110 protein-coding genes and 3 tRNA genes (2 of these 113 cut by a window edge) are annotated in these 115,343 nt (G+C 59.6%); 78 read left to right on the forward strand and 35 right to left on the reverse strand.

Annotated elements, in window-relative coordinates; genetic code table 11:
* Positions 1-802, reverse strand: partial view of a LacI family transcriptional regulator gene (locus FF124_RS10535; RefSeq protein ID WP_138748442.1) — the 5' portion only. It extends 254 nt beyond the left edge of the window; only the first 802 of its 1,056 coding nucleotides appear in the window; it begins with the start codon at positions 800-802; its stop codon lies off the left edge, out of view.
* 593 nt (positions 803-1,395) lie between these two features.
* Here FF124_RS10535 and FF124_RS10540 point away from each other — a divergent pair.
* From FF124_RS10540 to FF124_RS10565, 6 genes are all read left to right on the forward strand, one after another.
* Entirely contained in the window at positions 1,396-2,628 is a 1,233-nt protein-coding gene (locus tag FF124_RS10540) for an ABC transporter substrate-binding protein (RefSeq protein ID WP_138748443.1), read from the forward strand.
* Between the two features lie 92 nt (positions 2,629-2,720).
* A complete protein-coding gene (locus tag FF124_RS10545; protein ID WP_138748444.1) occupies positions 2,721-3,617 on the forward strand; it encodes a carbohydrate ABC transporter permease in 897 nt (298 codons plus the stop codon).
* Positions 3,618-3,627: 10 nt separating this feature from the next.
* On the forward strand, positions 3,628-4,524 hold the full coding sequence (locus tag FF124_RS10550) for a carbohydrate ABC transporter permease (RefSeq protein ID WP_138748445.1): 897 nt from the start codon (positions 3,628-3,630) through the stop codon (positions 4,522-4,524).
* A 3-nt stretch (positions 4,525-4,527) separates the two neighbouring features.
* The gene (locus tag FF124_RS10555) at positions 4,528-5,619 is read left to right on the forward strand and encodes an ABC transporter ATP-binding protein (RefSeq protein ID WP_138748560.1); all 1,092 of its coding nucleotides are present in this window, start codon (positions 4,528-4,530) and stop codon (positions 5,617-5,619) included.
* A 236-nt stretch (positions 5,620-5,855) separates the two neighbouring features.
* On the forward strand, positions 5,856-6,617 hold the full coding sequence (locus FF124_RS10560) for a sugar phosphate isomerase/epimerase family protein (RefSeq protein WP_138748446.1): 762 nt from the start codon (positions 5,856-5,858) through the stop codon (positions 6,615-6,617).
* A gap of 11 nt (positions 6,618-6,628) precedes the next feature.
* Complete coding sequence (locus tag FF124_RS10565) at positions 6,629-7,771, forward strand: Gfo/Idh/MocA family protein (protein ID WP_138748447.1); 1,143 nt, start codon at positions 6,629-6,631, stop codon at positions 7,769-7,771.
* Between the two features lie 20 nt (positions 7,772-7,791).
* On the opposite strand, the gene FF124_RS10570 is transcribed toward FF124_RS10565, so the two are convergent.
* Both FF124_RS10570 and FF124_RS10575 read right to left on the reverse strand, forming a co-directional pair.
* On the reverse strand, positions 7,792-8,808 hold the full coding sequence (locus FF124_RS10570; protein ID WP_138748448.1) for an AraC family transcriptional regulator: 1,017 nt from the start codon (positions 8,806-8,808) through the stop codon (positions 7,792-7,794).
* An 81-nt stretch (positions 8,809-8,889) separates the two neighbouring features.
* Positions 8,890-9,714: an SDR family oxidoreductase gene (locus FF124_RS10575; protein WP_246072357.1), complete on the reverse strand. Its 825-nt coding sequence runs from the start codon at positions 9,712-9,714 to the stop codon at positions 8,890-8,892.
* Between the two features lie 280 nt (positions 9,715-9,994).
* Here FF124_RS10575 and mgrA point away from each other — a divergent pair, with 280 nt between their 5' ends.
* Positions 9,995-11,044, forward strand: coding sequence for an L-glyceraldehyde 3-phosphate reductase (gene mgrA, locus FF124_RS10580; protein ID WP_138748449.1), 1,050 nt, complete (start codon positions 9,995-9,997; stop codon positions 11,042-11,044).
* A gap of 85 nt (positions 11,045-11,129) precedes the next feature.
* Here mgrA and FF124_RS10585 read toward each other — a convergent pair whose 3' ends face one another.
* Entirely contained in the window at positions 11,130-12,161 is a 1,032-nt protein-coding gene (locus FF124_RS10585; RefSeq protein WP_138748450.1) for a zinc ABC transporter substrate-binding protein, read from the reverse strand.
* Between the two features lie 96 nt (positions 12,162-12,257).
* Here FF124_RS10585 and FF124_RS10590 point away from each other — a divergent pair, with 96 nt between their 5' ends.
* From FF124_RS10590 to FF124_RS10600, 3 genes are read left to right on the forward strand one after another with little or no spacing between them, the layout of a single operon-like run.
* A complete protein-coding gene (locus tag FF124_RS10590) occupies positions 12,258-13,091 on the forward strand; it encodes an ATP-binding cassette domain-containing protein (RefSeq protein ID WP_138748451.1) in 834 nt (277 codons plus the stop codon).
* On the forward strand, positions 13,084-13,878 hold the full coding sequence (locus FF124_RS10595; RefSeq protein ID WP_138748452.1) for a metal ABC transporter permease: 795 nt from the start codon (positions 13,084-13,086) through the stop codon (positions 13,876-13,878). Before FF124_RS10590 ends, FF124_RS10595 begins: the two co-directional genes overlap by 8 nt.
* Before the next feature lie 13 nt (positions 13,879-13,891).
* Complete coding sequence (locus tag FF124_RS10600; protein ID WP_210237459.1) at positions 13,892-14,296, forward strand: Fur family transcriptional regulator; 405 nt, start codon at positions 13,892-13,894, stop codon at positions 14,294-14,296.
* An 85-nt stretch (positions 14,297-14,381) separates the two neighbouring features.
* Here FF124_RS10600 and FF124_RS10605 read toward each other — a convergent pair whose 3' ends face one another.
* From FF124_RS10605 to FF124_RS10615, 3 genes are read right to left on the reverse strand one after another with little or no spacing between them, the layout of a single operon-like run.
* Positions 14,382-15,677, reverse strand: coding sequence for a GGDEF domain-containing protein (locus FF124_RS10605; protein ID WP_138748453.1), 1,296 nt, complete (start codon positions 15,675-15,677; stop codon positions 14,382-14,384).
* Positions 15,674-16,219, reverse strand: a complete 546-nt coding sequence (locus tag FF124_RS10610) for a gamma carbonic anhydrase family protein (RefSeq protein ID WP_138748454.1) — start codon at positions 16,217-16,219, stop codon at positions 15,674-15,676. Before FF124_RS10610 ends, FF124_RS10605 begins: the two co-directional genes overlap by 4 nt.
* A gap of 31 nt (positions 16,220-16,250) precedes the next feature.
* Complete coding sequence (locus FF124_RS10615; protein ID WP_138748455.1) at positions 16,251-16,940, reverse strand: fumarylacetoacetate hydrolase family protein; 690 nt, start codon at positions 16,938-16,940, stop codon at positions 16,251-16,253.
* Between the two features lie 306 nt (positions 16,941-17,246).
* On the opposite strand from FF124_RS10615, the gene FF124_RS10620 reads away from it, so the two are divergent.
* Complete coding sequence (locus FF124_RS10620) at positions 17,247-18,320, forward strand: GGDEF domain-containing protein (RefSeq protein ID WP_138748456.1); 1,074 nt, start codon at positions 17,247-17,249, stop codon at positions 18,318-18,320.
* 97 nt (positions 18,321-18,417) lie between these two features.
* Here the strand turns inward: FF124_RS10620 and gndA are convergent, their stop codons facing one another.
* The 4 genes from gndA to rpsD form a co-directional block, all read right to left on the reverse strand.
* Positions 18,418-19,842 (reverse strand): NADP-dependent phosphogluconate dehydrogenase, encoded by a 1,425-nt coding sequence (gene gndA / locus FF124_RS10625; protein ID WP_138748457.1) that lies wholly within the window; start codon positions 19,840-19,842, stop codon positions 18,418-18,420.
* A gap of 163 nt (positions 19,843-20,005) precedes the next feature.
* On the reverse strand, positions 20,006-20,863 hold the full coding sequence (gene ttcA, locus FF124_RS10630) for a tRNA 2-thiocytidine(32) synthetase TtcA (protein ID WP_138748458.1): 858 nt from the start codon (positions 20,861-20,863) through the stop codon (positions 20,006-20,008).
* A gap of 41 nt (positions 20,864-20,904) precedes the next feature.
* Positions 20,905-21,831 carry a glutaminase gene (locus tag FF124_RS10635; protein ID WP_138748459.1) on the reverse strand — a complete coding sequence of 309 codons (927 nt, stop codon included), beginning with the start codon at positions 21,829-21,831 and terminating at the stop codon, positions 20,905-20,907.
* 108 nt (positions 21,832-21,939) lie between these two features.
* A complete protein-coding gene (gene rpsD, locus FF124_RS10640; RefSeq protein ID WP_138748460.1) occupies positions 21,940-22,557 on the reverse strand; it encodes a 30S ribosomal protein S4 in 618 nt (205 codons plus the stop codon).
* A gap of 294 nt (positions 22,558-22,851) precedes the next feature.
* On the opposite strand from rpsD, the gene FF124_RS10645 reads away from it, so the two are divergent.
* Entirely contained in the window at positions 22,852-23,679 is an 828-nt protein-coding gene (locus FF124_RS10645; protein ID WP_138748461.1) for an inositol monophosphatase family protein, read from the forward strand.
* Between the two features lie 49 nt (positions 23,680-23,728).
* Here the strand turns inward: FF124_RS10645 and FF124_RS10650 are convergent, their stop codons facing one another.
* From FF124_RS10650 to FF124_RS10680, 7 genes are all read right to left on the reverse strand, one after another.
* A complete protein-coding gene (locus tag FF124_RS10650; protein WP_246072373.1) occupies positions 23,729-24,934 on the reverse strand; it encodes a multidrug effflux MFS transporter in 1,206 nt (401 codons plus the stop codon).
* A gap of 195 nt (positions 24,935-25,129) precedes the next feature.
* On the reverse strand, positions 25,130-26,380 hold the full coding sequence (locus FF124_RS10655; RefSeq protein WP_246072359.1) for a multidrug effflux MFS transporter: 1,251 nt from the start codon (positions 26,378-26,380) through the stop codon (positions 25,130-25,132).
* Between the two features lie 134 nt (positions 26,381-26,514).
* Positions 26,515-26,850 carry a Grx4 family monothiol glutaredoxin gene (gene grxD / locus FF124_RS10660; RefSeq protein ID WP_138748462.1) on the reverse strand — a complete coding sequence of 112 codons (336 nt, stop codon included), beginning with the start codon at positions 26,848-26,850 and terminating at the stop codon, positions 26,515-26,517.
* Positions 26,851-26,995: 145 nt separating this feature from the next.
* Entirely contained in the window at positions 26,996-27,508 is a 513-nt protein-coding gene (locus FF124_RS10665) for a GNAT family N-acetyltransferase (protein WP_187326897.1), read from the reverse strand.
* A gap of 41 nt (positions 27,509-27,549) precedes the next feature.
* A complete protein-coding gene (locus FF124_RS10670; RefSeq protein WP_138748464.1) occupies positions 27,550-27,783 on the reverse strand; it encodes a BolA/IbaG family iron-sulfur metabolism protein in 234 nt (77 codons plus the stop codon).
* A gap of 2 nt (positions 27,784-27,785) precedes the next feature.
* Positions 27,786-30,047 (reverse strand): phosphoribosylformylglycinamidine synthase subunit PurL, encoded by a 2,262-nt coding sequence (gene purL, locus FF124_RS10675; RefSeq protein ID WP_138748465.1) that lies wholly within the window; start codon positions 30,045-30,047, stop codon positions 27,786-27,788.
* Positions 30,048-30,161: 114 nt separating this feature from the next.
* Positions 30,162-31,616: a TrkH family potassium uptake protein gene (locus FF124_RS10680; RefSeq protein WP_138748466.1), complete on the reverse strand. Its 1,455-nt coding sequence runs from the start codon at positions 31,614-31,616 to the stop codon at positions 30,162-30,164.
* A gap of 104 nt (positions 31,617-31,720) precedes the next feature.
* On the opposite strand from FF124_RS10680, the gene ilvA reads away from it, so the two are divergent.
* Together ilvA and FF124_RS10690 are read left to right on the forward strand one after the other, a co-directional pair.
* Positions 31,721-32,971, forward strand: coding sequence for a threonine ammonia-lyase (ilvA, locus tag FF124_RS10685; protein ID WP_138748467.1), 1,251 nt, complete (start codon positions 31,721-31,723; stop codon positions 32,969-32,971).
* A gap of 99 nt (positions 32,972-33,070) precedes the next feature.
* Positions 33,071-33,391, forward strand: coding sequence for an HlyU family transcriptional regulator (locus FF124_RS10690; RefSeq protein ID WP_138748468.1), 321 nt, complete (start codon positions 33,071-33,073; stop codon positions 33,389-33,391).
* Positions 33,392-33,914: 523 nt separating this feature from the next.
* On the opposite strand, the gene FF124_RS10695 is transcribed toward FF124_RS10690, so the two are convergent.
* Positions 33,915-34,142 (reverse strand): hypothetical protein, encoded by a 228-nt coding sequence (locus tag FF124_RS10695; protein WP_138748469.1) that lies wholly within the window; start codon positions 34,140-34,142, stop codon positions 33,915-33,917.
* 393 nt (positions 34,143-34,535) lie between these two features.
* Here FF124_RS10695 and FF124_RS10700 point away from each other — a divergent pair, with 393 nt between their 5' ends.
* The 11 genes from FF124_RS10700 (at position 34,536) to FF124_RS10750 (ending at position 43,853) form a co-directional block, all read left to right on the forward strand.
* Positions 34,536-34,835, forward strand: coding sequence for a hypothetical protein (locus FF124_RS10700; protein WP_138748470.1), 300 nt, complete (start codon positions 34,536-34,538; stop codon positions 34,833-34,835).
* Complete coding sequence (locus FF124_RS10705; RefSeq protein WP_138748471.1) at positions 34,832-35,872, forward strand: helix-turn-helix domain-containing protein; 1,041 nt, start codon at positions 34,832-34,834, stop codon at positions 35,870-35,872. Before FF124_RS10700 ends, FF124_RS10705 begins: the two co-directional genes overlap by 4 nt.
* A gap of 363 nt (positions 35,873-36,235) precedes the next feature.
* A complete protein-coding gene (locus tag FF124_RS10710; protein ID WP_138748472.1) occupies positions 36,236-37,678 on the forward strand; it encodes a P-loop ATPase, Sll1717 family in 1,443 nt (480 codons plus the stop codon).
* A 71-nt stretch (positions 37,679-37,749) separates the two neighbouring features.
* Positions 37,750-38,940, forward strand: coding sequence for a phage portal protein (locus FF124_RS10715; protein ID WP_187326898.1), 1,191 nt, complete (start codon positions 37,750-37,752; stop codon positions 38,938-38,940).
* Positions 38,941-38,943: 3 nt separating this feature from the next.
* Entirely contained in the window at positions 38,944-39,456 is a 513-nt protein-coding gene (locus tag FF124_RS10720) for an HK97 family phage prohead protease (RefSeq protein WP_138748474.1), read from the forward strand.
* Positions 39,453-40,622, forward strand: coding sequence for a phage major capsid protein (locus tag FF124_RS10725; RefSeq protein ID WP_138748475.1), 1,170 nt, complete (start codon positions 39,453-39,455; stop codon positions 40,620-40,622). The genes FF124_RS10720 and FF124_RS10725 overlap by 4 nt, the downstream gene beginning before the upstream one ends.
* Positions 40,623-40,646: 24 nt before the next feature.
* A complete protein-coding gene (locus tag FF124_RS10730; RefSeq protein ID WP_138748476.1) occupies positions 40,647-41,027 on the forward strand; it encodes a hypothetical protein in 381 nt (126 codons plus the stop codon).
* A 136-nt stretch (positions 41,028-41,163) separates the two neighbouring features.
* Positions 41,164-41,544 (forward strand): HNH endonuclease signature motif containing protein, encoded by a 381-nt coding sequence (locus FF124_RS10735; protein ID WP_138748477.1) that lies wholly within the window; start codon positions 41,164-41,166, stop codon positions 41,542-41,544.
* Positions 41,532-41,840 carry a head-tail connector protein gene (locus FF124_RS10740; RefSeq protein ID WP_138748478.1) on the forward strand — a complete coding sequence of 103 codons (309 nt, stop codon included), beginning with the start codon at positions 41,532-41,534 and terminating at the stop codon, positions 41,838-41,840. The genes FF124_RS10735 and FF124_RS10740 overlap by 13 nt, the downstream gene beginning before the upstream one ends.
* Before the next feature lie 2 nt (positions 41,841-41,842).
* Complete coding sequence (locus FF124_RS10745) at positions 41,843-42,262, forward strand: phage terminase small subunit P27 family (protein WP_138748479.1); 420 nt, start codon at positions 41,843-41,845, stop codon at positions 42,260-42,262.
* Positions 42,228-43,853 carry a terminase large subunit gene (locus FF124_RS10750; protein ID WP_138748480.1) on the forward strand — a complete coding sequence of 542 codons (1,626 nt, stop codon included), beginning with the start codon at positions 42,228-42,230 and terminating at the stop codon, positions 43,851-43,853. The genes FF124_RS10745 and FF124_RS10750 overlap by 35 nt, the downstream gene beginning before the upstream one ends.
* A 69-nt stretch (positions 43,854-43,922) precedes the next feature.
* Here FF124_RS10750 and FF124_RS10755 read toward each other — a convergent pair whose 3' ends face one another.
* The gene (locus tag FF124_RS10755) at positions 43,923-46,976 is read right to left on the reverse strand and encodes an SIR2 family protein (protein WP_138748481.1); all 3,054 of its coding nucleotides are present in this window, start codon (positions 46,974-46,976) and stop codon (positions 43,923-43,925) included.
* A 511-nt stretch (positions 46,977-47,487) separates the two neighbouring features.
* Between FF124_RS10755 and FF124_RS10765 the strand changes: the two genes are divergently transcribed.
* The 5 genes from FF124_RS10765 (at position 47,488) to FF124_RS10785 (ending at position 50,427) form a co-directional block, all read left to right on the forward strand.
* Positions 47,488-48,117, forward strand: a complete 630-nt coding sequence (locus FF124_RS10765; RefSeq protein ID WP_138748483.1) for a hypothetical protein — start codon at positions 47,488-47,490, stop codon at positions 48,115-48,117.
* 116 nt (positions 48,118-48,233) lie between these two features.
* Complete coding sequence (locus FF124_RS10770; protein ID WP_138748484.1) at positions 48,234-48,785, forward strand: hypothetical protein; 552 nt, start codon at positions 48,234-48,236, stop codon at positions 48,783-48,785.
* Positions 48,786-48,866: 81 nt separating this feature from the next.
* Positions 48,867-49,058 carry a helix-turn-helix transcriptional regulator gene (locus tag FF124_RS10775; RefSeq protein WP_138748485.1) on the forward strand — a complete coding sequence of 64 codons (192 nt, stop codon included), beginning with the start codon at positions 48,867-48,869 and terminating at the stop codon, positions 49,056-49,058.
* A complete protein-coding gene (locus FF124_RS10780) occupies positions 49,058-49,312 on the forward strand; it encodes a helix-turn-helix transcriptional regulator (RefSeq protein ID WP_138748486.1) in 255 nt (84 codons plus the stop codon). The genes FF124_RS10775 and FF124_RS10780 overlap by 1 nt, the downstream gene beginning before the upstream one ends.
* Positions 49,312-50,427, forward strand: a complete 1,116-nt coding sequence (locus tag FF124_RS10785) for a tyrosine-type recombinase/integrase (protein WP_246072361.1) — start codon at positions 49,312-49,314, stop codon at positions 50,425-50,427. The genes FF124_RS10780 and FF124_RS10785 overlap by 1 nt, the downstream gene beginning before the upstream one ends.
* A gap of 38 nt (positions 50,428-50,465) precedes the next feature.
* Here FF124_RS10785 and FF124_RS10790 read toward each other — a convergent pair.
* A tRNA-Val gene (locus tag FF124_RS10790) sits at positions 50,466-50,541 on the reverse strand.
* A 373-nt stretch (positions 50,542-50,914) separates the two neighbouring features.
* On the opposite strand from FF124_RS10790, the gene FF124_RS10795 reads away from it, so the two are divergent.
* The 19 genes from FF124_RS10795 (at position 50,915) to FF124_RS10885 (ending at position 69,627) form a co-directional block, all read left to right on the forward strand.
* Positions 50,915-50,991 (forward strand) — tRNA-Asp (locus tag FF124_RS10795).
* Between the two features lie 411 nt (positions 50,992-51,402).
* Positions 51,403-51,768: an NADH-quinone oxidoreductase subunit A gene (locus tag FF124_RS10800; protein ID WP_138748488.1), complete on the forward strand. Its 366-nt coding sequence runs from the start codon at positions 51,403-51,405 to the stop codon at positions 51,766-51,768.
* Positions 51,759-52,337, forward strand: coding sequence for a NuoB/complex I 20 kDa subunit family protein (locus tag FF124_RS10805; RefSeq protein WP_024707024.1), 579 nt, complete (start codon positions 51,759-51,761; stop codon positions 52,335-52,337). Before FF124_RS10800 ends, FF124_RS10805 begins: the two co-directional genes overlap by 10 nt.
* Before the next feature lie 15 nt (positions 52,338-52,352).
* Positions 52,353-52,949 carry an NADH-quinone oxidoreductase subunit C gene (locus FF124_RS10810; protein ID WP_138748489.1) on the forward strand — a complete coding sequence of 199 codons (597 nt, stop codon included), beginning with the start codon at positions 52,353-52,355 and terminating at the stop codon, positions 52,947-52,949.
* Between the two features lie 10 nt (positions 52,950-52,959).
* Positions 52,960-53,394 carry a GFA family protein gene (locus FF124_RS10815; protein ID WP_138748490.1) on the forward strand — a complete coding sequence of 145 codons (435 nt, stop codon included), beginning with the start codon at positions 52,960-52,962 and terminating at the stop codon, positions 53,392-53,394.
* On the forward strand, positions 53,391-54,581 hold the full coding sequence (locus FF124_RS10820; RefSeq protein WP_138748491.1) for an NADH-quinone oxidoreductase subunit D: 1,191 nt from the start codon (positions 53,391-53,393) through the stop codon (positions 54,579-54,581). The genes FF124_RS10815 and FF124_RS10820 overlap by 4 nt, the downstream gene beginning before the upstream one ends.
* A 122-nt stretch (positions 54,582-54,703) precedes the next feature.
* On the forward strand, positions 54,704-55,666 hold the full coding sequence (gene nuoE, locus FF124_RS10825) for an NADH-quinone oxidoreductase subunit NuoE (protein WP_138748492.1): 963 nt from the start codon (positions 54,704-54,706) through the stop codon (positions 55,664-55,666).
* A 9-nt stretch (positions 55,667-55,675) separates the two neighbouring features.
* Positions 55,676-56,974: an NADH-quinone oxidoreductase subunit NuoF gene (gene nuoF, locus FF124_RS10830; RefSeq protein ID WP_138748493.1), complete on the forward strand. Its 1,299-nt coding sequence runs from the start codon at positions 55,676-55,678 to the stop codon at positions 56,972-56,974.
* A gap of 4 nt (positions 56,975-56,978) precedes the next feature.
* Entirely contained in the window at positions 56,979-57,338 is a 360-nt protein-coding gene (locus FF124_RS10835) for a pentapeptide repeat-containing protein (RefSeq protein ID WP_138748494.1), read from the forward strand.
* Positions 57,339-57,423: 85 nt separating this feature from the next.
* A complete protein-coding gene (gene nuoG / locus FF124_RS10840) occupies positions 57,424-59,505 on the forward strand; it encodes an NADH-quinone oxidoreductase subunit NuoG (RefSeq protein ID WP_138748495.1) in 2,082 nt (693 codons plus the stop codon).
* A gap of 10 nt (positions 59,506-59,515) precedes the next feature.
* Positions 59,516-60,562 (forward strand): NADH-quinone oxidoreductase subunit NuoH, encoded by a 1,047-nt coding sequence (gene nuoH, locus FF124_RS10845; protein WP_138748496.1) that lies wholly within the window; start codon positions 59,516-59,518, stop codon positions 60,560-60,562.
* A gap of 40 nt (positions 60,563-60,602) precedes the next feature.
* Complete coding sequence (nuoI, locus tag FF124_RS10850; RefSeq protein ID WP_106301226.1) at positions 60,603-61,094, forward strand: NADH-quinone oxidoreductase subunit NuoI; 492 nt, start codon at positions 60,603-60,605, stop codon at positions 61,092-61,094.
* Between the two features lie 136 nt (positions 61,095-61,230).
* On the forward strand, positions 61,231-61,845 hold the full coding sequence (locus FF124_RS10855; RefSeq protein WP_138748497.1) for an NADH-quinone oxidoreductase subunit J: 615 nt from the start codon (positions 61,231-61,233) through the stop codon (positions 61,843-61,845).
* 42 nt (positions 61,846-61,887) lie between these two features.
* Positions 61,888-62,196, forward strand: a complete 309-nt coding sequence (nuoK, locus tag FF124_RS10860) for an NADH-quinone oxidoreductase subunit NuoK (protein ID WP_024707013.1) — start codon at positions 61,888-61,890, stop codon at positions 62,194-62,196.
* Positions 62,197-62,203: 7 nt separating this feature from the next.
* Entirely contained in the window at positions 62,204-64,213 is a 2,010-nt protein-coding gene (gene nuoL / locus FF124_RS10865; RefSeq protein WP_138748498.1) for an NADH-quinone oxidoreductase subunit L, read from the forward strand.
* Complete coding sequence (locus FF124_RS10870) at positions 64,213-65,724, forward strand: NADH-quinone oxidoreductase subunit M (protein WP_138748499.1); 1,512 nt, start codon at positions 64,213-64,215, stop codon at positions 65,722-65,724. The genes nuoL and FF124_RS10870 overlap by 1 nt, the downstream gene beginning before the upstream one ends.
* A gap of 17 nt (positions 65,725-65,741) precedes the next feature.
* A complete protein-coding gene (nuoN, locus tag FF124_RS10875) occupies positions 65,742-67,181 on the forward strand; it encodes an NADH-quinone oxidoreductase subunit NuoN (RefSeq protein WP_138748500.1) in 1,440 nt (479 codons plus the stop codon).
* On the forward strand, positions 67,182-67,946 hold the full coding sequence (locus tag FF124_RS10880; RefSeq protein ID WP_138748501.1) for a biotin--[acetyl-CoA-carboxylase] ligase: 765 nt from the start codon (positions 67,182-67,184) through the stop codon (positions 67,944-67,946).
* Between the two features lie 7 nt (positions 67,947-67,953).
* Positions 67,954-69,627 (forward strand): ribonuclease J, encoded by a 1,674-nt coding sequence (locus tag FF124_RS10885; RefSeq protein WP_138748502.1) that lies wholly within the window; start codon positions 67,954-67,956, stop codon positions 69,625-69,627.
* Between the two features lie 190 nt (positions 69,628-69,817).
* Here the strand turns inward: FF124_RS10885 and FF124_RS10890 are convergent, their stop codons facing one another.
* On the reverse strand, positions 69,818-70,690 hold the full coding sequence (locus tag FF124_RS10890) for a MurR/RpiR family transcriptional regulator (RefSeq protein ID WP_138748503.1): 873 nt from the start codon (positions 70,688-70,690) through the stop codon (positions 69,818-69,820).
* Between the two features lie 152 nt (positions 70,691-70,842).
* On the opposite strand from FF124_RS10890, the gene FF124_RS10895 reads away from it, so the two are divergent.
* The 7 genes from FF124_RS10895 to FF124_RS10925 all read left to right on the forward strand — a co-directional run bounded on the left by FF124_RS10895 (position 70,843) and on the right by FF124_RS10925 (position 78,853).
* Positions 70,843-71,619, forward strand: a complete 777-nt coding sequence (locus FF124_RS10895; protein ID WP_138748504.1) for an N-formylglutamate amidohydrolase — start codon at positions 70,843-70,845, stop codon at positions 71,617-71,619.
* A complete protein-coding gene (locus FF124_RS10900; protein ID WP_138748505.1) occupies positions 71,619-72,128 on the forward strand; it encodes a TRAP transporter small permease subunit in 510 nt (169 codons plus the stop codon). Before FF124_RS10895 ends, FF124_RS10900 begins: the two co-directional genes overlap by 1 nt.
* Entirely contained in the window at positions 72,125-73,453 is a 1,329-nt protein-coding gene (locus FF124_RS10905; protein ID WP_138748506.1) for a TRAP transporter large permease, read from the forward strand. Before FF124_RS10900 ends, FF124_RS10905 begins: the two co-directional genes overlap by 4 nt.
* Positions 73,454-73,571: 118 nt before the next feature.
* Positions 73,572-74,618, forward strand: coding sequence for a TRAP transporter substrate-binding protein (locus tag FF124_RS10910; RefSeq protein WP_138748507.1), 1,047 nt, complete (start codon positions 73,572-73,574; stop codon positions 74,616-74,618).
* A 256-nt stretch (positions 74,619-74,874) separates the two neighbouring features.
* Positions 74,875-76,248 (forward strand): glutamine synthetase family protein, encoded by a 1,374-nt coding sequence (locus FF124_RS10915; protein WP_138748565.1) that lies wholly within the window; start codon positions 74,875-74,877, stop codon positions 76,246-76,248.
* Positions 76,249-76,325: 77 nt separating this feature from the next.
* Positions 76,326-77,711 carry an aldehyde dehydrogenase family protein gene (locus tag FF124_RS10920; RefSeq protein WP_138748508.1) on the forward strand — a complete coding sequence of 462 codons (1,386 nt, stop codon included), beginning with the start codon at positions 76,326-76,328 and terminating at the stop codon, positions 77,709-77,711.
* Positions 77,708-78,853: an iron-containing alcohol dehydrogenase gene (locus tag FF124_RS10925; protein ID WP_138748509.1), complete on the forward strand. Its 1,146-nt coding sequence runs from the start codon at positions 77,708-77,710 to the stop codon at positions 78,851-78,853. Before FF124_RS10920 ends, FF124_RS10925 begins: the two co-directional genes overlap by 4 nt.
* A gap of 53 nt (positions 78,854-78,906) precedes the next feature.
* On the opposite strand, the gene FF124_RS10930 is transcribed toward FF124_RS10925, so the two are convergent.
* Entirely contained in the window at positions 78,907-79,269 is a 363-nt protein-coding gene (locus FF124_RS10930) for a hypothetical protein (protein WP_138748510.1), read from the reverse strand.
* A gap of 57 nt (positions 79,270-79,326) precedes the next feature.
* On the opposite strand from FF124_RS10930, the gene FF124_RS10935 reads away from it, so the two are divergent.
* Positions 79,327-79,593 (forward strand): DUF1467 family protein, encoded by a 267-nt coding sequence (locus tag FF124_RS10935; protein WP_138748511.1) that lies wholly within the window; start codon positions 79,327-79,329, stop codon positions 79,591-79,593.
* Between the two features lies 1 nt (position 79,594).
* Here FF124_RS10935 and FF124_RS10940 read toward each other — a convergent pair whose 3' ends face one another.
* Positions 79,595-80,182 carry an outer membrane beta-barrel protein gene (locus FF124_RS10940; RefSeq protein WP_138748512.1) on the reverse strand — a complete coding sequence of 196 codons (588 nt, stop codon included), beginning with the start codon at positions 80,180-80,182 and terminating at the stop codon, positions 79,595-79,597.
* A 603-nt stretch (positions 80,183-80,785) separates the two neighbouring features.
* On the opposite strand from FF124_RS10940, the gene proS reads away from it, so the two are divergent.
* The 7 genes from proS to FF124_RS20555 all read left to right on the forward strand — a co-directional run bounded on the left by proS (position 80,786) and on the right by FF124_RS20555 (position 86,452).
* The gene (proS, locus tag FF124_RS10945; RefSeq protein WP_138748513.1) at positions 80,786-82,114 is read left to right on the forward strand and encodes a proline--tRNA ligase; all 1,329 of its coding nucleotides are present in this window, start codon (positions 80,786-80,788) and stop codon (positions 82,112-82,114) included.
* Positions 82,115-82,230: 116 nt separating this feature from the next.
* Positions 82,231-83,526, forward strand: coding sequence for a lipoprotein-releasing ABC transporter permease subunit (locus tag FF124_RS10950; protein ID WP_138748514.1), 1,296 nt, complete (start codon positions 82,231-82,233; stop codon positions 83,524-83,526).
* 9 nt (positions 83,527-83,535) lie between these two features.
* The gene (locus tag FF124_RS10955; RefSeq protein WP_138748515.1) at positions 83,536-84,234 is read left to right on the forward strand and encodes an ABC transporter ATP-binding protein; all 699 of its coding nucleotides are present in this window, start codon (positions 83,536-83,538) and stop codon (positions 84,232-84,234) included.
* A 510-nt stretch (positions 84,235-84,744) separates the two neighbouring features.
* Positions 84,745-85,020 carry a hypothetical protein gene (locus FF124_RS10960; RefSeq protein ID WP_138748516.1) on the forward strand — a complete coding sequence of 92 codons (276 nt, stop codon included), beginning with the start codon at positions 84,745-84,747 and terminating at the stop codon, positions 85,018-85,020.
* A 267-nt stretch (positions 85,021-85,287) separates the two neighbouring features.
* Positions 85,288-85,372: transfer RNA gene (locus FF124_RS10965), tRNA-Leu, on the forward strand.
* A 238-nt stretch (positions 85,373-85,610) separates the two neighbouring features.
* Positions 85,611-86,219 carry a hypothetical protein gene (locus tag FF124_RS10970; protein WP_138748517.1) on the forward strand — a complete coding sequence of 203 codons (609 nt, stop codon included), beginning with the start codon at positions 85,611-85,613 and terminating at the stop codon, positions 86,217-86,219.
* Between the two features lie 83 nt (positions 86,220-86,302).
* The gene (locus FF124_RS20555) at positions 86,303-86,452 is read left to right on the forward strand and encodes a transcription termination/antitermination protein NusG (RefSeq protein ID WP_187326899.1); all 150 of its coding nucleotides are present in this window, start codon (positions 86,303-86,305) and stop codon (positions 86,450-86,452) included.
* Positions 86,453-86,871: 419 nt separating this feature from the next.
* Here FF124_RS20555 and cydC read toward each other — a convergent pair whose 3' ends face one another.
* The 8 genes from cydC to fumC form a co-directional block, all read right to left on the reverse strand.
* The gene (cydC, locus tag FF124_RS10975) at positions 86,872-88,518 is read right to left on the reverse strand and encodes a thiol reductant ABC exporter subunit CydC (RefSeq protein ID WP_138748518.1); all 1,647 of its coding nucleotides are present in this window, start codon (positions 88,516-88,518) and stop codon (positions 86,872-86,874) included.
* Entirely contained in the window at positions 88,515-90,248 is a 1,734-nt protein-coding gene (gene cydD, locus FF124_RS10980) for a thiol reductant ABC exporter subunit CydD (protein ID WP_138748519.1), read from the reverse strand. The genes cydC and cydD overlap by 4 nt, the downstream gene beginning before the upstream one ends.
* A gap of 27 nt (positions 90,249-90,275) precedes the next feature.
* Positions 90,276-91,322, reverse strand: a complete 1,047-nt coding sequence (locus FF124_RS10985; protein ID WP_138748520.1) for a cytochrome d ubiquinol oxidase subunit II — start codon at positions 91,320-91,322, stop codon at positions 90,276-90,278.
* A 32-nt stretch (positions 91,323-91,354) separates the two neighbouring features.
* The gene (locus tag FF124_RS10990; protein ID WP_138748521.1) at positions 91,355-92,788 is read right to left on the reverse strand and encodes a cytochrome ubiquinol oxidase subunit I; all 1,434 of its coding nucleotides are present in this window, start codon (positions 92,786-92,788) and stop codon (positions 91,355-91,357) included.
* Positions 92,789-92,861: 73 nt separating this feature from the next.
* A complete protein-coding gene (gene mqo, locus FF124_RS10995) occupies positions 92,862-94,358 on the reverse strand; it encodes a malate dehydrogenase (quinone) (protein WP_138748522.1) in 1,497 nt (498 codons plus the stop codon).
* Positions 94,359-94,363: 5 nt separating this feature from the next.
* Complete coding sequence (locus tag FF124_RS11000; RefSeq protein ID WP_138748523.1) at positions 94,364-94,756, reverse strand: cupin domain-containing protein; 393 nt, start codon at positions 94,754-94,756, stop codon at positions 94,364-94,366.
* On the reverse strand, positions 94,753-96,024 hold the full coding sequence (locus FF124_RS11005) for a threonine/serine exporter family protein (RefSeq protein WP_138748524.1): 1,272 nt from the start codon (positions 96,022-96,024) through the stop codon (positions 94,753-94,755). Before FF124_RS11005 ends, FF124_RS11000 begins: the two co-directional genes overlap by 4 nt.
* Positions 96,024-97,481: a class II fumarate hydratase gene (fumC, locus tag FF124_RS11010; RefSeq protein WP_138748525.1), complete on the reverse strand. Its 1,458-nt coding sequence runs from the start codon at positions 97,479-97,481 to the stop codon at positions 96,024-96,026. Before fumC ends, FF124_RS11005 begins: the two co-directional genes overlap by 1 nt.
* Positions 97,482-97,868: 387 nt before the next feature.
* On the opposite strand from fumC, the gene FF124_RS11015 reads away from it, so the two are divergent.
* A complete protein-coding gene (locus FF124_RS11015) occupies positions 97,869-98,792 on the forward strand; it encodes an AEC family transporter (RefSeq protein ID WP_138748526.1) in 924 nt (307 codons plus the stop codon).
* 45 nt (positions 98,793-98,837) lie between these two features.
* Here FF124_RS11015 and FF124_RS11020 read toward each other — a convergent pair whose 3' ends face one another.
* The gene (locus tag FF124_RS11020) at positions 98,838-99,431 is read right to left on the reverse strand and encodes a hypothetical protein (RefSeq protein WP_138748527.1); all 594 of its coding nucleotides are present in this window, start codon (positions 99,429-99,431) and stop codon (positions 98,838-98,840) included.
* A gap of 10 nt (positions 99,432-99,441) precedes the next feature.
* On the opposite strand from FF124_RS11020, the gene FF124_RS11025 reads away from it, so the two are divergent.
* The gene (locus tag FF124_RS11025; RefSeq protein WP_138748528.1) at positions 99,442-99,666 is read left to right on the forward strand and encodes a hypothetical protein; all 225 of its coding nucleotides are present in this window, start codon (positions 99,442-99,444) and stop codon (positions 99,664-99,666) included.
* Between the two features lie 9 nt (positions 99,667-99,675).
* Here the strand turns inward: FF124_RS11025 and FF124_RS11030 are convergent, their stop codons facing one another.
* Positions 99,676-100,572: a helix-turn-helix domain-containing protein gene (locus tag FF124_RS11030; protein ID WP_187326900.1), complete on the reverse strand. Its 897-nt coding sequence runs from the start codon at positions 100,570-100,572 to the stop codon at positions 99,676-99,678.
* A gap of 376 nt (positions 100,573-100,948) precedes the next feature.
* Between FF124_RS11030 and poxB the strand changes: the two genes are divergently transcribed.
* The 9 genes from poxB to FF124_RS11075 all read left to right on the forward strand — a co-directional run bounded on the left by poxB (position 100,949) and on the right by FF124_RS11075 (position 111,966).
* A complete protein-coding gene (gene poxB / locus FF124_RS11035; protein ID WP_138748530.1) occupies positions 100,949-102,688 on the forward strand; it encodes a ubiquinone-dependent pyruvate dehydrogenase in 1,740 nt (579 codons plus the stop codon).
* Between the two features lie 23 nt (positions 102,689-102,711).
* Positions 102,712-103,806, forward strand: a complete 1,095-nt coding sequence (locus FF124_RS11040) for a linear amide C-N hydrolase (RefSeq protein ID WP_138748531.1) — start codon at positions 102,712-102,714, stop codon at positions 103,804-103,806.
* 61 nt (positions 103,807-103,867) lie between these two features.
* Positions 103,868-105,562, forward strand: a complete 1,695-nt coding sequence (locus tag FF124_RS11045; RefSeq protein WP_342777059.1) for an aspartate-alanine antiporter-like transporter — start codon at positions 103,868-103,870, stop codon at positions 105,560-105,562.
* Between the two features lie 718 nt (positions 105,563-106,280).
* A complete protein-coding gene (locus FF124_RS11050; RefSeq protein ID WP_138748532.1) occupies positions 106,281-107,315 on the forward strand; it encodes a LacI family DNA-binding transcriptional regulator in 1,035 nt (344 codons plus the stop codon).
* A gap of 20 nt (positions 107,316-107,335) precedes the next feature.
* Positions 107,336-108,289 (forward strand): ABC transporter substrate-binding protein, encoded by a 954-nt coding sequence (locus FF124_RS11055; RefSeq protein WP_138748533.1) that lies wholly within the window; start codon positions 107,336-107,338, stop codon positions 108,287-108,289.
* Positions 108,286-109,095, forward strand: coding sequence for an ATP-binding cassette domain-containing protein (locus FF124_RS11060; protein ID WP_138748534.1), 810 nt, complete (start codon positions 108,286-108,288; stop codon positions 109,093-109,095). The genes FF124_RS11055 and FF124_RS11060 overlap by 4 nt, the downstream gene beginning before the upstream one ends.
* Positions 109,092-110,099 carry an ABC transporter permease gene (locus FF124_RS11065; protein ID WP_138748535.1) on the forward strand — a complete coding sequence of 336 codons (1,008 nt, stop codon included), beginning with the start codon at positions 109,092-109,094 and terminating at the stop codon, positions 110,097-110,099. The genes FF124_RS11060 and FF124_RS11065 overlap by 4 nt, the downstream gene beginning before the upstream one ends.
* Complete coding sequence (locus FF124_RS11070) at positions 110,099-111,178, forward strand: phosphotriesterase family protein (RefSeq protein WP_138748536.1); 1,080 nt, start codon at positions 110,099-110,101, stop codon at positions 111,176-111,178. Before FF124_RS11065 ends, FF124_RS11070 begins: the two co-directional genes overlap by 1 nt.
* Positions 111,179-111,195: 17 nt before the next feature.
* Entirely contained in the window at positions 111,196-111,966 is a 771-nt protein-coding gene (locus tag FF124_RS11075; protein ID WP_138748537.1) for a glutamine amidotransferase, read from the forward strand.
* Positions 111,967-112,010: 44 nt separating this feature from the next.
* Here the strand turns inward: FF124_RS11075 and FF124_RS11080 are convergent, their stop codons facing one another.
* Positions 112,011-112,910 carry a PfkB family carbohydrate kinase gene (locus tag FF124_RS11080; RefSeq protein WP_138748538.1) on the reverse strand — a complete coding sequence of 300 codons (900 nt, stop codon included), beginning with the start codon at positions 112,908-112,910 and terminating at the stop codon, positions 112,011-112,013.
* A gap of 24 nt (positions 112,911-112,934) precedes the next feature.
* Between FF124_RS11080 and FF124_RS11085 the strand changes: the two genes are divergently transcribed.
* The 3 genes in view from FF124_RS11085 to FF124_RS11095 are tightly spaced (at most 14 nt apart) and all read left to right on the forward strand, a layout consistent with a single transcriptional unit that may run on beyond the window.
* Positions 112,935-113,780 (forward strand): BtpA/SgcQ family protein, encoded by an 846-nt coding sequence (locus FF124_RS11085; RefSeq protein WP_138748539.1) that lies wholly within the window; start codon positions 112,935-112,937, stop codon positions 113,778-113,780.
* Between the two features lie 14 nt (positions 113,781-113,794).
* Positions 113,795-114,451 (forward strand): TenA family protein, encoded by a 657-nt coding sequence (locus tag FF124_RS11090; protein WP_138748540.1) that lies wholly within the window; start codon positions 113,795-113,797, stop codon positions 114,449-114,451.
* Positions 114,448-115,343 carry the 5' portion of a Zn-dependent hydrolase gene (locus FF124_RS11095; RefSeq protein ID WP_138748541.1) on the forward strand. 352 nt of this gene lie beyond the right edge of the window, so 896 of the gene's 1,248 nt are visible here — the first part of the coding sequence; it begins with the start codon at positions 114,448-114,450; its stop codon lies beyond the right edge, outside the window. Before FF124_RS11090 ends, FF124_RS11095 begins: the two co-directional genes overlap by 4 nt.

Genomic DNA, 115,343 nt, shown 5'->3' on the forward strand with positions numbered 1-115,343 from the left:
TCGGGACGGCACTGCTGCCGGAACAGGCAATGACGCCGTCCGGCGGCGTCGATGACGACAGCGCCGCCAGCACGCCGTTGCGGATTTCCGACAGCGATGAATCGGTGCTGACCGAGGTCAGCGGCGTTTCCTGCAGGCCGAAGCGGCTGAGGCCGCGCTCGAAGCCGGCGCGGAAATAGCGGTAATAGGTGAGGTGGCTCGGCGGCTGCAGGCAGACGATGCGCTTGCGCCCGCGTTCCGCAAGCCTTTCCACCGCGTCCATCGCATAGGCGTCATTGTCGAAATCATGGAAAGGGTAGTCATGGTCGCTTTCTGTTCGGCCATGGGCGGCGAACGGCATGCCACGCTCCAGCATCAGCGCGATGCGCGGGTCGTCCGGTGCAATGCGCGAGATGATCACCCCGTCGGCCGAACCCGTATCGAGAATATAGCGGATCGGGGCCATTGGATCGTGATGGATCGGCTGCGGCATCAGTACGAGATGGTAGGGCGTGTCCGACAGGACGTCCGATATGCCGAAGATCATCTGCCCGGACATGCCCATGATCTCTTCCTCCATGCTGAGGACGAGCGCGATCACATTGGTCTTGCCGGTGCGAAGCCTGACGCCTGCGCGGTTCGGCATGTAGCCGAGCTGCTTGGCGACAAGCCGAACGCGTTCCTTGGTGTGCTCGGCGATATCCGGCGCATCCTTCAGCGCGCGGGAGACGGTCGTCACCCCGAGCCCGGTCATATAGGCGATGGTCTTCAGTGTCGGGCGCGCATTACTCGTCTCGCGCGATCTTCCGGTGGTGGGTTTCATCGACGTCTTTCATCTCCCGCGTCGCGCGTGCCGCGCGACGGCACGGGCCGTGTGGCCCGTCTCCTCCCTGGTGGCACAGCATATCGGACAACAGGCCGGGTCCGGCCTTGATTGCAACGATACGCTGATTCTCATGGGCAACGCTAATCGTGCGCGCCTTCTTGTCGTTTTTGAGCGGCTCTGCACATTGGCTTTCGCGCCAAACGGAGCCTCCCCTCCGTGCCGCTGTTCATGGGCGTACAGCGTGTCGCCATCTGCCCGTCCTCAGTCTAGCGCGAGAATAGCTGCAACGATACAGAAAAAACGCTGCCGCGTGTTAAACGGTCTATTTGCCGGATTGGTACCTGGTGAAGACATTGCCGCAAATCAGGATTTCGCAATTGCGAACCAGTCCGGACAGTGTTGTCCAGTGATTATAAAAAATACAAACAAAACAATATTATAATTGAAATTTGCAATGCCGAAAGCGAACCTGTAGCTCTCCATGGTTCTAGTTCGAAAGTAGTACTCTGCTAAAAACCGGAATAAAAAGGTTGCGCGTTACTTGGCTTTCGCATACCTTTTTCCGGCAACGTTTCAGTTGGGAGGACAGTATGAAACATGCAATTCTCACCGCCGCCCTGGCGGCCGGCGTAGCCATGCCTATCGCAGCCAACGCGACCGACCTTGAGGTGACCCACTGGTGGACATCCGGCGGCGAGGCGGCAGCCGTAAAGGTGCTTGCCGACAATTTCAACGAGACCGGCAATACCTGGGTGGACAGCGCGATTGCCGGTTCCGGCTCGACCGCAAACCCGATCATCATCAGCCGCATTCTCGGCGGCAATCCGATGGGCGCGACCCAGATGAATACCGGCCGTGACGCCGAGGAGCTGATCAAGGCGGGCCTGATGCTCGACCTGACGGATCTTGCCGAGAAAGAAAACTGGGCAGAGAAGATCCGCCCCGCCAAGCTTCTCGGAGCCTGCGAATATGACGGCCGCATCTATTGCGTGCCGATCAACATCCATTCCTGGCAGTGGATGTGGCTGAACCGCCATGTGTTCGAGGACAATGGCATTCCGGTGCCGACCAACTGGCAGGAACTCGTGGACGCGGCGCCGGCGCTGCAGGAAGCCGGCGTCATTCCGCTCGCCACCGGCCAGCCCTGGCAGGTCGACGGCATCCGCAATGTGATGCAGGTCGCCATCGGCGGCGTCGACAACTATCTCGCCGTGAACGGCGATAAGGATCCAGACGCCGTGATGAGCGACGAAAACCGCGCCATCTGGGAAGCGTTCGCCCAGGCGCGCGACATGGTCGACGATGCCTATTCCGGCCGCGACTGGAATGTCGCCACCAATATGGTGATCCAGGGCGACGCGGCCGCGCAGATCATGGGCGACTGGGCGCAGGGCGAATTCGCCCAGGCGGGCCAGGAAGCCGGTGTCGACTATGATTGCCTGCCGGGTCTCGGCAACAACCCCGTGCTCGATACGGGCGGCGATGCCTTCTACTTCCCAAAGACCGACGATCCGGACATCACGGCGGCCCAGCTTGAGCTGGCCTCCATGCTGGTTTCCCCGGAAACCCAGGTCGAGTTCAACCTCGTCAAGGGCTCGCTTCCGGTGCGCGGCGATGTCGATCTCGAAGCCGCCAATGCCTGCATGAAGAAGGGTCTCGAAATCCTCGCCAATCCTGAAAACGTCCTGCCGTCGACCGAGCAACTGCTCGATTCCGACACGCAGGGCCAGATCACGGACCTGGCGCTGGAGTTCTTCTCCTCCGACATGACGGTCGACGAGGCGCTCGAACAGCAGCAGTCGATCATCGAACAGGCCATGTAAGCCTCTGCTTATAGGGATAAGGGGCGGGCCCGGTCTGGCGAGGCCTGCCCCTTTTCCTTCCGGATCCATGCCAATCTGAGAGGGGAGCTGCAATGTCTGCTGTTGCTCGCCGTCCGCTCGGCCTGTTCAAGAATCTGAACGCCAAGATCGCGGCAATCCCGATGATGCTGACCGCTGTGGTCATCTTCATCGGCTGCACCGCCTGGACGGTCATCTATTCATTCACCGATTCGCGGCTTCTGCCGAGCGAGAATTTCGTCGGCTTTGCCCAGTATGATCGCCTGTTCGGCACGACGCGCTGGAATGTGGCGATCATCAACCTCTTGATCTATGGCGGCTTGAGCCTGGTCTTCTCCTTCGTCGTCGGTTTTCTTCTGGCCACGCTGCTCGATCAGAAGATCCGCTTCGAAAACACATTCCGCACGATCTTTCTCTATCCTTTCGCGCTCTCCTTCATCGTCACCGGCCTTGTCTGGCAATGGATCCTCGATCCGGGCCTCGGCGTGCCGAAATTCCTCGATGATCTTGGCCTGCCCGGCGGCGATTTCGCCATGCTCGGTAACAAGAGCACGGTCATCTATGCGCTGGTGATTGCCGGCCTGTGGCAAGGAACGGGCCTTGTCATGGTGCTGATGCTGGCGGGCCTGCGCGGCATTGACGGCGAAATCTGGAAGGCGGCCAAGGTCGACGGCATCCCCGCCTGGCGGACCTATCTCTTCATCGTCATTCCGATGATGCGCGGCGTGTTCGTGACCACGCTGGTCATCGTCGCCTCGGGCATCGTCCGTGTCTACGACCTCGTCGTCGCCATGACGCAAGGAGGCCCCGGATTCGCCTCCGAAGTGCCCGCCAAATATGTCTACGACCTTATGTTCCAGCGCGGCAATATCGGCCAGGGGCTCGCCGCCTCGACCGTGATGCTGGTCACCGTCTTCATCATCCTCGTGCCCTGGGCGCTGATGGAATTCAGAGACAAGAAGAAGAAGTGAGGAGGGGACGATGAGTACAGTCATGTCAGCCGAACCGTCGGGTCCGCGTCCCAAGCGCCGTTTTGCGCCGTCGCGGATCATGCTCTATTCCATCCTGTTTGTCGCCGCGGTCTATTATCTCATTCCGCTTTACGTGATGGTGGTGACGTCGCTGAAGGGCATGCCGGAAATCCGCATGGGCAATATCTTCGCGCCGCCCGTCGAAATCACCTTCGAGCCCTGGGTCAAGGCGTGGAGCCAGGCCTGTACCGGTCTTTACTGCGAGGGGATCCGCGTCGGATTCTGGAATTCTGTGAAGATCACCGTGCCGGGTATTATCGTCTCGATCGCGGTTGCCTCGGTCAACGGCTATGCGCTGGCGAACTGGCGCTTCAAGGGCTCGGAATTCTTCTTCACGGTGTTGCTCTTCGGCGCCTTCATTCCCTATCAGGTCATGCTCTATCCGCTGGTGATCATCCTGCGGGAACTGCACCTGTTCTCCACGCTGCCCGGCATCGTTCTGGTGCACACCATTTTCGGCATGCCGATCCTGACGCTCCTGTTTCGGAACTACTTTGCCTCGCTGCCGGAGGAGTTGTTCAAGGCGGCACGCGTCGATGGCGCCGGTTTCTGGCAGATTTTCTTCCGCATCATGCTGCCGATGTCGCTGCCGATCTTCGTCGTCGGCATGATCATCCAGACGACCGGCATCTGGAACGACTTCCTTTTCGGCGTGATCTTCGCCGGCCAGCGCAACTATCCGATGACGGTGCAGCTCAACAACATCGTCAACGCCGTGCAGGGCGTCAAGGAATACAACGTCAACATGGCGGCAACGCTTCTGACCGGCCTCGTTCCGCTGGCCGTCTATTTCGTTTCCGGACCGCTGTTCGTACGCGGCATCGCCGCCGGCGCGGTGAAAGGGTGAATGATGACTACGAGTGTTTCAATCAAGGATCTGTCGCTCTCCTTCGGCGCCGTCGACGTGCTGAAGAATCTCGATTTGGACATTCAGGACGGCGAGTTTCTCGTGCTGCTCGGCTCGTCGGGCTGCGGCAAGTCGACGCTTCTGAACTGCATCGCCGGCCTTCTCGATGTTTCCGCCGGCCAGATCTTCATCAAGGACAGGAATGTCACCTGGCTTGAACCGAAGGATCGCGGCATCGGCATGGTGTTCCAGTCCTATGCGCTCTATCCGCAGATGACGGTCGAGAAGAACCTCTCCTTCGGCCTTCAGGTGGCGAAAATCCCGAAAGCGGAGATCGACAAGCGCGTCAAACGGGCCTCCGAAATCCTGCAGATCGAACCGCTTTTGAAACGCAAGCCTGCGGAGCTTTCCGGCGGCCAGCGCCAGCGCGTCGCCATCGGCCGCGCGCTGGTGCGCGATGTTGACGTGTTCCTGTTCGACGAGCCGCTCTCCAACCTCGACGCCAAGCTCCGCTCCGAACTGCGTGTCGAGATCAAGCGGCTGCACCAGTCGCTTGAAAACACGATGATCTATGTGACCCATGACCAGATCGAGGCGATGACGCTTGCCGACCGGATCGCGATCATGCGCGGCGGCGTCATCCAGCAGCTCGACGAGCCGACGACGATCTACAATCGCCCGGTCAACCGCTATGTCGCGGGTTTCATCGGTTCGCCCTCGATGAATTTCCTCGACGGGGAGCTGGCTATTAAGGACGGGAAGACCATTTTCCGCTCGAACGGCATCGACTTCGGCCTCGACGGCTATGAAGGCAACGGGCCGCTGCCGGCCTCCGGCAAGGTCATTCTCGGCGTCCGGCCGGAACATGTGATGGTCGACGACGAAATTCACCAGGACCAGGAGGTCCATGAGGCCGTGGTCGATCTCGAGGAGCCGATGGGCGCGGACAATCTGTTGTGGCTGAAACATGCCGGCCACCTGTTCACCGTGCGCGTCGGCGGCAACAAGCGCTACAAGCCGGGGCAGCGGATCAGGCTCGCCTTCGCCATGGAACTGGCATCGCTGTTCGATGCGGAAACGGAGCTCAGGCTCTAGAGCGCGGTGCGTCCATTCGGACGCATAAAAGACGCTCCAGCCTATTGAATCTACGCATCGTGCTTTCCGAAAACCGATTCCGATTTTCGGGCCGATGCGCTAGCGCAATTGGAAAGTCGCGGCTTTCCCTTTCGGGCAAACGCGCTAGAATTGCGGGACGGAAACACCTTTGCCGGCGCATGTCTGCGCTGGTCTCAATGCGGAGTTCGGCAGCACGCAACTGCCGGGAGGATGAAATGACAAAACTCGGATTTCAACTGTATAGCGCGCGCAATTATCAACCCTTTTCGGGCGTGTTCAGGAAGCTCGCGGCCGCAGGTTATGGCGAGGTCGAAGGCTATGGCGCGCTTTACGACGACCTCGACGAGGCAGGCCTTGACCGGCTCGCCTCCGATCTCGAGGCAATCGGCCTGTCAATGCCGACCGGCCATTTCGGATTGGCCATGCTGGAAAATAACCCAGACCGCGTTCTGGAGATCGCCTCCAGGCTGAAGATGGACAGTGTGTTCTGCCCCTTCCTTTTGCCCGACCAGCGGCCCGACACGGCCGGGGGGTGGAAGGAATTCGGCGCACGGCTGGAAGCGGCCGGAAAACCCTTCCGCGACGCCGGCCTCGTCTTCGGCTGGCACAACCACAATTTCGAGTTCGAACTTCTGCCCGACGGCACGGCGCCGATGCGTCACATCATGGCCGGCGGCCCGACGCTTGCCTGGGAGGCCGATATCGCCTGGGTGATCCGCGGCGATGCCGATCCCTATTTCTGGATCGAGCTCTTCAAGGAGCGGATCACCGCCGTCCATGTGAAGGATATCGCCGAGGAAGGCGAGAACGAGGACGAGGATGGCTGGGCCGATGTCGGTTACGGCACGGTCGACTGGAAGGGCCTGATGAAGGTGCTGAAGTCGATGCCGATCAAACATTACATCGTCGAGCATGACAATCCGAACGACATCGACCGGCTGGTCGAGCGTTCGATCGCATCTTTCCAGACCTTCTGAACGAGGCAAACATGACCAAGGAACTGGGTGTCGGCATCCTCGGATGCGGCAATATTTCCGCGACCTATTTTTCGCTCGCGCCGATGTTCAAGGGGCTGAAAGTGCTGGCCTGCGCCGACATCAACGCTGCCGCGGCCAAGGCGCGGGCGGAGGAATACGGCGTCATCGCGCAAGGCGTCGACGAACTCTTCGCCAATGACGAGATCGACGTCATCGTCAATCTCACCATTCCGGCGGCGCATTACGAAATGTCGCGGCGCGCGCTGGAAGCCGGCAAGCATGTCTATTCGGAAAAGCCGCTGGTGCTCTCCGTCGACGAGGGCAAGGAACTCGGACGCCTCGCCGCAAAAAAGGGCCTCGCCGTCGGTTGCGCGCCGGATACGTTTCTCGGCGGCGCCCACCAGCGCGCCCGCAAATATATCGATGAGGGAAAGGTTGGCCGGATCACCTCCGGCACCTGCCATGTGATGAGCGCGGGCATGGAAATGTGGCATCCGAACCCGGACTTCTTCTTCCTGCCCGGGGGCGGGCCGGTGCTCGATCTCGGGCCCTACTACATCGCCAACCTCATCAACCTGATCGGACCGGTGAAACAGGTGGCGGCGCTGACCTCGATGGCGAACGAGACCCGCACCATAACCTCCGAACCGCGCAGGGGCGAAATCATTCCGGTCAAGACGCCGACCAATATCCACGCGCTTCTGGAATTCGAGAACGGCGCGACGGTCTCGCTTGCGGCAAGCTGGGATGTCTTCGCCCACCGCCATTCCCCCATGGAGCTATACGGAACGGAAGGCTCGCTCTTCGTGCCCGATCCGAACTTCTTCGGCGGAACGGTGGAGGCGGCCGGGCGCGATGGCAAGATCGGCCAGCTGGATCTCGGCGATCATCCTTTCGCCAAGCCAAACCAGGATTTCGACAAGGGCGACAAGCGCGGACGGGCGAACTACCGCACCGCCGGGCTTGCCGACATGGCCGTGGCCCTGATCGAGGGGCGGGACGCGCGATGCTCGCTCGAACGCGCCCTGCATGGCGTTGATGTCATGGCCGCGATCCTGAAATCGGGCGAGTCCGGCGCCTTCGTGCCGCTGTCGACCACCTGCTCGCAGCCGGCCGCACTCGACGCCGAGGCGGCGGCAGCGCTTCTGCGGTAACAAGGCCCGATGCGTTGCCCTCAGGCGGAGCGGCGCTGCGGCGGCGTTCCGTCCCGGTTGGCGCGGCGCGCGCCTTCCGGCGTCAGGCCGGACCACGCACGGAATGCCCGGTTGAAGGAATTCGGTTCGCTGAAGCCGAGGAGGAAAGAGATTTCCGCCGCCGGCAGTTTCGTCGTCCTCAGATAGTGCCAGGCAAGGGCCTCGCGCGTCTCCTGCAATATCTCCTGGTAGGAGGAACCTTCCGCTTCGATCCGCCTCTGCAGCGTGCGCTTGCTCAGCGAGAGCTTGGCCGCCACTGCCTCGATCGATGCGAGCCCGCTTGGCAGGCCTTCCAGCAGGGCGGCCTTCACCCGCCTGACGGTGGTCGCTCCTTCCTCCAGAACGGCGAGACGCTCGCGCAGGCCGGGCTCGAACGCTTCCCACAGGCTTTCATTCGAGGTCAGAAAGGGGCGGACGGCATCGCTTGCGGAGAAGGTCACGGCGTTGCGCGTCGCCGGCTTCATGCGTGCGCCGAGGAAGGCCTCGAAAGGTCCCGCCGGGACAGGCGATGCGGTCGTTTCGACCGCGACCGGACTGATCTGTTCGCGCGTGCCCATGCGCGCCAGCGTCACGGCAAAAAGCAGTTCGAACTGGATCATGCTTTGCGGCGGGCGGAATGGCGCATCAAGCCATGTCATCTCGACGGTCAGACCGTTGTCCGTCTCGGTCAGGTCGAGGCGCATGGGCGCAATCAGCTTCTTGTAGGCCTTGATGCGGCCGAGCGCCACGCCGAGATTCGGGCTGCACAGGGCGGCGAACAGGGGCGGCGAAAAGGACTCGGCGCGGATGGCGCGACAAAGCCTCAAGGGAAAGAGCCGGTCGTCCTGCGCGACCGCCTCCCAGAGACGATAGTAGTCCTCAGAGGCGAGCCGGACGCCGGGGTTCCGCAGAAGATCATCGGCAAGTCCGGCGCGCCTCAGAACGTCAGCGGGAACAAGGCCGAGATCCTTGAGCAGCGGACGCCAGGTGGCGTCAAGCGCATAGCCGGTCGTCATCATTATAGGCTTCATCCCTTATGGAGCGCTTCCGCTTTTCCTGGAAACGCTCCGACCCGTCAATGCATTCTGCATGATCCGGCTTCAGTTGCCCATGCCGAATTGCGCCTTGAGGCCGCCGATGAAGGTCGCGTCATCGCTTGCGGCGCGCCTCTCGAGAATGTCCACCGCATCTTCACCCGCGGCAAAGCGCAGTTGCCGCGTCTTGTCGGTCGCAGCACGGTAGACCACTTCGGCAATGGATTCGGGCGACGAGCCGTTCTCCATCATCGGACCGATGGCCTCAAGCAGCGTGTTCACCAAGGGCTGGTATTCTTCCAGCGCCGGATCATTGCTGAAGTCGAGGGAGCGGCCGGAAAAGTCGGTCCTTATGCCGCCCGGTTCCACGATCTTCACGGCAATGCCGAGGGGCTCCAGCTCGAAATGTAGTGATTCCGACAGGCCTTCCACGGCGAATTTCGTGCCGTGATAGAGCGCACCGAGCGGAAAGGTCATCCGTCCGCCAATGGAGGAGATATTGACGATCACGCCACTTTTGCGGACGCGGAAATGCGGCAGCAGCGCCTTCGTGACAGCGATGAGACCCATGACATTGACATCGAACTGCCGGCGGGCCTTTTCGAGCGGCGTCGCTTCCAGCGGGCCGAAGGCGCCGTAGCCGGCATTGTTGACCAGAACATCGATCGCTCCAAAGGCCGAAATGCCGGCCTCGACGGCGCGCTCGATCGAGGCCTGGTCCTCGACGTCGAGACGGGTGACGATCGTGCGGTCGAGCCGCATCAGTTCTTCTTCCTGCTTGGGCGCGCGCATGGTCGCGACCACGTTCCAGCCTTTGGCCTGGAACAACCGCGCCGCAGCGCGGCCGAGGCCGCTCGACGTGCCGGTGATAAGAACGGTCCTTGTCATCATGATTGCCTTTCCTGATCTCGACGGGAGATGGCAGGATAGCGGCCGGGGATCGCGACCGCATTGGCGGATGATGCCGTTCTTCAATCCGATCGCGCCAAGCTGCCTCCCCAATCTCGGCGGGCAAGGACATGGATCATTGCGGGTGAATGGATTATAGTCCGGACTGGATTTTCTCAAAGAGCGGGCGGCCTTCTGCCGCGCGCTTTCTCCCAAGAACGCCTCCTCACGCGAAGGTTCCCTCCCGGAACCGGGGCGCAACGTCGAAATCAGGATGACCATGATGAGCTGGACACCGTCCGAAACGCGCTATGACACGATGAAATATAACCGCTGCGGCAATTCCGGCCTGAAGCTGCCTGCAATCTCGCTGGGGCTCTGGCACAATTTCGGCGACGACACGCCGCGCGAGCGCAAGGTCGCGATCTGCCAGACGGCGTTTGACGCGGGCATTACCCATTTTGACCTTGCCAATAATTACGGTCCGCCGGCGGGGACCGCCGAGACGGCCTTCGGCTCGATCCTGAAGAAGGAGTTCGCCGGCCTGCGCGATGAAATGATCATCTCGTCAAAGGCCGGTTACGGCATGTGGCCGGGACCCTACGGCGAATGGGGCAGCCGCAAATACATGATCGCCTCTTGCGACCAGAGCCTGAAGCGGCTTGGCCTCGACTATGTCGACATCTTCTATTCGCACCGCTTCGATCCCGACACGCCGCTTGAGGAAACCATGCTGGCGCTCGACCATATCGTCCGTTCGGGGAGGGCGCTTTACGTGGGTATCTCGTCCTACAATTCGCAGCGCACCCGCGAGGCCTATGCGATCCTGAAGGAGTTGAAGACCCCCTTCGTCATCCACCAGCCGAGCTATTCGATGATCAACCGCTGGGTCGAGGATGACGGGCTTCTCGATACGCTGGAGGAACTGGGCCTCGGCTCGATCGTGTTCTCGCCGCTCGCCCAGGGCATGCTGACGTCCAAATATCTGAACGGCATCCCGGAAGACAGCCGCGCCGCCCAGGGCAAGTCGCTGCAGCAGGCCTTCCTCAAGGACGAGACGATCGCTCATATCCGCTCGCTGAACGCGATTGCCGAGCGGCGCGGCCAGACGCTGGCGCAGATGGCGCTCGCCTGGGTGCTGCGCAAGGGCCGGGTGACGACGGCACTGATCGGCGCGAGCCGTCCGGAACAGGTGACCGATTGCGTGGCAGCCCTCGACAATCCCGATTTCACCGATGCCGAACTGGCCGAGATCGACACCTACGCGCTCGACGCCAATATCAACATCTGGGCGAAATCGGCCGAGCGCAAAGGCCCCGAACGGAAGAAATAAAAACGCCTGCGGGTGGCAGCTACGACACCCGCAGGCCACTTCTCCCGGCCATCATGCGCGTGCCCGGGGGAAGTCTTCATGGCGCTTATTCGGCCACAAAGCAGTCGGTCAGATTGCCGGCGAGGTTTTCCAGCAGGACGAAGTAAAGATCCGGCCCGTCTTCAAGGCCGGCCCCGAGCGGATCGAGCACGCCGGTGCGGGCATCGGTTCCCTCGATCACGGCGTCGATGATCTTTGGCGGGAATTGCGGTTCGGAGAAGACGCAGGCCGCCCCCAGTTCCGTCAGCTTGTCGTGGATTTCGCGAATGCGCTGGGCGCTCGGCGGCGCTTCCGGATTGACGGTGATCGAACCCGCCGCCTCGACGTCGAAGCGATGGCCGAAATAGTGGTAGGCATCGTGGAAGACGACATAGGGTTCTTTCGAAACGCTGTCGATCTGGGCCTGAATGCCGGCCGCCAGATCATCGAGCCTTGCCTCAAGCTTTTCCGCATTGTCGGCATAGATCGCCGCATTGGCCTGGTCGTTTTCGGCAAGCGTTTGCGCCATTGCGGCCGCGAAGGCCTTCGCGTTGAAGGGATCAAGCCACATATGCGGGTCGACTTCGCCGTCGTGGTGGTGGTCGGCTTCCGCGTGCTCGTGCTCGGCGTCAGCATGTTCATCGTGATCATGATCAGCGTGCGCATCATGGTCCTGGTCCGCGTCGTGGTCGTCATGAACATCGCCTTCATGATCGTGGTCATGCGCGTCGAAGGCGCCGCCCGCGCGCGGTTCGAGCGTCTCGACTCCGGGCGCGTCTTCAAGCTCCACGACCTTGGCATTGCCGCCGAGCGCCTCAAGCGGCTTGTCGAGGAAATGCTCGAGCGCCGGTCCGATCCAGAACACGACATCGGCCTGCTGCAGCGCCCGCGCCTCTGACGGAGCCATGCTGTAGGTGTGCGGCGAGGCCGCGCCCTTGACCAGAAGCGTCGTCTCGGTCTCGGTTCCCGCCGTGATCGCCGTTGCCAGGGAATAGAGCGGCTTGATCGACGTGACCACCTTGAGATTGTCATCTGCGACGGCGGCGCCGGCGGCCGAAACGGCGACCGTTGTCAGGAGAAGCGTACGAAGGGAATTCATCAGGACCTCACTTGCATGGCAATGTAATGTTATTACATTAATTGCGTAATGCTATAACGTATGTCATAGAGCGCCGCAAGACGGAGTTTTCAGAAATTGACCAAGACCAAGGATGAAGCCGGGCTGCTGGTTTCGCTGCAGGATGCCGGGATCAGGCGCGAGGGGCGTTTTCTCGTGCGCGGCGTGCGTTTCGAGGTGCGACGCGGCGAGATCGTCACCCTGATCGGACCGAACGGCGCCGGCAAGTCGACCAGCGCGAAAATGGCGATCGGCGTGTTCGAGCCGGACGAGGGCAGGGTGTGGCGCGCGTCCCGCCTGAAGATCGGCTATGTGCCGCAGAAGCTCAACATCGATCACTCGCTGCCGCTGACCGTCCGCCGGCTGATGACGGTCACGGGATCGCTGTCGCGCGCGGAGATATCCGCTGCGCTGGAGGCGGTCGGGCTTTCGCATATGGAAGAGGCGAACGTTCAGACCCTTTCGGGCGGCGAATTCCAGCGGGCGCTTCTGGCCCGGGCGATTGCCCGCAAGCCGGACCTGCTGGTGCTCGACGAGCCGGTGCAGGGGGTCGATTATTCCGGCGAGATCGCGCTTTACGAGCTGATCTCGAAGATCCGCGACCGCCAGGGCTGCGGCGTGCTGATGATCTCCCACGACCTGCATGTGGTGATGGCGCAGACCGATATTGTGGTTTGCCTCAATGGCCATGTCTGCTGCACGGGAACGCCGGAGGATGTCAGCGGCAGCGAGGCCTATCAGGCGCTCTTCGGCGCGCGGGCGTCAGGCGCGCTTGCGCTCTACCGCCACCATCACGACCACACCCATATGCCGGACGGGCGCGTGCGCCATGCCGATGGCACGGTCACCGATCACTGCCATCCCCATGACGGGCACCATACGCATGCTGACGGGGAGAAATCCCATGCTTGACGATTTCTTCACCCGCGCGCTGATCGCCGGCATTGGCGTCGCCTTGATGGCAGGTCCGCTCGGCTGTTTCATCATCTGGCGCAAGATGGCCTATTTCGGCGACACCATGGCCCATTCCGCGCTGCTGGGCGTGGCCTTGTCGCTGCTCTTTGCTGTCAACCTCACGCTTAGCGTTTTCGTCGTTGCCACCGCGATCTCGATACTTCTGATTTTGCTGGAGCGGCGGCGCGCGCTTTCGACCGACAGCCTGCTCGGCATTCTCGCCCATTCGACGCTTGCCATCGGGCTGGTGATCGTTTCCTTCCTCACCTGGGTCCGGGTTGATCTCATCAGCTTTCTGTTCGGCGACATCCTCTCCGTCACCCGAACCGACATCGCCATCGTCTGGCTCGGCGGCCTCGTCGTCGTCGGCGCGATCGTGGCGCTCTGGCGGCCGCTTCTGGCCGCAACCGTCTCGCCGGAGATCGCGCAGGCGGAAGGACTGAGGCCGGAAACCGCGCGTTTCGTCTTCATGCTGCTGATGGCGCTGGTAATCGCGATCGCCATGAAGATCGTCGGCATCATGCTGATCACCTCGCTGCTGATCGTGCCGGCGGCGACCGCGCGGCGCTTTGCGAAGACGCCGGAGGCCATGGCGGTGATCGCCTCGCTGATCGGCGCGGTTTCCGTGGTGATGGGCCTTTATGCCTCTCTCTACTATGATACGCCCTCGGGGCCGTCGATCGTCGTTGCCGCCATGCTGCTCTTCGTTGCCGGCATGGTTCCGCTTGCCGCCCGACGCGCATGAAGGAGGTTTTCTGATGACCATTGCCGCGCGCAAACTGACCCGCAACCAGACGCTCGTCTTCGATTGCCTTGCGGAAAGCGAAGGCCCGATGAGCGCCTACACCATCCTCGATCGCCTGCGGGACCATGGTTTCAAGGCCCCGCTTCAGGTCTACCGCGCGCTCGACAAACTGACCGAAGCCGGCATGGTGCACAGGCTCGAAAGCATGAACGCCTATGTCGCCTGCGCCCATCCAGACGAGGATTGCAGCCATCACGGCATGACCGCCTTTGCCATCTGTGAAGGGTGCGGCGCCGTCATCGAGTTTCACGCGCACGAGATCGAGCATGCGCTGGCCGCACTGGCCGAAGGCCGGAAGTTCAAGCCGGAACGGATGACGGTTGAGATGCGCGGCCTGTGCGAGGACTGCCGGCGCTAGCGCATCGGCTCGAAAATCGGAATCGATTTTCAATAGGAACGATACGTAAATTCAATAAGTTAGAGCGCGGGTCGGTTCGTCTTTCTCAGGAGGCCTTCTGCTCGGCGGCGCTGCCATTGACCACTGCCGCCGCGGCCGACTGCCGGTGATCTTCGCCCGGTCTGTCGACTGATGTCAGGTTGCGTCCGCCCTGTTTGGCTGCGTAGAGCGCACGGTCAGCCCGGATCAGCAGGCTGCGCGGCTCGTGCCTGGTGTTTGCCGGCCGTTCCGTCGCAACCCCGATCGAGACCGAGAGCCGCTTCAGCGGGCTTGTCGCATGCAGGATGTCGAGCCCGGCAATGGCCTCGTGGATCCGCCTGGCCATGGCAAGCCCGTCATCTTCCTCGCAGTTCGGCAGCACCAGCGCAAACTCCTCGCCGCCGAAACGCGCGGGCAGATCGCTTTCCGCCCGCGTGCTGGCCTTGAGCGCCCTGGCAACCTGCTTGAGGCATTCATCGCCGGCCGGATGGCCGTAGGTATCGTTGTAGCCCTTGAAGTGATCGATATCGATCATCAGCAGGGTGAGCGGCTCGTCGTTGAACCTGGCCTCCTGCCAGCTCTGCCGGAGGAACTCATCGAACAGCCGCCGGTTGGCCAGATCGGTCAGGGCATCGGTGTTGGAGATATGGTCGAGCGAGCGATATTCGCTCAACAGTGCCTCGCCGCGCAGTTTCTCACGCAGGTAAAGCAGGAATATTTTCCGCTCGATGGTCTCGATCCGCACATTGGCAAGCATTGTCATGACGGTCGTCGCCAGAAGGAAGATCAAGGGGGATGCTTTTTCATCCGGCACGAGCGTCGGCAGCGGCAGAATGAAATAGATGGCGATGGCGAAGTTGATCGCCGAGGCAAGCAATGCCTGCGGTGGGCGCAGGGGCAGGGCGATGTTGGCGATGACGGCGACGAGGATGAAGATGTAGGGTTCATACTGCACGATCGGATTGCCGACCGTGGTCAGCATCAGTCCGGCCCCGAGCGAGGCAACGGAAATGCCGAGGATCGACATCAGCCCCGGAAGGCGCGTGTCGCGCCGGAACGCGATCACGACTGACAGCGCTGCCATGAGGGAGCCGATTACGCCGGCGCGGATGATGGTGAGCGTGACGATCAGCTCCGGCCGGTAGATCAGATCGACGGCGACGAAGGCGAACAGGAAGCCGATTCCCACCAGGGCGGCGCGGACGATCTGGCGATGCCGGCTGGCGTGGATATGGGCATTGAACCGCTCTTCGAGCTCCGGCGGAAAGGCCAGCACCCAGCCAGTGCGCGCAAGCTGCCTGCCAATCAGGTCGTCAAGCGCCTGATCGCGTTTCGGCAGGGTGATGAACGGCGAAGGGTTCATCTGTCCGAACCGGTATCGATGACCTTGAGCTCGCGGCTGAAGCGTTTCCAGTTTTCCTGGTAGCTTGCCGCCGAATGGCGCAGCCCTTCGATCGCGGCCGCGTCGAGCGTGCGCACGGCCTTGGCGGGAGCGCCGACGATCAGGCTGTTGTCGGGAAAACTCTTGCCTTCCGTCACCAGCGCATTGGCGCCGACGAGTGAATTCCTGCCGATGACGGCGCCGTTGAGGATGGTCGCGCCCATTCCGACAAGGCTGTTGTCGCCGATCGTGCAGCCATGGATGATGGCGTGATGGCCGATGGTGCAGCCTTCACCGATGGTCGCGGGCGAACCCATATCGGTGTGGATCATCACGCCGTCCTGGACATTGCTGCCGGCGCCGATGGTGATCGGCTCGTTGTCGCCGCGCAGCACGGCCGAGAACCATATCCCCACATCATCGCCAATGATGACATTGCCGATCACGGCGGCATCGGGCGCGATCCAGAAGGCGCCTTGCGCGGGCAGTGTCGGTCGGCGGTCGCCGAGCGCGTAAATCGTCAATTTCCGTCCTCCTGAGAAACGTCAGAGTATATCAGATCACGTCGAATGCAAGTTTCGCGACAGTCTCGATCGCGCAGGAAATGTGGTCGCCGCGCGACACCGGGCCAACGCCGGACGGCGTTCCCGTCAGGATGACGTCGCCGGGCGCGAGCGTGACGTAGCGGGAGAGTTCGGCGATGATTTCCGGCACTTTCCAGATCATCTGGTTGAGGTCGCCGCGCTGGACTTCCGCGCCGTTGCGCGAGAGCGTGATCGCGCCTTCTTCCCGGTGGCCGATGTCTGCGGCGCGTGCGATTTCGGAAACGGGCGCAGAATGTTCGAAGGCCTTCGCCATCTCCCAGGGACGGCTTTTTGTCTTGGCCTCGTCCTGAATATCGCGCCGGGTGAAATCCACCGCGACGCCGTAGCCGTAGACGCAGCCGAGAGCATTGTCGAGGGCGATATCGGCGCCGCCGGACTGGAGCGCCACATAGCATTCGACTTCGTGGTGAACATTGGCGGACAGGCTCGGATAGGGAAAGGAAAGGCCCGGAAGAAGCAGGTTGTCGGGGTTTTTCTGGAAGAAGAACGGCGCCTCGCGGTCAGGGTTGTGTCCCATTTCCACCGCGTGGGCAGCGTAATTGCGCCCCACACAATAGACGCGTCGAACCGGAAACCGCTCCTCGATACCGATAACGGGGAGCAGTTTCGCGGGCGGCGGAGGAAATACGGCTGCTGACATTGCCGGCGTCTCTTTCTGCTGTCTGCTGCGGAAGGTGGAGTTTTGGGCCATTCGGCCGGGCCAATCAAGCCAACCCTGGGCGCAAATGACGATTGAACAGGGGACGGTTAGCCTGTGTGGACATTTTTTGCTTGTGATGAACTGGGCATTAACCTTAACAACGCCCCAACTGCGTGATGCGTTTCCCCCGAAATGTCGAAGACCGAATGCCGTGGCGCTCAGAGGCGTTTGCGGCGGGGGCTCCACCCGTCGTTCTTGCCGAAGAATGGGAAAGGGCGAAAACGTCCGAACGAGGAACAGTGACTGATGATAGAGAGTTTCGGAATTCTCGCGAGCATGCTGGAGAAGGTGGGACTGGCCGCGCTGGTCATCCTGTCCTATCGCGCCATCCTGCGTTCGCGCTGGCCGGATCTCTGGGCGGGGCCGGCGATCGGCGTTCTGTTCAGCCTCGGCGCGGCGATCACGATGATCGATCCGCTTGTGATTGGACCCGGCATCGTCGTCGACATCCGCGTGGTGATGGTGGGCCTTGCCGCGCTTTTCGGCGGCCTCTGGGCGGCGCTGATCGCCTGCGTGGTTGCCGTCGCGGTAAGGATTTTTATCGGCGGCGCGGGTGTGCTGCCGGGAACGGTCAGTATCGTCGTGGCGGCGCTCATAGCGCTCGCCTTCGTGCGCATTCGAGGCAGCCGGCGCGATCTCGGCAACCTTGCGCTCCTTGGGCTTGCCATTTCTCTCAGCCTGTCGAGTGTCCTTTTGATGCCGTTCGATTTCGTCGTCAACACGGCGGCAAAGTCGCTTCCGGCGCTCATCGTCAGGAATGTGCTCGGCACGATGATCCTCGGCTATCTTCTGGCGATGGAGGAACGGCGGGAAGCCGAGCACAAGACCTTCAAGCAACTGGCCGAGCGCGACGCGCTGACCGGCCTTTCCAACCGGCGCGCGCTGGAAGTGCTTGAGCGGCGCAATCCCAACCAGGAGACGCCCGAGCTCTTCTGCGTCATCATGTTCGACCTCGATCACTTCAAGACCGTGAATGACACGCATGGCCACAGTTGCGGCGATGTCGTGCTGGCGCGGTTTGCCGAGATCATTTCCCGGCGCATACGCGGAAGCGATCTGGTGGTGCGCTACGGCGGCGAGGAATTCTGCGTGATCCTCAATGACGCCCTCTTGAGCAATGCCGCGCGCATTGCGGAAGACATCAGGGGCCAGCTTGCCGCAGAAGACTTTGCCAATGGTGTCACCGTGACGGTCAGCGCCGGTGTTGCCCAATCTTCCGAAAATGAGCCCTCGGTCTATACCGTGATCAAGAACGCGGACAAGGCGCTGTACGAGGCCAAACGCAATGGCCGCAACCGCGTGGAAATTCACACGGAATAGGCTGCCTCGCCGTAGTCTTCGAGACGAGACAGCGCTATTGAAAAAAAGCCCCGCGTCGGCGGGGCTTTTCGGTTCATCAGACTGGCAAAGCCTGTTTTCAGGCCGCGCCGCTGCCCCAGGGGCCGTGGTGGATGTCGAGGCCGTCGAGACGGTCGAAACCATGTGCGCCGAAGAAGTCGCGCTGTGCCTGGATCAAGTTGGCGGTGCCGCGCGACTGGCGGTAGGCATCGAAATAGGTCAGCGCCGAGGCAAGGCCCGGAACCGGCAGGCCTGCCGAGGTGGCGGCGGCGACGATGCGGCGCAGCGACGGCAGGCACTCGTTGACCATGGCGGCAAAGGCCGGGGTGACGATCAGGTTGGCGACATCCGGCGTTTCGGAGAAGGCCTTGGTGATCTCGTCGAGGAACTGCGAACGGATGATGCAGCCGGCGCGCCAGATCCGGGCGATTTCCGGCATGGGCAGGTTCCAGCCATACTGCTCGGATGCCGAGGCCATGACGTCGAAGCCCTGCGCGTAAGCCGCGATCTTGGCGGCGAAAAGCGCCAGTTCCAGGTCGCGGTTGAGCCAGGGACCCGGCGGAATCTTGAATTCCAGCTCTTCCTTGTTGAACATTGGCTCGGCGGCCTTGCGTTCATCGCGCATGGAGGAGAGGCAACGGGCGGCAACGGCCGCCTCGATCACGGTCGCCGGCACGGCAAGCTGCTGCGCCTCGATCGCCGACCAGCGGCCGGTGCCCTTCTGGCCGGCGGCATCGACGATGATGTCGGGCATGGCCTTGCCGGTTTCCGGATCGGTCGCCGTCAGCACCTTGGCGGTGATCTCGATCAGGAAGGAGTTCAGGCGGCCATTGTTCCATTCGCTGAAGACATGGGCGATTTCCGAGGCGCTCATGCCGACGCCGTCGCGCAGGATGCCGTAGATTTCGGCGATCATCTGCATGTCGGCATATTCGATGCCGTTATGGATGGTCTTGACGAAGTGGCCGGCGCCGTCCGGGCCGAGCCAGGCGCAGCAGGGATCGTCGGCATATTTCGCCGAGATCGAGGTCAGCACCTTCTCAACGCGGGCATAGCTGTCTTCCGTGCCGCCGACCATGATCGAGGGACCGTGCCGCGCGCCTTCCTCGCCGCCGGAAACGCCCATGCCGATAAAGGTCAGGCCGGTGCCTTCCAGCTCCTGGAAGCGGCGGCGGGTATCGTGGAAATTGGCATTGCCGGCATCGATGATGATGTCGCCATTGCCGAGATAGGGGCGCAGCTTCTCGATCTCCTGATCAACCGGATCGCCGGCCTTGATCATGATGATGATCGGACGCGGCGGACGGATGGCCGCCACGAACTCCGAAAGCGTTTCTGTCGGAACGATGTTCTTCTGAAGGTCGCCCGCGCCGGCGTAAAACGCGCGCGTCTTGTCGACCGTGCGGTTATAGACGGCGATTCTGTTGCCTTTTTCAGCAATGTTCAGGGCGAGGTTGGAGCCCATGACACCCAGACCAATCAGGCCGATTTCTGCTTTTTCCACGACATCACCTCTCGTGTTTGATGGTGACCTTTTGTGGCATCGCAACAGACAAACGGCAAGGCCGCGAGGCACGGAACCGTCTATTTTCAGGAAGATGACCGAAAGTTTAGTGAAACTGACACACTATCGCGGGCCGGAAACGGCCTCTGCGGGCGGGCGGAGTTCAATCGGTTTGAGGCCGTAGTCCGGCAAAATCGAAGAGCTTCGGATCGAGGAGATGCGAGGGATTGGCGTTGCAGAGCGCCCGCAGCATCACCTCCTTGCGGCCGGGCATGCGCGTCTCCATGTCGGCCAGCATCTTTTTCATGGCGTTGCGTTCCAACCCGTCCTGCGAGCCGCAGAGGTCGCAGGGGATGATGGGAAAGCGCATGGCCTCGGCAAAGCGCGCCAGATCGTCCTCGGCCGCATAGGCAAGCGGGCGCAGCAGCGTCAGGTCGCCGTCATCGTTCAGGAGCTTCGCCGGCATGGTGGCAAGCCGGCCGCCGTGGAAGAGATTCATGAAGAAGGTCTCGAGAATATCCTCGCGGTGGTGGCCGAGCACCAGCGCGTCGCAGCCTTCCTCGCGGGCGATCCGGTAGAGATGGCCGCGCCGGAGCCTGGAGCACAGCGAGCAGTAGGTGGAGCCCGGCGCAAGCTTGTCGGTGACGATCGAATAGGTGTCCTTGTACTCGATCCGGTATCTGATCCCGAGGCTTTCGAGATAATCTGGAAGGACATGTTTGGGAAAGTTCGGCTGGCCCTGATCGAGATTGCAGGCGACCAGTTCGACCGGCAGCAGGCCGCGCCATTTGAGTTCCATCAGCACGGCGAGAAGTCCGTAGCTATCCTTGCCGCCGGAAAGCGCAACGAGCCAGCGCTTTTGGCCCTCAAGCATGGCGAAATCGGAGATCGCCTGGCGCACCTGACGCAACAGCCGCTTGCGCAGCCGCTGAAAGCTGACGGAGGAGGGCGCATCGGCAAACAGCGCGCGGAAGGCACTGTCTTCCGGCGTGGTCTCGTCGAGGGTTTCTGCGTCGCTCATGGTGTCGTGTCTTTCATTCAGCATTTGCATTGCCGTTCCGCTCAGGTGCCGAACACCGACCAGCCGGTGCGCGCGGCCAGCATTTCCAGCGCAATGCTGCCAAGCAGGGAATTGCCGGTCTCGTCAAGCCCAGGCGACCAGACGGCGATCGAGGCCCTGCCGGGGGCAACGGCGAGAATGCCGCCGCCGACGCCTGATTTCCCTGGCAAGCCGACGCGGAAGGCAAAATCGCCGGAGCCGTCATAATGGCCGCAGGTCAGCATGATCGCGTTGATCCGTCGCGCCCGCCTGGGCGAGACGACGGAAAAGCCCGTCAGCGGATTGGTGCCGCGATTGGCCAGGAACAGGCCCGCATGGGATAGCTGGACGCAGTTCATGGCCAGCGCGCACTGGTGGAAATAGACGCCGAGCACATGGTCGACGGGGTGTTCGAGATTGTCGAAGCCGCGCATGAAATTGGCGAGCGCGAAATTGCGGTAGCCGGTGCGCTGCTCGGAGCGGGCAACCGGCTCATCAATATAGAGGCTGTCGTCATTGGCGACATAATGCATGAAACGCAGGAATTCGCCGATCGCCTCGCGCGGGCGGTGGCCGGCCAGCACAATGTCGGTGACGACAATGGCGCCGGCATTGATGAAGGGGTTGCGAGGAATGCCGTGCTCATGCTCGAGTTGGACGATGGAGTTGAAGGCGGACCCCGAGGGCTCCCGGCCGACACGCCGCCAGATCGTCTCGCCGACCTTGCCGAGCGCCAGCGTCAGCATGAACACCTTGGAAATGCTCTGCACCGAGAAGGCGGTCTCCGCGTCACCGGCGCGATAGGTCTTGCCGTCGACGGTGGTGATCGCGATGCCGAGCTGCTTGGGATCCACCTTGGCGAGTTCGGGAATATAGTCGGCCACCTTGCCCTCGCCGAGCCTGGGGCTGAGATCCCTCACAATATCATCGGCAATGGCCTGAAGGTCCATGGTCTTTCCCCTGGAATTTGATGCCTATACTAACCGCAACCTGCACCAGACAAAAGAAAAGCCGCCCCGGAGGAGCGGCTTTTCGAAATGCAATCCGCGTGAGAGAAATCAGCGCGAATAGAACTCGACGACGAGGTTCGGTTCCATGATGACCGGGTAGGGGATATCGGCGAGAGCCGGAACCCGTACGTAGGTCGCAACCATCTTGGAATGATCGGCGTCGATATATTCCGGAACATCGCGCTCGGCGAGCTGGGTTGCCTCGAGAACGCTGGCGAGCTGCTTGGAGCGCTCGCGAACCTCGATGACGTCGCCCGGCTGGCAGCGGTAGGACCCGATATTGACCTTGGTGCCGTTGACCGTGACGTGGCCGTGGTTGACGAACTGACGGGCAGCAAAGACCGTAGGAACGAACTTGGCGCGGTAGACGATCGCGTCGAGGCGGCTTTCCAGGAGGCCGACCAGGTTTTCACCGGTGTCGCCCTTGCGGCGGTTGGCTTCCTCGAAGATGGCCAGGAACTGCTTTTCGCGCAGTTCGCCGTAGTAGCCCTTCAGCTTCTGCTTGGCGCGCAGCTGCACGCCGAAGTCGGAAAGCTTGCCCTTGCGGCGCTGGCCGTGCTGGCCGGGGCCGTATTCGCGGCGGTTGACCGGGGACTTCGGACGGCCCCAGATATTCTCGCCCATACGGCGGTCAATTTTATGCTTGGACGATTCGCGCTTGCTCATCGTATTTCCTTTAAGTCATAACAAAAGAACCGGCTTGGCCGGCTCCAAGGAAACACGCCCTCCTTTGGTTCCTCCCGAGGGAAGATCCTGACAGGTTTTCGCGGAAAAAAGCGCCCGGAAAACCACGGGACATGTCGGTGAAACATCGGCCAAAGGCCGTTGTTGGCGCGGGGATAGTCGGGTTTCTTGAAAATGTCAACGACAAAGCGCGGCGCTTTGGCCCTCCGGCCATGGACTTTGCGGGCTCGGGCGTGATTTAACCGGTGTCAGTTTATGCCAAAGGGATTTCAGCAGATGAATTTGACTTCCGAAACGCTCGACGCCATCGCCGGGCTGATGCGCGACGCCGCAAAGCAGGAGATCCTGCCGCGCTTTCGCAAGCTGGGCGATGAGGATGTGGCGGAAAAAACCGAAGCCAGCGATCTCGTCACAATTGCCGATACCGGCGCGGAACGGGTGATCAAGGCCGGTATCGAGAAGATCCTGCCCGAAGCCTTCTTCATCGGAGAGGAGGGCGTCGCCGCCGATCCGTCGCTGCTTGCCAAACTGAAGGATGCCGAGATGGCCGTTGTCGTCGACCCGATCGACGGCACGTTCAACTTCGCCCACGGCATTTCTGCTTATGGCGTCATGGTCGCGGTCGTCTCCAGGGGCGAGACGGTGGCCGGGCTGATCTATGATCCGATGGGCGACGACTTCATGATCGCGGAAAAGGGCGGCGGCACATGGCTGAAGCGCGCCGACGGTTCGTCCAGCAAGATGAAGGTTGCCGCTCCCGTCGCGCTTCCGGAAATGCTGGGCACGGCCTCGGTTGCCTTCATGCCGAACGAAAAGCGGGCCAAGCTGATGGCGAACACCGTGAAGCTGCGCTTTGCCGCAAGCTATCGCTGTGCTGCGGTGGAATACCGCGCCTTCGCCGCCGGCGGCCTGCATTTCATCACCTATTTCAAGCTGATGCCCTGGGACCATCTGGCCGGCGTGCTGATCGGCCAGGAGGCCGGCGGCTATATCGCCCGCTATGACGGCTCGCCCTACCGCCCCGACCACCTCGACGGTGGCATTCTCGGCGCGCCGGACGAGGAGAGCTGGCGAGAGCTGCGGGAAAAGGTCTTCACGCTGTAGACCTGCTTTTCCGCAACACGAAAAGGCGCCCTCACGGCGCCTAGTTTATTCAAACCTCGGGGTTCTGGGGTCTGAACAGCTTTCCGCGCTCGGCGATTACGGTTGCAATGCAGGCGCATATTGCAAAGATGAAGAAGCCGGCGATCAGCGGCGTCGTGGTGCCGTTGAAGGACTGGCCTACCAGCGAACCGATCAGCGCCGAACCGGCCGTGCTGGTAAAACCCAGCACCGATGAGCCGATGCCGGCGATATGGCCGAGCGGCTCCATTGCCATGGAATTGAAATTCGCGCCGAGAATGCCGAATTGCAGCCAGGCCAGGCAGAACATCAGATAGAACAGCCAGAACGGCATGACCCCGTCATAGGCAAGGTCGAGCGCGAGCCAGATGCCGATCACCGAGGTGAAGATGATGAGGCCCGCCTGCGACAGCCGCCGCATGCCGAAGCGGCCGACGAGGCGCGAATTCAGGAGCGCCGAGAAGGACATGATGATCCCGAGGCCGGCAAAGGCGACCGGAAACAGCTTTCCGAGATCGAAGATGCCGATATAGATCTGCTGGGCCGAGGTGATGTAGCCGAACATGCAGGCCTGGATGAAGGTGGTGGCAAGAATGTAGAATGCCGCCGTGCGGTTGCGGAGCACCATCATGAAGCCGCCGGCGATCGAGGCGAGGCCGAAGGGGCGCTTGTCGGCCGGATTGAGCGATTCGGGCAGCCGCACCAGCGCCCAGACGAACATGCAGGCGGAAAACAGCGCCAGGAAGACGAAGATCAGGTGCCATTCGCCGGCAAGAAGGATGGTCTGGCCGATGGACGGCGCCAGGATCGGGATGATCATGAACACCATCATGATCAGCGACATCACCTCGGCCATCATCCGCCCGCCATAGAGGTCGCGGATGATCGAGATCGAGATCACGCGCGTGGCTGCAGAGCCGGCGCCCTGAACGAAGCGGGCGAAGAGCATCAGCGCGAAGCTGGGAACGAAAGCCGCAAATACCGAGGTCACGAGGTAAAGCGCGAGGCCCGCGAGAAGCGGCGCCCTGCGGCCGAACCGGTCGGAGAGCGGGCCGAACAGAAGCTGCGCGCAGCCCATGCCGAGAACATAGGCGGTGACGATGAACTGGCGGCGGTTCTCTTCGTCGACGCCGAGGCTGGCGCCGATCTGCTGCAGACCGGGCAGCATAATGTCGATGGCCAGTGCATTGAGCGCCATCAATAGCGCCATCATCGTGACCAGCTCCCATTTGGGCAGCGGGTTGGTCACCGGGGCGGAGTGGGATGCATGTATCACGGGGAGGGACTTTCAGGGCATGTGACCGGTCCCCTCGGGGACCGGGTATTGGGAGCGTCTTAGCGGCCTTTCTACAGGTCCGACGGCTCTGTCCGTTGTCTTGGCGCAATCGCGGCAGAAAAAAAGTCCTTCAGCTCCGCAATCGCGCAAGCGATATCAGACTTCCGGATTATGCGGTTGCATCAGCTTGCCTTTTTCCGCGATCAGCGTGAAGCCGAGGGCGACGAGACCGAAGATGAAGAAGCCGGCGATCATCGGCGTCGTGGTGCCGTTGAAGGATAGTCCGACGACCGCTCCAAGCAACGCAGATCCGGCTGTGCTGGCAAATCCCAGAATTGACGAAGCCGCGCCCGCCACATGGCCGAGCGGCTCCATCGCCAAAGCGTTGAAATTGGGCGCAATCCAGCCGAACTGGAACCAGGCAATGGCGAAGATGACGTAGAAGACGAAGAACGGCATGGTGCCGGCAAACATCAGATCGATCGCCAGCCAGATACCATTCGTCAGCACGAAGCCGATCAACGCGCCGTGCGAAAGCCTGCGCATGCCGATCTTTCCGACAATCCTCGAATTGGCGAGCGACGACCCGGCCATGATGACGCCGATGCCGGCAAAGGCGAGCGGAAACAGTGTGCCGAGCCCGTAAATGTCGACATAGACCTGCTGTGCGGAGGTCACGAAGCCGAAGATGCAGGCAATGATGAAGGTGGTCGCCAGCGTGTAGAACAGCGCCACGCGGTTGCTCAGAACATGGGCGAAGCTGTGCAGCACCGCTTTCGGCGTCAGTTCGATCACATCTTCCGGGTGCTGGGTTTCCGGCAGGCGGAAGGTGATCCAGAAGAAATTGCCGAGCGCTGCCAGACCGAGGAAGACGAAGACCAGGTGCCAGTCGCCGGCGAGCATGATCGTTTGGCCGATCGTGGGCGCGATCACGGGAATGATCATGAATACCATCATGATCAGCGACATGATCTCGGCCATCTTGCGCCCGCCATAAAGATCGCGAACGATGGCGACCGAGATGACCCGCGTTGCCGCGGCGCCAAGTCCCTGGAAGAACCGCACGGCGAGCATCATTGTGAAGCTTGGCACGAAGGCACAGAAAACCGCGCCGATGAAATAGATCACCAGGCCGACGAGCAGCGGCATCTTGCGCCCGAAACGGTCCGCGAGCGGGCCATAGGCAAGCTGCGCCACGCCGAAGCCGAGCACATAGGACGTGATGATGAACTGATGCTGGTTTTCGGCTTCCACGCCAAGGCTGGCGCCGATCTGCTTGAGGCCGGGCAGCATGATGTCGATGGCAAGCGCATTGAGCGCCATCAGCCCCGCCATCATCGCGACCAGTTCCCATTTGCCGGGTGCCTTGCGCACCAGGGGGCCTGCGCTTTGTAATGTTTCTGTCACAACGAATATTCCTGAAAGCAAAATAAGGCGCCGCATGCGCGACGCCCGTTCCTGAAGGTCTGCAAAATGCCGGCGGGCAGCTGCCTCAAGGGGCCTGTCCGCCGGACTCAATCCCGGTGGCTCTCCGAACCGGCTTACGCCGCGCCGCGCACCGCCACGCCCTTGGAGGACAGATGCTCCTGTAGTTCGCCTGCCTGGAACATTTCGCGCACAATATCGCAGCCGCCGATGAACTCGCCCTTCACGTAAAGCTGGGGAATGGTCGGCCAGTTGGAAAAATCCTTGATCCCCTGGCGCAGATCACCGTCGGCCAGCACATTGATGCCTTTGTAGTCGACGCCGAGATAGTCGAGAATCTGCACAACCTGTCCGGAGAAACCGCACTGCGGAAACTGCGGGGTTCCCTTCATGAACACGACGACGTCGTTCTCGTCGACTTCGCTCTTGATGTAGGTGTTGATGTCACTCATGGGCAATCCTTTCACATACGGGTTCAAGGTCCGTAGCGTTTATTTGCTTTCAGCATATAATCGATCGATTGACAACCGCCAAGCCCCACAGAAGGCCTTTTGTCGTTCTTGATCGTATCCAATTTGGTGCAGGAGCGTTTCGCTCTTACGTCTCCGCCGAGATAGCTGTCACCTTCTTAACGAGCATGAAGGACTTGATAGGCAATCCGCCGCTTGTCCGATGCGTTGACTGTGAAACCGTAACATATCCATGAGCCTGATAGAAGCCAAGTGCCGGGAGCCCCGAGTGGATGGTAATTTGCCGCACGCCCGATGCAATAAGCGCAGACTCGGCAAACCGCATCAGTGCGGTGCCGATGCCTTTGTCCTGGTGCAGGGGATCAACATAAAGGCTTCTGATTTCCGCGTCAGCAAATCCACAAAAGCCGATGGGCTTCTCTGACAGATCGGCGGCAACCATGACTGTCTCTCCGCCGGCAACGATATCCAGATAATTTTGTGCCGATTTGCCGCTGGCCCAGCTATTTCGCTCCTCGTGCGTATAATAGCTGTCAGATGTGGCAACAATGGCAGCGACATGCAGCGCGAGAATGGCCTCCGCGTCATCAGGCTGGAACGGCCGTATTCCAAATCCGCGCGATTTGCCCTTCTCTTGCATCACGGCACACCTGGAACTATCCCGGCCCATTACATCTGAAATCAGGTCGGAACCGAGGTCTGCAGGGCGAGCGCGTGCAGCACGCCGCCCATATTGCCCTTCAGGGCATCATAGACCATCTGGTGCTGCTGCACCCTGGTCTTGCCCCTGAAGCTTTCCGACACGACCTCGGCGGCGAAATGGTCGCCGTCGCCCGCCAGGTCCCTGATCGTGACCGTGGCGTCGGGAATGGCTGCCTTGATCATGTCTTCGATTTCGCCCGCGCTCATTGCCATGTTCAGTGCTCCTCGCTTGACGCCGGTTCTTCTGCCGACGGGCCGTTGCCGCTCGAAGCGGACATGAAGCGAGGGAACCACATTTCATGGGCCTCGCGCAACTCCTTCACGGAGACGGAAACCAGATCATCGATCACGAGCGCGTCACCCTCGACCTTGCCGAGACGACGGAACTGCACGCCGCTGCCTTCGGCCGAGGCGCAGACGAAATTGCCGTATTCGGCGGGCACCGTGATCACGTAGCGGGCCTGATCCTCGCCGAACAGCAATGCATGCGGCATGCCGCGGGCCTGTTCGATGCTCAGTGTCATGCCCTTGTCGGCCGCCATGCACATTTCGGCAAGAGCGACGGCAAGGCCGCCGGCGGAAATATCGTGGCAGGCGGTGATCTGGCCATTATTGATCGCCGAGCGGACGAAATTGCCGTTGCGGCGCTCGACATAAAGATCGACTGCCGGGGCAGGGCCGTCTATGAGTCCGAGGACATCGCGCATATAGGCTGTCGCGCCGAGGTGGTCGCCATCGGCGCCGATGAGGATCACATGGTCGCCTTCGGTAAACGAGCCGACGCGCGCCATCCTGCGCCAGTCGGAGATCAGGCCGACGCCGCCGATGGTGGGCGTCGGCAGGATCGCTTCGCCATTGGTCTCGTTGTAGAGCGACACGTTGCCGGAAACGATGGGGAAGTCGAGTGCGCGGCAGGCCTCGCCGATGCCCTCGATCGCCTTGACGAGCTGGCCCATGATTTCCGGTTTTTCCGGATTGCCGAAATTGAGATTGTCGGTCGCAGCCAGCGGCTCTGCGCCGGTCGCGGTGATGTTGCGCCAGCATTCGGCAACCGCCTGCTTGCCGCCCTCGAAGGGATTGGCCTCGACATAATGCGGGGTCACGTCACAGGAGAAGGCGAGCGCCTTGACCGAATGGCCTTCAACGCGCACGACGCCGGCATCGCCGCCGGGGATCTGCAGGGAATTGCCCTGGATCAGCGTGTCATATTGTTCGTAGACCCAGCGCCGGCTCGACTGGTTCGGTCCGCCGACGATCTTCAGCAGGGCCGTATTATAGTCGTTCGGCGCCTCGACAAGATGGGCGGGCAGTTCGCCGCGCGTATCCGGCTCGCGCCAGGGGCGGTCATATTCCGGCGCCTCGTCGCCCAGTTCCTTGATCGGCAGGTTGGCAACCTCTTCGCCCTGATGCAGCACGCGGAACCTGAGATCATCGGTGGTCTTGCCGACGATGGCGAAATCGAGGCCCCATTTCATGAAGATCGCCTCGGCTTCCTCTTCCTTTTCCGGGTCGAGAACCATCAGCATGCGCTCCTGGCTCTCAGACAGCATCATCTCGTAGGCCGTCATCTCCGTCTCGCGCACCGGCACGCGGTCGAGATCGAGCTCGACGCCGAGATTGCCCTTGGCACCCATCTCGACGGCCGAGCAGGTGAGCCCCGCAGCGCCCATGTCCTGGATTGCGATCACCGCCCCGGTCTGCATCAGTTCCATGCAGGCTTCCAGCAGGCATTTTTCGGTAAAGGGGTCGCCGACCTGCACGGTCGGGCGCTTTTCCTCGATATCCTCGTCAAATTCGGCGGATGCCATGGTCGCGCCGCCGACGCCGTCACGACCGGTCTTGGCACCGAGGTAGACGACCGGCAGGCCGACGCCCTTGGCCTCGGAATAGAAGATCGCGTCAGTCCGCGCGATGCCGGCGGCAAAGGCGTTGACGAGATTGTTGCCGTTGTAGCGGGCGTCGAATTCCACTTCGCCGCCGACGGTCGGCACGCCGAAGGAATTGCCGTAGCCGCCGACGCCGGCCACCACGCCGGATACCAGATGGCGGGTCTTGGGATGGTCCGGCGCGCCGAAGCGCAGCGCATTCATCGCCGCAACCGGGCGCGCGCCCATTGTAAAGATGTCGCGCAGGATGCCGCCGACCCCGGTCGCCGCCCCCTGATAGGGCTCGATATAGGAGGGGTGGTTGTGGCTCTCCATCTTGAAAACGACGCAGTCGCCGTCGTCGATGTCGACGATGCCGGCATTTTCGCCCGGCCCCTGGATCACCCGCCGCCCGGTGGTCGGCAGCGTCCTCAGCCAGCGTTTGGATGATTTGTAGGAGCAGTGCTCGTTCCACATCGCGGAAAAGATGCCGAGCTCGGTGAAGGTCGGCTCGCGGCCGATCAGTTCCAGAACCCGCTCATATTCGTCCGGCTTCAGTCCATGGGCTTCGACGAGTTCGGGGGTAATCGCCTGAGTGTTGGAAAGTGTCATGAGACAAGAGCATCCCGCATTGGTGTTCGAGGTTCGGCGCTTTTCGCCATTCAATAAAGTGGTTCACACCGAAATGGAAGCTTCTCCGCCGCTGCAGCGCGGTTTTCCGCCGCGTCAGCCGCGCCAGTACATCGGCATCAGGATGACGGCGACGGTGAGGATTTCCAGACGGCCAAGCAGCATCATCACCGACAGAAGATAGAGCTCCGGATCGGCAAAGCTTGAAAAATTGCCGGAGGGGCCGATGATATTGCCGAGACCCGGGCCGACATTCGAAAGCGCCGTCAGAACGGCCGATGTCGCCGTGATCAAATCATAGCCGAAGGCGGCCATGGCGAGGCTGCCGAAGGCCCAGAGCAGGATATAGGCCGTGAAGAACATCGATACGGCGCGCTGCGTTTCCGAATCGACGCTCAAACGTCCGTAGCGGATCGAGTAGACGGCATTCGGGTAGATCAGCTTCTTCATGCCGGTGGACAGCATGTTGTAGAGAATCAGGAAGCGATAGGCCTTTATGCCGCCGGCGGTTGAGCCCGAGCACCCGCCCATGAAGGTGAGGAAGAAGACCATCACCACGGCGAAAGCGCCCCAGGCGGTGTAGTCCGTGCTGGCAAAACCCGTGGTCGACAGGATGGAGGACACATTGAACAGCGACTGGACCAGCGCGTTGACGAAATCCATCTGCCCGTCGAGGCTGATATAGAGCGCCAGAAGGAAGGCCGCGATCGCCAGATAGGACAGGAACAGGATGATCTGCGGATCGCGCAGCGTATCGAGGCGCCCGCGGACGACGAACAGGATCAGGATCGAGAAGGGCAGGCTGCACAGCGTCATGAAGAAGCTGGAAATCAGCAGCAGCGTCGGATTGTCGAAATAGCCGAACGAAGAGTCATGGGTCGAGAAGCCGCCGGTCGCCACCGTCGTCAGCGCGTGATTGACGGCATCGAAATGCGACATGCCGGCAAGGTCATAGGAGACGGCGCAGGCGATGGTGATGCCGACATAGATGGCGAGGAAGGCCCGCGTAAAACTTGCCATGCGGGCAAAGGGCTTGTCGCTCGTATCCGAGGATTCCATCTTGAAGAAGGCCATGCCGCCGATGCGCAGGAAGGGCAGGATGAAAAGGCCGAGGGCGACGATCCCGATGCCGCCCATCCATTGCAGCAGCGAACGCCAGAGCAGAAGGCCGGGCGCCGACTCGTCGAGACCCGTCAGGACCGTCGAGCCCGTGGTGGTGATGGCGGAGACCGATTCAAACAGGGCCTGGGCGAAGGTCAGGTCTTCGCGCGCCAGGAAGATCGGGATCGAACCCACCAGCGCAAAGGTCATCCACAGGAGATTGACGAGGAAGAAGCCGAGCCTGCGGCTGAACGGCGGCGGATTGCCGCGCATGGCAACGGCTGTGACGAGGCTGGTGCCGCCGACCATGAAGCCACAGATGGCGAAAACCTGCCAGTCGCCATTGGCGTAATAGAGGTCGGCCATGGCCGGCACGAACATCGCGGCTGCAAGGTAGATCCCGCAAATGGCCGCAATATAGAAGGCTGACCGCAAAAGAGTGGCGTTCAAGGAGACCGTACCCTGTCATACTCTGTGTCATGAGCGGGGTTTTTCCAAACCCGCGATCTATGCCATAGCGATGTAGCGGCACAAACTCAATGGGAAGTACCAGAATGCGCGATGAAGTGAGACAAGCCACCACGGCCCTGAGGCAATTGTTCGAGCCCACGCCGCTGCAGCGCAATGCTCACCTGAGCGCGCAGTTTGACGCCGACATCTATCTCAAACGAGAGGACCTGACGCCGGTGCGCTCCTACAAGCTGCGCGGCGCCTTCAACTTCATGCGCAAGCGCATGGCGGAAGGCGGCGGCGACAGGGTGTTCGCCTGCGCCTCTGCCGGCAATCATGCGCAGGGTTTTGCCTATTGCTGCAGCCATTTCGGCGTAGAGGGCGTGGTCTTCATGCCGGTAACGACGCCGCAGCAGAAGATCGACAAGACCCGCATTTTCGGCGCCGGTCGCATCCGCATCGAACTCGTCGGCGACATCTTCGATGTCTGCTATGCGGCGGCGCGTGCCTTTGTCGAGGAACATGACGGCGTGATGGTGCCGCCTTTCGATGATCCCGACATTATCGAGGGACAGGCAAGCGTTGCCGCCGAGATCGAGGATGCCTGGCCGGAAGCTGCCGGGCTGCCGGACCTGATCGTCATGCCCGTCGGCGGCGGCGGGCTTTCGGCCGGCATTACCGGCTATTTTGGCGGACGGATTGAAGACGCCGCCTTTCTCTTCGCCGAGCCCGCCGGCGCGCCGAGCCTCAGGCGCTCGCTTGAGGCGGGCGAGATCGTGACGCTGGACGAGGTTGACAATTTCGTCGACGGCGCCGCCGTTGCCCGGATCGGCGATGCCAATTTTGCGGCGCTCAGCCGGTTTTCGCCCGAGCAGGTGATGCTGGTGCCGGAAAACGCGATCTGCGCGACTATGACCGAGATGCTGAATGTCGAAGGCGTCGTGCTCGAGCCGGCCGGCGCGCTGGCGCTGACGGCGCTTTCCATGCTGCCGGCGGAGAAGGTGCGTGGTCGCAGGATCGTGGTTCTCGTTTCCGGCGGCAATTTCGATTTCGACCGGCTGCCCGACGTCAAGGAGCGGGCGATGCGCTATGCGGGCCTTAAGAAGTATTTCATCCTGCGCCTGCCCCAGCGCCCCGGCGCGCTCAAGGATTTTCTCAACCTTCTCGGCCCGCAGGACGACATCGCCCGGTTCGAATATCTGAAGAAATCGGCGCGCAATTTCGGCTCGATCCTGATCGGCATCGAGACCGCGAAGCCGGAAAATTTCGCCGCCTTGTTTGAAAAGATGAGCGAAAGCGGCCTCAAATATCAGGACATCACCGAAAACGAGATCCTGGCCAACCTGATCATCTGATCGCAAGGCGGGAAGCTTTGTCGCGGTCCAAAGCCCTGCGCAAGACTGGCGAAACCCGGAATGATCGGGTAAGAACGCCTAAAAAGGGAGTTTTGTTTTATGGCATCGTTTTTCTCGAAGCTCGGTTCTCTGTTTTCCGGCGCTGGCGGCGGCCAGGAGAACGAGCAGGCCGTCAAGTCGATCGTTCACGAGGACTGCATCATCTTCGCCGAGCCGGTGAAGGAGGGCGCCCAGTACCGGCTTCAGGGCCGGATCGAGAAGGAAGTCGGCGAGGAGACGCTGGTTCGCACCTTCATCCGGGCCGATCTGTTCGCCTCTCAGGACGAAGCGATCGAGTGGAGCCTCAAGAAAGGCAAGCAGATCGTCGATCAGAACGGAAGGTCGCTGTTTTCCGACGGCGAGAAGCACCGCACGGCCTGATAGGGCCTTCGGCGGTATCACAAGCGGCCTGTCTTTCCGATCCTTTTGCCGGCTGTGACCGCTCTTGGCAGGTAAGGGAAGAGGGCCTTTTTTGAGGCCGCCCTTGGCGGCGTGACCGGCGCCGGGGTTTTTGCCGGGCTGGAAGGCCTGTCATTTATTGTTCTTTTGCCTGTCTGCCCCGGGGGCACCCTGTGGGGGCATCTCGCGTCAGGCTTCGGCAAGCCGGTCGCGTTTTCGCTGACGCGACATGGCCTTGCGGTGGCGGCAGGGCAACTGCCGGGGCGGATGGAGCGTGGCGAGACGGACTGCGTTGCAGCCTGCGGCCTGCCGACCTGTTCCGGCTCGGCCTGGCAGCGGCAAACCGGCGCTCAAGGCAAGGCCGGAGCAAGCGCGGCCCATGCAGGCAAATGCGACGTGCCGCCATCCGCGCAGAAAACCAGTTCTCAAAAAAAGCAATGCAGACCGGCGGCCCCGCCGGAGGCGCCAGTGTCTCGTGCCTCATGCGCGGGTCGCCGGATGGCGGCTACATGTGAAAAATGAGCAGGTAACTTGTCAGTATGGCGATCCCGAAAAAGGATATCCACACCGGCATGTTGAAGGATGCCGCAGCGGGCATCTGCGTATGCTGCTCTTTCTCAACCGCGCTGCCGTTGTGCGTCTCAAGCGCAGCGAGACTGTAGCTGCCGCAGCGGCGGCAGACGCGCCCAGTATCCTGCACCATCATGCAATCGGTACACTTATAGCGAGCCATGTTCGGTTCCTCTCCCGATTTGGAGAAGTATAGATGTAAATGGCAGCGCAATCAAGGATTTATACTAATGTAGATTATTGTTAACGCTGGGAAAGGCGTTGGGAATGCATCTTGTTTAGCATGCTGGATTTTAGCAGGCGAAGTATCGCTGCTAAGCGTTTGATTTACTAAACTTCTGCGTCTCCCGCGCTTCAGGGGATAAGCGCCGTCTTGAGGCTCAGGAAAATTCAAGAGTTCGCCATTTCCGACAATAGAGCGTCCTTTGTGCATCCATTCGGATGCACAAAGGACGCTCTAATCTGTTGAAAGCACGATGCTGCAGGCCCCAAGAACAAACGATTGAATTCAATCGCTGCAGCTCGCCTCAGATGGAGCACGACGAGAAATACACGCATGTCTGGGGGAATGGTGGGCGATGAGAAACCGCCTGCTGCAAAAGAAAACAAATGCTTAGATGCATTTGAGACAAAAGAAAAAGATCAACGAAAACAGTGTTTTTCTTCGGGCGGTGTCTCACGTTTCGAGCCTGCGAATCAGCCGATTTTCGACGCCGCACAGTGGCTTCATGAGCACCGTTCGGAGGTCGGTAGTGCGATCATCCCCGCCTTGCGTGAACGCTTCCACCTAAGCGCCCTTGAGGCCATCGAAGCGGCCAAGCTGGCCCGCGAGATCGAACGCGGGAGGCAGGCATGAGCGCTGACGATTACACCCGCCTGCGCATGACCTGGCTTGATCAGGTCTATGACGACGAAGCCCTGAGCAAGGGCGTTGCAACCAACATTGCGTTCTTCATCTCCAAGCACTTCAACCGGCAGCGGTTCAAAGACAGCGGCATCTTCAGCGCATGGCCCAGCTATGCCACGTTGGCTGAAAAGGTCGGCTGCACGGAAAGGACCGTTCAGCGCGCCGTCGGCCTGCTGAAGGCACGTGGCCACCTGAAGACCAAAGGCAAGGGCGGCCGAAACTGCACGTTGACCTACTTCGCCATCCTGAAGCGTCCGGCCGAAGCAGAAGCCTCCGAAGACCCCGAAATGACCACTCAAAAAGGTAGACACACATGTCCACGTTTGAATGAAGACGAGGTTTCTGCAACGTCAAAAGGTGGACATTCCGCGCCCGAAACGTGGACATTGGACGGTGCAAAAGGTGGACACCCATGTCCTACAAACACTTTGAATAAATCTTTGAATGAAATCTCTGATATCGGCGCAAGGACGGAAAACGAACCGACACCGCAAACGCTACACCCAGCCGACCGGCAGAAGGCTCGGGAGGAAGGGAGCGAGCTGGACGTTCAGCGCATCACACCGGCGGCAGCGGCCGTTGCTGTGCTGTCTGCCCTGATCAAGGGACCGGGACCGTTGCCACCGCCACCGCCTATCGTTCGAAGAGATCCACGGCCGGAATGGCTGATGGATCATCAGGCGCAGCATGGCTGGCCGAACGTCTACGACAATCTCGGTAACCCCGAATGCTGGGCAGACGCTTTCGATGATCTGGCTTATGAGATGGAGCCTGTTGCGGCTTCGAAGGACAATCGCCTGTGGCGTGAATGGGCAGCGGTCTATCGCGATAGAGGCTGGCCACTGCCGCCTGCGCATGGTCAGCTTGTCCATTTCCCCGATTGCGGCCCGAAGGGCTTTGACGGCTTCCTCAAGCGCCTTGAGGCCTCTCTGACCGATCAGGCCATCAGCGAGGCGGGAAACGTGCTGAGGATCGCGTCACGATGACAGACGGTAGCGATACAGCGAAGGCTTGCGGAACGCTGCCACGGGTAGCTCAGCCGGGCGAATTGGCAGGAAGATTTCAAAGATGCTGGACGCTGGCAGGGTCGGAAAGAAACCGGCCGCTGAGGACCGGGGGTGGTCTTAAACTTTCGGCCGTTTTCCGGGACCGGCGCGGGTAGGTTTGCGCGAGAAATTTCCTAATTAGCGAGAAAAAAGCCTAATGATCGCGTAATGGCCAGAAGCCGGGTTCCGATCTTAGAGTATTCATTTTTTGAAATGCGTCGTATATTTTCCGAAGCTAACACGCTTCGGGCTAAGAAGTTCATTCTTATGATCTCGTAACTTTTGAGGGGATAGGGGGAGAGAATGCCGGTTTTCGATGACAAAACGATAGCAAATATGTTCGGCGCTGAAGATGCGGAGAATGAAGCTCCGGAAAGATTGAAAGAGTACTTCTTTAGAAATAAAGCATATGAAAGCTTGAAGGCGGATTTGCCTATTAGGATTTTGGTTGGATACAAGGGGGTGGGAAAAAGTGCGCTTTTAAAGATATGTAACATAGAAGACATTGAAGATGATATGCTTTCTCTTTGGGTTAGGCCGAATGATATATTCGGTTCTGTTGATACATCTGCAAGTAGCTTTCTGCAACTTATTGAGAATTGGAAATCAGGACTATCTACACTGATTGTTCGTAAGGCCTTGGAGGGGTGCGAGCAGTACGACGAAGCAGATGCTGTGAATAAAATTACTGGTGGAGCTCGGCATTTGATCTCCTCGCTTTACAGTCATTTTGAAAAGGTGCTGGGTACATCGAGTGGCGATGCAAAGCAGGTTATGCAGCGTTTCCTAAAAGAGAAGAAAATTCGAATATACCTAGATGACCTTGATCGAGGCTGGGAAGGAAGGAAGGAGGATATTCAGAATATTTCGGCTCTACTCAACGCGATACGAGACATGGCCGGCGAAGATCGAAATATTCAATTTCGTGTAGCGCTGAGGACAGATGTGTACCATCTGGTCAGGACATCCGATGAATCAACCGACAAGATCGAAAGTAATTTAGTTTGGCTTAGCTGGTCGAACCATGAGATACTTGTAGCAATGGTCAAGAGAGTCACAACTTATCTTGGAGACAATTTCAATCAGGACTATCTTCTGGAGTTAAAGCAGGATCAACTTATCAAGCTTCTAGATCCTGTTATAGAGCCTAGATTCAATGGTCGTGGAAAGTGGGAAAATATATCTACCAGAAGAATACTAATGACGCTTACGCGACAAAGACCAAGGGATTTAATAAAATTATTCTATTACTCCGCAAAGGAGGCTCACAGATTGGATTCCACGGTTATAAAGTCAACTCACCTGCAGAATATATTCGTAAAGTATAGTAGTGAGAGGCTTACGGACGTAATAAATGAATTCAAAACAGAGGTTCCAAATCTGAAATTGGTTCTTCTGGGTATGCGACAAACAAAAAAAGAAAGAGAAGAGGGAATAGGTCCGATTTTTAGCGACGATCAACTAGTGACTAAAATGAAATCTGCACTGCGTACAGGCCATATATATTTCAAAAATGGAGAAGCAGTTTATCCATTGACCATGGCGAGATTTCTGTATCGCTGCGATTTCATCACCGCTAGGGTTGATCACGACAATGAGATAGTCAGAAAACACTTTTCGGACAATCAACTTTTGGCCGAACCGCAGGCCCAGTTTGGATTCAAGTGGGAAATTCACCCCGCCTACCGTTGGGCGCTGGAGCCTCAACAGGGTGCTGAGAATCTGCGCTTTGACCTAGTTGCTTAGGCAGCTTTGTCCCCAGATGTCCCTAATTGTCGCCTGCCGTGATGCGGGGGTGAGGGGGCATAAAATGGTCTATGAAGATATGGCCATTTTCCAAAACCGAACAGAAATCCTTATCCGAACCGACTGAGGCGGAGCTTGCGCTGTTTACCGGCAGCACGGGTTCCGGCTCTGGCGTTTCGCTTGCGGTGGCGTTGACGGTTCCAGCCGTTCAAAGCGCCATCCGCCTGATTTCCGAAGCCTGCGCAACGCTCGATATCCGGGTGGAACGGCGCGAGGGCACGACATGGACGCCGGATGCAGCGCACCCGGTTTCGAAACTCCTGGCCGACAGGCCGAATGACTGGACCTCAACCTTCGAACTGATCCGCGATCTTGTCGCAACGGCGCTGACCCATGACCGGGGTGCCGTTGCCTGGATCAATCGTGTCGGCGGCGAGGTGCGGGAAATCGTCCGTTACGAGTCGTCGCATGTGACGGTGGACTTTTCCACCGATGGCCGGAGCGAACCGCGCTTTCGTATCAACAACCGCCCGGAAGATGCTGGCAACGTGATCTACCTGCGCGGCCCGTTCGGCCGGTCCTGCCTGTCTCTGGCGGCCGATGCTATCGGCACAGCGAAGGACATGGAAACCCATGCCCGCAAGCTGTTTCGCAATGGCGCGCGGCCGTCCGGTGTGATCGAGATGGCAAAGGGGCTGGGTGACGAAGGCCTCAAGAAGATGTCTGTCGCTTGGCGCAAGGCCCATGAGGGCACGGACAATTCCGGCCGCACGGCCATTTTGTGGGATGGCGCGACCTTCCGCCCGATCACCTTCAATTCCACCGACGCGCAGTTTCTGGAAAACCGCAAATTCCAGATCCTCGAAATCGCCCGTGGCTTTCGTGTGCCGCCATCGATGATCTACGACCTTGAGCGGGCCACATGGTCGAACTCCGAGCAGATGGGCAAAGAGTTTCTGTCCTATACGCTGGAGCCTTGGCTGCGCGCCCTTGAGGGCGCTTTCCGCGTGGCGCTGTTCACCCCTGAAGAACGCGCCGATTATCGCCTTGTCTTCGACCGTGACGACCTGACCCGTGCCGATCTCACCCACAGGGCCACGGCGATTTCCTCGTTGATCTCTTCGCGCGTTCTCAACGCCAATGAAGGCCGCCACTGGCTGGACCTGCCGCCCTACGAGGGCGGCGAAGCCTTTTCCAACCCGCATATCAACACCGATGCCGACGCTGCCAAGCCTGACGCGACCGGCAAGGGAGACGTTTGAACCATGGAACGCTTCTTCATTGAAACCAAACTGGCTGTTCCAGACGACAGCGGCGCAATCGAGGGGCTGGCATGGCCCTTCGGTGCGCCTGATCGCGTGGGCGACGTGATCGAGAAAGGCGCGTTTGCGGGCATCTCCCTGCCGCTGCCGATGTTGTTTGCCCATGACCATGGCGATCCGGTCGGCACCTGGACGGACGCTTTCGAAGAGGCCGACGGGCTGAAGGTCAAGGGTTCGCTTCTGGTGAACGATCTCGCCCGCGCCCGCGAAGTCCATGCACTGGTGAAGGCCGGTGCGGTGCGCGGGCTTTCGGTCGGTTTCGTCACCCGCAAGGCGGCTCCCCGCAAGGGCGGCGGTCGCACCATCACCGCGCTTGAGCTGATCGAAGTCAGCCTTGTGACGGTTCCCATGCATCCCGGCGCACATGTCGCAAGCGCCAAACACGCCATCCGGGCTTTGTCTCTGGCCGAAGCCCTCAACCGCGCCACGGCGCATCTCAAAAAGGTAAACAAATGAAACACCTTCACATGCAGGCGCTGGCAGGATCGGCGCAGATCATCACCAAGACCGGCGGCGAAGACGACCCGGCCGGTATCGTCAACAAGGCGCTGGAAGACCTCACCCGCACGGTGGACGACCGCCTGAAGGCCGTCGAAGAAAAGGCCGGTTCCGACAAGCTGGAAGAGCGCCTGAAGGCGCTTGAGACCAAAGCCAACCGCCCCGATGGCGGCTTTGGCGGTTCCGGTCATGACGATATCACCGAAGAGCGCAAGGCCTTCGCCGCTTACCTCACCCGTGGCGATGCCATGCCGTCGGAAGAGCGAAAAGCCCTGACGGTTTCCTCCGATCCCGGTGGCGGCTATCTGGCCCCGGCCGAAATGGCCAATGAGTTTATCCGCGATCTCTACGAGTTCTCGCCGGTTCGCTCTGTGGCAACCGTGTCTTCGACCGGCGGGGCGTCGGTGATCTATCCCAAGCGCACCGGCATCACCAACGCCACATGGGGCGGAGAGACGCAGGAACAGCAAGAGTCTCAGCCGGGCTTCGGGCAGGCGGAAATCCCGGTGAAAGAGCTGAAGACCTATGTCGATGTCTCCAACCAGCTTCTGGCCGACAGTGCCGGACAGGCAGAGGCGGAAGTCAATCTGGCCTTGTCGGAAGATTTTGGCGTCAAGGAAGGGGCCGCCTTCGTTAACGGCAATGGCGTGCTTCAGCCGGAAGGCTTCATGACCAATGCCGATATCAAACCGCTTGCCAATGGCCATGCCGCCAATATCGACCCGGCCGCGCTGATCGCGCTTCTCTATTCGCTGCCCGCGACCTATCGCAACCGGGGCGCATGGGCGATGAACGGCACCACGCTTGGCCGTCTGCGGACGCTGAAGGATGGCGACGGCCGCTTTCTCTGGCAGCCCAGCTATCAGGAAGGCCAGCCGGAAACGTTGCTCGGTCGTCCCGTTGTCGAAATGACCGATATGCCCGGCATCGAGGAAAATGCCTTCCCGATCATCTATGGCGACTTCTCGGCCTATCGCATCGTGGACCGCATCGGCCTGTCCGTCCTCGTCAATCCCTACCTGCTGGCAACCTCCGGCCTGACCCGCATTCACGCCACAAGGCGCGTGGGCGGCAAGGTGCTGCAGGCGGCCCGTTTCCGCAAGCTGAAGATGGCCACGAAGTAAGCCAAACACCGAAAGGACATTCCCATGCGCGATCTCGCAAACAACATTGCCGTTCGCACGGCCCTGACACCCGGCATTGCTACCGCCACGAAAGACGGCCCGGTCATTGACCTGCAGGGCTTTGACAGTGCGGCCGTGATCATTGGCACCGGCGGCATTGCCGGTGACGGCGATTTTACCGCCACGCTGGAAGAAAGCGACGACGGCGAGGACTTCAGCGCCGTTGCGGCCGACCAGCTCGACAGCAACACGCCGGAAACCCTTGCCGCCGATAGCATGACCAGCATCGGCTATCGCGGCTACAGGCGCTTCCTGCGGCTTCACCTGGCGAAGAACAGCGGCACGTCGATTGCCGTTGCCGCCATTCTCATTCTCGGCAGCGCATCGACGCGGCCGGTCCACTAACAGGGGGGATCATTGACGGCGACGCGGCCCGCCGAACAGCGACAAGTCACCTGCCACCCCCTGCACCAATTCTTTGGTCCGAACGGTTCAAGGTGACACGGCCGCCCTTATTCAATCCCCACCCGGAGAGACAGACATGCCGAAGAAAGGCGCGCGCGTTTGCGGCTATTGCGGCAAGCTTCATGACAGCGGCATGCGCTGCGAGCGCGTTGCCAAGCAGAACCGGGACCGCAAGGCCCGGTTCGATGCCAAGCGGCCATCTGCCCGGCAGCGCGGCTATACCGCCGAATGGCAGCGGGAAAGCAAGGCCTATCTGACCGCACACCCGGTCTGCATGCGCTGCGGTTCACCGGCTGCCCTTGTCGATCATATCCGCCCGCACAAGGGCAATCACGATCTCTTCTGGGACAAGGCCAACTGGCAGCCGCTTTGCACGCCCTGCCACAACAGCGCCAAGCAGGCGGAAGAGCGGCGCATGATCTCCAACGGAAAGAAGGAACGGCGATGGCTATCGTAAGCCTTGAACAGGCAAAGCTTCACCTGCGTGTCGATTTTGACGATGACGACGCGCTGATCGAAAACCAGATGATTGCAGCCCAGAACCATATCGAACGGCTTCTGGGCTTTCGCATTGAAAAGACCTTTGGCAGCGAAGGACAAGACCCGATCCCGGCATCCCTGCAACAGGCCGTACTGATGCTCACCGGCCATTGGTACGCGAACCGCGAGGCCGTGCTGATCGATGCCAGCCCGCGCTATGTGCCGCTGGGCGTTCGCGAGATCGTCAACGAATACCGCAACTGGAGCTTTTGACCATGGGCACGACACGCGGGCCGAAGGCGGCACCCCATGCGCTGGAAGACGCCTTCACCGAAGCCCCGCCCATGCCCGACAGCCTGCCGGAGGCCATGACCGGCGAATGGGATACGGTGGTGAGCGATCTCACCGAACGGGACATTCTGAACGAAGCCATGCTGGGCACGGTCGAAACCTATATCCGCGCCAAGTGGAACGAGCGGCAGGCACAGAAGGCCATAGACGAGCATGGGGCGGTGGTGCGGGCATCCGACGGCAGCTTGAAGCAAAACCCCGCCAGCAGCCTTCTCGGCAAGTCTCAGGCGGTCATTGTCCGGCTATCGGCCGAACTTGGCCTGACACCGGCCTCACGCGCCCGCTCCGGCATGAAACAGGACAAGGATGATGACAGTGACCAGTTCGGCCTCTTCAGTTTCTGACGCTTACCCTGACTGGATCTATGACGGTTCCGAGATCCCCGATCCCTTCGGCTATGGCGAGCGTGCCGTTCAGTTCCTGCGCATGCTGCGCCACCCGAAATCCCGGCTTCCCGGCCATGCCTTTGATCTCACCGAATGGCAGGAGCGGATTGTCCGGCGCATCTATGGCCCGTGCGATGCCAACGGCCGCCGGATCGTGCGCAATGTCGCGATGCTTCTGCCGCGCGGCAATCGCAAGACCTCGCTGGGCGCTGCCCTTGGCCTTCTCCATACCATCGGCCCGGAAGCAGTGCCCGGTGGCGAGGCGATCTTTGCCGCATCCGACCGCAAGCAGGCGCGCATTGCCTATGATGAAGCCATTGGCATTGTCCGGGCGATCCCGAAGGCGGAAAGCCGCCTCAAGCTCACCGACAGCAAGAACAGGCTGACAGCGCCGCGCAGCAATGCGTTTCTGGAGGCGATCTCTGCCGATGCAGGCACCCAGCACGGCCGAACCCCAATGTTTGCCCTCGTGGATGAACTGCATGCGTGGAAGAAACGCGAGCTGTGGGACGTGGTGCGCACGGGCCTGACGAAAGTGCCAGGATCGCTTTTGATGGTCATATCCACGGCCGGACGCGGCAGCGAGAATGTTGCGGCCGACTTTTACGACTATGCCCGCAAGGTCGCCCGTGGCGAGATCGATGATCCCGGTACCTTGCCCATTCTGTTTGAAACCCCGCGCGATGCCGACTGGCGCGATGAAGCGCACTGGTACCGGGCCAATCCCGGCCTTGCCGATGGCTTCCCCGATATCGATGGTCTGCGCCAGCTTGCCCGCGAGGCGCAGGAACGCCCCGGCGAACGCGAGGCCTTCCGCCAGCTTCATCTCAATGTCTGGCTGGATCATTCCGCCGACCCGTTTGTCGATATGCTGATCTATGACGAAGGCAGCTTCCCCGTCGATCCCGACGAGATGGAAGATAAGCCGTGCTGGATCGGTGTTGACCTGTCAGCCGTCAGCGACCTGACCGCCGTGGTCGCCGCATGGCGCAATGGCGACGGCTATATCGTCCATCCATGGTTCTTTTGCCCTGAAGACAATCTGCGCGGCCGTGCCGACCGTGACGGCGTTCCATACCCTGAATGGGCCGAACAGGGCCATATCATCCCGACACCCGGCGAGGTGATCGACTACCGCATTGTCGAGGACCATATTCGCGAACTCTGCGCCCGCTTCGATGTGCATGAAATCGCCTTCGACCCGCACATGGCGCGCAATATGCTCAACAATCTTCAGGAAGACGGTTTCCCGGCCGTGGAAATGCGACAGGGCTGGGTGACCATGGCCCCGGCGATCAAGGAACTCGAACGCGCCATTCTCGGCCGTCGCCTGATCCATGGCGGGCATCCGGTGCTACGCTGGAATTTTGAAAACATCGCCATTCACACCGATGCAGCGGGCAACAAGGCCTTCCACAAGGGCAAGAGCAAGGATCGCATTGACGGCGCTGTTGCCGCCGCCATGGCCATCAGCCGTGCGGCTGCTGGGGAAAGCAGCCTGTCCGTTTATGACAGTGAGGAATGGTCAGAGGCGATGGCGTATTTTTGAGCACCCCGATCAACGCGCATTGCAAAAGCATCGTTCCACGTTCCGCAAAGGTTAAAAGTGCAGTCTAGGTCATTTAGTTCTTAGCCAGGCTCTGACCCGATTTTCCAACTCAAATTGGTGAAGTTTGTCCATCTTTTCTTCGGTTGGCAGCGCGTCGGCGGCAAGAAGCATTTTCCTCGCTCGGTGTGGCGATGTCGACTTAAGAATCTCCGCGCCGTCACGATAGAAAGCATAGGCAAGATCAATGGCCCCCGTCTCTGCAAGTGAATTCCCTATCCATTCCCGTGCCCAACCTCGATTGTTAGCCCTACTTTTACCATTGTCGCCCTCGACGGCTATTGCAGATTTGCGGAGGCAGACCAATGCTTCCTCATGCCGCCCCATCAACTGCAAACAACGACCTACATTTCCTAAAAGAGGACCGTCGTCTTTTGCTGTTTCTGAGGCGGGATCGATCAACTCTTCAAGGGAATGCTGTTTGCAAAAGAAGCTAATAGCGCGGCTTGCGTCACCGTTGTCTCTACGTGCGAGCGCTAAGTTATGAGAGCAATCATGCCGAGTATCAACATTTGACGTTTCCTTAAGCTCTACACCCCTTTCGCCCCACCTGATAGATTCATCATAGTCTTTCTTGATCCAATATAGGTAACAACGTATATCACAATAGCCAATGAACCTTGCCGTATTCTCTGGAACATATCTTCTGAATGTATCAAGTACACCTTCAGCTTCATCAAACCTATCATGAAGAGATAAGCACTCTACATATGAAGTTAACACTCTGTCAAAAACATCAATTTCTCTACTATTAATTTCCCAATTAGTATTAGAGAAAAGTATTTTTGCAACTCTAATGTATTCTTCTATGTTTCCGCTTCCTATAAGCGCGTCCGAACTTTCAAATAATGTATTAAACGCATCACTGATTTTTCCTGCCTCTATCTCCAGTTCTGCCTTCTGTGAGAACCTCTCCAATAAAGATTGCGGTAGGTGGACGCCAACTATTTTTCCAATGCCGCTGATGATGACAGCGTATTGGTTCAGCACTATCTCGATGAAACCCAACCTTTCAGAGCGAGCAAAATTCGTGCGAACGAACTGCCCGACAAGCGGATGAAGGTCATAAAGATCGGGTTCGTTTCGCTCCTTCTTAACGACCAGCAGATTGGCATTAGTCAGAGACCTCATCGCACGATCAAATTTGTTGTATCGCAGCTTGGATGAGACCATTTCGAAAATGGTCTCAGAGTTCTCCGGCCTCACCGTTTCTGATAGAACCTGAAGAATTAGCCTTTCCCTATCCGGTAACTCGCCCCATATACTAGATAAAATGTCTGGACCTTCAGCTCGCCCACGCTCCAGATCATCAAGTATCATATCGATGGTCAGTTTATCTCTTCGTGCGATTTGCGCTGATATCAGATCATTCCAAAAAGCGTGGCCTTTTGTAAATTCGAAAACTCTATTAATGGCACGGTGGTCGATGCTATTTTTACCATTACGATTTTCGAACAGCTGAATAACTTCACCAAGTGAAAGGCCGGTTAGTCTAATTGTATCGAAACCCATAAGATCATACTTTATGGGAGGGCGGCAAGTGATGATTAGTCTGCTTTTAGTTGAACTATTGGAAAATTTAAATACTAACTTATCTAGTATTCCTAAGTATTTACTTTCTCCGAAGTCTACGTAATGATCAACGTTGTCGAGAACAATAACCGTCGAAACCTCTCGTGATAATTCAATAAATATATCAATTAAGTCAGATTCGCTCGACCTAGATAGATCTGAAAATGATGTCTTTCCGCCTGAGAGGCGCCCAATTACTGAGATAATTTGTGTCCTGATCCGATCTCCTTCTTCTTTGCAATCCCGCCAGTCAACATGAACATAAGGAGTTTTTCCTTTCTCGACATCGGAAAGATAGTGGGCAGCTAAAACCGATTTACCTTCGCCTCCGAGGCCGGTTATAGAGACAACCTTTGCGGTGCTTCTGTGGAGCGTACCAATTTCATCCTCCCTACCTACCCAGTGATCTATACTGGGTGGCCTGTCTGACCCAAACTGAGGTAATTTTAGTATCGGAAGCTCCGGCGGCGTGCTTGGTTCCGGCTCAACGTCCTTAGGCGAATCATCATCTTTGGTCGATTTCTGTTCGGACCAGAAGGCGCTCAATCTTGGCAAAATTCTATGGCAATCGATGCCGCGATATAGAGAAACTCGCCCACGATCCAAACCCGGTTGAAGAAAATTAAGCGTTTCCTCATCTATCTCCGGCGTATCGCTATAGAAAGTCCAAATAATCTCTGGAAATTCAGACGCATTAGCCACAAGCGCTCTTAATGAATCCGTAAAAATATCTCGCCAGCCGCCATACGCCAAAACGACGACAATTTTATCTTTCATTAGCGTCAGAATGGAATTCTTTAACGAGGGCCTCTTTTGTGAGAGCTGAGTACCGGTGTGCAGGCAGTCACTCCCTACCCAGAAGCCGTGAATATGTATGACATGGCAGCCCGAAGCTTCGCTTCGTAAAGGGTCGCCATCAGTAAACAATACTGTCCGCCACGCTTTTCCGCTCGCACTTTCGATTGATACCTCTATAAGAGGATCAAAATTAGATGTTATTATTTTTTTTCCAAATATTTCAGGGGCCTTCGAGCAAAGCTCTCCCAAAGACTTAACACCTGGCGTTAGGTGCCATGCCGATGTATTCTTTTCGAGTTCAATAAGAACACTATCAGGCGGAACTGAGAATCCGTTTTTTTGGGGGTCGCCTTCATAAGAGCTATGCGCATTCAAGACCGCCAACTTAATAATCTGCTCAGCGACGTGCGGACCTCTCCTGCCCGACAGAAACTCGAAGGCTTGCTGATAGGCATTCGAACTATTCCTTAGAGATTCTTCCAGTTTCGAAAAGCTACTAGTTCCACTAAAATAATTTCTGATTAAGTTCGTGACGCCGCTGACGTCTAGCACGCCGGTACTTATCTGAGCTGTGGGTGCTGTCAGTGGTGCTCCGACTACAAACAGGACCTCTTTGTTTTGCCCTGAAATTCCTTCTGTCAATCGATCAAAAAGAGCCTCTTCATCAAAGTATGCACTCAGGGGTATGCTACTCATATTTGGGCCCTAGAATATTTTTGGTTGTCACATTGATTTCGTGAGTACCATATCTTTTTTGTTTAGGTCATCCCCTTCTTCATACGAACACCGGGGCCTTCTCCATTCTCGGCCACGAAAATAACACCAGCAGTTTCTAGAGTGCGTTGCATAGCATTAACGGCTTCTTTGGAAACCTTCCGTCGTTCCCTCTCAAAATCTACAACGGTCGAGAGGCCTAGGGCGGCAGCCTCTGCAAGACGCGGCTGGGTCCAGTTAATCATAGCTCTGGCGGCTCTACACTGTGCTGGGGTCATGAAATCAACATTTTATGTTGACGGAGAATCCGCCTTGAGTTATCAACATAAAATATTGATTACCATAGTGACCTAAATGGAGCAACGCGAATGAACACTCATTTTCGCGAACGGCGAAGCTTTGCCAGGATCTCGATGTGGCCGGAGCTTGTAAGGCCTTGCAGCGGTAGCGTCGCCTTGATCCGCACGAACATGCCAGTCGAAGGGGCAGGGATATGAGCAATTCGGTTTCAACGCAGGATGATTTCACCCGGCTTGTCGAGCTGACGCCGGAGTTGCGCAGGAAGATCGAAACAGCGGTGGAGCGGCTTCTGGATATTCTGGACGTCTACGATGGCGACGAGAACGCAGAAGATGATGGCACCAGCGAGCCGGTGAATGGCTGGCCGAACGAAGGGCAGCGGCCCGTAAACGCCATGTCCTGCGATGATGACCGGGAAGTCGATAACGCCGATTACGAGGAAGGCGGCGACCGTGAACCAACGCTTGGCTGGTCTTCCACCCCTCTTCAGGATCGCGAATACTGCCCTGAAGAGCTGATCGCGGCCGACAATGAATGCGAAGCTGACGTGGCCGATGAACAGCATGACGAGGCGGATGAAGGTAATAACGAACCTTGGCTGGGCTGGGTGGCCGGAGGCGACCAGACCAACGTTCACCGCTTTGGGGATCGCGCCATGACCGACGGTGAGATTGATACGACCGTGCCGGATGGACGGGGCCTGCAGTTTGAACGTGGCTATGTCGTTCCTGTGCATCGCCTTGTCCGGCCGGTGGCTAAGCGTGGGGTTGTCAAATGCTACGCTTCGAAGGCGACGCATGGCGGTTTTGGGCGTGAGAGATAAGGGCTTTTCGGCGTGTGATACGGCGGAAACCTCGACCTGAATCGTTCAATGTGTACACTTGCCAACTTGAGGTAAATCTGCCATAAGTGGTCAATCGCCAACTTATGGAGCAAACAGTGACAATCTTTCAGGAGAAGTTCTCGACCGGACAGGTCATCAAGGCCGCAGGCATCAGCAACGCCACGCTGCAAAGCTGGATGAAGCGCGATGTCATTTCGGGTGAGCGCGAAGACAAGATCGAGGGCGGCGGCTCGCCGGGCCGTTATCGCAGCTTCGGCTTTCACACGCTGATGGAGATTGCGGTTGCCAAGGCCGTGGTCGATGCGGGCGTGAAAGACCTTCCGAATGCCTTCAAGGCGGCAAGGGGCTTTGCATACACGGGAACAGACCAGACCGCTTGGCACCCGGAACGCGAACCCGGCCTGCCTTTCAGCAACCGGGGCAAGCTTCTTGGGCACACCCTTCTCGCCGTCGCTGAAGACAGGAGCTACGTGGCCTTCTGGCAATCCGGCGCTGATGCGCTGGCTGATATCCGCCAAGCCCTCGGACAACCCGAAGGCTTTGCCATGGTTTTCATCAACGAGGTTTTCGACCGCGTGATGGTTTCTCTCAATCGCCACCCCGAAGAGGTTCTTGAAGCCGCTTACGGGGCCGACACGAACGCATAACAGGCCGATCAAAGGGAATCGGTTCAGGTGTTTTCGAAGGTCGGCTGGCGGCTTGGCTTTCTGGTTTGGTGAGGATGGAGAATGAAGACTGAGAACATCATGACGCGCAAGCAGATCGCGCATGAGCTTGATGTTTCCGAGAAGACGGTTTCCCGGCTGTTCAAGCAAGGGCGCTTGCCGGGGGCCTACAAGCTGGGCGGGGCAACCTCCGCCATTCGCATGAAGAGGGCCGATCTTAGCCGGGTGGGCCGAAACGACGAAAGGAAGGGCTGATGGCCGGTAACAGTTTGCGGGAAGTGACGATCCCCCGTTTTGCGTTGCGGGCAGAAGAGGCAGCGGCATCGTTGGCAATCTCGACGTCGCTTTTCAAGGCATGGGTTTCTGATGGACGCATGCCGAAGGGGCGCAAGATCGGCGGCGTGATGCTTTGGGACACTGAGAAGGTGAGGGCGGCTTGGAGCCGTCTTTCTGAAGATGGCGAAAGCCAGGACGATGATGAGAATCCCTTTGATGGGATGGTGGCCTGATGAAAACCCGACTGCGCTATTGTGTCTATGATCCTGATCGGCGCGGAAACCCGCGCTACTACGTGCGCCAAGTCGGTAAGCCGAAAGTGCGGATCAAGGCGGCGTACAAGGACGATCAGGGGAACATCACACCGGAATTCATGAATGAGTATTGGGCGGCCTTGGCCGTCCTTAATGGTATGGCGGAACCGAAAAAGGAATCGCCCCGCGAAGAAACCTTTGACTGGCTGGTCGATCAGTATTTTCGCTCGCAGCGCTTCCAGCGGCTCAATGAGGCCACCCGGCGCGACAAGCGCAGTGTGTTGTTGCGGTTCTGCGAAACGGCCGGTGCGCTGCCCTACAAGAAGTTCCGCAAGAAGGACATGGAGGCCAGCCAGTTCAAGCGCCGCGAAACGCCCGGTGCAGCTGACAAGCTCGTGAAGGTGATGCGCGCACTCTATAACTGGGCGATTGACGAAAAGCTTGCCGTGGAAAACCCGGCAGCGCGTGTCGGCAAGATCAACAATAAGTCGGAAGGCTTCCACACATGGACGCCGGAAGAAGTTGACCGGTTCCGCGCCTTTCATCCGCTCGGCAGCAAGCCGCGACTGGCGATGGAAATCATGATCAATGTGGGCGCGCGGATCTCCGACGCATGCCGCCTCGGCCGCCAGCACGAAACCATGATCAACGGTCGGCGCTGGCTGAAGTTCACCGCTGAAAAGAACCGTGACCGCTTTCCGGTGCTGATCGAGGTGCCGATGACCTCTGACCTTATCAAAGCGCTCGAACGCACAGAGACGGGCGATATGGCCTATCTGGTGACCAGTTTCGGCAAGCCGTTCGTGAAAGAAGGTCTCGGCAACAAGATGCGCGAATGGTGCAATCAGGCGGGGCTGAAGCGTTGCAGCGCTCACGGCCTTCGCAAGGCTGCTGCCGTGATCATGGCTGAAAGCGAAGTGTCTGCGCCGGAACTTTGCGCGGCCTTCGGATGGCGCAATCTCAGCACTGCACAGATCTACATTCGCGAGGCTGAAAAGCGCCGTCTCTCCCGAAATGCCTTCGAACGTGTCGAACGCTTCAGGAACAGAAATGTCTCACTTTCAAAAGCGAAAAACAGCGATGAGACAAATTGAGGAAATTATGATGGGAAAACAGTGCCCTAAAAAGGGAATGGTGGGCGATGAGAGGCTCGAACTCCCGACATCCTCGGTGTAAACGAGGCGCTCTACCAACTGAGCTAATCGCCCGCCCGTGTTGGTGAGGCGTGAAATAGGCGGATAGGACGAAAATCGCAAGAGGGTTTTTGCCGAATTTGCGTTTTTTTTCAAAAAGCCTGTGAATGACGCAGACGGTCTTGCGGGACGCATGAATCGATCCGTTCGGATTCGTTCGCGGGAGAAGAGAAAAGTGCTGTCGTCAGAACCGGAGCCAGGGCCGGCGAGTATTTTCCCGATGGCGATTTTGCCGGTTTTCCGGGCCTTCCAGGAGGGGGCGCGCAAAAAAAACAGAAATGCGAGATATGTCGCTTGACAGTAGCAGGCGTCCCCCTTAAACAGCCGCTCACGCCAGACAGACAAGCGCTCACGAAAACAAGCGCTTGCCCCTGAAACGGCAAAATGCGCGGGTGTAGCTCAGCTGGTTAGAGTGCCGGCCTGTCACGCCGGAGGTCGCGGGTTCGAGCCCCGTCACTCGCGCCATTTTCTCCTTCCTCTTCATGATTTTAGTCGTCTGCTGCGTTGCGTTGCAGTCAATATGATGTGTCGCGCGCGACTGGTCGATCCGGTTCGCCGATGTGCGGCGATTCCCGCGCGATCAAAGTTCGTCCCGACTGACTTTGGCGCCGGACTTGCGGACCGTCATGGCTGCGTGCAGCGCTTCTTTCAAAGCGCAGCAAATTGCCGCACCTTGTTCAAAAGCCCGCAAGCGACGCAAAACCGCCGCATTCCCTTACCGAAAGATTGTTGCAGCGCCATGAAATGAAGCCGCAATGGCTTGCGCGAGCGCGTCGGCTGCGCTAACCACAACCCCGACATCTATCAATTTTCGGTCTCGCGGTTTATCCTGCGGGTGCGCTGACCCGGGCGCCACCAAACGGCAAGGGTGTTTTTATGGCTGAAGTCCTCAGTTCCTACGTTCCGATCGTCATCTTTATCGCCATCTGTCTCATCATCGGGCTCGCCCTGATGGTCGCGCCCTTCGCGCTGGCCTTCAAGGCGCCCGATGCGGAAAAGCTTTCGGCCTATGAATGCGGCTTCAACGCATTCGATGACGCGCGCATGAAGTTCGATATCCGCTTCTATCTTGTCGCGATCCTGTTCATCATCTTCGATCTCGAAGTGGCCTTCTTGTTTCCATGGGCGGCGTCCTTCGGCGATATCGGCTGGTTCGGCTTCTGGTCGATGATGGTGTTCCTGGCCGTGCTGACGATCGGCTTCATTTATGAATGGAAAAAAGGAGCACTCGAATGGGAGTGAGCCAGGACGAAACGCTGGTCGCGCCGGTTCCCAAGGGCGTGGTCGATCCGATGACCAACAAGCCGGTCGGCGCTGACGACCGCTTTTTCGGCGAAATCAACAACGAGCTTGCCGACAAGGGCTTCCTTGTTACCTCGTCCGCGCAGCTGATCACCTGGGCGCGCACCGGTTCGCTGATGTGGATGCAGTTCGGTCTTGCCTGCTGCGCCGTCGAAATGATGCAGATGTCAATGCCGCGCTATGACTGCGAGCGCTTCGGCTTTGCTCCGCGCGCCTCACCGCGCCAGTCGGATGTGATGATCGTTGCCGGTACGCTGACCAACAAGATGGCGCCCGCGCTTCGCAAGGTCTATGACCAGATGCCGGAGCCGCGCTATGTCATCTCCATGGGCTCCTGCGCCAATGGCGGCGGCTATTATCATTATTCCTATTCCGTCGTCCGCGGGTGCGACCGGGTCGTTCCCGTCGACATTTACGTGCCGGGCTGTCCGCCCACGGCGGAAGCGCTGCTTTACGGCGTTCTCCTTCTGCAGAAGAAGATCCGCCGCACCGGCACGATCGAACGATAGCGGCGGGAGACCAGCATGAGTGAAGCTTTGAACGATCTCGGCGCCCATATCCGCGATGCCTGCGAAGGCGTGACGGACACGCGCATCGCCCATGGCGAGCTGACCGTTTTCACCACGCCGGCGGCAATCGTCGATGTCGCGAAATTCCTGCGCGATGACGGCCAGTGCGCTTTCGTCAACATCATCGATGTCTGCGGCGTCGACTGGCCGGGCAGGGCCCAGCGGTTCGATGTCGTCTATCATCTGCTGTCGCCGACCCAGAACATGCGCATCCGCATCAAGGTCGCGGTCGAAGAGGACGAGGTCGTCCCCTCGATCACGTCGATCTTCCCGGGCGCCGACTGGTTCGAGCGCGAGACCTGGGACATGTACGGCATTCCCTTCTCCGGTCATCCGGACCTGCGCCGCATCCTGACGGATTACGGATTCGAGGGGCATCCGCTGCGCAAGGATTTCCCGACAACCGGTTTCGTCGAGCTGCGCTATGACGAGGAAGCCAAGCGGGTGATCTACGAGCCTGTCGAGCTTCGACAGGAATTCCGCAGCTTTGATTTCCTGAGCCCCTGGGAAGGACCCGAATACGTCCTGCCCGGTGACGAGAAGGCGAGCTGAGGAGGGCGTGATGGCTGAACGGCTTTCCGGCGGCTGCATCTGCGGAGCGGTTCGCTTTACCGCAAGCCCCGCAAGCGACGAGATGGGGGTCTGCCATTGCAGCCTCTGCCGCCGCTGGAGCGGCGGCGCCGGTTTTCTCGGCGTCGACTGCGGCACGGCCGTCGAGGTCGAGAACGCGGATATGCTTGGCGTCTACAAGTCGTCGGATTACGGCGAGCGCGTTTTCTGCAAGACCTGCGGATCGACGCTCTTCTGGCGCATGCAGGATGGCTCCGATATCGTTGTCTCCGCCCAGGCCTTCGATACGCCCGGCGTCTTCCGCTTCACCAGCGAGATTTTCGTTGACGAAAAGCCGGACAATTACGCCTTCGCCAACGATACCAAGAAGATGACGTCCGCAGAGTTCTTTGCGGCTTATGCTGCACAACAGGATCCATCGGCATGACTGAACATAATGTCCGCAATTTCACGATCAACTTCGGCCCGGAACACCCGTCCGCGCACGGCGTGCTGCGTCTGGTGCTGGAGCTGGACGGCGAGATCGTCGAACGCGTCGACCCGCATATCGGCCTGCTTCACCGCGGGACCGAGAAGCTGATCGAGACCAAGACCTTCCTTCAGGCCGTGCCCTATTTCGACCGGCTGGACTATGTGGCGCCGATGAACCAGGAGCACGCCTTCGCGCTCGCCGTGGAGAAGCTGCTGGAGGTCGAAATCCCGATTCGTGGCCAGCTCATTCGCGTGCTGTTCTCCGAAATCGGCCGTGTTCTCAACCACCTTCTGAACTGCACCACGGCGGCCATGGACGTCGGCGCGCTGACGCCGCCGCTGTGGGGCTTTGAAGAGCGCGAAAAGCTCATGGTGTTCTATGAGCGTGCCTGCGGCGCGCGCATGCATGCGGCCTATTTCCGGCCCGGCGGTGTGCATCAGGACCTGCCGCCGGAACTGGTCGAGGATATCGGCAAGTGGTGCGAGCAGTTCCCGGCCAAGCTCAATGACATCGAGGCGCTTCTGGCCGGCAACCGCATCTTCAAACAGCGCAATGTCGATATCGGCAATATCACGCTCGAGGATGCCTTCGCCTGGGGCTTTTCCGGCCCGATGGTGCGCGGTTCGGGCGCGGCCTGGGACCTGCGTCGCGCGCAGCCCTACGAATGCTATTCCGACCTCGATTTCGACGTGGTCATCGGCAAGAACGGCGACTGCTACGACCGCTGGGTTCTGCGCATCAACGAGATGCGCGAATCGGTGAAGATCATGAAGCAGTGCGTCGAGCGGCTCCTCGGCGATGCCAAGACCGGCCCGTTCAATTCGATGGATGGCAAGGTCGTGCCGCCGAAGCGGGCGCAGATGAAGCGTTCGATGGAAGCGCTGATCCACCACTTCAAGCTCTACACAGAGGGCTATCATGTTCCGGAAGGCGAGGTTTATGCCGCCGTCGAGGCGCCCAAGGGCGAATTCGGCGTGTACCTTGTTTCCGACGGCACCAACAAACCCTATCGCTGCAAGATCCGCGCGCCGGGCTTTGCCCATCTTTCCGCGATGGACTTCATGTCGAAGGGCCATCAGCTTGCCGACGTCACCGCCATCATCGGGACGCTCGACATCGTGTTCGGTGAGGTGGACCGGTGAGCGCTGACGCCTTTCAAATTTCAAGAATCGCTTTTTGCTGTCCCGGACCGGTTGAAGGCCGGTGCCAGAACATGGGATATGCGAAAGCCGTGACCAGAACCTCCGAAGAGGTATAAGAGAGCATGTCCGTTCGTCGACTAGCCGATGAGAATGTCCAGCCTGCCGCTTTCGCGTTTTCAGACGAGAATGCCCGCTGGGCCGAAGCCACGATCAAGAAATATCCCGAAGGCCGCCAGCAGTCCGCCGTGATCCCGCTTTTGATGCGGGCGCAGGAACAGGAAGGCTGGGTCACGCGCGCGGCGATCGAGAAGGTCGCCGACATGCTCTCCATGCCGTTGATCCGGGTGCTGGAGGTCGCGACCTTCTATACGCAGTTCCAGCTAAAGCCGGTTGGCACCAAGGCGCATATCCAGGTTTGCGGCACGACGCCGTGCATGCTGCGTGGCGCCGGCGATCTGATCAATGTCTGCAAGAAGAAGATCGGCGCCAAGGCCCTGGAGCCGAACGCCGAGGGGACGCTCTCCTGGGAAGAAGTCGAGTGCCAGGGCGCCTGCGCCAACGCCCCCATGGTGATGATCTTCAAGGACGCCTATGAGGACCTGACGCCGGAACGTCTGGAAGAAATCATCGATGCCTTCGAGGCCGGCCGCGGCGATGAGATCAAGCCCGGTCCGCAGATCGACCGGTGGTTCTCCGCGCCGGAGGGCGGGTTCACCTCGCTGACCGATGATGACGATGATGATGCGGGCGCCGAAGACGAGACCGATGAGGGCGCAGGATCGCCGGAAGCGCTCGACGGGGCTGAAGGCGATCGTCCGCCGGCCGCCGACCGGAAGCCGGAAGACCCGGACGATCTGAAGATGATTTCCGGCGTCGGTCCGAAGATCGAGACGCTTCTGAACGATATCGGCATCTACAAATTCGAGCAGATCGCCGCATGGACGCCGGGCGAATGCGCCTGGGTCAATGCCTCGCTGAAGCTTGGCGGCCGCATCGAGCGTGATGAATGGCTGCGGCAGGCAGGCGTTCTCGCCAAGGGCGGGATCGAGGAATATGAAAAAGTGTTCGGCAGAACAGCGCGCTAGGAGTGAAGCATGTTAAAAGACAAGGACCGCATCTTCACCAACCTCTACGGCCATCGCGACAAGTCGCTGAAGGGCGCGATGGCGCGCGGCTCGTGGGACAATACCAAGGCGCTGGTTGACAAGGGCCGCGACTGGATCGTGCAGGAAATGAAGGATTCGGGTTTGCGCGGTCGCGGCGGCGCGGGCTTTCCGACCGGTCTCAAATGGTCGTTCATGCCCAAGGATGACCGCCCGCATTACCTCGTTGTCAATGCGGACGAATCCGAGCCCGGCACCTGCAAGGACCGTGAGATCATGCGGCATGATCCGCATCACCTGATCGAGGGCTGCCTGCTGGCGGGCGTCGGAATGGGCGCGCATACGGCCTATATCTACATCCGCGGCGAGTTCATGCGCGAGCGCGAGGCGCTGCAGGCGGCGATCGACGAGTGCTACGAGGCCGGTCTTCTCGGCAAGAACAACAAGTGCGGCTGGGACATGGACGTGATCGTCCATCACGGCGCCGGCGCTTACATCTGCGGCGAGGAGACGGCGCTTCTGGAAAGCCTTGAGGGCAAGAAGGGCCAGCCTCGCCTGAAGCCGCCATTCCCGGCCAATATGGGACTTTATGGTCTTCCGACCACCGTGAACAACGTTGAATCGATCGCGGTTGCACCCACGATCCTCAGGCGCGGCGCGAGCTGGTTCTCCTCCTTCGGCCGTCCCAACAATGTCGGCACCAAGGTGTTCATGGTCTCCGGCCATGTAAACCGGCCCTGCGTGGTGGAAGAAAGCCTCGGCATCACTTTCCGCGAATTGATCGAAAAGCATTGCGGCGGCATTCGCGGCGGCTGGAGCAACCTGCTTGCCGTGATCCCCGGCGGCGCGTCCTGCCCGGTGGTCAAGGGCGAGGACATGATGGACGTGCAGATGGACTTCGACGGTCTGCGCGAGGTGAAGTCCTCCTTCGGGACCGGCGGCGCCATCGTCATGGACAAGTCCACCGACATCATCAAGGCGATCGCAAGGCTTGCCGAATTCTTCAAGCATGAAAGCTGCGGCCAGTGCACGCCGTGCCGCGAAGGCACGGGCTGGATGTGGCGCGTGATGGAGCGCATGGTCGAAGGCCGCGCCCAGAAGCGCGAGATCGACATGCTGTTCGAGGTTACCAAACAGGTTGAAGGCCACACGATCTGCGCGCTCGGCGATGCCGCAGCCTGGCCGATCCAGGGCCTCATCCGCAATTTCCGTCCGGAAATCGAAAAGCGGATCGACCAGTATACCGCCAACGCCACGTCGGACGGCGTGGTGATGGAAGCTGCGGAGTAAGGCAATGGACATCCACGGACAGGCCACACGCATCGACGCAAGCAAGAGCGATCTTTCCGGATCGGCTTTCGACGACGTCAACCTGTCCGGGGTTTCCTGCGAAAACGTCAATCTCTCGGGTGGCAGCTATCGCAAGGTTACGCTGTCCGGCTCCAGCTTTAACGATGCGAACATGTCGGGCTGCAGCGTCGAGAATGTGAACATGTCGGGTTGGCGTGCCAACAACGTGAACTTTTCCGGCATGATCGTGACGGATGCCAATCTCTCGGGTGTCTCGATTAGCGACTGCCGTGTGGATGGCATGACGATTGAAGGCATCGATGTCGGCGCATTGCTGGCGCTGTGGAAAGAACACAAGGCTTGAGGCGGAGCCCCGATAGGGCATACGCAATCGAGAATGGAATGCCGACGACCTCTTGGGGAGCATCGGCGAAGCGGGAAGAACGGATATGGTAAATCTGATTGTAGACGGCAAGGAAATCGAGGTTCCCGACCACTACACGCTGTTGCAGGCGGCTGAGTCGGCAGGCGCCGAAATTCCGCGCTTCTGCTTTCACGAGCGGCTGTCGATTGCCGGCAATTGCCGTATGTGCCTCATTCAGGTGAAGGGCGGACCGCCGAAGCCGGCAGCGTCCTGCGCCATGGGCGTGAAGGATATTCGCGGCGGCCCGGACGGCTCGCTGCCGGAAATCTATACCAAGACGCCGATGGTGAAGAAGGCGCGCGAAGGGGTGATGGAGTTCCTGCTCATCAACCATCCGCTCGATTGCCCGATCTGCGACCAGGGCGGCGAATGCGACTTGCAGGACCAGGCCATGGCCTTCGGCATCGACGCGTCGCGCTATCAGGAAGACAAGCGCGCCGTCGAGGACAAGTATATCGGCCCGCTGGTGAAGACGGTGATGAACCGCTGCATCCACTGCACGCGCTGCGTCCGCTTCACCACGGAAGTGGCCGGCATTTCCGAGCTTGGCCTGATCGGCCGCGGCGAGGATGCCGAGATCACCACCTATCTGGAACAGGCGATGACGTCGGAACTGCAGGGCAATGTTGTCGACCTCTGCCCGGTCGGCGCGCTGACCTCCAAGCCCTTCGCCTTCACCGCCCGTCCGTGGGAGCTGAACAAGACCGAATCGATCGACGTCATGGATGCCGTCGGCTCGGCGATCCGCGTCGATACGCGCGGTCGCGAAGTGATGCGCATCATGCCGCGCGTCAATGAAGAGGTGAATGAGGAGTGGATCTCCGACAAGACCCGCTTCATCTGGGACGGTCTGCGCACCCAGCGCATCGACAAGCCCTATATCCGCGTCAACGGCCGCCTGCAGGCCTCCAACTGGAATGATGCCTTTGCCGCGATCAAGTCGGCGGTCAACGGCGTTGCCGGTGACCGGATCGGCGCGATTGCCGGCGATCTGGCAAGCGTCGAGGAAATGTACGCGCTGAAGGGCCTGATGGCGTCGCTCGGCTCGGCCAATATCGACTGTCGTCAGGATGGGACGAAGCTTGATCCTGCGAATGGCCGCGCAAGCTATCTGTTCAACCCGACGATCGAAGGCATTGAGAATGCTGACGCTCTGCTGATCATCGGCGCAAACCCGCGCTTCGAGGCTTCGGTGTTGAACGCGCGCATCCGCAAGCGCTTCCGCAAGGCCAATTTTCCGATCGCCGTGATCGGCGAGCAGGCCGACCTGCGCTACGATTACGAATATCTCGGCGCCGGTCCGCAGACGTTGTCGGATCTCGCCTCCGGTTCGCTCGGTTTCCTCGACGTTTTGAAGAAGGCCGAACGTCCGATCATCATGGTCGGGCAGGGCGCATTGTCGCGCGAAGACGGCGCGGCCGTGCTGGCCAAGGCGGCTCAGCTTGCCGGCGATGTCGGCGCGGTGACGGTAGACTGGAACGGCTTTGCCGTGCTGCACACCGCGGCCTCGCGCGTCGGCGGCCTCGACATCGGCTTCGTGCCGGGCGAGGGCGGCAAGGATGCGGCCCGGATGCTCGGCGATACGGATGTTCTCTTCCTGCTCGGCGCCGACGAACTCGATTTCTCCGCCAAGAAAGCCGCTTTCACCGTCTATATCGGTTCGCACGGCGATGCCGGCGCGATGAACGCCGACGTGGTTCTGCCGGCGGCGACCTACACGGAAAAGTCGGGCACCTATGTCAACACCGAGGGCCGTGTGCAGATGACCAACCGCGCAGGCTTTGCACCGGGTGACGCGCGCGAGGACTGGGCGGTGCTCAGGGCGCTTTCGGGCGTCCTCGGCAAGACGCTGCCTTACGATTCGCTGATGGCGCTGCGGGCCGCGCTTTACGGCGAGTATCCGCACCTCGCCGCGCTTGACGCGATCGCTGACGCTGATATCAAGGCGGTCGAAACGGCGGCATCGAAGGGTGGGGATCTCGCAGAAGCCGGTTTCGTCTCGCCGATCACCGATTTCTACCTGACCAACCCGATTGCCCGGGCCTCTGCCGTGATGGCCGAATGCTCGGCGCTGGCGCGCAATAATTTCAAGGCAGCGGCGGAATAAGGACCGAACAATGGATTCTTTTGTCTCAACCTATCTCTGGCCCGGACTGATCATGGTTGGTCAGTCTCTGCTGCTGCTGGTCCTTCTGCTTGTCGGTATCGCCTTCATCCTGCTGGCCGACCGCAAGATCTGGGCTGCCGTGCAGATGCGTCGCGGCCCGAATGTGGTGGGTCCCTTCGGCCTGTTCCAGTCCTTTGCCGACCTGTTCAAGTTCGTGCTGAAGGAGCCGATCATCCCGGCGAGCGCCGACAAGGTCGTGTTCCTGCTAGCGCCGCTGATCACGGTGACGCTGGCGCTCGCCACCTGGGCCGTCATCCCCTTTGCCGACGGCTGGGTGATCGCCAACATCAATATCGGCATTCTTTATGTTTTCGCCATTTCCTCGCTTGAGGTCTATGGCGTGATCATGGGCGGCTGGGCGTCGAACTCGAAATACGCCTTTCTCGGCTCGCTGCGTTCGGCGGCGCAGATGGTGTCCTACGAAGTCTCGATCGGCCTCGTCATCGTCACCGTGCTTCTGACGGTCGGGTCGCTGAACCTTTCGGATATCGTCTACGCCCAGCAGACCGGTCTCGGCACCATGCTTGGTCTGCCGAATTCGTTCCTCGACTGGAACTGGCTGGCGCTGTTCCCGATGTTCATCGTGTTCTTCATCTCGGCGCTCGCCGAAACCAACCGTCCGCCCTTCGACCTTCCGGAAGCGGAATCGGAACTGGTCGCCGGCTTCATGGTCGAATACGGCTCGACCCCGTACATGATGTTCATGCTCGGCGAATATGCGGCCATCGTCTTGATGTGTGCGCTGACGACGACGCTGTTCCTCGGCGGCTGGCTGCCGATCATCGATGTCGCGGTGCTGAACTGGATCCCGGGCGTCATCTGGTTCCTGATCAAGGTGCTGCTGTGCTTCTTCATGTTCGGCATGGTGAAGGCATTCGTGCCGCGCTACCGCTATGACCAACTGATGCGTCTCGGTTGGAAGGTCTTTCTTCCGCTGTCGCTCGCCATGGTCGTCATTGTGGCCTTCGTTGTGAAACTGACCGGCTGGGTGGGCTGATTGATGGTGCTTTTCCAAGCGCCGGATTGGAGAATTTGAAATGGGTTCTGTTGCTCAGGCTTTCAATGCCGTCTTCCTGAAGGAGTTCGTCGGGGCGTTCTTTCTGACGATGCGCTACTTCTTCGCCCAGAAGTCGACGGTCAATTATCCCTTCGAAAAGGGACCGGTGAGCCCGCGCTTTCGCGGCGAGCATGCGCTGCGCCGTTATCCCAACGGCGAGGAACGCTGCATTGCCTGCAAGCTGTGTGAGGCGATCTGTCCCGCCCAGGCGATCACCATCGAGGCCGGCCCGCGCCGCAATGACGGCACGCGCCGCACGGTGCGCTACGACATCGACATGGTGAAATGCATCTATTGCGGCTTCTGTCAGGAGGCATGTCCGGTTGAAGCCATCGTCGAGGGGCCGAATTTCGAGTTCGCCACCGAGACGCGTGAAGAGCTGTACTACGACAAGGAACGTCTCCTCGCCAATGGCGACCGGTGGGAGCGCGAGATCGGGCAGAACATTGCCATGGACGCGCCCTACCGCTGAGACGCATGACACATGCCGGGCGGCGCGTTGCCGCTCGGAGTTGACGAACTGAGAACGGAAAGCCTGGCCAATCGGCGGGTTTTTCAATGAGACGCGTCCGGGGCTACCGCGACGTACAGGAAGAGAAGGCACCAAGATGGGTCTCCAGGCTCTTTTTTTCTATATTTTCGCGTTTATCGCCGTGGCCTCGGCGTTCATGGTGATTTCCGCGCGGAACCCGGTCCATTCGGTCCTGTTTCTGATCGTGGTGTTCGTGAACGCCGCTGCGCTGTTCATCCTGGCCGGCGCGGAATATCTCGGCCTGTTGCTGCTCGTCGTCTATGTCGGCGCGGTCGCGGTGCTGTTCCTCTTCGTGGTGATGATGCTGGACATCGACTTCACCGCGCTCAGGTCCGGCATTCTGCGCTACGCGCCGGTCGGCGCGCTGATCGGTATCGTGCTTCTGGCCGAACTGATCGTGGTCGTCGGCGGTACCTTCATCTCGCCGGAGATCGCCTCCAACACGGCCATGCCGATGGACCCCTTGTCTGAAACATCCAGCGTTCAGGCGATCGGCGACGTGATCTACACGCACTACGCCTATTTCTTCCAGGTCGCAGGGCTGATCCTGCTGGTGGCCATGATCGGCGCGATCGTTCTGACGCTCAAGCATCGCACCGACGTCAAGCGCCAGAACATCGGCAAGCAGGTGGCGCGCACGCCCGAGACGGCGCACGAGGTCGTCAAGGTCAAGCCCGGACAGGGCCTATAATTTAAGAGAATTCAGCAGGGATACGGACTCAAGGACAGAGCAATGGAAATCGGACTTTCCCACTACCTGACGGTCAGTGCCATACTTTTCACGATCGGCGTTTTCGGCATCTTCCTGAACCGGAAGAACGTCATCATCATTCTCATGTCCATCGAGCTGATCCTGCTTTCGGTCAATCTCAACATGGTCGCCTTCTCCGCCTTCCTGAACGATCTGGTCGGCCAGGTCTTCGCGCTCTTCATCCTCACGGTGGCGGCGGCGGAAGCGGCGATCGGACTGGCGATCCTCGTGGTGTTCTATCGCAACCGCGGCTCGATTGCGGTCGAAGACGTCAATATGATGAAGGGCTGACCTCCAGATGATCTACAAACTCATCATTTTCCTGCCGTTGCTCGGCTTCCTCATCGCGGGCCTCTTCGGAAACCGGATCGGCGCCAAGGCGACCGAGTGGGTGACCATCGCCTTCATGGTGGTCGCCGCCATCCTGTCCTGGTACGTCTTCATCTCGGTCGGATTCCTTTCTCACGCCGAGGATCTGGTGATCCAGGTGCCGGTCATGCAGTGGATCTCCTCCGGCGACATCGACGTCGCCTGGTCGCTCCGGATCGACACGCTGACGGCGGTCATGCTGGTCGTGGTCAACACCGTCTCCTGTCTCGTCCACCTCTATTCGGTGGGCTACATGCATGATGACCCGCATCGTCCGCGTTTCTTCGCCTACCTGTCGCTGTTCACCTTCGCCATGCTGTCGCTGGTGACCTCCGACAACCTGTTGCAGATGTTCTTCGGCTGGGAAGGCGTCGGTCTTGCCTCCTATCTGCTGATCGGCTTCTGGTACAAGAAGCCGTCGGCCTGCGCCGCCGCGATGAAGGCCTTCATCGTCAACCGTGTCGGCGACTTCGGTTTCCTGCTCGGCATCGCCGGTCTGTTCTTCCTGGCGCACACGATCAATTTCGACCCGATCTTTGCCGCCGCCGAGCGCATCGCCGATGACCACGCTGCCGCCGTTGCTGCCGGCGAGCACGTTGCGGTGCTGCACTTCCTCGGCATGGACCTCACCCTGATGCATGCGATCACCGCGATCTGCCTTCTGCTGTTCATGGGCGCGATGGGCAAGTCGGCGCAGTTCCTGCTGCACACCTGGCTGCCGGACGCGATGGAAGGCCCGACCCCGGTTTCGGCCCTTATCCACGCCGCGACCATGGTGACCGCCGGTGTCTTCCTGGTGGCGCGCATGTCGCCTCTGTTCGAACTCTCGCCTTCCGCGCTCACCTTCGTCACGCTGATCGGTTCGATCACGGCGCTCTTTGCCGCTACCATCGGCCTGGTGCAGAACGACATCAAGCGCGTGATCGCCTATTCGACCTGTTCGCAGCTCGGCTATATGTTTGCCGCACTCGGGGCAGGGGCCTACGGCGCCGCCGTCTTCCACCTCTTTACCCACGCCTTCTTCAAGGCGCTTCTGTTCCTTTGCGCCGGTTCGGTCATCCATGCCGTTTCCGGCGATCAGGACATGCGTCGCATGGGCGGCCTCAGGAAGCATATCCCGATCACCTTCTGGGGCATGATCTTCGGTACGCTCGCCATTACCGGAGTCGGCATTCCCGGCACGGTCATCGGTGCGGCCGGCTTCTTTTCCAAGGATGCGATCATCGAGGCGGCCTTCGTTTCGGCAAGCCCGCTTGCAGGCTTCTCTTTCTGGGCGCTGGTTATCGCCGCAGTCCTGACGGCGTTCTATTCATGGCGCCTCATCTTCATGACCTTCTTCGGCAAGCCGCGCGCGTCTTCCGATGTGATGCACCATGTTCATGAATCGCCCTGGGTCATGCTGATCCCGCTGATCGTGCTCTCGGTCGGTGCGCTCTTTGCCGGCGTCGTCTTCGCCGAGTTCTTCTACGGCCACGACTACAGCGAATTCTGGAAGGGCGCTCTGTTTACCGGCCCGCACAACGAGGTTCTGGAGGAGCACCATCACGTGGCGCTCTGGGTCAAGCTCTCGCCGTTCTTCGCCATGCTGATCGGTACCGCAGTCGCGATCTACATGTACCTGATCAAGCCGTCCTCGGCGAAGGCGACGGCCAAGGCCTTCCCCCGGATCTACGCATTCCTGCTCAACAAGTGGTATTTCGATGAACTGTACGACTTCCTGTTCGTCCGTCCCGCCAAGAAGCTCGGGCACTTCCTGTGGCAGAAGGGGGATGTGGGCGTGATTGACCGGTTCGGACCGAACGGCATCGCTGCGCTTGTCGTCGATGTCACCAACCGCGTGGTCAAGCTGCAGTCCGGCTATGTTTACCACTATGCGTTTGCAATGCTGATCGGCCTTGCCGCTCTTGTAACGTGGATGATGCTCGGAGGGGCGCTGTAATGAGCGACTGGCCAATTCTTACGACAGTCACCTTCCTGCCGCTCGTCGGCGTGGTGCTGATCCTGTTTACCCGTGACGACAACGAGACGGGTCTGCGCAACATCCGCAATGTCGCGCTTCTGACGACGCTCTTCACCTTCGTGGTGTCGCTGTTCATCTGGGTCAATTACGATCCGGCCGATCCGAACTTCCAGATGGTCGAGTATCACGAGTGGCTGGGGACCGGTATTGCCTACCATCTTGGCGTTGACGGCATTTCGATGCTGTTCATCCTGCTGACGACGGTTTTGATGCCGCTCTGCATCCTCGCCTCGTGGGAAGCCATCACCTACCGGGTGAAGGCCTATATGATCGCCTTCCTCATTCTGGAAACGTTGATCATCGGCGTGTTCGTCTCGCTCGATATCGTGATGTTCTACATCTTCTTCGAGGCAGGCCTGATCCCGATGTATCTGATCATCGGCATCTGGGGTCATGACCGGCGCGTCTATGCCTCGCTGAAGTTCTTCCTCTACACCTTCGCCGGCTCGGTCTTCATGCTGTTGTCGATCATGGCGATGTACTGGGTGACGGGCACGACCAGCGTTCCTGTGCTCCTGGAATATGATTTCCCGGTGAACCTGCAATATTGGCTGTTCCTCGGCTTCTTCGCGTCCTTTGCGGTGAAGATGCCGATGTGGCCGGTGCACACCTGGCTGCCGGACGCCCATGTGGAAGCGCCGACGGCGGCTTCGGGCGTGCTGGCGGGCGTGCTCTTGAAACTCGGCGGCTTCGGCGTGTTGCGCTATTCGATGCCGATGTTCCCGGACGCGTCCTATTATTTCGCGCCGCTGATCTTCGCGCTCTCGATCATCGCCATCATCTACGCATCGCTCGTGGCGCTGATGCAGACCGACATGAAGAAGCTGATCGCCTATTCGTCGGTCGCCCACATGGGCTACGTGACCATGGGCATGTTCTCGGCCACCACTGAGGGCGTCGAGGGCTCGATCTTCCTGATGCTCTCGCACGGCATCGTCTCCGGCGCGCTGTTCTTCTGCGTCGGCATCGTCTATGACCGTATGCATACGCGCGAGATCGCGGCCTTCGGCGGGCTTGTGAACAACATGCCGAAATTCGCGGTCGCTTTCATGGTCTTCACCATGGCCAATGTCGGGCTTCCGGGCACGTCGGGCTTCATCGGCGAATTCCTGACGGTGGTCGGCGTCTTCCAGGTCAATACCTGGGTTGCCGTGTTCGCCGCCACCGGCGTCATCCTTTCCGCCGCCTACGCGCTGTGGCTTTATCGCCGCGTAATCTTCGGCGCACTGGAAAAGGACAGCCTCAAGGCGCTGCTCGACCTTTCCACGCGCGAGAAGTTCGTTCTCTACCCGCTGATCATCCTGACGATTTTCTTCGGTGTCTATCCGGAACCGATCTTCGCGGCGATCCACGGCCCGGTAGCCCAGATCGTTCAACACTATGACGCTGTTCTGGAATCCACCAAGAACATCGCGCTGCCGGTATACTGAGACAGGATCTTTTGGACATGACCTCGGAACTCCTACTTTCAAGTCTGAAGCTGATCATGCCGGAGCTGATCCTTTCGATCGGCGCCATGGTCCTGTTGATGATCGGCGCCTTTGCCGGCCGCAAGAGCGGCCCGGCAATTGTCGGCCTTTCCGTTGCGCTTCTGATCGCGGCTTTCGCCGCCCTGTTCTGGGCGGGCTCCGGAACCGCCTTCAACGGGTCGCTCACATTCAACGCCTTCACCCGCTTCATGCAGGTGCTGGTGCTGATCGGTGCGGCTTTGTCGATGATCCTGTCGGTTGGCCATGAGGAGCCGGAATATCTCGATCGCTTCGAGTTTCCGGTGCTGATGCTGCTGTCGACCACCGGCATGATGCTCATGGTGTCGGCCAACGACATGCTGGCCTTCTACATGGGCCTCGAACTGATGTCGCTGCCGCTTTATGTGATCGCGGCGATAAACCGGGACAGCCTGCGTTCCACGGAGGCGGGCCTGAAATATTTCGTTCTTGGTTCGCTGTCGTCCGGCATGCTGCTTTACGGCATCTCGCTGATCTACGGCTTTACCGGCAATATCGGCTTTGAGGCGGTCGCCAACCAGATTGCGCTCGGCGAGACCGGTCTCGGCTTCATCTTCGGCATGGTCTTCGTGCTGGCCGGCATCACCTTCAAGATTTCGGCCGTCCCCTTCCATATGTGGACGCCGGACGTCTATGAGGGCGCGCCGACGCCGGTTACGGCCTTCTTCGCCTCCGCGCCGAAGGTTGCCGCCATGGCGATCATCATTCGCCTGCTGATCGATGCCTTCGGTCCGGCCGCCGACCAGTGGCGCCAGGTCGTGGTGTTCATCGCCATCGCCTCCATGGTGCTCGGCGCCTTTGCCGCGATCGGCCAGCGCAACATCAAGCGTCTGATGGCCTATTCCTCGATTACCCACATGGGCTACGCGCTGGTCGGGCTTGCAGCCGGCACGGAAGTCGGCGTCAGTGGCGTTGCCATCTACATGGCAATCTACCTGTTCATGACGCTCGGCGCCTTCGCCATCATCATGGCGATGCGGCTCAAGGAAGGCGGCAATGTCGAGAATATCGACGATCTCGCCGGTCTGTCGCAGACCAAACCGGTCATGGCCGTGGTGTTGACGGCGCTGATGTTCTCTCTTGCGGGCGTTCCGCCGCTGGCGGGTTTCTTCGGCAAGTATTTCGTCTTCCTGGCCGCGATCAACGCGCATCTCTATACGCTGGCGATCATCGGCGTGCTCTCCTCGGTCGTCGCCGCGTTCTACTATCTGCGGATCGTCAAGGTGATGTGGTTCGACGAGCCGACCGTGGAATTCTCCCGGGTTGCCGTGGAACTGCGCTTCGTCTTCGGCCTGAGCGGTCTCTTTGCCATTGGCTATCTGCTGTTCGGCGGTCCGTTGAACACGGCGGCGCAGTCTGCCGCCGCGGCGCTGTTCTAGATGGCGGCGGGAAACCCCGCCGCTGCCTATCGGCATGAGGCGCTCGGCGCGGTCGCCTCGACCAATCTTTCCGCGATGGAGCGGGCCGAGGCCGGTGATCCCGGCCTGCTCTGGATCACGGCTGACGAGCAGACAGGCGGACGGGCACGGCGCGGCCGCAGCTGGATTTCCAAGCGGGGCAATCTCTACGCCTCGCTTCTGCTTGTTGATCCGGCGCCGGATTCATCCCTGTCGTCCTTGCCGCTGGTCGCCGCCGTCGCCGTCCATGGCGCCATCAACAGCATGATGTCCGGTCATAGCAGCGAGGTCGCGATCAAATGGCCGAATGACGTGTTGATCGACCGCAAGAAGGTCAGCGGCATTCTGCTGGAAGCGCGGAAACTTGCCGATGGCCGTTTCGCGGTTGTCATTGGTATCGGGATCAATGTTGGATTTTCGCCGGAAGGAACCCCATATCCGGTGGCAAGACTGGCTGATTATGTTGCCGGCGCCGACCCTCAGCTTCTTTTTGCCCATCTGTTCTCGATCATGGCGGAAGAGCTTTCCATATGGGATGGCGGACGCGGTGTCGGCCGGACCGTTTCCCGCTGGCGCGCTGCCGCCTGCGGCATCAATGAACGGATCACCATCAACCTGGCCCGCGAGCAGGTCTCCGGGCTTTTTGCCGGCATCGATGATTCCGGCATGCTGAAACTTGAAACGGAAGAGGGCTCGCGCACCTTTGCTGCTGGCGATGTCTTCTTCGAAAACAACAAGAACGGATAACGCTTAAATGGCGAACAATAAAAACGAACTGGTCTTCCTGCCCCTCGGCGGGCTGGGAGAGATCGGCATGAATCTCGCGCTTTACGGCTATGGACCCGCGGAAAAACGTGAATGGATCATGGTCGATTGCGGCGTCACGTTTCCCGGACCCGATCTGCCCGGGGTCGACCTCGTATTGCCCGATATCGAATTCGTGCGCGAACAGCGCGACAATCTGAAGGCCATGATCATCACCCACGCGCATGAGGACCACTACGGCGCGATCGCGACGCTGTGGCCGGGACTCAATGTGCCGATCTACGCCTCGCCCTTCACTGCGGGCCTGCTGGAGGCCAAGCGCGAATATGAAAGCTGGATGCGTGAAATTCCGGTGACGATCTTCAAGGCCGGCGACACCATCAATGTCGGTCCGTTCACGGTGGAGGGCGTGCCCGTCAACCACTCGATCCCCGAGCCGATGGCGCTTGCAATCCGCACCCCGCTTGGCAATATCGTCCATACCGGCGACTGGAAGATCGACCATGCGCCGACGCTCGGCCCCAAGACCGACGAGGCCCGGTTTCGCGCCATCGGCGACGAGGGCGTGCTGGCGCTGATGTGTGATTCGACCAATGCCATGCGCGACGGCGTATCGCCCTCCGAGGAGGAGATTTCGGCAAGCCTCAGACAGGTCATCGAAAATGCGGAAGGCCGCGTCGCGCTGACCACGTTCTCCTCCAACATCGGCCGCATCCGCTCCATCGCCAAGGCCGCCGACGAGGCGGGGCGCCAGGTGCTGCTGCTCGGCTCCTCGTTGAAGCGCGCGGTTGCCGTCGCCCGTGATCTCGGGATGATGGAGGGCGTGAAGCCGTTCGTCGACGAGGATGAGTTCGGCTATATTCCGCGCGACAAGGTGGTTGCGATCCTGACCGGTTCACAGGGCGAGCCGCGCGCGGCGCTTGCCAAGCTCTCGCGCGACGAGATGCGCAATGTGGCGCTTGCCGCCGGCGATCTTGTGGTGTTTTCATCGCGCGCCATTCCCGGCAACGAGAAGGCCATCCAGGATATCAAGAATGGTCTGGTGGAGCAGGGCGTTCATATCCTGACCGATAACGAGGCTTTGGTGCATGTGTCCGGCCATCCGCGCCGCAACGAGCTGAAGCAGATGTATGAATGGATCAGGCCCGAAATTCTCGTGCCCGTTCATGGCGAGGCAGCCCATCTGATCGCCCAGAAGGAACTGGCCGAACAGAGCGGCATCGCCCAGGTTCCGCGCGTCAGGAATGGCGATGTTCTGCGCCTTGCGCCGGGTCCCGCCGAGGTGATCGGCCATGTCGAGGCCGGCCGTGTGTTCAAGGACGGCAAGCTGATCGGCAACTTTGACGAAATGGGCATCGGAGAGCGCCGCAAGCTCTCCTTCGTCGGCCATGTGGCGGTCAATGTGCTCCTGAACAGCAAGTTCGACTTCGCCGGCGATCCGGATGTCGTGCCGATCGGCCTGCCGGGTTTTGACGACGAGGACGAGCGCATGGAGGACGTGCTGTTCGACGCCGTTCTCGGCGCTGTCGAAAGCATTCCGCGCTCGCGCCGCAAGGATCTCGGCATGGTCAAGGAGGCCATCCGCCGCTCCGTCCGCGCCGCCGCCAATGAGTGCTGGGGCAAGAAGCCGGTGGTAACGGTGTTTGTCAACCGGCTTGGGTGAGAGTTTCCGCAGCTGCGTGAATGCTCGTAGAGCGCTTCTTTCCTCTCTTTGCGTCACCCTCGGGCTTGACCCGAGGGTGACGCAATTTCCGTGTCGCCTGGATGCTCGGGTCGAGCCCGAGCATGACTCTTCTTCGGGGAGAGGCGCCGTCGTTAGCCCCCCTCTTGTTTCTTTGGCCGAAATCGCTGCCCTAACCCGGACGCCTGAACAGCCGGCTTTGTTCGAACAGACCCTCCAACTGGCTGATGCGCTGGCGGGTCTTGTCCCAGCTTTTCGCCTGCACCGCCTCGATCAGCGCTTCCACCACGAACAGCGTCACGACGGACGAGTCCCAGGCCGACGGCACCTCGATATGGACGCGAAAGGTGTGGCGGGCGAACTTGGTCACGGGCGAGGCCCACTGGTCGGTGAAAAGAATGATCTCGACGCCGTTCTCGCTTGCCACGCGGGCGAGCGTCGCCATGTCCTGCTCGTAGCGGCGGATGTCGAAGATCACCAGAACATCGCCCTTGGCCATGTTCAGCATATGCTGCGGCCACGAGCCGGAATTGGAAGACATCAGCGTCGTCTTCGGCCGGATGACCTGCATGTGGGTGTAGAAATAGCCCGCGATTGCGCCTGTGATGCGCCCGCCGACAAAATAGACCGCGCGGTCGAGGTCCGAGAGCAAGGCTGCCGCCCCGCCGAATGTTTCCTGATCAAGCTGTGACAATGTGCGGCGCATATTGTCCATCGCCGCCTCGCCGAATCGGTTCAGGATATGCGTGTCGGGCACATTGCGCGCCAACCGGTCGTGTTTGGCGATCGGGTTGGAGAGCGTGGCCTCCAGCTCCTGGTGCAGGCGCGCCTGAAATTCGGCGTATCCCTTGAAGCCCAGCTTCTGCACCATGCGCGCGACCGTTGGCGTCGACACATCCGCATTTTCGGCAAGCGTGGTGATGCTGCCGAGGCCGGAGACCGGGTAGTTCTCGCTGATCGTGTCGGCGAGGCGCCTTTCCGAGCGCGTGAGCTCGCCGTAGCGCCCGGCGATGATGTCGGCGACTGTTCGGGACCCGTCAGTCAATCTTCGTCTCCTGTTTCCCGGGCATTTAGGAACGGCGCGGTCCATCCGTCAACGGCAAAAATGAATAGAAGTTTTCAAAGTTCGATTGACACTGCGTGAAATCTGAAGAACTATTTACAAAATTAAGAATTGCAGAAAATGCAGGGGAACAGATGTTGGGAAAGCCGGGGCTGTTGAGCGCCCGCGACGACGCGCCTGTGATTGTCGAGCGTGCGTCGGGTCAAAGTGTGATCGTGCTGGTCTGCGAGCATGCCGGCCGCGCCATACCCGATTGCCTTGGCGACATGGGCCTGTCAGCCGAACTTCTGCAAAGCCATATCGCATGGGATCCGGGCGCGCTTGCGGTTTCGGAGCTGTTGAGCGCGGCGCTTGACGCAACATTGGTCCACCAGCGCTTTTCCCGCCTTGTCTATGATTGCAACCGGCCGCCGGAAGCCGCCGACGCCATTCCGCAAATCAGCGAAATTCACGCCGTTCCCGCCAATCGCGGGCTCGGCCCGGTGGCGAAGGCCGAGCGGGCGGAGGCCCTCTACCTTCCGTTTCACGAGTGCATCGATGATGTCCTGGACGAACGCGTCGGGCGTGAGACCGTGCTGGTCACGATCCATTCCTTCACGCCCGTCTTCAAGGGAAAAAGGCGGGACGTCGAAATCGGCATCCTGCATGACGCCGACCGAAGGCTTGCCGATTGCATGCTGGAGCAAGCCAGGGCGGCCGGCGGCTACGACGTGCGGCGCAACGAGCCCTATGCCCCCGTGGATGGCGTGACCCATACGCTGCGCCGCCACGCGCTGCCGCGCAAGCTGCCGAACGTCATGATCGAGATCCGCAATGACCTGATCGCCGATGCTGCAGGGCAGGGCGCGGTCGCGGGCTTCATCGCCGGCCTTCTGAACCAGTGCCTCGACGGCAGGCGGGAGGTGGACTGATGCCTGCGGCAATCAAGACCTATGTCCGCTATGTCGATGGCTTCAACCGCGTGGTCGGCCGCATCGCCATGTGGCTGATCTTCGTCATGATGGGCATTCTGCTTTGGTCGTCGGTCTCGAAAACCTTCTTCAATCCCTCGCTTTGGACGCTGGAAATGGCCCAGTTCGTGATGACGGCCTATTACCTCGTTGGCGGGGCCTATTCGCTGCAGCTTGGCAGCCATGTGCGCATGGACCTGCTCTATGGCCGCTGGACGCCGCGCCAGAGGGCCATTGTCGATGCAATCACGGTGTTCATGCTGTTCACCTATCTGATCTTCCTGCTGATCGGCGGCGTGTCGTCCACCGGCTACGCGCTGAAATATGGCGAAACCTCCTATTCCAGCTGGTCGCCCTATATGGCGCCGATCAAGATCACCATGGTCATCGGCATTTTCCTGATGTTCCTGCAGACCACCTCGATCTTCCTCAAGGACCTCGCCAAGGCTCTGGGGAGGCCGATCGCATGAACCTCTCCTATGAAATGATCGCGCTTCTTCTGTTCTTCTCGATGATGCTGACCATGCTGACCGGTCAGCGCGTCTTCGCCGCGATCGGTTTTGTCGGCGTCGTCGCGGCGGCCCTCTTGTGGGGCACGGGCGGCTACGAGCTCGGCTTTTCCGCCGGCATGAAGCTGATGAAGTGGTATCCGATGCTGACGCTGCCGCTCTTCATCTTCATGGGCTACATGCTGTCGGAATCGGGCATCGCGGAAGACCTCTACAAGGCGTTCCACGTCTGGATGGGCGGTCTGCCGGGCGGTCTTGCCGTCGGCACGATCGCGCTGATGGTGGTGATTTCGGCGATGAACGGGCTTTCAGTCGCCGGCATGGCCATCGGCGCGACGATCGCACTGCCTGAGCTTTTGCGGCGCGGCTATGACAAGATCATGGTTTCGGGCGTTATCCAGGCGGGGTCTTCACTGGGCATTCTGGTGCCGCCGAGCGTTGTGCTGGTGCTTTACGGCATGATCGCCCGCCAGCCCGTCGGCAAGCTCTGGGTCGCGGGCGCGCTGCCGGGGCTGATGCTGGCGGCGATGTTCATCATCTACATCATCATCCGCTGCCGTATGAACCCGGCGCTTGGCCCTTCATTGCCGAAGGAAGAGCGCGACATGCCGCTCGGCGAGAAGCTGAAGCTCCTGCGCGCCGGCATCATCCCCTTCCTCATCTTCTTCCTGATGATGGGACTGTTCCTGATGGGCGTCACCAGCCTGACGGAAAGTGCCGCGATCGGCGCGCTTTCCGCACTCGTGGCCGCACTCGTCAAGAAGCGGCTGACCTGGAAACTCCTGAACCGCACCATGGAGCAGACGCTCGGCATTTCCTGCATGTTCATGTGGATCATCCTGGCGGCGCTGTGCTTCGGCGCTGTCTTCGACGGGCTCGGCGCGGTGAGGGCGTTGGAAACTCTGCTGCTGGAGCGCTGGGACCTCGGTCCCTGGGAAATCCTGATCATGATGCAGATTTCCTACATCATCATGGGCACGTTTCTCGATGATACGGCGATGCTGGTGATCGTTGCGCCGCTTTACGTGCCGCTCGTCGGTCATCTCGGCTTCGACCTTGTCTGGTACGGCGTGCTCTACACCATCACCTGCCAGATCGCCTATATGACGCCGCCGTTCGGCTACAACCTGTTCCTGATGCGGGCCATGGCCCCGCGGGAGATTTCACTGACCGACATTTACCGCTCCGTCTGGCCGTTCGTGATCATCATGATCCTCGGCCTGGCGATCGTCACGGCATTTCCGCAGATTGCCCTGTGGTTGCCGAACCTCGTTTATGCGCGCTGAGGAGAGTGGCTGATGCGCGTTGGAGTGCGTCCGGTTTCAGCGGGCGTTTGGAAACGGAGGGCCCGGCATGCGGTCGGGCCACACAAGAGCTGATGAAGCAAAACAGAGGGAAGCAGCAATGACCAACAGACGCAGTTTTTTGAAGAATGCGGGCCTTGCGACCGCAGCCGGCGCCACGGCGCTTGCCGCGCCCGCCGTCACCCGCGCCCAGAGCAAGATCACCTGGCGCCTGCAGACCTATGCGGGTCCGGCGCTGGCCGAACACGTCATCAAGCCGTCGATTGATGCCTTCAACACCGCCGCCAACGGCGAGATGGAGATCCAGCTCTTTACCGCCGATCAGCTGGTGCCGACGGGCGAACTGTTCCGCGCCATGCAGCGCGGCACGATCGATGCCGTGCAGTCGGACGACGACTCGATGAACTCGCCGCTCGATATCAAGGTGTTCGGCGGCTATTTCCCCTTCGCCTCGAAGTTCAGTCTCGACGTGCCGACCCTGTTTTACGAATACGGTCTCGCCGAGATCTGGGAGAAGGCCTATTCGGAAGTCGGCGTGCAGTGGATTTCCGCCGGCGCGTGGGACCCGTGCAACTTCGCCACCGTCAATCCGGTCACGAGCCTTTCCGATCTTGAGGGGCTTCGCATCTTCACCTTCCCGACCGCCGGCAAATTCCTGTCGCAGTTCGGCGTCGTTCCGGTGACGCTGCCCTGGGAAGACGTGCAGGTCGCCATGCAGACCGGCGAACTCGACGGCCTGGCCTGGTCGGGCATCACCGAGGACTACACTGTCGGCTGGGCGGATGTGACCAACTACTTCCTCACCAACAATATCTCCGGCGGCTGGTGCGGCTCCTTCTTCGTCAATTCCGACAAATGGGCGGAAGTGCCGGAGCATCTGAAGGTGCTGTTCCGCATGTGCACGGATTCGTCGCACCTGCATCGCCTGCACTGGTACTGGGGCGGCGAGGCGCGGCTGCGCGCCCATGGCGACAAGCTGAAGCTGACCACCATTCCGGATGCCGAATGGAAGACGGTGGAAGATGCCGCCGACGCCTTCTGGGACGAGATTGCCGCCGAGACCGAGCGCACGGCCGAAGTGGTCAAGATCCTCAAACAGTACCAGGCCGATATGAAGGCCGCCGGCCCGCCCTATCGCGCGGGTTGACAAGGATCGCGGTCGGTGCGGGGCTTCCATTTTAGCCCCCGTTCCTCTCACGTGTCATGCTCGGGCTCGACCCGAGCATCCAGGCGACACGGAAGACGCTGCCTGGACCCTCGGGTCAAGCCCGAGGGTGACGCGGAACAAGGGGCGGAAGGCGCGAACAACGCACCTGTCCCACTCACGCCGCCACACCATTGACACCGATCGTCCGGAGTGTTCCAGCAATCTGGACGATTGCATGAACCACAGGAAGAGCCTGATGAGCGCGGAATACACATTCGACGAACTGAAACAGGACGTGGCGGAGGGCCGGATCGACACGGTTCTGGCCTGCCAGGTGGATATGCAGGGCCGGCTGATGGGCAAGCGCTTCCACGCCGAATATTTCGTCGAGAGCGGCTTCAGGGAAACCCATTGCTGCAACTATGTCCAGGCGACAGATATGGAGATGAACACAGTCTCCGGCTATGAATCGACCAGCTGGGCGGCGGGCTATGGCGACTATACGATGAAGCCGGACCTTGGCACGCTGCGGCGCATTCCCTGGCTGGAGGGCACGGCGCTGGTGCTCTGCGATGTCGAGGACCATGCGACCCACAGCGAAGTCGCCCATTCGCCGCGTGCGCTGCTGAAAAAGCAGATCGGCCGTCTCGAGGCGCATGGCTTTCGCGCGATGATGGCGACGGAGCTTGAATTCTTCCTCTTCAACCAGTCCTTCGAAAGCGCCGAGGAGGCGGGCTATCGCGGGCTGAAGCGCTCCAGCGCCTATAATGAGGATTACCACATCTTCCAGACCACCAAGGAAGAGGATGTGATGCGGGCGATCCGCAACGGCTTGCAGGGCGCGGGCATCCCGATCGAAAATTCCAAGGGCGAGGCGGATGCGGGCCAGGAAGAGCTCAATGTGCGCTACGCCGACGCGCTGGCCATGGCCGATCGCCACGCCATCATCAAGAATGCCTGCAAGGAGATCGCCTGGCAGAAGGGCAAGGCCGTCACCTTCATGGCCAAGTGGAATTATGATGCCGCCGGCAATTCCTCCCATGTGCATCAGTCGCTCTGGAGCGCCGACGGGACGAAACCGCTGTTCTTCGATCCCGACGGGCCCTATGGCATGTCGAAGCTGATGGAGCACTATGTGGCGGGCCTGCTCGCCCATTCCGCCGAGATCACCTATTTTCTGGCGCCCTACATCAATTCCTACAAGCGTTTCATGGCCGGCACATTCGCGCCGACCAAGGCGATCTGGTCGCGCGACAACCGTACGGCCGGTTTTCGTCTTTGCGGCGAAAAGACCAAGGGCATCCGCATCGAATGCCGCATCGGCGGGGCGGATCTCAATCCCTATCTGGCGTTCGCCGCGCAGCTGGCTGCCGGTCTCGACGGCATCGAAAAACAGATGACGCTGGAAGCGCCCTATGTGGGCGATGCCTATGGCGCCGGCAGCGATATCCGCGAAATCCCGAAAACCCTGCGCGCCGCCGCCGCCGCCATGGACAGCTCCGATTTCCTGCGGTCAGCCTTCGGCGACAGCGTCATCAACCATTACCGCCGCGCCGCCGAATGGGAACAGGAGGAATACGACCGCCGCGTCACCGACTGGGAGATTGCGCGCGGGTTTGAGAGGGCTTGAAGGAGAATGCTGCCGGCCCTGTGCGGGACCGCAGCGAAATTTCTTGAGCGACAATTGCAAATGACAGGATGGTGATCATGACGATGATCCAATGTATTTCGCCGGTCGACGGATCGGTTTACGCCGAGCGGGAGGCGGTTTCCGCCGCAGCCGCAACTGAGGCTGTCGCCAGGGCGCGCGCGGCTCAGAAGGATTGGGCGAAGCGACCGCTGGAAGAGCGGGTATCGCTGGTGCAGGCGGGCATCAAGGCGCTCAATGCCATGAGCGACGAGGTGGTGCGGGAGCTTGCCTGGATGATGGGCCGGCCGGTGCGTTACGGCGGCGAGTTCGGTGGCGTCAACGAGCGCGCCGACTATATGGCAAGCGTTGCGGCCGAAGGTCTGGCGCCGATCGCGCTTGAGGACAGCGGCAGTTTCCGCCGTTATATCGCCCGCGAGCCGCACGGCGTCGTCTTTGTCATCGCGCCGTGGAACTACCCCTATCTGACGGCGATCAATACTATCGTACCGGCGCTCATTGCCGGCAATGCGGTAATCATCAAGCATGCGAGCCAGACGCTTCTGGTCGGCGAGCGCATCGTCAAGGCCTTCGTCTCGGCGGGCATTCCGGAAGACCTGTTCCAGAACATCTTTCTCGATCATGCGACAAGTTCCGAGCTGATCGCTTCAAAGAGCTTCGATTTCATCAATTTCACCGGCTCGGTTGAAGGCGGGCGGCAGATCGAGCGCGCGGCGGCCGGCACCTTCACCCCGCTCGGGCTGGAGCTTGGCGGCAAGGACCCGGGCTATGTGATGGAGGATGCCGACCTTGATGCGGCGGTCGCGACGCTGATGGACGCGGCCATGTTCAATGCCGGCCAGTGCTGCTGCGGCATCGAGCGCATCTATGTGACGGCAAGCCTTTACGATGCCTTTGTCGAAAAGGCGGCGGCCTTTGCTTCCGCCTACAAGCTCGGCAACCCGCTCGATGAGGCCACGACGCTCGGGCCGATGGCCAACAAGCGCTTTGCCGCCGTGGTGCGCAAGCAGATCGAACAGGCGATTGCCGCGGGCGCCAGGCCGCTGGTCGATCCGAAGCTGTTCCCGGAGGATGATGGCGGGGCCTATCTCGCGCCGCAGGTTCTCGTCAATGTCGACCATTCCATGGATGTGATGCGCGAGGAGAGTTTCGGCCCGGTCGTTGGCATCATGAAGGTCTCCTCGGATGAGGAAGCGCTCTCCCTGATGAATGACAGCCAGTACGGCCTGACGGCATCGCTCTGGACCGCCGACCCCGATCGCGCGGCGGCCCTTGGCGCCCGGATCGAAACCGGCACCGTTTTCATGAACCGCGCTGACTATCTGGATCCCGGCCTTTGCTGGACCGGCTGCAAGAATACCGGCCGCGGCGGCTCTCTCTCTATTATCGGCTACCACAACCTGACCCGGCCGAAGTCGTATCATCTGAAGAAAGTCACACAATGAGCTTCACAGCCAACTGGAGTTATCCGACCACGATCAAGTTCGGTGCGGGACGCATCGCCGAACTTGCCGATGCCTGCAAGAGCCTCGGCATGACCAATCCGCTGCTGGTGACCGACAAGGGGCTTGCAAGCCTGCCGATCACGAAAAATGCGCTGAAGATCCTCTCCGAGGGCGGGCTCGATTCGGCGCTGTTTTCGGATGTCGATCCGAACCCGAACGAGCAGAACCTTGCCGCCGGTATCGCCGCCTTCAAGCAGGGCGGCCATGACGGCGTGATTGCCTTTGGCGGCGGCTCCGGTCTCGATCTCGGCAAGCTGGTGGCGATGATGGCGGGCCAGACCCTGCCGGTCTGGGATTTCGAGGATATCGGCGACTGGTGGACGAGGGCGGATGCCTATGCAATCGCGCCGATCGTCGCGGTGCCGACGACGGCCGGAACGGGCTCCGAGGTCGGCCGGGCAGGGGTTCTGACCAATTCCGAAACCCATGTAAAGAAGATCATTTTTCACCCGAAGCTTTTGCCGGGCGTGGTGATCTGCGATCCGGAACTGACCGTCGGCATGCCGAAGATCATCACCGCCGGCACGGGGCTTGATGCCTTTGCCCACTGCCTGGAGGCCTATTGCTCGCCGCATTACCACCCGATGTCGCACGGCATCGCGCTCGAAGGCATGCGCCTCGTCAAGGACAACCTGCCGCGCGTCTACAACGATCCGGAAGACCTGGAGGCGCGCGCCGAGATGATGAGCGCGGCCGCCATGGGCGCGGTTGCCTTCCAGAAGGGCCTCGGCGCAATCCATGCGATCTCGCATCCGCTGGGCGCCGTCTATAACACCCATCACGGGATGACGAACGCCGTGGTCATGCCGCCGGTGCTGCGCTTCAACCGCGAGAAGATCGTCGACAAGCTGAAGCTTGCGGCCGATTATCTCGGCATTTCGGGCGGCTATGACGGGTTCTACAACTTCGTGCTGGAGTTCCGGGCCGAGCTCGGCGTGCCGAAAAACCTGAGCGAAATGGGGATAGCCCCTGACCGGATTGACGAACTCGCCGTGATGGCGCTCGATGACCCGAGCACGGGCGGCAACCCGGTCGAGATGACGCTGGAAAACACCAGGGCGCTTCTGGTCGATTGCTTCTGAGAGGCTTTGGTCTCCTCCTGCGAAGGGCGTCGCTGTTGCGGCGCCCTTTTCCGTTATCCGGCCGCCTCCAGAATATCGTCCTGCGCCTTGTCGAGCTTGGTCCGCACCAGTGCTGTCAGAGGGCGAGGCAGTGCCTTTCTGCCGTCTGCGAGGGACGCCAGGCTCTTGGTGTCTGCCGGCAGGCGGAGGCTTTCGGTGGCCTTCGCCGCGCGGGCGTCGCAAAAGGGGCAGTGTTCCTCGCAGGCGAGCCGGATCGCGCGGAAGAAGATATCCGCGCGGTCGCACCAATGCCCCTGAACGCTTTCACGATCGCTTTTTCCTGCTCTTTTCGGTTCATGAACGGATTGTGCGGGCAAACCCCGCGCTCTGCCGTCCAAAACGCGGAAGCGAGGGGTGTTCCGGCGGAAGAGTTGCATCCGACCTTCGAAACGGTCTAGGTGTCGTCAAGGCGCAATGTCAGGACGGAGGAAACCTTGTCGCTGTTTTCCGCATTCGCGGTCTATTTCGTCATCTGGTGGATCACGCTGTTTGCGGTCCTGCCCTTCGGCCTGCGCACCCAGGAGGAGGAGGGGGAGGTCGTGCCCGGCACCACGGCGAGCGCGCCGCACCGCTTTCGCCCCTGGCGGGTGATCTTCTGGACCTCGCTGGTGGCGGCTGTCGTCTTCGCCGCTTGGTATGTGGTCGTGATCGTTGCCGGTTACGGACTTGAAGACCTTTCGGCCCTTTTCTGGACGCCTTGATCTAAAACCGCATGCGCAGGAATGCGCTGCCGAGACCGTAATCAAAGTCCTTGGCGCCGCTATCGCCGGTCGATTGCCCGTATTCGAAGCGCGCGCCGAGCTCGAGGTCGGTGGGGAAGAACTTGATGCTGGTCTCAAGTCCGCCGTAGAAGGCGCCGCTGTCGATGTCGGTCGGCGAGAAGCGGGTGTTGTTTTCAATCCTGACATCGCCATAGATCTGCCGGTAGCCGGCATAGGGCGAAAGCGTGACGAGGCCGAGATTTCCCTTTGCCGCCACATAGGCCCCGAGCGAAGTAAGCTGCGTATCCGTCTTGCCGCCGCCGGTTCGCGTCTCGATCTCCTGCGTCGTGCCGCCGAGCGAGACGTAGCCGGTCATGCCTGCGCAAAAGTTGACCGGCCCCTTGCTGCAGAGGCCAAGCCGGCCGTCAATGCCCCAATAGGTATCGGCGATGATGTCGTCGAGCGCGTCGTCGTTCATATGCAGCATAAGGGCCGCAGGACCGCCGGAAAGGTCGAGGTAGAAGGCGTCGGAAAGATCGGCGGCTTTGGCCGATGCCGGAAGGGCGGCGAGGCCCGCTAAAACCGCCATGGCGGTCATCGAAGTAAAGCGGTTGCAGGTCACGGCCGGTCATATCCTTTCACGCGAAATCCCAAGGCCGTTTTCCGGCAATCGGTGAAAGGGGTCAATGCGCGCGGGCATCGAGCTTCATTGTGTGGCAAACAAAGTATTAAAGGCGAGGGGATCGATGACGTTTCCAAAGAGCAAAAAAAAACAAGGCCTCAGGCCTTGTTTTTCAAGTATCGCGTGATCCGTTCCGTTGCCGGGGCAGCGAACAAGCGCGCCAGGATCGATCCTCCCAAGACTTGACCGCGAAGAAAAGGCAAGAATTTAAGCTCCCTGCCTGTTTTATGGGCTTAACCTAGCCCAATGATTGGGCTTTGTCATCCCTTATTTTGCATTTTTGCGACAGTCCGGCAGGTTTTTCAGTTTGACAATGACTATATTGTGTTCTGCAACGTTTCAAGCGCTTGACATTCGTCAGGGTGCGTAGGTCGCCTCCCTCTGGTCAGATGTTCGCAAGATGTTTCGCGGCTTTAATTCTCAGGAAGAAGCCGCTAAAAGGGCCGAGAATAAAATCAATATGCAATCGATTCCCGGCAAGCCGGGATGGCGACAAGAAAGCAGCCTCAGATGCGTCTTTCCCGTTATTTCCTGCCGATCCTGAAGGAAAACCCCAAGGAGGCGGAAATCGTCTCGCACCGCTTCATGCTGCGTGCCGGCATGATCCGCCAGCACGGGCAGGGGATTTATTCTTGGCTTCCGCTCGGCAAGCGGGTCCTCGACAAGGTCAACCGCATCATCCGCGAGGAACAGGACCGTTCCGGCGCCGTCGAGCTTTTGATGCCGACCATGCAGTCGGCCGATCTGTGGATCGAGAGCGGGCGCTACGAGGCCTATGGCAAGGAGATGCTGCGGATTACCGACCGTCAGGACCGCGCCATGCTGTTCGGCCCGACCAATGAGGAGATGATCACCGAGATCTTCCGCTCCTCGGTCAAATCCTACAAGCATCTGCCGCTCAATCTCTACCACATCCAGTGGAAGTTCCGCGACGAGATCCGTCCGCGTTTCGGCACCATGCGCTCGCGCGAGTTCATGATGAAGGATGCCTATTCCTTCGATCTGACGCGGGAGGGCGCTGAGCATTCCTACCGCAAGATGTTTGCCGCCTATCTCAGAACCTTCGACCGGCTCGGTCTGCGCGCCATTCCCATGCGCGCCGATACCGGTCCCATCGGCGGCAATCTCAGCCATGAATTCATCATTCTGGCCGATACCGGTGAATCGGAAGTCTTCTGCCACAAGGATTTCGTCAAGTTCGACATTCCGGCCGAAGATCTCGACTTCGACAATGTCGAAACGCTGCAGGGCATTTTCGACCAGTGGACCTCGCTTTATGCCGCCACCGACGAGATGCATGACGCGGACGCTTTCGGCGCGTTGCCGGAAGGCGAGCGGCTTTCCGCCCGCGGCATCGAGGTTGGTCACATCTTCTATTTCGGCACCAAATATTCCGAGCCGATGAACGCCATGGTCCAGGGTCCCGACGGCAAGGAGCACCCCGTCCACATGGGGTCCTACGGCATTGGCCCGACCCGCCTTGTTCCCGCCATTATCGAAGCCTCTCATGATGAAAACGGGATCATCTGGCCGGATTCGGTCGCGCCCTTCGACGCGGTGATCATCAACATGAAGGTGTCGGACGATGCCTGCGGCGCGGCGTGCGAGCGGCTCTACGAGACGCTTACCAATGCCGGGCTTGATGTCCTCTATGACGACACGGATGAGCGCGCGGGGGCGAAATTCGCGACCGCCGACCTGATCGGCGTGCCGAACCAGATCATCGTCGGCCCGCGCGGCGTGGCGGCCGGCGAGGTCGAGGTGAAGAACCGCTGGACCGGCGAACGCGAGACGATGTCGGTGGATGCCGCGATTGCCAGGCTGACCGCCGGGCGCTAGCGCATCGGCCCGAAAACCGGAATCGATTTTCGCAAAGCACGATCCGTAGACTCAATAGGTTAGAGCGTCCTTTGTGCGTCCGAATGGACGCACCGCGCTCTAGGGAGAGAGACCAGATGGCCTCGGCCGACCAGGCAATTGACGACATCCCCGCGAAAGCGAAGCCGTTTTCCGTTTTCGAACGCATGGTCGCGTGGCGCTATCTGCGCTCGCGCCGCAAGGAAGCCTTCATTTCGGTGATTGCCGGCTTCTCCTTCCTCGGCATCATGCTCGGCGTTGCCACGCTGATCATCGTCATGGCGGTGATGAACGGGTTTCGCAGCGAGCTCGTCAGCCGCATTCTCGGCATCAACGGCCATATCGTTGTTCTGCCGGCGGGCGAGCCTTTTTCCGATTACGCCGCGCTGACCGAGCGGCTTGCGGGCGTCGACGGAGTGCGGCTCGCCTTTCCGCTTGTGGAGGGCCAGGCGCTCGTCTCCGGCGTGCGCGGGGCAGGCAGCGGCGCCCTGGTGCGCGGCATCAGGCCCGATGACATGCTGGCGCTCAGCACCGTCTCCGACAATATCGTCGAGGGCGACATGGTCGGCTATACGGCCGGCGAGGGGGTTCTGATCGGCTCGCGCATGGCCGCCTCGCTCGGGCTCTTTGCCGGCGACAAGATCACGCTGATCTCGCCGGAAGGCGACGTGACCCCTTTCGGCGTCAATCCGCGGGTCAAGGCCTACACGATCTCCGGCATTTTCGAGATCGGCATGTCGGAATATGACGCCTCGATCATCTTCATGCCGCTTGCAGAGGCGCAGGCCTATTTCAATGCCGGCGGTCATGTGCAGAGCATCGAGGTGTTCGTCGATCATCCCGATGATGTCGATCAGGTGATCCCGAAGCTGCGCCAAGCCGCTGGCGAGGACATCGTGATCACCGACTGGCGACAGACCAACCAGACCTTCTTCTCCGCTCTCGAGGTCGAGCGCAATGTCATGTTCATGATCCTGACGCTGATCGTGATCGTCGCCGCGCTCAACATCATTTCCGGTCTGATCATGCTGGTGAAGGACAAGGGCCCGGATATCGCGATCCTGCGCACGATGGGGGCAACCTCGGGCGCGATCATGCGTATATTCTTCATGACCGGGGCCGCCATCGGCATTGTCGGCACGCTTGCCGGCGTGTTTCTCGGCGTCATCGTCTGTCTCAACATCGAATCGATCCGCCAGTTCTTCTCCTGGGTGACCGGCACGGTTCTTTTTGATCCGCAGCTTTACTTCCTGAGCACGCTGCCGGCCGAGATGAGCCTTGGCGAGACGCTGACGGTGGTGATCATGTCGCTGACGCTGTCCTTCATCGCGACGATCTTTCCGGCCTGGCGCGCCTCCCGTCTCGATCCGGTCCAGGCGCTGCGCTACGAATAGCGGGAGAACATTTTGGCCAATCCGTCTTTGGAACTGAAATCGATCGTGCATGAATACGGGCAGGGCGATGGCGTGCTGCAGATCCTGCAGGGTGCATCGCTGAAGCTGATGCCGGGGGAGATGGTGGCGCTTGTGGCGCCGTCGGGCACGGGCAAGTCGACCCTGCTGCAGATCGCCGGTCTTCTGGAAAAGCCGACTGCCGGCGAGGTGTTCCTCAACGGTCGCGAGGCTTCCGCGCTTGATGACGACGGGCGCACGGCCTTGCGGCGCAATGATGTCGGCTTCGTCTATCAGTTTCATCACCTCCTGCCGGAATTCACCGCGCGCGAAAACATCATGCTGCCGCAGCTGATCGCCGGTCTTTCCCCGCGCGAGGCGGCCGAGCGCGCCGACCAGATGCTCGACTATCTCAAGATCGGCCATCGCGCCGAGCATCGCCCGGCCGAACTTTCCGGCGGCGAGCAGCAGCGGGTCGCGATCGGCCGTGCCGTTGCCAACGCGCCGAGCCTTCTGCTTGCCGACGAGCCTACGGGCAACCTCGATCCCGGCACGGCCGGCTATGTGTTCGAGGCGCTCGAGGCGCTTGTTCGTCAGTCCGGATTGTCGGCCCTGATTGCGACCCACAATCTCGAAATTGCCGAGCGGATGGACCGCCGCGTGACCCTGAAGGACGGACTGGTCGTCGACCGGGACACTCCCGACGCCTGATCGTCATCGCCGGCAGGAAGGCGACCTTCGTCTTTGCCTCTCCATCCCCCGCTTGTCGTCGTCCGGCCCCGCGAACAGGGCGCGCGCGGTGACCGCGAAGGCCGCTCGGCGTCCATGGCGTCGTTATGGCGATCAGAAGCTTTTCCGACTTTTCGGGTTGCTAAATAGGAAAATTATCCTATATTGTCGAATGCAACCCAGGGTGTTCATTGATTCATCAGGTATAACGCTTTGAACGCATCTATTCGAGCTGAAGTAAAGTCTATGTTATATCACGACGCATGCCGACAAACATGTAAATAATATTAATGTCGATATTTGAATAACATTTGTCAAATATTATTATTATATATTTACAGGTAATGAATATATATCGCAATTTGTCGAGATATTATACATGTAAGAATATCATTGATTTCGTGTTTACTTAATGGATACTGGAGTTATAATTGTAAATGTATCGAGTGCTCGCACTGGTTGGTGAAACTTCAAAACAGGAGAGGTTTTGGTATGACGCAAAGCGGGATGGATAAGGACAACCGGAAGGCGGAACGATCCGAAGAGGAGAGGACGGCCTGGAACCGCTATATGCGGAATTTCAGACGCAGCTTCAAGGACCGGGGACTGACCAGTCTGTCGACCGTCATCACAACGGAACACGCTGAATTCATTGAGCGTTTCGGCCGTGAAAAGGCATGTCAGTCGAAGCGGGAGGCCTTGATGATGATCATCGAGGATGTCAAGGACCGTTACGAGAGCGGTTCGGGAGACGAGGCGCAGCACTGACCGCCCTGTCCTCCCGCCTCAAGACCGGTCGCGACTGGCGTCGCGGCCGGACTGCATTTGGTCCGCTTGCTGATTCCATCAATGGTTGTGTTAGGGTGGCGAGGGCTGATATACGGCTCTTCGGCATTGCTCGTCGCCTGGGATCGGCGCCGGCGTTCGAAGTGGTTTCAGCCATGTGCCTGCCTCGTCGCCGGGGCGCTTCAATGCGCTTGCATCTGCCGCCGCGCTCGCCTAAGAGGGGCGGACCGGCGACCGGATCCGGTCTTGGCGCGTGTGGCGGAATTGGTAGACGCAGCAGGTTTAGGTCCTGCCGCCGCAAGGTGTGGGGGTTCGAGTCCCTCCACGCGCACCACAAAGTGGCTGTTCGAGTGTAGCTTGACGCTGTAGCGTGACGCGCGGTTTTGCAATTTTGACAGCTGGTTTTGCAGCAACCGGTTTTTACGCAATCCGAATAGCACGCAAAATCAGATGGCGAGGCCCACAAGATCAAATGATCCGATTGGGCGGCCTTGATGTCAGTCCTGGGATAGGACTGACGTTTAAATTCGGCTATCTGTTCATTTCACCCAATGAACACGAGGCTGAGCGTCTTGTCAGCGATCCCTGAAAATCTCGTACTTTTGCACAGCGGCGGGGAAGAGTTGCGTGCCAAGTCTATCGCGATCATCGAAGCAAGCGCGGAAATGTCGCTTCATGTCTCTATGATCGAGACCTGCATGGATATGCTGCAGCACGTCCGAACAAACACGCCGAACATGAACGAGGATCAGGTGATTGTGGCACTTATCGGTGCCAGCATTTTCAACTCCATGGCTTCTGCTTTCAAACTACTACTCAGCGGTTACTATCAGTCGTCGGGCTTGCAGATCCGCTACGTACTAGAGAGTGGTTGGTTGCTGGATTATCTGCAAACAGACCCAAAACTGATCCAACAGTGGAAGACGATATCAGAGGGAAAGCGGCTGGCAGTCTTTAGCCCAATAAAAACGCGCGATGCCTTGGACAAGCGTGATGGTTTCACGACGAAAAAACGCGCTGAGCACTATAAGCGCCTATGCGTCTTGTGTGGTCATCCAACTTTCGCGGGTTTCACAATGCCCCGGCCTCTGCCCGATAAAGACGCCCATAAGGGACCTTATGACGCATCAGCCTCGGATGCTTCTGTCTTCACGCTTTTTGAGGAGGTTGACTGCGTCTGAACTGCGCTTACCCTGAAGGTGGAACTTTGAAGGCCTCATCTGACAAACAACAGCGGTTTTGCTGTAGCGTCACGCTACACCGGGTGATCATCGGTGACGGGATCTTCGAGGGGCAGGTCGGCACGGTGGTCACCCCCAAAAGCAAGGGCAAGGGTGATGTCGTGGTCGAGGTTGATCTGTTCGGCCGGCTGACGCCAATGGTCGTGCCGCTTGCCGTGATCGGAAAGGTGTGAGCCAATACGCCTCACGGTCGAAGATGATCCATCAGGGTCTCGGCACGATCGCATCGTATCAGCGGGACGGATGCTCCGCATGAGACTGGTGAGAGCGGGTTACTTCGGTGGCCCGCTCTTTGTCGTCAGGGCAGGGGGCAAGCGTTCCGCGGGTCCTTCCCTGGGCCCCTTGCCCTGCGGGTATTTGGCACCGCGCGGTCTGCCCAGTCTGAGGCTAAATTTAAAGCCTAAAGTCGGGGCTAAAGTTTAGGGCGCTGCAAAGTGGGAGCCATCTTCATCCGCAGCAATTGCCTTGCTCCGGCCGGTTCGATGTCATTGATGCGGCCTCTGCTCGGCGGATATGGTCCCGTCTTGTCATACTCGAAGCCGACCGGAGGTGGCAGCCATCGCATCAGTTCAATGTGACACTAAACCGAGGCCTACGACAGAAGGACGACCTGATCACAATACTCAAGAGCAAGTGTTCGATGGGAAACTATGATTGTTGTTCGGTCGGCTTTGGCGCGGGTGAACGCAGCGAGAACCTTTCTTTCGCTTGTAGCATCAAGACCTTCTGTCGGCTCGTCGAGAAGCAGGATGGGAGCATCGCGCAACAATGCGCGGGCAATCGCAAGGCGGCGCGCCTGACCGCCGGAAAGTCGTGTCCCAAGTTCTCCGATCATCGTATCGAGCCCACGGCTGAAACCGCGGACTTCATCGGCAAGGCCTGCGGTTTCCATCGCATCCAGCAGCGCAGTATCGTCGGCGTCCGGCGAAGCAATCAACAGGTTGTCGCGGATGGTTGCGTTGAAAAGGTGGGTCTTTTGCGCGACCACTGCGATGAGTTTCCGCAGATTGTCGTCACCGATTTCACCGATGGGAATGCCGCCGATGCAAATGGTGCCTTCATCCGGCTCCCGAAAGCGCTGCAGGAGATTGAGCAGCGTGGTCTTTCCCGCGCCGTTTGCGCCCGTAATGCCGATCGTATGGCCTTGCGCTAACTTGAGGGAGAACTCCTTGAGGACGGCAGGCACTGCTTCAGAATAACCCATCGTGACATTCGAAAAATGGATGTCAAAACTAGAGGGCATATTGCCGTCACCGGGGAGCGACTGCGCCACAGGCGGATGCCGGTCGGCGATTTCGAACAGGCGGCGGGCAGCAGCGGCCGTTTCGCCATAAGCGTAGAAAGCGCCCGGCAGCATCGAAACGGCCTCAAAAGACGCCATCACCCAGAATACCAGCATTGTCAGTTCCGGTCCGCTCAGTGTTCCGGCTGAAACCGCTGTGATGCCGGCCACGATTGCCAGCCAAACCGTTGCCTGACCTACAAGCGCGGAGAACGCTTCGAAGCAGGCCGTTGTCCATGCCGTCCGGCGTTGTGCTCGTCCGAGGACCAGAGAAAATCCAATGATCTGCGCACGCCGGCGCGCCACCGCGCCGGCAATGGCGAGCTCGCCAAGGCCGCGGATCGTGTCGGCAACCTGCACCTGCATCTCTCCCCGCAGCGCGACGGTGCGCTTGCCGACGGTCTGTCCCAGCCATGTAACGAGAAGAGGCGTCAGCAATCCGGTGAAAACGAGCGCCAGCGCCGTAATGAAAGCGATTTTCGCGCTGAACACGGCGAGCCCGCCTGTCAGCAGGATGCCGGCAATGAATGCCGCTGTCGCCGGGGCGACTATCCTGAGATAGAGGTTGTCGAGGCTGTCGATATCGGCACGCAAATGAGAGAGCAGATCCCCGTGTCGTTCAGCTTCGAGACCAGCCGGTGCAAGCGGCTCCAGCCGCTCGTAAAACCACACGCGCAGTTCCGACAGCAGGCGGAACGTCGCCTCATGCGTGACCAGCCGCTCGAGATAGCGCGCTACGGTTCGCAGTACGGCAAGACCGCGAATGGCAGCCGCCGGCGTGAAATAGTTGATGGTCTGAATACCGAGGCCTGTCAGCGCCATCGCCGCAATAAACCAGCCGGAGACCGCCAGAAGGGTGACGTTGGCCAAGACGACCAGAACGGAAAGGGCGATCCCCGCAAGCATCCATTTGCGATAGGGCGCAAACAGGACCATCAGCCGGACAAAGTCTTTCATTCATCCTCCCGTGCTGTTGTGCATGGTGGCTTCTGCCGTGGCTGCCTTTGGCCGTCCGGCTGTCCGTCGACAATGCGACCTCCGTCCAGGGAGACGATACGATCGGCCTCAGCGGCAAGCCTGGCGTCATGTGTAACAACAAAGAAGGCGGTCTGCGGCAAAGCCCGGCGAAGGCCAGCCAGCAGGCCGATCGCTGCCTCCCGATCGAGCGCGGCGGTAGGCTCGTCGAGGATGAGGAGGTCCGGCGTTGTCAACACAGCTCTGGCAACCGCGATTCGTTGGGCCTGGCCACAGGAAAGCCCTGTTCCATCCTGTTCGATGGTTGTGTCGTAACCTTTTGGCATGGCCTCGATCATTGCCTGAGCGCGCGCGATTGATGCTGCCTTTTCAATTGTATCATACGATGCGTCCGGCATCGCCAGAGCGATGTTCTCCCGAAGCGTTCCGGCGAAGAGCGTTGGGCGTTGGGGAACCCAGCCGATGCGTTCGAACCAGTGGCGCTCAGACAGCTCCCCGAGTGCGTGTCCGTTGACAAGGAGACGGCCTTTGTCCGGCTGTAGAAAGCCGAGAAGGAGGCGCGCCAGCGTGGTCTTGCCGGCACCGCTTGGCCCGACAAGGGCGATGCATTCACCGCTAGCCAGAGTAAGCCCGATATCAAAAACGCCGCCGCCTTCCGGGTAATTGAAAGAGACGTTTTCAAATGCGATGTCGAGCGGCTTGTTACCGCTCACAACGGTCTTGCCGGGCTGGGGCGATGGATACTCGAAAATCCGGATCAGTTCCTCAGCGGCCGCCAGAGCGGACATGCGTGCGTGATACTGGGTGCCCATGTCACGCAAGGGACGAAAGAATTCCGGCGCCAGCAGCAAGGCGAACAGCCCGGGGAAGAACAGCATGTCGCCATAGTACAGCCGGAAACCGACATAGACCGCGACCATGGCCACGCTGATCGTGGCGAAGAATTCGAGCACGAGAGACGACAGGAAGGCGACACGCAACACAGCCATCGTGGTCTTGCGGTAGTCCTCCGACACACGGGCGATGATGGCGGCTTCGCGTCGGCTTGCACCGAGTTGCTTCAGTGTTGTGAGCCCTTCGATGACGTCGAAAAAATGCGCACCCATGATCGACAGGCGACGCCATTGCCGCCGGTTGAGCTTCTCTGCCCCCTTGCCGACGATGAACATGAAGATCGGTAGTATTGGCAGTGTGATCAGCAGGATGAGGAAACTGATTTTGTCGAACGGAAAGACAACGGCCAGGACGACAAGAGGAATCAGAGCAGCGAGAAACTTCTGTGGAAGGTAACCGCTGAAATAGCCTTCGATCTCGTCAAGGCCAGCGGTCATGGTGGCGATGATCTCGCCGCTATGCTCCCGCTCCAGGCCGACGGGCCCCATCGCCACGATCCGGTCAAAAAGGGCTGACCGCATGCTTGTTTTGACCGACAGCGCAGTTTCGAAAGCAAAACCGCGTTTCAGCACATCGGCAAAAAACCTCAGAACAAAGACCGCAGCAAGCCAGATGAGGGAAGAGGAAACATCCGCCAGCACGGCGCTATTGACAACCACGGCTGCGATGATGCGCGCAATCAGCAAGCATTGGGCGATGATCAACGCGGCAGAGAGAAGGCCGAAGAAAACGGTGAGCCCGCCTTTGCGGCGGGCTTTGCCTTGCCAGGTCTTAAGCCACCGCTCACGGTCGCTTGCCTTTCCGTCATGAAGGGGCATCAGCTTTGCGACCCGGATAGACGATGATCATGTGTGATAGGCGACGAGCTTGGAGATCCGCGCTCTGAATACCCAGATCTGATACCAGTTGTACATGATCATGACCGGCAGGAAGCCACCCATCGTCAAGGTGAAGGTGGTAATCGAGACCTGAGGGCTGGCGCCATCCCATATGGTCCATGTGCCTGGAACAAGGTAGGGGAACATGGTGATCAGCATGCCGACGCCAAGGATTGCCACTGCACCGATGAACCAGAGGATTGCGCGCAGGTCCCGGTCAGCGCGGGTCGAACGCAGAGTCTGAAAGATCGCAAACAGCGATGCGAGGAAGAAAAGGCCCCAGACCCAGAAGTATGCGCCGAACCATTTGTCGCGGGCCCAGGGAAAGATAGCGATGCTCCACAAAACGGTGATGGCGACCGCGATGATCGCTGCCCAGAAGATCAAACCCGTCCAGCGTGCGGCATCCTGACGGATTGCTTCGGTCTTTTCGAAGCGTGCGCGGATGAAAAGCGTGCCGGCGAGCGTGACGGCAATGACCGAGCAAAGGCCGGTCCAGACGCTGAAAAGAGAAAAGAACTCAAAGGCCCCGCCGGTATAGCTCGGGACGCGTCCATCCACATGGGTGAGCTTGAACCCCTGAAGCGCTGCACCAACCGCCATGCCGCCGAAAAATGTGACGGCGAGGCTCGAAAACCCGAATACATAGTCGGTGAAGCGCTGCCAGCCCGGTGATGCGAGGTGACGGAATTCAAGCGCGACGGCGCGAGACATGATCCCCCAGAGCACAAGTGCCAGAGGGACCAGCAGATAGTGGAAGGCCGAGCCGTAGACGAATGGGAAGGTCCCGAAGAGTATGCCCCCGGCAACGATCAGCCAGGTTTCATTGGCGTCCCATGTGCCTGCCATTGCCGTCATGATCGCGCCGCGCTCATGGTGGTCCCGTACAAAAAGAGAGAATATCCCAGCACCAAGATCCGCGCCGTCAAGGATCACATAGAGCAGCACACTCATACCGAGTGCGAGCCACCATGCCACGATCAGTATCTCTTGCGTAGCCGTCAGCGTTTCCATCTCGCAATTTCCTTCCTGGCTTTCGCAGTCACTCAAACGGGGCGGATATATTCCGGCGAGGTATCATCATCACTTTCGATGTGTCCGAGCCGCTGGCGGGTATCCGGCGGAATGGGGCTCTCGATGTCAGGTCCTATCCGGCAGACTTTTGCGAGGAAGTAGACCGTGCCAAAAAGAACGGCGAGTTCGAAGACGACAAAGCCTGCGAGCCAGAACAGTGCGATCTGGAGCGACATCTGGCTGACGCCTTCTTCGACGCGCATCATGCCGTATACAATCCATGGCTGGCGCGAGACTTCCCGGGTCCACCAACCGGTCCATATGGCAAGGTAGGGCAGCACGACGGCGGCAAGCGTTGCCCTCAGAAACCATTTCTGTTCACGGATATAAGCCATCGAGAGCCGGCCACGCAGCGCCAGGAAACCACCCCAGAACGCAAGCAGAAGCAGCGCGCCGCCGATGGCGACCATGACGCGGAATGAATAGAATGGAATGACGACAGGCGGCCGTTCGTCCATCGGGAAATCATTGAGGCCGGTGACCGGGCTACTCCAGGTATGGGTCTCCAGAAGACTTAGCACATGCGGAATGGAAATCGACCATGCAAATCCGTCATTTGCCGCATTCGGCCAGCCCACCACCTTCCAGTCGGTATTGGGCGTTCCGTCGGCATTGTAGGTGTCATAGTGGCCCTCCATGGCCGCCAGCGCCGCCGGCTGCTGCTTGGCTGTGATCAGCCCGATTGAATCGCCCAGATAAACCTGTAGCGGAGCCACCACGACGAGGGCGATCATGGCGTATTTGAGTGGCTTCTGGAACAGTTCTGCATGACGGTTCTTCAAAAGGAACCACGCCGAAACGGCAGCGACGAAAACCAGAGCGATTTCCAGGCAGGCAACGAGCATGTGCGGGAATGCGCCGAACACATCCGGGTTTAACAAGGCATCCTTCCAGCTGACGACATGAAAAACGCCATTGATGTACTCGACGCCATCCGGCGACTGCATCCATGAGTTCGCATCAAGGATCCACCAGGCGGACAGGGATGAGGACAGCGCCACATTGAACGTCGCAAACAGATGCATGCGCCGGCTGATCTTGCCCCAGCCGAATATCATCAATCCGATAAAGCCGGCCTCATACATAAAGGCGGTGATCGTCTCATAGCCGAGAACCTGTCCGAACAGAGGCCCGGCGGCCTGGGAGAACGGCCCGTAGAGAATTCCGAACGCCATTTCCATGGTCACGCCGGTTGCAACCCCGGCGCCAAAATTGACCACGAACAGGCGCTCGAAAAATCGACAGAGCCGGTACCATTTCTCGTCGTCCGTCCGGAGCCAGCGCCACTCGGCGAAAAACAGCAGCATCGCCAGTCCGATTGTAATCGGCGGATACAGGATGTGCATGGTGGTGATCCACGCGAAATCGAATCGCGCTATGTGCAATGCCAAATCATCCGGAGACATGGCTTTCTCCCAGCTTGCTCGCCAGCTATTGCCGCAGCCTCACTCGGAGACTGTGGCTTCTTTTGGTTTAAACTCAGACGAATTCGAGCTTCAGCGTATCGGCGGTCTGCTTGCGAATCGAATGGCAGGCGTCTGCATCGGTCTTCAGGTCGATCCCCCAGGTCGGGATGATCTCCTTAAGCCTGGGCAGCCAGGCATCACCTGTCAGCCTGTCTGCGAAGCACTTCTTCAGCACGTTCATGGCAATGAAGGCCGCAGTCGAAGCGCCCGGAGACGCGCCAAGAAGCGCGACCATCGACTTGTCGTCCGAGGCGATCAGCTCGGTGCCGAACTCCAGCGCTCCGGTGTGTTTCGGGTCGGGTTTGATGATCTGCACGCGCTGGCCGGCAACCGCCTCCTTCCAGTCCTCGCGCTTTGCCTCGGGGAAGAATTGCTGAAGCGTGGCGAACTGATGCTTCGATGTCTGCAGAACCTGGCCGACGAGATACTCGGTCAGCTGCATATTGTCCTTCGCCACGGCCAGCATCGGCAGGATATTGCCCGGCTCAACCGATTCGACGAGGTCCAGATACGAGCCGTGCTTCAGGAACTTGCTGGAAAAGCCGGCATAAGGCCCGAACAGGATCGAGCGCTTGCCGTCGATGATCCGGGTGTCGAGATGCGGGACCGACATGGGCGGGGAACCGTGTGCCGCCTTGCCATAGACCTTGGCATGGTGGCGGGCGCTGACGTCATCGACATCGCAGCGCATCCAGATGCCGCTGACCGGGAAGCCACCATAGCCGCGACCTTCGGGTATCCCCGATTTCTGCAACAGCTCCAGTGCTCCGCCGCCCGCGCCGACGAAGACGAATTTCGCCGAGATGGTCTTGTGGGTGCGGCCTTCAAGGTCTTTCACTTTCACCAGCCAGCGCCCGTCGCTGTCCTTGGTCAGATCGGTGACGCGGTGCTTGTAATAGACCGACGCACCGGAAAGCGACTCCAGATAGGCCATCAGGATATGGGTCAGCGAGCCGTAGGACACGTCTGCGCCGGAGACGATGCGGGTGGCCGCAACTGGCTGGTTAGGATCGCGTCCTTCCATGATCAGCGGCGCCCAGTCGGCGATCTGGCTGTGGTCTTCCGACATTTCCATGCCGCGGTAGCAGTGATGCGCCGACATGGTTTTGTAGCGCGTGCGCAGGAATTCGACATTTTCCTGGCCCCAGACAAAGCTCATATGCGGGCAGGGGTTGATGAAATCGCGGGGCTCCTTGATGGCGCCCTTGCGGGTCAGATACGACCAGAGCTGGCGCGAGACGTCGAACTCGGTATTGACCTCGAGCGCCTCTGAGATGTCGACGCTGCCATCGGAGCGCTGCGGCGTATAGTTCATCTCGCAATTGGCCGCATGGCCGGTGCCGGCATTGTTCCAGGAATTCGAACTTTCCTGCGCGCAGTCGTTCAGTTCCTCAAGCACGGCGATTTCGAGCGAAGGGTCGAGTTCCTTCAACACGGTCGCGAGTGTGGCGCTCATGATGCCCGCGCCGATCATGACGACGTCGTGGTGTTCCTTGTCGGTGTTGCTCATGATTTTCACTCCTTCGTGGCGGGTTTGAACTGGAGATCGGAGCCATCGGCATAGACGACATAGGCACGCCGCCAGGGCTCGTCGCCGATCAGCCGCCATGTATGGCCCGAGCCGCTATTGTCCTGCGCCAGCAGAATATCGCCGGGCTTGATGGTAAATTTCGCTCCGGATTTCACTTCGAATTCGAGCGTGCCGGAAAGCGTGATCACGAAGCGCGGCACAGGGTCCTGATGCCATTCATATGAGCCACCGGAGATTGTTTCCTGGAAGGAGAGTTCCAACGCCTTGACCGGCTTGCCGACGGCATCACCGCGCATGCCTTCCGCCATGTCGATAAAGCCTTCCTCGAACAGCGAGTTTCCATCCTCGCCCGTCCACATACGCACACATCTTATCATTTTCGAACTCCAGTTCTGCTGGTTGTCGGAGACGGTTTTCGGGTTGCCAAAGCAAGGCTGAGACCGATGGCGATGGCTGCCGTCATCAGCCCTGTTGTGACGCCAAGTCCTATTGTTTCGGCGACAAAGGAAGGGGCGGTGCCTGCGCCTTCCTTCATGATGGTGAGTGCGCCAATGCCGGTGCGAAAGCCGAATGATCCGGGGATCATCGACACCACGCCCGGAAAGGCGAAAGCGACCGGCGGCACGTCATAGGCTGCGGCCATCAGGCGGGCGACAAGCGTGGCGGCAAAGGCGCCGATCAGCACCGCCGGTACGATATCAAGGCCCATATGCATGACCGCCGTGCGCAGTCCGTGGCCGATCATCGCCGTGATCACGCAGACCCAGGCCGATCTGATCGGTACGTTGAACAACAGCGCGAAGCCAACGCCGGCCAGGGCTGAAAACAGAAAGTCTTCCGGAACCGGTAACAGCGTCATCTTGCCCGCAACCGGCATCTGGTCGCCTGCAATGCTTGCTGCTGAAAGAAGGCCGAACGTGATTGCAAGAATGGTGATGCCGCCCAGAACCAGCCGTGAGACGCCGACACCGATATGATTGCTGAAAAGGTCTCTGATCCCGTTGATCAACGGTGCGCCCGGCACAAGGATCATGCCCGCAGCGACAAGACAAAGCGTTGCCGAAACACCCGGAAAGAGCCTGATCGCCAGAGCACCCGCCAGCCCGCCGCCAAAGGCGGCAAGGCCCGCCATGGCAACCGGATGCACGCCGCAGCGGTTTAACGTCTGCCGCAATGTCTGGGTCATGATCCCAACCAGGACCGAAACATAGACGACCGGCCATTCCGCGCCGAAAAGCCGGGCCAGAGCGGCAGCTGTCAGCCCCATGCCAAGAATGACAAGGACAGGCGGATAATGGTTGCCGGCATGCTCGACATCACCGAACTTCCGGTCGATGGTCTCAAAATCGGGATCTGCGGCAATAGTCTCGCTACGGATCGCCTTCAGTTCGGCCAGCGCCCCCATATTGATCGCCATGCCGGAAAGCGCGTGGCCCAGCCGTGTGTGAAAATGACCACCCTTTTCAAGCGTGATGATCAGCCCTTCGGCCGATACCATCAGGCGCGCGTCATATCCGAAGCGGGCGACATAATCGTTTACGGCTTGCTGAACCCGCTCCGTACCTGCGCCATTGGCCAGCATCAGCCGGCCGAGGCGCAAACCCAGATGGGCCACATGCTCAGCAGTGGAAGGCGCCTGTGACATCACGCACCCGAAAGGCCCTTGCCGACCATGTCGAGGGGACGGACCACCTTGTCGAACATGGCCTCATCCACCTTGCCGGAGGCAAGGGCAGCCTGTTTCAGCGTCAGCCCCTCGGCAATCGCCTTTTCCGCAATATGGGCGGCATTCTGATAGCCGATGACGGGCGAAAGCGCCGTCACCAGCATCACCGAGCCGTCGACATAGGACTGGATCTTCTCGCGGTTAAGCTCGGTGCCTTCGACCGAATACTCCCGGAATTTTTCGCAACCATCGGCCAGAATACGGGCGGAGTGGAGGAAATTGTTGATGATCACCGGGCGCATGGCATTCAATTCGAAATTGCCCTGGCTGCCGGAAATCGAAACGGCACTGTCATTGCCCATGACCTGTATGGCGATCATCACCATGGCCTCGCACTGGGTCGGGTTGACCTTGCCCGGCATGATTGACGAGCCTGGCTCGTTGCTCGGCAAAAGAAGCTCGGCAAAACCGCAGCGCGGGCCGGATGCGAGCCAGCGCATGTCATTGGCGATCTTCATCAGGGCGACGGCCAGATTGCGCAGCGCGCCATGGGCCCGCACCATCGCATCAAGTGAGCCCTGGGCCGAGAACTTGTTGGGCGCGGTGACGAACGGCTTGCCCGTCAGTTCCGCAATCTTCGCCGCAACATCGGCTGCAAAACCTTCCGGCGCATTGAGCCCGGTGCCAACCGCCGTGCCGCCGACGGCAAGCTTGTAGAGACCTTCACGGCTTGTCTCGATATCGGCAATCGCATCGCGGATCTGCCCGGCCCAGCCGTGCCATTCCTGGCCGACCGTCAGCGGAACGGCATCTTCCAGATGGGTGCGTCCGATCTTGACCACATCCATCCAGCTGTCAGCCTTTTTCTCGATCGTCTCGGCAAGTTTTGTTACCTGTGGAACCAGAAGGTCGTCGATCGCGGCAACCGAGGCGATATGCATCGCAGTCGGGAAGGTGTCGTTGGAAGATTGCCCCATATTGACGTCGTCATTCGGGCCGACCGGTTGCTGCGTGCCAAGCGTGCCGCCCAGAAGCTGGATGGCACGGTTGGAGATGACCTCATTGACATTCATATTGCTCTGGGTACCGGAGCCGGTCTGCCAGACGAAGAGCGGGTAGTGATCATCAAGCTTGCCGGAAATGGTCTCGTCCGCCGCACGAATGATGGCGTCCCGTTTCCAGTCGGGCAGGCGGCCGGCCGCATTGTTGACAAGCGCGCAGGCCTTCTTGACGTAGCCATAGGCATGATAGACGGGCTTCGGCATCAGGTCGCCGCCGATATTGAAGTGTTGCAGCGAGCGCTCGGTCTGCGCGCCCCAGTACCGGTCTGCCGGCACATCGACATCGCCCATGCTGTCAAATTCGTGGCGCATGCCTTTGGCTGCAATGCCGATCGGCAGATCCTGCATCGCCGGATGGTTGTCGTCGTTACTCATGAAATCCCCCATTCAAGAGCATTTATATGAAGCTATGCTAATCTATTGAAGCCAAAACAGAAGTTCTCGCGGAGAAAAATCTGATTTTTCTTGCTGCTGGCCCGAGACGCAGTCGGCCATGCTTTCGACGAGAACTAACATCCCCCGCCGAGTAACAGAAATTCGCTAATCAGCTTCAGTTTTGACGCCAAACAGGCTCAGTCGGCGAAAGTACTGATTGAGTGTAAATAGCGTCATTTTTGACGCTTTCCGGCGAATTGAAAGCGCACAAGATGCCGCAATAATTCAGGGACGAAAGCGGCAGTTCAGGACGGAAACTTAACCACGAAGGCAGAGACAGCCCAGACCGGTGAAAATAGGACCGGCGCGGCTGCGTGAGGAGCCCATATGCTGACACATACCATAGCCATCGCCCTAGGGCCTATTGTTCTGGGCGTGGGCATCGGCTGGGTGTCGGGCGCGCGGAATTTTGTGAAGCGCGAGCACGCCCAGGCCTTTGCCGACTTTGTCGTCAAGATTGCGCTGCCGATTGCGCTGTTTCTCGCCGCACTCAGTTCTCCGGCCAAGTCGATACTGAATGCGGACTTTGCCGCAGCGATCGGTGTGGGCCTCGTTGTTACCTATGTTGCAGCCTACGCCTATGGCAAGGTGATTGCCAAATACGGCCATGCTGATTCAACAATGCAGGCCCTGTCCGCTTCGTTTCCCGATATGGCCTATTGTGGTCCGCCGATACTGCTTGCGACCGTTGGTTCTTCCGGGCTGATTTCCGTTGTCGTTGGAAACCTGATCTACACCGTGATCATCCTGCCCGTCTCTTTGATGATGCTCAGCGCCGGCCAGAAGGGGCAGAGCATTTCGAAACTTCTGTTGAACACGATCTCGCAGCCGCTCGTCTTTTTGCCCGTACTCGGGGCCGTCTTCGCTGTTGCCGGTATCAAACTGCCTACCGTCATAACCAGTTCCATGGATGAACTCGGCAAGGCTGCAGGCGGTGTTGCTCTTTTCTTTCTGGGGCTTTTTCTGTCCGGCGTTCATCTGAAACTGAAGAGCGAGATCATTGTCAACGTTGTCCTGAAGAACATTATTCAGGGGGCCGTCATTCTCGGGGTTGGCCTGGCGCTTGGACTGCATGGCGATTTGCTGAAGGCGGCCTTTATCATTGGCATTCTGCCGACCGCGACCGCTGTGCCGTCGCTGGCTGTTGCGCATAATTCCTACACCGAGCAAGCCGCCTCGACTGTTCTCCTCAGCACAGTCGTTTCACTGGTCACGATGGCAATCGGAGTTATGGTCGTCGCCCATATCTAGCAGGTGCAAACCTACGTGCAGGTCTTGCAAATCGCGAGCGACGTTTCAGAGACCTTGGCCGTATAGTTTGAGGCGCCTGTAGCGCATGGCTGAAAGCTGGCTGAAGGGTTTGGGGTATACCTCATGGCGAGCGCTGAAAAAGGCGCATGGATACACAAGCTTTCGCTCCTGAAGCTGGCGTCCTATCATTCGTGACCGCACGCGATCCGGATTACCGTCGGCACCAGCCTGCCGCTCTTTCTCGGCTGGCTGAATGGCGATACCAATTCCACGGTCTATATCGCCATCGGTGCATTCTTGACCGCGATCACCGTACGCCTTGACCCCTATGGCGATCGCTTTCGCCAGATCGTCGTTTCCACCGCGATCGCGCTGGCGGGCTGTTTTCTCGGTCCCTTTGTAGCGGGCCATGGCGTATTGACCTTCATTCTTCTGGTCACGCTCGGAATGGTTTCCGTCATCCTCAGCGGTTATGGCGCGGCGTTTTCCGTCGGCGCGCTCAACATGCTGGTGTTGAGCATCATCACGAGCCATATCCACACCGAAGTCTCGCCAGGCCGCAGCCTGATAACCAGCTGTGGCCAGTGCGGAAAGGCTTTGCGACCATATCGTTGCGTTAATTGGGAGCCGGTCAGCCACAGATGTTCCCGTGGACAAGGGCCGTGTGGATGGCGTTGTCGACGCGCTCGCGCGGCTCGCTGCCGTTTACCCGTTACCGCAAGTTCAGGAAAAACAGGCACCACTTGACGCCGCCGTGGACGCATTCTCCTCAATTGAGGCAGATACTGCCTGGCTGCTCGACTGTCGCGATCAACTGGATGTCAGCACTGGACGGCAAGATGTCATCGCAAACAACGGCGAATTGAACCGCTGAAACTGAGCCTTAGCGCCCATTGTGGGCGCTGGTTTGCCTGAGAGGGGCAATGCTGTGTTGGGGGGAGGCGGTCGCTTGGTCATGATCCAGCGCAGTCTGGGGACTTTTGCTCCGGAAAAAATCGGTAATCACGGGGTCAAGATCGGGGTCGTCCATGTCGAAGACGCCGCAATGGCGGCGTACCGCAGACAGTGCGCTGGAGGCGGGGAGCCTTTTCATCATCACTTCGAGCAGGCGGGGATCTGATTTTCTAGCACGCTCGGTCGCAAGCACATAGCCACTCATGTAGTCGCCGCCGCCGCTGAAGGACGGGATCATGATTTTTAGCCCAATGTCTGCCGTTGTTCTGTCCAGATTGGTCACTCGGTAGAAATGGAGGAGACCGCCTACCTCGATAACACAGGCTTCGTGCTTGAGGACCCGGAGTGATCCACGACGACTGAGTGCGTCGGGAAGCGGGGAAAACGTTTTTTGAAAAGTCAGTCCATCGCTCTGGAAAATGCGGCCGTATGATACTGTGATTTTCGCTGGATCGGCCAGACTCCGCAAACAGAAGATATAGCTTCCTGTGAGCCAGTTCAGGCTGGCATTCTTGGCCTTGCCATAGGCGATGACGTCAGAGATTGTCTGATTGAAAACGGCTGGCAACGGATCGCTTGAGCGGCCTCGGCTGTCAATTCGATCGACGAATGCATCGTGCTCGAGCATCAGGTCGTCAACGGTTAAACCATTCTTACGCGCGATATTCGATAAGGTTGAGAGGGAAGGAAAACCGGAGCCGCTCAGATATTTGTTCAACTGCTGTCGGTTAATTCCGATCATATCCGCAGCCTCAGTTATCGAGCTGAACCGTGAACAAATGTAGCGAATATTGTTCTGGACAATCTGCCTGATTTTGCTGTCCATCGTGTCCCCCATGCTGACCGGCGATAAGAACTGAAAACAATTGCATGTCCAGGAAAATTGAACATCGACCCGCAATCGTTTTCGCAACCGCTACGACGATCTATCACGCATCGTGCATCCATCAGTCAACTGAGGTGCAGAGGTATTTATATCGGGTATCGGCGCAGATCGCTGTGTCGATGGTGAGCCAAGAATGCGTCACTATTGGCGCTCAACAGCGAATTGGAAACAGGTATGCCGCCGTTTACCAGTTTCGTAGCTGAGCGCTCGGCCGCTGCGGCGTGAATTTCGTTCACGGCCGCCTGCAGGCCAGCATTCTATGACTGTAAAAGATAAGCAGTCATGCCCGAACCTATTGTAACGACGGGGAAATCGAGTGGCCAAAGAAACCTGTTCTGACTATATTGCTTCTCTGCTTGCCGATATTGGTATTGCCCGGATTTGGGGTGTGACTGGTGATAGTCTCAATGGCATAAACGATAGCCTGCTCCGACAAGGCAAGATCGAGTTCATGCATGTGCGTCATGAAGAGGCAGGCGCTTTTGCCGCGGGTGCGGAAGCAGCGGTTACAGGCAAACTGGCTGTCTGTGCGGGCAGTTGCGGCCCGGGTAATCTGCACCTGATCAACGGTTTGTACGACTGCCATCGCAATCAGGTACCTGTGCTCGCGATCGCCTCACACATTCCCTCAAGTGAGATCGGCTCGCATTATTTCCAGGAAACACATCCTCAGGAGTTGTTCAAGGAATGCAGCCACTATGTAGAAATGGTTACCAATCCCGCTCAGCTTCCACATATCCTTGAAACGGCAATCCGGAGCGCGGTCGAAAAGCGTGGTGTGTCAGTGATAGTGCTGCCCGGCGATGTATCGCTTGAGCCGGCACCTGCCTCACCGGCTCCGATGACATTTGGCAAGCCGCCGGCCATAATTCCTGCTCCTGCCGATCTCGAGCGTCTGGCTGAAATGCTGAACAAGTCCGAGGCGGTCGCGATGCTCTGCGGCAGCGGCACCGCCGGCGCCCATGATGAAGTGGTCGCCCTGGCCGACCAGCTCGGAGCTCCAATCATTCACGCCCTGCGCGGCAAGGAGCATATCGAGTGGGACAACCCTTTTGATGTCGGAATGACAGGGTTGATCGGCTTTTCGTCCGGCTACCACGCTATGGAAAATTGCGACATGCTGCTGATGCTCGGGACGGACTTTCCCTATCGTCCGTTCTACCCCGAAAAGGCAAAGGTGGCGCAAATCGACATTCGTCCCGAAGCAATTGGCCGTCGAAGGGCTGTTGATGTCGGCCTCGTCGGTGATTTGCGTTCGACGATCAACGCACTGCTTCCGCGTCTGGCGCGCAAAGAAGACCGGCATTTTCTTGAGCGTGCCAAGGAGCACTATGTTTCTGCCCGTAAGGGCTTGGATGATCTTGCATTTCCCGAGAAGTCCGATCACCGGATTCACCCGCAGCACCTGACCAGGCTCCTGAGCGAGCATGCCGAGGACGACGCGATCTTTACCGCCGATGTCGGCACGCCGACGGTCTGGGCCGCCAGATATCTGAAGATGAATGGCAAGAGGCGTCTTCTGGGTTCCTTCAATTACGGTTCTATGGCCAATGCCATGCCGCAGGCTATCGGCGCACAAGCGTCATTTCCAGGACGGCAGGTCATCTCCATGTCCGGGGATGGCGGGTTTTCAATGCTAATGGGCGACCTTCTGTCACTGCGGCAGCTAAAATTGCCGGTAAAGCTCGTGGTATTCGACAACGGCTCGCTTGGCTTCGTCGCCATGGAGATGAAGGCCTCGGGTTATCTCGATGCGAATACCGATCTTGATAACCCGAACTTTGCGGCCATGGCGGAATCCATCGGCATCAAGGGTATTCGTGTCGAAGACCCGGGTGCGCTTGAAGACGGCGTCACTGAAGCACTGGCGCACGAGGGTCCTGTATTGCTGGATGTGAAGACCGCGAAACAAGAGCTTTCGATGCCGCCTTCGATCCATTTCCAACAGGCAAAGGGCTTTAGCCTGTTCATGATGAAAGCGGTGATGAGCGGTCGCGGTGATGAGCTGATGGAGCTTGCCCGCACCAATTTCAGAAAACACGGATGGTTCGGCTGATCTGCCTGAGAAGGAAATAACCAATGTGCACCTCGCTTCTTTATTTCGATGCCGCCAATCGGGCCTACCTTGGCCGGACCCTGGAGCTGAGTATCGAGCTTCCCTACCAGCTTTCGGTCTTTCCGGCAGAACTTGAACTCAGTTCTCAAGCAGACGGTTACAAGCCATTGTCATGGCAGGCGAAGTTTCCGTTTCTGGCTGTTACCATGCCGGCAGCCATACCCGAGCCCGGCCATGTTCCGGGCCCGGCTGATCTGAAGGTGGTCGAGGGAATGAACAGCGCCGGGCTGACCTTCTCCGTCCAGTCCTATGCCGCGGCTGGTGGTCTCGATACGGAAGGAGACGCTTCCAGCGCGGGACTTTCTGCCGCGGATCTCGGCGCCTGGGTGCTTGGCCAGTTTTCATCGGTCGAAGAGGTGAAACAGGCGCTGGCTGACCTTGTTGTCACGGTCGAGCGCGTTCCGATCCTTGGCGGCCTGAAGATGCCGTTCCATTATTCGGTTCATGATGCCGCGGGCAAAAGCATTGTCATCGAATTCCACCACGGCGTCCGCACGGTCTATGACAATCCTGTCGGGGTGATGACCAATGCGCCGCAGTTCTCCTGGCACCTGACGAATCTGAACAATTACACCTTCCTGACCAATGTCGATCACTCTAAGGCAACCTTCGGGTCTTACGAGGCCGTGCAATCCGGTGCAGGTATCGCCAAGGCAGGGCTTCCGGTGACGGATACCTCGGTGGACCGCTTCATCCGTGCCGCCTTCTATGCGCAGTTTGCCGAAAAGCAGACGGATGCTGACAAAGCTGTGCAGATGATCGCCCACATCATGAACAATTTTGACAGGCCGCGCGGCGTCACGGTGGACTATCCTGATCAGGGCAGCGGCCACCTTCAGGTGCAGGGCAATGAGGGAGACAAGGTGCCGACCGAATTCACCTCCTGGACAAGCCTCTCCGATCTTGATCGCAAGCGCTTCTTTCTGCGCGACAGCGGCGGCATGAACTTCGCCGAATTCGATGTCGCAGACCTTGGCAATTCGGTCAAAACCTTCACGTCGAAGCCGATGGCGCAATTGCTGCCGAGGCCGCAAAACATGACGGCTGCTCTTTGCTGAGCAGCGCCGTTCAGGCACAAAGGCTGCTGATGTGTTAATGATCGAGTGAAGGTGTTGCAGCTTGGAAATACTTGACTGGTTTGCCTCGGTTCTGCGCGACAATATCGAAATCCCGCTGTTTCTGGCACTGCTCTTCGGCTACACGGCCGGAAAGGTGGAGATCGCGGGTATCTCGCTTGGCGATGTGACTGCGACCCTGCTTGCCGCGCTGGTGATCGGCCAGATCGGCATCACCGTGTCGCCGGACGTCAAAACCATCTTCTTCATGTTCTACCTGTTTGCCGTCGGCTACAGCGCTGGGCCCCAATTCGTGCGCGGGTTGTTTTCAGGAGGGCTGCAGCAGGCGGCCTTTGCGCTTCTTGTCTGTTTGATGGGGCTTGGATCTGTCTATGTCGCGGCCAGGCTAGCCGGTTACGATATCGGCATAGCCGCCGGTCTTTATGCCGGCTCGACAACGACATCTTCGGCGCTTGGCCTTTCGCAGACGGCCATCGGCCAGACGGCACTGAGCGCAGCGGAGAAGACTGTCAGCCTGAACATCATGCCGGCGGCCTTTTCGATTGCCTATGTGATCGGCACGTTCGGCTCGGTTGTAATACTCGGAATTCTCGGTCCGAAGCTGCTGGGGATCGATCTGCCGGCGGCCTGCCGTGCCTATGTCAGACGCGTAGGCGGCAGCGGTGATCAGGGGCAGGGCGGGACCGCCTGGCATCAATATGTCGCCAGAGCATACCGTGTCGGCGAGGATACGGCTGTTTCCGGGCTGAAGGTCGGGCAGGCAGAGCACTTCTTCGAGGGGTATCGGCTTTTCATCGGTAGGCTGCGCCGCAATGGCACGATCGTCGAGGCCACGGCCGAGATGGTGTTGGAACCCGGTGATACGATAGCAATCGGCGGCGCGCGTGGGGTGTTGCTTGATGTGGTGGGCGCGGTTCTGCACGAGGTTGACGATGCCGAGCTCCTGAGCGTCCCGGTCGAGGGCGTCGATGTGCTGATTACGGCATCCAATGTGCACAAGAAGTCACTGGCCGAGATTGCGAAAATGCCCGAAACGCGGGGAATTTTTCTCACCGCGATAAACCGCGGCGCGATGTCGGTTTCCATTCCAATCCTGTCCGAGACCCGGCTTTATCGCGGTGACGTGGTGCATGTCGTCGGGCGAGCCGCTGATATCACCGCCGTTGCCCGCAAGTTCGGTTATCTTGATCGCGAAACGGAGCGTGCCGATATTGCGTTCATTGGCGCGGCCGTGGTGGTCGGGGCCCTGCTCGGCTCTTTGACATTGAAGATTGGGGAAGTGCCGCTGACGCTTTCAACGGCCGGCGGTGTGCTGCTTGTCGGTCTTCTTCTGGGCTGGCTTCGGTCTGTTCGCCCTGCCTTCGGCCGCGTTCCGCGTGCGACGACATGGTTTATGAGCTCGATCGGTCTCAACCTGTTCATCGCCGTCGTTGGCCTGACGGCAGGGCCGGGGTTGATCACAGCGCTGAAGGAGCTAGGGCCGGTGTTCCTGCTCTGGAGTGTTTTTGCCGCCGCCGTACCCATGATTCTGGCTCTTTATATTGGCAAGTATCTCTTCCGCTTTGATGATGCCATTGTCCTCGGTTGCTGTGCGGGCGCTCGTACGGCGCCTGCAGCGCTGAGCATGATCACCGATCGCGCCGGAAGCCAGGTGCCGGCAATAGGCTACTCGGTCGGCTACGCAACCGCCAGCACGGTTCTGACCTTGTTTGGCATCGTGATCGTATTGATAAGTTGAGCTTTCCAAACTGCGTGAGCCTGCACCTGACTTTCGAGAGCGGCTTTGTAGCTGGGTTAGGGTCGTGCGCAGAGGTGGCTCGATTTGTCTGAATGAACCGCGTCAATGTCTTGGGTTGCGAGGAGGAGTTATAAATAATTTCCGGCCTGCTGCTCACAATTCTTCATTAACGGGGCGGGCGTATTGCTGGCCCGGGGTTGAGTGGAGGGGACACGCCACGGTTTCTGACTGCCGCGGCTGAGGGACGATATGACGACTTCAGGGAGATTCTGGCCGATCCGATGAGCCTCTCACCTGCGATGCGTTTGGTCATGGATCGGAGTGGGCTCGCGTCACGGCCCAAAGCAGTCGTTCATTGGTGGAACAGCTGCTGGATTGCAGCCGGTCATACTGGCCATTCGCTGCGGCTGCGTTGTCTGCGCCTTTGCCAAGGTTCACTGAGCGGACTCAGCCGATCAGCTCGATATTCTGCTGCCCGATCTGTCTCCGGAAATCATCGCTGGTGAGCGTCTGTAGGCATGCAAGCCTTGATCTTACTCTGGCCCCGTTCCCGGTGGAAATCAACGTTCCGTCTTTGGCAGCACAAATGTGCTGAATGGCGGCTGCGGAAAATATTGGATTGACAAAAGAGCGAGTTTCGATTTTTTTGTAAAACGGTTTAGTAAATCGCTTTACCTAAAAACTACGATCATGCAAAAGCCACCTGAGGGCGAACGAAATGGCAAAGGCGCCAAGCCTGAAAGATGTAGCGAAGGCCGCGGGTGTTTCCGTTGCGACGATTTCGCGTCTCTTGAACGGCTCGCTTGTGCTGCCCGACGAAACGCGTAGCCGCATAGAGACGGCAATCAGGGATCTCGGCTATGTGCCCAACCCCCATGCACGGCGGCTAAGCCGCGGGCGGTCCGACATGATCGGGCTGGTCATTCCCGACATCGCAAACCCGTTCTTTGCCATGCTCGTCGCGTCGATCGAGGAAGAGGCGGAAAAGTTCGGCCTCGCCGTGTCCCTAAATGCAACGCTCAACCGGCCGGGCCGCGAGAGGAAATATCTCGGCCTCATCGAACACCACCATGTCGATGGGTTGATCTTCGTGACCAACCATCCGGATGACGGCGAGCTTGCTGGTCTGATAAACCGCACTGGCAAGGTCGTCATCGTCGACGAGGACGTGCCGGGTGCCATCGTTCCCAAGCTCTTCTGCGACAATCACCAGGGCGGCTATCTCGCCGGAAAACATCTTGCCGACTTCGGCCATAAAAAGGTCGTCTTCGTTGGTGGCCCGGAGGAGATGATCTCTACCGCGCGCCGTCATGCGGGACTGGAGCAAGGACTTCGCGAGCGTTTCGGCGAAGAGGTGGAGATCCCCCGCTATTGTGGCGAATACACGGTAGCGGCCGGTCGCCATGCGGCGCGGCGCTTTCTAGACGAGAAGCTTCCTGCCTCAGCCATCTTTGCCAGTTCCGACGAAATCGCAATCGGCATGATTGAGGTGCTTTATTCCGAGGGCGTGAGCATTCCCGACCGTGTGTCTGTGGTGGGCTTCGATGATGTCGGCCCGCTGCACCTGTTTTCGCCGCCTTTGACCGCCGTGCGCCAGCCGGTGCGCGCCATCGGCGCGCGTGCTCTGTCCCTTCTTCTTCAAACAGATTGGCAGCAGCTCGAAACCCTGGAGCGGGAAGAGCTGCTGCCCGTAGAAATCGTCGTGCGGAGTTCCGTCGCGCCGCCGGTGATCGAAAAAAAGCGACGTTCTTAACCAAACCAGAGGATGAACCAATGACTTTCAGATTTTCCCGCAGGATGCTTCTTTCCACGGCCCTTGCTGCCGGTGTGATGACCGGCGCCCTTTCGACCGCCGCCAATGCGGCTGACAAGACGTTTGCACTTGTTCAGATCAACCAGCAGGCTCTGTTCTTCAACGATATCAATCGCGGTGCGGAAGAAAAGGCGGCCGAACTCGGTGTCGAGCTGCAGATCTACAACGCCAATAACGACCCGTCCATGCAGAACAACGCCGTCGAAACCTACATCCAGGAAGGCGTTGACGGCCTCGCCGTTGTCGCCATCGATGTCAACGGCATCATGCCCGCCGTCGAGCAGGCCGATGAGGCCGGCATTCCGGTCGTCGCCATCGATGCCATCCTGCCGGAAGGCCCGCAAAAGGCCCAGATCGGTGTCGACAATGCCAAGGCTGGTGGTGATATCGGCGCCTACTTCCTCGACTACGTCAACGCCAACATGGACGGCAAGGCCAAGGTCGGCATCGTCGGCGCTCTCAACTCCTACATCCAGAACGTCCGTCAGGACGGTTTCCAGGATGCCATTGAGGGTGTTGACGGTATCGAGATCGCGGGCGTCGTGGACGGACAGAACGTTCAGGATACCGCTTTGAGCGCGGCTGAAAACCTGATCACCGCCAACCCCGACCTGACCGCCATCTATGCCACCGGAGAGCCGGCTCTGATGGGTGCGATTGCTGCTGTCGAAAGCCAGGGCAAGCAGGACGATATCAAAATCTTCGGCTGGGACCTGACGGCACAGGCAATCAACGCCATTGATGACGGCTTCCTGATCGCCGTGATCCAGCAGGACCCGTCCCTGATGGGCGCTGCCGCCGTGGAAGCGCTCAACGACATCTCCAATGGCGACAGTGTCGAGGCATCGATCTCCGTTCCGGTCACGATCGTCGATGAAACCAATGTTGAACCGTACCGCGCTATCTTTAAATGACATCCGACCTTAGCCAGACCGGTGGCGAAGGCGGCGGAGGGGATGTTCCCCTCCGCTCGCCGGAAAAGCCCAAAAATGAGCCCGCCGTATCTCTTCGCGGCATAACCAAAACCTTCGGCTCGCATCAGGCGCTGCGTGGTGTCGATCTTGACCTCTATCCGGGCGAATGCCTTGGTCTGGTCGGCGACAATGCGGCAGGCAAGTCGACCCTGACCAAGATTATCTCGGGGACCTACATTCCCGATGGCGGCACCATCAAGGTCGGCGGCGAAAGCGTCGAGCTGACCGGCCCAGCGGATGCCCGCAACCGCAATATCGAAATGGTTTTTCAGGATTTAAGCCTGTGCGACCATATCGATGTTGTCGGTAATTTGTTCCTCGGTCGCGAATTGTCCAAAGGCATGTTCCTCGATCGCAGAAAAATGGCGGAAGAGGCCGGGCGCATGCTCGAGGCGCTGGAAATCCGTATTCCCCGCCTTTCCGCCAAGGTCGAAAAGCTTTCCGGCGGTCAGCGTCAGGCGATTGCCATTGCGCGCGCGGCCTCCTTTCAGCCGAAAGTGCTGATCATGGACGAGCCCACATCGGCGCTCGCCGTGGCAGAGGTCGAGGCCGTTCTTCATCTCATCAACCGGGTCAAGGCGAAGGGGGTGTCGGTCGTTCTGATTACCCACCGCCTGCAGGACCTCTTTCGCGTCTGCGACCGTATCGCCGTCATGTATGAAGGTACCAAGGTTGCCGAACGCATGATCGGCGACACCAGTCTCGAAGACCTCGTCAAGCTCATCGTCGGGGGAGAAACACATTGACCGCCTACACCGAACGCGCGAAGGGCTCGCCGCTCGCCGATTTTCTCGGCGAGAACGCCCAGGTTCTGTCCATCGCCTTCTTCTTCGTCGTCTGCGTCATCTTCTTCTCGGCTACGACCGATACATTTCTGACGGCGGGCAACCTTCTGAATGTGGTCCGGCAGGCCGCTCCCATCCTGATCGTCGCGATTGCGATGACCTATGTCATCGTCACCGGCGGTATCGATCTCTCGGTCGGCTCCGTCATTGCGGTTATCAACGCTGTTGTAGCGATGGTTATTGCTGCCGGGATGCCCTGGCCGCTTGCCATTGTCGCCATGCTGGCGCTCGGCGCGTTCATCGGTCTGTTTCAGGGCTGGTTCGTCGCCTATCAGGGGATTCCCGCCTTCATCGTCACGCTGGCCGGTCTTTCGATCTTCCGTGGCCTCGCGCTTTACCTCACCAAGGGCTATTCGATTCCGATCCGTGATGTGGATGGCTTTCTGTTCCTTGGCCGTGGCGAGCTCTTCGGCATTCCGTTCCCCGCCATTGTGGCCATCATTGTTGCCATCATCGGCTATATCATCATCTCGAAAACCCGCTATGGCCGCCAGGTTGTCGCCGTCGGCTCCAATCTGGAAGCCGCGCGCCGCGTCGGCATGCCCGCGAAATTCGTGCTGATGTCCGTCTATGTGCTTTCCGGTCTCGCCTGTGGTCTTGCCGGCCTCTTGATGGCTGCCCGCCTCGGTTCCGGTTCGTCCAATGCCGCTGTCGGTTTCGAGCTTCAGGCCATTGCCGCCGTCGTTCTGGGCGGCACGTCGCTGATGGGCGGTCGTGGCACTATTCTCGGCACAGTGCTTGGCACGATGACCATTGCTGTCATTGGCAACGGTCTCATCCTGCTGCACATCTCGCCCTTCTTCACCCAAATCGTGACGGGCGCGATCATCCTGATGGCGATCTGGCTCAATACCCGCATTTTCGGAACGAATTTCCGTTTCGGGCTTGGGAAGGGAGGCAAATAATGTCTGCAACCGAGCTTTCCGAGGCCCATACGGGCTCCGGCAAGGTCATGACCGTCAACGGCCCGGTCAGTGCTGGCGATATCGGCGTCACCCTGATGCACGAGCACGTGCTGAACGACTGCACATGCTGGTGGAACCCGCCGCAAACCGCCGACCGGCAATACCTTGCCGACAGCTTCATCTGCATGGAAATCCTGAGCGAGCTGCATCAGGACCCCTTCGTCAACAAGCATAACATCACGCTTGATGACGAGAGCCTGGCGATCAAGGAACTGTCTGCCCTGGTGAAGGCCGGCGGCAGGACGCTGGTCGAGCCGACCTGTCAGGGGATCGGCCGCAATCCGCTCGCCATGCAGCGGATTGCGAAGGCGACGGGGCTGAACATTGTGATCGGCGCCGGTTACTACCTTGAAAGCTCGCATCCCGAAAAGCTTGCCGCCATGTCGGAAGACGACATTGCCGACGAGATCGTCAGCGAGGCCGTCAACGGCGTCGATGGTACCGGTGTGAAAATCGGACTGATCGGCGAAATCGGCGTTTCGGCCGACTTTACGGCGGCCGAACGCAAGTCGCTGCGTGGCGCTGCACGGGCGCAGGCCCGCACCGGCCTCCCGCTGATGGTCCATCTTCCGGGATGGTTCCGTCTTGGCCACGACGTGCTCGACATCGCCGAAGCGGAGGGTGCGGACCTCAGACACACCGTGCTCTGCCACATGAACCCGTCGCATGACGATTTCACCTATCAGAGCGAACTCGCCGCTCGCGGCGCCTTCATCGAATACGACATGATCGGTTCGGATTTCTTCTATGCCGACCAGCAGGTCCAATGCCCGAGCGATGAAGAATGCGCCCGCGCCATCGTCAAGCTGGTCGAGGCCGGTTATGAGAGCCGTATACTGCTCTCACACGATGTGTTCCTGAAGATGATGCTGACCCATTATGGGGGGCATGGCTATGACTTCATCCTCAAACATTTCCTGCCGCGTCTTGCCCGCCACGGTCTTGATGAAAGTGTGCTGGCCCGGCTGATGAACAACAACCCGCGCTCCGTCTTTGACGGCGGCTTTTCTGCGCAATAAACAAAAACGGAATTGAAATGACGACAAAAGTACTTCTGGTCGGCGAAAGCTGGGTCACCTCCGAAACGCATTACAAGGGCTTTGACCAGTTCGGCAGCGTTCACTTTCATCTGGGCGCAACGCCACTGGTCAATGCCCTGAAAGGCAGCGAATTCGAGCTGACCTACATGACCGCGCATGAAGCCGCCGACGGCTTCCCGTTCGAAATGGAAGGGCTTGATGAATATGATGTCCTCATCCTGTCCGATATCGGCGCCAACACGCTCCTGCTGCCGCCGGCCGTCTGGCTGCAGTCGAAGACGGTTCCGAACCGTCTCAAGCTGATCAAGGCATGGGTTGAAAAAGGCGGCGGCCTTTTGATGTGCGGCGGCTACTTCTCCTTCCAGGGCATTGACGGCAAGGCCCGCTGGCGCCGCACGGCCGTTGAGGACGTGCTGCCGGTCACCTGCCTTCCGTGGGACGACCGACTGGAAATTCCCGAAGGCACGACGCCGGACATACTGATGGCGGACCATCCGACGATCTCCGGTATTTCGGGTGAATGGCCGGTCATGCTCGGCGTCAATGAAGTCGAACTGCGCGACCGTGAGGACATTGAGGTTGTTGCCCGCCTGCCGGAGGACCAGGGCGGTCACCCGCTGCTGGTCACAGGCAAGGCCGGCAAGGGCAGAAGCGCCGTCTGGACGTCCGATATCGGCCCGCACTGGCTGTCGCCGGCTTTCTGCGAATGGGATGGTTACGGCATGCTGTGGAAGAACATTCTCGGCTGGCTTGCCGCCAAGGACTAACGGAACAGGGACGGACTTGCCTTCCCAACCCGCCGGTGACCCCCTTAGCCGGCGAAAATAGCGGCAAGTTCGTCCCGGCTGGGAAAGGCGCGGCGCGTTCCGCGCCTTGCCACGGCCAGTGCCGAGGCCGCACTAGCATGGGAAATGGCGCGCGCGTCGAGCATGCCGCCTCGCAGGGCAGCAGACGCCAGCGCCGCGCCCATGAAGGTGTCGCCCGCACCGGTGGTGTCTATTGCTTTCGCCCTGACGGCGGGAACATGGATGAAGTCGCCGCCCTTCGTGCTCAGCATGGCGCCATCGGTGCCGGCTGTCAGCACGACCTGGCGAACGCCCTTGGCGTGGAGCACTTCGGCGGCCTTTTTGCCGGTGCTCCCTGCAAGGCTCAGGCTTTCGCTTTCGTTGAGGAAGGCAATGTCAATGAAGGGCCAGAGGCGCTCGAAATAAGGCCTCAGCGGCGACGGGTTGAAGGCCGTCACCATGCCGCGTTCGCGCCCGGCCTTGAGCAGAGCCTCGGTGATTTCGCCGCCGAGATTGCCCTGCATAACGAGAAAGTCGCCGGATGAGGCTTCGCTGAGTGCCGCAAGGGCAGCTTCGAGCGGTAGCGCCTCGGCGGCTTCGGTGGTTGTGACGATGGAATTTTCGCCATCCGGCGTGGTCAGCACCATCGAGAAATCGGTGGAGACTCCGGCAAGACTGGAAAGCCGCAGGTCAAGTGGCTCTTCGGCAAGCTGCTCATGGATGGTTGCGGAGCGAAAGTCGTCGCCTGTGGCTGAAACGAGTGTCGTCTCGAGCCCGCCGCGCGCCATCACAACGGCCTGGTTGGTGCCCTTGCCGCCGAGATCGCGGCTGGCGATCCGGCCCAGAATCGAGACGCCGGGTTCAGGTAGCCCGTCGACTGAAATTGTTTCATCAATGGCGGCATTGCCGATCACAAACGCACGCATTTTCAAGGCTTCCTGGAGAGTTTTATGCAGAAAATATCAAGTGGAACTTCAAGCGCCATACGGGAAATATTCCAGGCTGACAAGGTTTTGCTCGGAATGATCCATTGCCCGTCCTTCCCCGGTTCGCCGCGCTACAAGGACCAGTCGGTCGACAGCATCTACGACGCCTGTATGCGCGATGCCGACGCCCTGATCGGCGGCGGACTGGACGGTCTGGTGATTGAAAACCACGGCGACATCCCGTTTTCCAAGCCCGAGGATATCGGCCATGAAACGGCAGCCTTCATGTCGGTGGTGACCGACCGGATCAAGACGGCGACCGGTGTTCCGCTCGGCATCAACGTGCTGGCCAATGCGCCGATCCCGGCGCTTGCGATTGCTCTTGCCGGCGCCGCCAGCTTCATCCGCGTCAACCAGTGGGCCAATGCCTATGTCGCCAATGAGGGCTTCATGGAAGGCCGCGCCGGCGAGGCGCTGCGCTACCGCTCTCTGCTGCGCGCCGAGCACATCAAGGTTTTTGCCGACAGCCACGTCAAGCACGGTGCCCATGCGATAACCGCCGACCGCACCATTCCAGAACAGACCCGGGATCTCGCCTTCTTCGACGCCGATGTGATCATCGCCACCGGTCAGCGGACCGGCAATGCTGCAACTCTTGAGGAAATCGACGAGGTCCGTTCGGCGACCGATCTGCCGCTGATGGTCGGCTCGGGCGTCACCAGGGAAAACATCGGTGATATCCTCTCCCGCACCAATGGCGTCATCGTCGCCTCCTCCCTGAAGGTGGGGGGTGTGTGGTGGAACCCGGTCGATCCCGAACGGGTGAAGGCCTTCATGGATGCCGCGCGCCCTGCGCTTGGTCGCGACTGAGGAAAACGCAGACGATGGAAAAGCTTTCCGATTTCATCCTGCGGGAAAACAGGACGGTTTTCGACGAAATGGTCGGGCACCGTTTCGTCGAGGACATCAAGGCTGATACATTGCCGACAAGCGCATTCGAGCGTTATCTGGTTTTCGAAGGCGCCTTTGTCGAAACGGCGATCTCGATCTTTGCCTATGCGACGGCCAAGGCCGAGACCATGACCGACCGCCGCTGGCTGATCGGTGTGCTCGACGCGCTCGCCAACAGCCAGATCGCCTATTTCGAAAAGACCTTTGCCGCGCGCGGCATCGATGTGGCCGGCTTCGACGTCGATATCCCGGCTGTTGCCCGCTTCCGCGACGGCATGCTGGCGATTGCCCGCGATGGCGGTTTCATCGACACGATCGCCGCTATGTTCGCCGCCGAATGGATGTACTGGACCTGGTCGCAACAGGTCGAACAGAACCGGATTTCCGATCCGCTGCTTGCCGAATGGATCGGTCTGCATACTGACGAGACCTTTGCGGCACAGGCAATATGGCTCAAGGACCGACTTAACGTTGCCGGCGAGGCGCTAAGTGAGGCCGAAAGAGCGCATCTCAGTGCCGTCTTCGGCGAAGCGATGCGGCTTGAGATCGACTTTCATTCCGCAGTGTATGAAGAGGACAACGCGACATGATGCCCCGTCCTGAAATTAACGGGGAACGCCTTCTGGCGCGTCTCGATTTGTTCGCCGCGGTCGGCGCCACGCCTGGCGGCGGGGTTAACCGACAGGCTTTGACCGTTGGAGACCGTGAAGCCCGCTCGCTGCTGACAAGGCTTGCCAAGGCTCGAGGCTTTTCCGTCTTTCAGGACGACGCGGCCAATCTCTTCATTCGCATGGAGGGCCGGGACGGCAGTCTGCCGCCGCTTCTCATCGGTTCGCATCTCGACAGTCAGCCCTCGGGCGGCCGTTTCGACGGCGCGCTCGGCACACTGACCGCCTTTGAAGTGCTGGAAAGTCTGGCGGATGCCGCTTTCGAACCGGACCGACCGGTGGAGGTCGTTGCCTGGACCAATGAGGAAGGCTGCCGGTTCGCGCCCGGGTGCATGGGGTCGCGCGCCTTTGTTGAAGGAAAGGTACCGGCTGAATGGGAAGGGTTGCGCGCGACAGACGACGGCTCCCGCTTCAATGACGATCGCCTTGCCACCATTGAGGCGCTTGCGCCTGAAATCGGCCATCGCAGGCTCGGGTTTCCGGTCGCGGCTTATCTTGAACTCCATATCGAGCAGGGACCGTCTCTTGAAAGCGCGGAAATTCCTGTCGGCATTGTCACCGGCGTGCAGGGCACACGATGGCTGGAAGTCCTGTTCGAAGGGCAGACCGCGCATGCTGGCACGACGGCATTGCAATTCCGCCGCGACCCGCTGAAGGCACTGACGAGGGGCCTTGCAGCGCTTTACGAGACCGTGATGCCGGAAAAAGACGATGCCCGCTTCACGGTCGGCCGGATTGCGGTGACGCCCGGCAGCGTCAATGCCATTCCTGCCACTGCTTCCTGCACGATCGACCTTCGCCATCCCGATACTTT

It is taken from the genome of Martelella lutilitoris, from assembly GCF_005924265.1.
Classification (GTDB): Bacteria; Pseudomonadota; Alphaproteobacteria; order Rhizobiales; family Rhizobiaceae; genus Martelella; species Martelella lutilitoris.

Coding starts and splice junctions, on each gene's coding strand:
- FF124_RS10635 (WP_138748459.1), bottom strand. CDS start 21,831: ATGGACCTTCAGGCCATTGCCGATGATATTGTGAGGGATCTCAGCCCC.
- FF124_RS10835 (WP_138748494.1), top strand. CDS start 56,979: ATGGACATCCACGGACAGGCCACACGCATCGACGCAAGCAAGAGCGAT.
- FF124_RS10595 (WP_138748452.1), top strand. CDS start 13,084: ATGCTTGACGATTTCTTCACCCGCGCGCTGATCGCCGGCATTGGCGTC.
- FF124_RS10570 (WP_138748448.1), bottom strand. CDS start 8,808: ATGATGACGACCGGCTATGCGCTTGACGCCACCTGGCGTCCGCTGCTC.
- FF124_RS11005 (WP_138748524.1), bottom strand. CDS start 96,024: ATGTCACAGGCGCCTTCCACTGCTGAGCATGTGGCCCATCTGGGTTTG.
- FF124_RS11085 (WP_138748539.1), top strand. CDS start 112,935: ATGCAGAAAATATCAAGTGGAACTTCAAGCGCCATACGGGAAATATTC.
- FF124_RS10820 (WP_138748491.1), top strand. CDS start 53,391: ATGACTGAACATAATGTCCGCAATTTCACGATCAACTTCGGCCCGGAA.
- FF124_RS10565 (WP_138748447.1), top strand. CDS start 6,629: ATGACCAAGGAACTGGGTGTCGGCATCCTCGGATGCGGCAATATTTCC.
- proS (WP_138748513.1), top strand. CDS start 80,786: ATGCGTCTTTCCCGTTATTTCCTGCCGATCCTGAAGGAAAACCCCAAG.
- FF124_RS10870 (WP_138748499.1), top strand. CDS start 64,213: ATGAGCGACTGGCCAATTCTTACGACAGTCACCTTCCTGCCGCTCGTC.
- nuoL (WP_138748498.1), top strand. CDS start 62,204: ATGATCTACAAACTCATCATTTTCCTGCCGTTGCTCGGCTTCCTCATC.
- rpsD (WP_138748460.1), bottom strand. CDS start 22,557: ATGAGCAAGCGCGAATCGTCCAAGCATAAAATTGACCGCCGTATGGGC.
- nuoI (WP_106301226.1), top strand. CDS start 60,603: ATGGGTTCTGTTGCTCAGGCTTTCAATGCCGTCTTCCTGAAGGAGTTC.
- FF124_RS10775 (WP_138748485.1), top strand. CDS start 48,867: ATGAAGACTGAGAACATCATGACGCGCAAGCAGATCGCGCATGAGCTT.
- FF124_RS10575 (WP_246072357.1), bottom strand. CDS start 9,714: ATGATGACAAGGACCGTTCTTATCACCGGCACGTCGAGCGGCCTCGGC.
- FF124_RS10800 (WP_138748488.1), top strand. CDS start 51,403: ATGGCTGAAGTCCTCAGTTCCTACGTTCCGATCGTCATCTTTATCGCC.
- FF124_RS10705 (WP_138748471.1), top strand. CDS start 34,832: ATGAGCGCTGACGATTACACCCGCCTGCGCATGACCTGGCTTGATCAG.
- FF124_RS10815 (WP_138748490.1), top strand. CDS start 52,960: ATGGCTGAACGGCTTTCCGGCGGCTGCATCTGCGGAGCGGTTCGCTTT.
- FF124_RS10710 (WP_138748472.1), top strand. CDS start 36,236: ATGCCGGTTTTCGATGACAAAACGATAGCAAATATGTTCGGCGCTGAA.
- nuoK (WP_024707013.1), top strand. CDS start 61,888: ATGGAAATCGGACTTTCCCACTACCTGACGGTCAGTGCCATACTTTTC.
- nuoE (WP_138748492.1), top strand. CDS start 54,704: ATGTCCGTTCGTCGACTAGCCGATGAGAATGTCCAGCCTGCCGCTTTC.
- FF124_RS11000 (WP_138748523.1), bottom strand. CDS start 94,756: ATGATAAGATGTGTGCGTATGTGGACGGGCGAGGATGGAAACTCGCTG.
- ttcA (WP_138748458.1), bottom strand. CDS start 20,863: ATGAGCGACGCAGAAACCCTCGACGAGACCACGCCGGAAGACAGTGCC.
- FF124_RS10715 (WP_187326898.1), top strand. CDS start 37,750: ATGAAGATATGGCCATTTTCCAAAACCGAACAGAAATCCTTATCCGAA.
- FF124_RS10950 (WP_138748514.1), top strand. CDS start 82,231: ATGGCCTCGGCCGACCAGGCAATTGACGACATCCCCGCGAAAGCGAAG.
- FF124_RS10960 (WP_138748516.1), top strand. CDS start 84,745: ATGACGCAAAGCGGGATGGATAAGGACAACCGGAAGGCGGAACGATCC.
- FF124_RS10985 (WP_138748520.1), bottom strand. CDS start 91,322: ATGGAAACGCTGACGGCTACGCAAGAGATACTGATCGTGGCATGGTGG.
- FF124_RS10895 (WP_138748504.1), top strand. CDS start 70,843: ATGTTGGGAAAGCCGGGGCTGTTGAGCGCCCGCGACGACGCGCCTGTG.
- mgrA (WP_138748449.1), top strand. CDS start 9,995: ATGAGCTGGACACCGTCCGAAACGCGCTATGACACGATGAAATATAAC.
- FF124_RS11090 (WP_138748540.1), top strand. CDS start 113,795: ATGGAAAAGCTTTCCGATTTCATCCTGCGGGAAAACAGGACGGTTTTC.
- FF124_RS10600 (WP_210237459.1), top strand. CDS start 13,892: ATGACCATTGCCGCGCGCAAACTGACCCGCAACCAGACGCTCGTCTTC.
- FF124_RS11050 (WP_138748532.1), top strand. CDS start 106,281: ATGGCAAAGGCGCCAAGCCTGAAAGATGTAGCGAAGGCCGCGGGTGTT.
- FF124_RS10900 (WP_138748505.1), top strand. CDS start 71,619: ATGCCTGCGGCAATCAAGACCTATGTCCGCTATGTCGATGGCTTCAAC.
- FF124_RS10755 (WP_138748481.1), bottom strand. CDS start 46,976: ATGAGTAGCATACCCCTGAGTGCATACTTTGATGAAGAGGCTCTTTTT.
- FF124_RS11060 (WP_138748534.1), top strand. CDS start 108,286: ATGACATCCGACCTTAGCCAGACCGGTGGCGAAGGCGGCGGAGGGGAT.
- FF124_RS10880 (WP_138748501.1), top strand. CDS start 67,182: ATGGCGGCGGGAAACCCCGCCGCTGCCTATCGGCATGAGGCGCTCGGC.
- ilvA (WP_138748467.1), top strand. CDS start 31,721: ATGCGCGATGAAGTGAGACAAGCCACCACGGCCCTGAGGCAATTGTTC.
- FF124_RS11070 (WP_138748536.1), top strand. CDS start 110,099: ATGTCTGCAACCGAGCTTTCCGAGGCCCATACGGGCTCCGGCAAGGTC.
- FF124_RS10740 (WP_138748478.1), top strand. CDS start 41,532: ATGGCTATCGTAAGCCTTGAACAGGCAAAGCTTCACCTGCGTGTCGAT.
- nuoG (WP_138748495.1), top strand. CDS start 57,424: ATGGTAAATCTGATTGTAGACGGCAAGGAAATCGAGGTTCCCGACCAC.
- FF124_RS10550 (WP_138748445.1), top strand. CDS start 3,628: ATGAGTACAGTCATGTCAGCCGAACCGTCGGGTCCGCGTCCCAAGCGC.
- FF124_RS10700 (WP_138748470.1), top strand. CDS start 34,536: ATGTCTGGGGGAATGGTGGGCGATGAGAAACCGCCTGCTGCAAAAGAA.
- purL (WP_138748465.1), bottom strand. CDS start 30,047: ATGACACTTTCCAACACTCAGGCGATTACCCCCGAACTCGTCGAAGCC.
- nuoN (WP_138748500.1), top strand. CDS start 65,742: ATGACCTCGGAACTCCTACTTTCAAGTCTGAAGCTGATCATGCCGGAG.
- FF124_RS10620 (WP_138748456.1), top strand. CDS start 17,247: ATGATAGAGAGTTTCGGAATTCTCGCGAGCATGCTGGAGAAGGTGGGA.
- FF124_RS10855 (WP_138748497.1), top strand. CDS start 61,231: ATGGGTCTCCAGGCTCTTTTTTTCTATATTTTCGCGTTTATCGCCGTG.
- FF124_RS10670 (WP_138748464.1), bottom strand. CDS start 27,783: ATGGCAATGAGCGCGGGCGAAATCGAAGACATGATCAAGGCAGCCATT.
- nuoH (WP_138748496.1), top strand. CDS start 59,516: ATGGATTCTTTTGTCTCAACCTATCTCTGGCCCGGACTGATCATGGTT.
- FF124_RS10940 (WP_138748512.1), bottom strand. CDS start 80,182: ATGGCGGTTTTAGCGGGCCTCGCCGCCCTTCCGGCATCGGCCAAAGCC.
- FF124_RS10725 (WP_138748475.1), top strand. CDS start 39,453: ATGAAACACCTTCACATGCAGGCGCTGGCAGGATCGGCGCAGATCATC.
- FF124_RS10585 (WP_138748450.1), bottom strand. CDS start 12,161: ATGAATTCCCTTCGTACGCTTCTCCTGACAACGGTCGCCGTTTCGGCC.
- FF124_RS10905 (WP_138748506.1), top strand. CDS start 72,125: ATGAACCTCTCCTATGAAATGATCGCGCTTCTTCTGTTCTTCTCGATG.
- FF124_RS10720 (WP_138748474.1), top strand. CDS start 38,944: ATGGAACGCTTCTTCATTGAAACCAAACTGGCTGTTCCAGACGACAGC.
- FF124_RS10605 (WP_138748453.1), bottom strand. CDS start 15,677: ATGAACCCTTCGCCGTTCATCACCCTGCCGAAACGCGATCAGGCGCTT.
- FF124_RS11055 (WP_138748533.1), top strand. CDS start 107,336: ATGACTTTCAGATTTTCCCGCAGGATGCTTCTTTCCACGGCCCTTGCT.
- nuoF (WP_138748493.1), top strand. CDS start 55,676: ATGTTAAAAGACAAGGACCGCATCTTCACCAACCTCTACGGCCATCGC.
- FF124_RS10780 (WP_138748486.1), top strand. CDS start 49,058: ATGGCCGGTAACAGTTTGCGGGAAGTGACGATCCCCCGTTTTGCGTTG.
- FF124_RS10745 (WP_138748479.1), top strand. CDS start 41,843: ATGGGCACGACACGCGGGCCGAAGGCGGCACCCCATGCGCTGGAAGAC.
- FF124_RS10645 (WP_138748461.1), top strand. CDS start 22,852: ATGAATTTGACTTCCGAAACGCTCGACGCCATCGCCGGGCTGATGCGC.
- cydC (WP_138748518.1), bottom strand. CDS start 88,518: ATGAAAGACTTTGTCCGGCTGATGGTCCTGTTTGCGCCCTATCGCAAA.
- FF124_RS10920 (WP_138748508.1), top strand. CDS start 76,326: ATGACGATGATCCAATGTATTTCGCCGGTCGACGGATCGGTTTACGCC.
- FF124_RS10730 (WP_138748476.1), top strand. CDS start 40,647: ATGCGCGATCTCGCAAACAACATTGCCGTTCGCACGGCCCTGACACCC.
- FF124_RS10930 (WP_138748510.1), bottom strand. CDS start 79,269: ATGCAACTCTTCCGCCGGAACACCCCTCGCTTCCGCGTTTTGGACGGC.
- FF124_RS10810 (WP_138748489.1), top strand. CDS start 52,353: ATGAGTGAAGCTTTGAACGATCTCGGCGCCCATATCCGCGATGCCTGC.
- FF124_RS10885 (WP_138748502.1), top strand. CDS start 67,954: ATGGCGAACAATAAAAACGAACTGGTCTTCCTGCCCCTCGGCGGGCTG.
- FF124_RS11015 (WP_138748526.1), top strand. CDS start 97,869: ATGCTGACACATACCATAGCCATCGCCCTAGGGCCTATTGTTCTGGGC.
- FF124_RS10695 (WP_138748469.1), bottom strand. CDS start 34,142: ATGGCTCGCTATAAGTGTACCGATTGCATGATGGTGCAGGATACTGGG.
- FF124_RS10785 (WP_246072361.1), top strand. CDS start 49,312: ATGAAAACCCGACTGCGCTATTGTGTCTATGATCCTGATCGGCGCGGA.
- FF124_RS10615 (WP_138748455.1), bottom strand. CDS start 16,940: ATGTCAGCAGCCGTATTTCCTCCGCCGCCCGCGAAACTGCTCCCCGTT.
- grxD (WP_138748462.1), bottom strand. CDS start 26,850: ATGAGTGACATCAACACCTACATCAAGAGCGAAGTCGACGAGAACGAC.
- FF124_RS10735 (WP_138748477.1), top strand. CDS start 41,164: ATGCCGAAGAAAGGCGCGCGCGTTTGCGGCTATTGCGGCAAGCTTCAT.
- mqo (WP_138748522.1), bottom strand. CDS start 94,358: ATGAGCAACACCGACAAGGAACACCACGACGTCGTCATGATCGGCGCG.
- fumC (WP_138748525.1), bottom strand. CDS start 97,481: ATGAGTAACGACGACAACCATCCGGCGATGCAGGATCTGCCGATCGGC.
- FF124_RS10665 (WP_187326897.1), bottom strand. CDS start 27,508: ATGCAAGAGAAGGGCAAATCGCGCGGATTTGGAATACGGCCGTTCCAG.
- FF124_RS10555 (WP_138748560.1), top strand. CDS start 4,528: ATGACTACGAGTGTTTCAATCAAGGATCTGTCGCTCTCCTTCGGCGCC.
- FF124_RS10540 (WP_138748443.1), top strand. CDS start 1,396: ATGAAACATGCAATTCTCACCGCCGCCCTGGCGGCCGGCGTAGCCATG.
- FF124_RS11080 (WP_138748538.1), bottom strand. CDS start 112,910: ATGCGTGCGTTTGTGATCGGCAATGCCGCCATTGATGAAACAATTTCA.
- FF124_RS10560 (WP_138748446.1), top strand. CDS start 5,856: ATGACAAAACTCGGATTTCAACTGTATAGCGCGCGCAATTATCAACCC.
- FF124_RS10765 (WP_138748483.1), top strand. CDS start 47,488: ATGAGCAATTCGGTTTCAACGCAGGATGATTTCACCCGGCTTGTCGAG.
- FF124_RS10990 (WP_138748521.1), bottom strand. CDS start 92,788: ATGTCTCCGGATGATTTGGCATTGCACATAGCGCGATTCGATTTCGCG.
- FF124_RS11040 (WP_138748531.1), top strand. CDS start 102,712: ATGTGCACCTCGCTTCTTTATTTCGATGCCGCCAATCGGGCCTACCTT.
- FF124_RS10545 (WP_138748444.1), top strand. CDS start 2,721: ATGTCTGCTGTTGCTCGCCGTCCGCTCGGCCTGTTCAAGAATCTGAAC.
- FF124_RS10690 (WP_138748468.1), top strand. CDS start 33,071: ATGGCATCGTTTTTCTCGAAGCTCGGTTCTCTGTTTTCCGGCGCTGGC.
- FF124_RS10910 (WP_138748507.1), top strand. CDS start 73,572: ATGACCAACAGACGCAGTTTTTTGAAGAATGCGGGCCTTGCGACCGCA.
- FF124_RS10750 (WP_138748480.1), top strand. CDS start 42,228: ATGACAGTGACCAGTTCGGCCTCTTCAGTTTCTGACGCTTACCCTGAC.
- FF124_RS11030 (WP_187326900.1), bottom strand. CDS start 100,572: ATGGACAGCAAAATCAGGCAGATTGTCCAGAACAATATTCGCTACATT.
- cydD (WP_138748519.1), bottom strand. CDS start 90,248: ATGCCCCTTCATGACGGAAAGGCAAGCGACCGTGAGCGGTGGCTTAAG.
- FF124_RS10805 (WP_024707024.1), top strand. CDS start 51,759: ATGGGAGTGAGCCAGGACGAAACGCTGGTCGCGCCGGTTCCCAAGGGC.
- FF124_RS11075 (WP_138748537.1), top strand. CDS start 111,196: ATGACGACAAAAGTACTTCTGGTCGGCGAAAGCTGGGTCACCTCCGAA.
- FF124_RS10925 (WP_138748509.1), top strand. CDS start 77,708: ATGAGCTTCACAGCCAACTGGAGTTATCCGACCACGATCAAGTTCGGT.
- FF124_RS10915 (WP_138748565.1), top strand. CDS start 74,875: ATGAGCGCGGAATACACATTCGACGAACTGAAACAGGACGTGGCGGAG.